The organism is Haloarcula salinisoli (assembly GCF_019599405.1).
Taxonomy (GTDB): domain Archaea; phylum Halobacteriota; class Halobacteria; order Halobacteriales; family Haloarculaceae; genus Haloarcula; species Haloarcula salinisoli.
The window spans coordinates 1,050,327-1,160,234 of the sequence record NZ_RKLQ01000001.1; the positions used below are offsets into that span (position 1 = coordinate 1,050,327).

Genomic DNA, 109,908 nt, shown 5'->3' on the forward strand with positions numbered 1-109,908 from the left:
CTCGCCGAGCTCCTCGGCCGGGTCGACCCGACCCTCATGGTCGTCGAGACGCCGTTTCTGGAGGAGACACGAGCGGCGCTGGCCGACGTGGAGACCGCGCCGACAGTCATGGCCGTCGAGACCGACGGCGACGAGACCGTCATCGCCGATGCCCCCACGTACACCGATGAACTGCCCGACTACGACGGTGCCGTCGAGACACCGACGCTCGCACCCGACGACACGCATCTGCTCTTGCACACGGGCGGCTCCACCGGGACGCCCAAAGAGACGGTTCTCAGCCACCGGACGCTCGTCTGGAACTCGCTGAACACCATCGCCTCGTGGGGGCTCCGTGACGACGACGTGACGCCGCTGACCTTCCCGATGTTCCACACCGGCGGCTGGAACGTCGTCACCCTCCCCGTCTGGCACATGGGCGGCACCGTCGTGCTGGCCCGTGAGTTCGACCCCGGGCAGTTACTCGCGACTGTCGAACGTGCGGGTGCGACGGTGCTGGTCGCGGTCCCCGCAGTCTTGCGGATGCTCACCGACCACGACGACTGGGACGAAACCACGCTCTCGACGCTGCGAGTCGTCAAGTCCGGCGGTGGCCCCTGCCGCCAGTCCGTCATGGAGTCGTGGTGGGCTCGCGGCATCGACCTCACGCAGGGGTACGGGCTCACGGAGTGTGGCCCGAACAACTTCGCGATGCCCGACGGCTGGCCACGCGAGAAAGCCGAGACGGTGGGCAAGCCCGCGATGCACGTCGACGCCCGCGTCGTGGACGGCGGCGACCCTGTCGAACCGGGCGCCGTGGGCGAACTCCAGTTGCGTTCGCCACACGCCGCGTCGAGATATCTCGCGAACGACGCCGAGAGCGAATCGACCTTCGGGGGCGGCTGGGTGTCTACGGGCGACCTCGCGAGCGTCGACGCCGAGGGCTACTACCGAATCGAGGGCCGCAAGAAGGATATGTTCGTCAGCGGGGGCGAGAACGTCTACCCGAGCGAGGTCGAGTCGGTGCTCTCGGCCCACGAGGGCATCCACGAGGTCGTGGTCGTCCCCGTCGTCGACGACCAGTGGGGTGAGGTCGGCAGGGCCGTCGTCGAGGGCGACGAGTCGTTGACGCTCGCCGATATCGAGACGTTCTGTGAGGGCAAGCTCGCGCGGTACAAGATTCCGAACGACGTCGCGTTCGTCGACGAGATGCCCACCGCAGGGCCGGAGAAAATCGACCGGCAGGCCGTCGCCGAGCGGTTCGGCGAGGGCTAATCCAGCGACCGGGTAAACAGCGCGACGTCGCTATCGGCCAGTTCGAGCGGCTCGTCGGCCCCGTCGACGTCGAGGCCGGGCGAGGAGAGGGCGAGCTCCCAGCCGTCGTCGGTCACGTCTGTGAGTTCGGTCGGTCGGACGGTCTCGGCGACCCCCTCCATGTTGGCGACGAACAGCAGTGCCTCGCTGTCGTCGGGGGCCCGCCGGTGGCCGTAGTAGATGACCGTGCCGTCCGTCGGATAGACGTAGTCGAGGGTATCGTCCTCCCCCAGGTCGCCCACCACCCAGTCGTGGTCGTGGCGAAACTGCCGGACAGCGAGGTCGAAGGCGGTGCGCTCGTCGTCCTGCTGGCCGTGCCAGTGAGCGAGGTTCGCGAACTCGCCCACGTCGCGCATCCAGTCCCGGCCGAGCTGCTCGAGCTCGGTGACGGTGAGTTCGTCACCGATGGGTGTCCCCATGGTGTTCAGCAACGTCGCAATCTCGTCCTTCTCGTAGTCGGTCATCTCGACGGCCCGGGCCAGGAGACCGAGGAACTCGCTCAGCTCCTCGCGGCTCCCGAAGCCCCACTCTTTGAGTCGCTGGAAGTGCTCGTCGTCGTCGAAATCCTCCGGTCGAATCTGCCAGGCCGGGAAGTGCTCCTCCTCGGCGAGCACTTTCAGATTCCAGACCGCGTCGGTGTCACGCATGAAGCCCCACGGCGCACGCATGTTGGCGTGGGTGAAGTCCATGGGACAGCCCGGCAGGAACCCGTGAAAGAGGACGGTCGAGGCCGGGTTGTTGTACGCGCGGTCGAGCTTCTCCGGCTCGCTAACACCGAGATAGCGGTTTATCTGGGGCTGGCTGAAGGGCGGCTCCGGTTCGAGCTGGGTGCCCCGCCGGATGGTGTCGTGGTTGGCGACGCCCGAAATCCAGTTTTCGCCCATGTCGGCGACCTCCCGGACTCGCCACCACTTGGTCGCCCAGAACGTCTGGAGGGCGGGCGTGTTGTGGGCGAAGGTGACCGGTCCCCACTGGTAGGCGTGGGGGTGCTGGTCGATGAGCGTCCGGTAGGTGGAGGCCAGTTCCCAGTCAGACCGTGGCCAGGGACGGCCGTCCTCGAAAATCATCCACGGGCGGTACTCGACCCCGGCGACCTCCTGGGTGACGCGGTCCATCTCCGCCAGATACTCGTCGTCGTGCCACTCTTCCTCCGTTTCGGGGTCCCAGTTGGTGAAGTCCTGGGCGCCGTCGACACGGATGCCGTCGGCACCGAAGTCCATCTTCCGACGCTGGAGTTCCAGTAGCCCCGCCCGGACGACCGGCTGGGTGTAGTCCAGCTCCTGGCCGTACATTCCGGGGCCGGCGAGCCACTCGTCGTTCAGCAGCGGCAGGGCGCCGTTGTCGGCGTGGCCCAGCGCGATGTCGAAGACGACTTTCATCGGCTCGGGCAGTGTGTGCATGGTCGCGATGAAATCCACCAGTTCGTCCGGCCGCCTCGTCTCCAGGATAGCCGGATTCACGGTCCCGAACCCCGAGATGACGATGTCGTACCCCCAGTTGACCATGTCGGGGCGGCGGACCGTCGCCAGGAGGCTGTCCGCGCTCTCCGTCTGGGGAAGCCAGTAGCCCAGTTCGTCCTCGTTCTGGGTGATGGGGGCCAGCGGCATCAGCTGGACCGCGTCGTAGCCGACGAAGTTCCGCTCGGCGGGGGTCAGCGACTCGCCGGCGGCCTGCTTCTCACCGATGGCCTCGAACTGCCGCGTGAGTCCCGCCAGGGTCCCCGACTCGGTCGCGGTACCGGGGTGAATCTCCAGCATGCTCGTCGCCGGCTCGAACCGGGGGAGCCCGTCGTCCTCGCTCGCGAGCGGCTCGATGCCATCCTGTTCGAGCCGCTGGAAGTAGTCGCGGTCGTCACGTTCCTCGTCCAGCCGGGCCATGTCGTATAGCTCCGGTGGGCCGTACGCGCCGAAGGGCAGCGAGTCCGCGAAGGGGTCCGTAATCGTCTCGTACTCGCCGCCGACCTCGTAGCTGAGCCGATACAGGGTCCCCAGCCGGTCACGGGTCCCCGGCCGGATTCCCTCGACAGCGGCCCACGTGAACTCGCCCTCGCGGCGCGTCTCGACGAACGCGCGGTCGAACTCGACCGTCTCCTCGTCGGCGGTCAGGTCCACGTCCTCGGTCGGCGTCAGCAGTTCCAGACTGACCGCCGACTCGGGGACCTCGTCGACGAGCTGCGGGGTCCAGAAGCCGAATTCGGCGTGGCCGTCGCGCCAGTGGGCACCGAGGCGTGTGGTCACCACCTTCGCCGCCTCGAAGCGGTCGGCGTGTGCGTCGAACACCTCCCGCTGGCGGTCGACGAGCGCCGCCGTCGCGTCTGACAACGTCCTGTAGCTGGGCATACCCTCTGTTGTGGTAGCCCGACAAAGAGGTTTTCCAATAAGATACAACAGCTGTTGCAAACAAAACTCTCCCCTCCCAGGGACCCCACAATACGACCGAGTGATTTAGCGGTCGCTCGTGGCGCCGGCGGCATCGAAAGAATCCGCAGAAACTCCTGCTCTCGGACGTTATCCTTCGTCGAATGCCGTGGAGCGAAGATTTTCGAGCCCGACGAAGCTACGCTTCGTCGAAGAGGGTGTCGCCGTCGACCATGTGTTCCTCGACGGCGTCCATGTCGAGGGTCACGCCCAGTCCCGGCTCCTCGGGAATCTCGATGTAGCCGTCCTCGATGACAGTCTCCTCGACCAGGTCGTCCCACCAGCCCAGCTCGTAGGAGTGGTACTCGACGGCCAGGGAGTTCGGCACGGCGGCGCCGACCTGTGCGCTGGCCATCGTCGCGACCGGCGAGGCGACGTTGTGCATCGCGACCGGGATGTAGTACTGGTTGGCCACGTCTGCGATTTTGCGGGTCTCGCGCATCCCGCCGACCTTCGGGAGGTCGGGCGCGACCATGTCGACGGCCTGGTTCTCGACGAGCCGTCGCTCCTCGGTCACGCGGTATCGGTTCTCGCCGACCGTGATGGGCGTCGTCGTCGACTTGGTGACCTCCTCCTGCACTTCGAGATTCTCCGGCGGGACGGGGTCTTCCAGCCACCAGACGTCGTAGTCCTCGATGGCCTCGGCCAGTCGCTTCGCGGAGCCACCGGAGAAGGTCCAGTGGCAGTCGAAGGCCACGTCGGCCTCGTCTTTGACTTCCTCCGTGACCTTCTCGACGATCTCGGCCTTGTGGCGTATCTCGCCCGAGCGGAGGTGACGGTTCGCGCGGTCTTTCTCCAGACCGCTCGGGACGTCGAGGTCGAACTTCAGCGCGTCGTAGCCCAGCTCGTCGACGACACGACGGGCTTCGGCGGCGCAGGCGTCGGCGTCGGCCTCCTCCTCGGTGTGACAGTCACAGTAGACCCGCATCTCGTCGCGGTACTTCCCGCCCAGCAGCTGGTAGGCCGGCACCTCCAGAATCTTGCCGGCGAGGTCGTGGAGCGCGATTTCGATGCCGGAGATAGCGGTGACCGTGACGCCTTCGACGGAGCCCTCGCCGGACATCTTCTGGACGAGGTGTTCGTAGAGCCGGTCGATGTCGAGCGGGTTCTCGCCGATGACGAAGGGCTTCATCCGCTCGATGAGCTCGGGGACGCCGGCGCCCCAGTAGGCCTCGCCGGTCCCGACGATACCGGCGTCGGTGTAGATGCGGACCAGCGTCCACGGGAAGTTCCCGTCGACCATCGTCGTCTGGACGTCGGTGATCTCCACGTCCCGACCGCCGCCCCGCTTGGCCGTGACCCCCATCGTCTCCGCGGACAGCTCGCGCATCGTGTACTCCGCGTTGGGGTCGTGCAGGTCGGCGTAGTCGATATCGTTCGCTTTTCCCATGCGAGTGGCTTGCCTGCCGCCTCACAAAAGTCTACAGGATAGCAGTCTACAGCCGTTGTGCTCAACGTGCTGACTGTATCTCGAACCGTGCGCCGCCGTCCTGGCTGGCCGTCACGGTCGTCTCCCAGCCGTGGACACTCGCGACCTGGTCGACTATCATCAGGCCGAGCCCCGTCCCCGCGTCGGTTCCGGAGACGCCTTCGTCGAAAAGGTCGGCTCGCTCGGACTCGGGGATACCGACGCCGTCGTCTTCGACGAAAAAGCCGTCGCCGAGTGGCCCGACCGTCACCGTCACCGGGTCGCGGTTGTGCTCGACGGCGTCGTCGGCCCCCGGCCGACTGCCCGTGGAACCGTGTTCCACGCTGTCATCGGGACACGGCGCGTCCCGATTGCCAGTCGAGCCGTGCTCGACCGAGTTGCGAAACAGATTCTCGAACAGCTGCATGAGGAGTGTCCGCTTGGCCGGGAGCGTCCACTCCCCGACGACCTCGAGCGTCGAGGCGTCGGTCTCGACGTTGCTCCAGGCTGCCTGTGCCACCGCACCGATGGACACCGGCGTCAGTTCGATATCGTCCCCACCGGTCCGGGTCAGCGTGAGCACGTCCGAGATGAGCCGTTCCATCCGATGTAGCGAGTCGTCGATATCGGAGAGATAGTCGTCATCGCGGGTCTGTCTGAACAGTTCGAGTTTGCCAGAGGCCACCGTCAGTGGGTTCCGGAGGTCGTGGCTCACGACGCTGGCGAACCGGTCGAGCTGTTCGTTCCGCTGTCGGAGCTCACGTTGCTGTTGGACCTGTTCGGTGACGTCGTTGACGAGGACGACCCGGCCGGCCAGCAGGTCACGCTGGTCGTACAGCGGGGAGATGCGGACGGTGAAGGTCCGGCCGTTCAACGTCGTCTCGAAGGTCGCGTCTGTCCTCGCGGTCGTGATGCTTTCGACGAGCGCCGCCGTCTCCGGGAACGGGTCGAGCAACGCGCTGACCGGCTCACCGGTGACCGACCGCTCGCCGACCCCGAGCAGCTGTCTCCCCTGGTCGTTGATATCGACGAGTCGGCCGTCCGTGTCGATGACGAACACCGCTGCCTGGAGCGTCTCGACGACCCTGTTGCGGGCGACTGGCGTGATATCCAGGAAGCCGACGGAGGTGATGGCATACCCCAGCGAGATACCTGTGACGGCAAAGCCCACCTGCGAGAGGTCGTACTGGACGGGGGTGAAGATGTAGAGGACGTTCCCGATCCAGGGGACGAAGATGGCAAACAGGAACGCGACGACCTGCTTCTGGTAGAGGAAATCCGACCGCACCGCGAACAGGCCGAGCATATACACCGCCACGACGAGCAAGGCGTAGGAGTACAGCGTATGCACCAGGAACCCAGCCTGGAACGTCCGCACCACGCCGTACACCGCCGTCGGGTCCAGCGCCGTCTCGGTCCACATGAGTTCGTGGTAGCCGTTCGTGAGCACGACGACGGTAGTCAGTATCGGCTGGACGGACAGGACGGCGAGCGTCCGTCGTGTGAGATACTCGCCCCGACCGGTGTACTCCAGCGTGAACGCGAACAGGCCGAAGACGCCGACGGTCACGAACACGATGACGAGTCTGAGGGAGACGAACGACCACGGCGACGCCCCGAGAAACGTCGGGAGGAGCGTAAACAGCGTCCAGAAGACGATACCGACGTTCATCACAGCCAGGTACGCGGCGCCCGGTTCCTCCCGCCGGCGCCACGCTCGCACGGCGACGCCGCCGGTCGCGATGCAGACGACGACGAGGACACCCTGATATACCAGGAGTGTCGGCTCCATACACGGTAACAACGGCCGATATATATAAATTCCCCAGCAGGCGAGGGGCTGGATTGTACCACGGCCGTCTGCGAACGGTTCGGCGCCGCCAGCCCCGGCCCGTCAGGCGGTGTCGATAGGGTAGATTACCGCCGACGCCCGTGTTTTTATCACACCACCTGTTGTAGCTCGGCACATGGATATTGGTGTGCTGACAGTCCCGCTCGGTGACCAGCCACTCGAAGACGCCCTCTCGTACCTCGACGGTATCGGCGTCGACGCCGTCGAAATCGGTTGTGGTGGCTACCCAGGGTCGGACCACCTCGACCGCGGCGAACTACTGGACGACGAGGCCGCACAGGCGGAGCTGCACGACCTGCTCGAGGACCACGGGATGCGAGTGAGCGCGCTCGCGACGCACAACAACCCGCTCCATCCCGACGACGACCGGGCCGAGACGGCCGACACCGAACTTCGGGAGGCCATCACGCTGGCCGACCAGCTCGACGTGAACACCGTCACGTGCTTCTCGGGGCTGCCCGCCGGCGGCCCGAACGACGAGGTCCCCAACTGGGTCACCGCGCCCTGGCCCCAGGAACACGCCGACGCCCACGACTACCAGTGGGACGTCGCGACGGAGTACTGGAGTGACCTGGCCGCCCACGCCGCTCACCACGGCGTCGACGTGGCCATCGAGATGCATCCCAACATGCTCGTCTACGAGCCCCACGGCATGCTGGAACTGCGCGATGCGACTAACGAGTACGTCGGCGCGAACTTCGACCCCTCGCATCTGTACTGGCAGGGCATCGACGTGCCCGCGGCCATCAGACTGCTGGGCGAACACGGTGCCATCCACCACTTCCACGCCAAGGACACCAAGGTGTACGACGACCGTGCCCGCGAGAAGGGCGTCCTCGATACGACACCGTACACCCACGAGCCCGACCGCTCGTGGCTGTTCCGCTCTATCGGCTATGGCCACGGCGAGGGCCACTGGAAGGACGTGGTCTCCACGTTGCGGATGGTCGGCTACGACGGCGCCCTCTCCATCGAGCACGAGGACTCCCTGACGAGCGCTCGGGAAGGGCTGGAGAAGGCCGTCGACGTGCTGGACCGGGCCGTCTTCGAGACGCAACCGGGCGACGCCTACTGGGCCGAATAACAATGGTCGAAGACCCACTCGACATCGGCGTGCTGGGCTACAGATTTATGCGCAACCACCTTTTTCATCGTCGGGTGTCCTCGGCCGCTTCGCGCCCTGCGGGCACCACTCCTCGAAAAACGTGGGCGAAAAAGGCCGCTCGCGAGCTTACGGCTCGCTCGCGGTACAGTGGAGGTAACCGATGACCGATACACCACTCGACATCGGCGTGCTGGGCTACAGATTTATGGGAAAGGCCCACGCGAACGCATTCGCGCGGCTCCCGATGTTCTTCGAGGACGCCCCCGAGGTGAACCGCGAGGTCATCGTCGGCCGCGACGAGGACGCGCTGGCCGACGCCGCCGAGCGGCTCGGGTTCGAACGCACCGCGACCGACTGGCGCGACGTGGTCGAGGAGGTGGACGTGTTCTACAACCTCGGGCCGAACCACGTCCACGCCGAGCCGTCTATCGCCGCCCTGGAGGCCGGAACGCCGACCTTCTGCGAGAAACCGCTCGCGCCGACACTCGACGACGCCCGGGCGATGGCCGACGCGGCGAGTGACGCCGGGGTCCCAGCCGGCGTCGCGTTCAACTATCGGTTCGTCCCGGCCATCCAGTACGCGAAGAACCTCATCGACGCGGGCGAACTCGGTGAGCTACACCACTTCCGCGGGCGCTACCTGCAGGACTGGCTCGTCGACCCCGAGGCGCCGTGGTCCTGGCGCAACGACGCCGAGATGGCCGGCAGCGGAGCGCTGGGCGACCTCGGTGCCCACACCATCGACCTCGCGCGGTTCCTCGTCGGCGACATCTCGGAGGTGTCCGGTCACCTCCGGACTTTCGTCGACGAGCGGCCTGTGGACGGGAGCGACGAAACGAAGCCGGTCACCGTCGACGACGCCTATAGCGCGCAGGTCGACTTCGAGAACGGCGTGATGGGAACCCTGGAGGCCTCCCGCTTTGCCAACGGCCGAAAGAACGACCACACCATCGAGATAGAGGGCTCGAAGGGGAGCCTGCGGTTCTCGCTGGAGCGGCTGAACGAACTGGAACTGCTGCGCGAGGACTCCCGTGGCTACGAGACGATTCTGGTCACCGACGCCGAGGACCCCTACGTCGACCACTGGTGGCCGCCGGGCCACGTCATCGGCTGGGAGCACACGTTCGTCCACGAGAACTACGAGTTCCTCTCGGCGGTCGCCGAGGGCGGAGCCTACGAGCCGAGCTTCGACGACGGGCTGGCGGTCCAGCGAGTCCTCGATGCCGTCGAGCGAAGCGACGAGCGCGGCGAGCGGGTCGTCGTGAATTAAGTAGTGACGGAGAAAACGAGATATACTTTCGTATATCGAAGTAATTGGCCCGAGTGTCCCTATCAGGCCACTGTATAATTCTCGTCACAGTTCAGTGTTCTATCCGTCTCAAACTCACGGGAACAGATACAGCTTCAGAGACCGACACCCTCCGGCGACACTGATACCGAAGGCGACTCCCCACAGAAAACGACGCTGTTTTTTCAAACTTCCGTGGCCGTTAGCTCCACTTCGACCTCAGCCGGGTTCTCTACACCGTCTGTTGGTGGTTCTGCCTCGCCTGCTGTGGAATTGTCGACCAGTAGAACAAGGTCGTCCCGGGGGCTAACCACGCTAGTCGATTCGGCGAATGTACTGTTTTCCACGCTCAGAGCACTATTGAATCCGAACCTGTTGCCTTGCTTGTATTCTTCGAGTTCGGCAGAAGTCGTGAGATAGATATCAACTGCTGGGCCACTCCTCACGATTGCCGTGAGTGATAGTTCGACTTCGGTGTTAATCGTGAACGGCCATTGATAATAACCGCTATCTGGCGCTGTCTGGGTCTCGTCAATCAGGGTCGTGACATTTCCACTACTGGACACATCGTCGGACGAACCCCCGGAACTACCTCCTGAATCACCATTTGACGAACCCCCGAGCTCGCCGCTTGATGAACCATCTAAATCAGTCGCGGGAGTACTGGTGCTGTCAGTGTCTCCGTTACTTCCTTCGCTGTTGCTGTCGGCTATCTCGTCATCTGATGAGCAACCAGCCAGAAGTACAGCGCCTGCAGCCCCAAGGATACTCCGCCGGGTTCGTCTGGTCATACTATACTCCGTAGACGAATTGTTAAATTACTATTGGATACATACCATCTACTATCACTCTATATAGGGTATCTGTATTGTGCCAGTGACATTTACTACTCATAATATAAAAAATCTGAAAAATTAACCTACTTCTATTGCTCTTATCGCGCGGTTTTAATCGGGCCCACCCCGTTGGGCCGCTATGTCACTCACCGCCCGACTCGACGCGTATCTGGAGCGACTGGACCTCGCCGCGATATGGTTCGCGCGACCGAACAGCTTCGCCTGGCTGACCGGGGGCGGCGACAACGTCGTCGACCGTGGTGGCGATATCGGTGTTGGGGCGGTGGGTTACGACGGCGACGGACTCACGGTCGTCACGGACGATATCGAGGCCCCCCGGCTTCGCGAGGAGGAACTCGCCGCCGACGTCGAGGTCGAGAGCTACGTCTGGCACGAGGACGACCTGGCGTCGGCCGTCGCCGAGGCGAGTCCGTCGCCGGCCGCCGCCGACTTCGACGTGCCTGGCTTCGAAGGCCTGGACGCGTCGGCGCTTCGACAACCCCTGACCGAGCGCCAGCAAGCGTCCTACCGGGAGCTGAGTGCTGAGGTCGCAGCGGCGGTCGAGACGGTCGCTCGGCGGGTCGACGAGTCGGCTACCGAGCGGGTCGTCGCGGCGGCACTCCAGGCGGAACTCGCTGGGGCTGGCATCGACTCGCCGGTCGTCCTCGTCGGCGGGGCCGAGCGGGCACAGCAGTACCGCCACTACACCCCGAAAGCGGAGCCGCTGGGCGAGTACGCCCTGCTCTCGGTGACCGCCGAGCGCGACGGTCTCTACACCAGCTGTACCCGCACCGTCGCGTTCGACGCGCCCGACTGGCTCCACGACCGGACCGAAGCGGCGATGCGGGTCGAAGCCACGGCGCTGGCCGCGACGCGGGCCGTGGGCCGCGACGAGGGCACTGCCGGGGACGTGTTCGGAGCTATCCGGGACGCGTACGACGCCGTCGGGTGGGAGGGCGAGTGGCGGAACCACCACCAGGGCGGCGCGGCGGGCTACGCTGGCCGGGAGTGGATAGCCACGCCCGACAGCGACGAGCGCGTCGTCCTCCCCCAGGGGTACGCCTGGAACCCGACCGTCCAGGGCGCCAAGAGCGAGGACACCCATTTAGTCACCACCGACGGCATCGAACTGCTCTCTGCAACGGGCGAGTGGCCGACCGAGCGCGTCGAGGCAGTCGGGTACGACAGCGCCGTCGAGCGACACGCCGTGCTCGAGCGATGACTGGTTCCTCTCACGGTACGAGCCATTTACAACACCCATTGTTAGTATTGAACTAGTTTTAAGTTCGGCTTCGCAGTAGCAGTACGCATATGAACGAACAGCGAGCCTGGTGGAAGGAGGCAGTCGTCTACCAGATATATCCGAAGAGTTTCGCGGACAGCGACGGCGACGGTGTCGGCGACCTCCAGGGCGTCATCGACCGACTGGACTACGTCGCCTCGCTGGGCGTCGACGTCATCTGGCTGAATCCGGTGTACGAGTCGCCACAGCACGACAACGGGTACGACATCAGTGACTACCGGGCCATCCACGAGGCCTACGGGACGATGGAAGACTGGGAGCGACTCCTCGAGGAAGTCCACGCCCAGGACATGAAACTCATCATGGACCTCGTGGTCAACCACACCTCGACCGACCACGAGTGGTTCCAGCGGTCCCGCCGCGACGAGGACGGCTACCGCGAGTACTACATCTGGCACGAGGGTGAGGAGCCACCGAACAACTGGTCGAGCGGTTTCGGCGGCTCGGCCTGGGAGTACGACGACGAGGTCGGCACACAGTATCTCCACCTGTTCGACGAGACGCAGGCGGACCTGAACTGGGACGACGAGGCCGTCCGCGAGGACGTCTACGAGATGATGAACTGGTGGCTGGAGAAGGGTATCGACGGCTTCCGCATGGACGTCATCAACATGGTCTCCAAACCTGAGGGGCTCCCCGACGGCGACCCCGACAAAGACTGGGTCGGTATCGAACAGTTCACAAACGGCCCCGACGCCGTCGAGTATCTCGGCGAGATGGCCGAGGCGACGTACGACGACTACGAGGCGATGACCGTCGGGGAGTGTGTCAACGTCGACCCGGAGACCGCGAGCGACTACGTCAGCGCCGAGGGGCCGATGGATATGCTCTTTCACTTCGAACACATGTCCGTCGACCACGGCGACCGGTGGCTCTCGCCCTCGGAGTGGGAGCTCACCGACCTCAAAGCCGTTATGTCGGAGTGGCAGACCGACCTCGACGGCTGGAACTCGCTGTATCTGACCAACCACGACCAGCCCCGCATCGTCTCGCGCTTCGGCGACGATGGCGAGTACCGCCGTGAGTCCGCCAAACTGCTGGGCACGCTCCTGTTTACGCTCTCGGGGACACCCTACGTCTACCAGGGCCAGGAACTGGGGATGACGAACTATCCGTGGTCGAGCCTGGACGAACTCGACGACCTCCAGTCCATCGGCAAGGTCGAGGCTGCCATCGAGTCCGGCGAGATAGACGAGTTCGAGGACGTGCAACAGGCCGTCCGGGACAAGTCACGGGACAACGCCCGGACGCCGATGCAGTGGGACGACGGTGAACACGCCGGCTTCACCGACGGCGAGCCCTGGCTCCCGGTCAACTCCAACTACGAGGAGATCAACGTGGCGGCCGCAGAGGCCGACCCGAATTCGGTGCTGCACTACTATCGCGACCTCGTGGAGCTGCGTACGGACCACGAAGTCCTGGTATACGGTGACTATAACCTTCTGCTTCCGGACCATGAATCGGTGTGGGCCTACCGGATGGAGCTGGACGACGACGCCGTTCTGGTGGCCCTGAACGTCGACGACACCGAGACATCGGTGACCCTCGACGACGCGGCCCGGACCGAGGAACTGCTGTGCTCGAACTACGACCCGCCGAGCGAGACGGACGCCGCGCTGACACTGCGCCCATACGAAGCGCGCGTCTACCGATTGGAGGAAGCATGACCGACACACCACAACAGACCAGCCATCCCGTCCCCCCGGATGAGCGCACGTGGTGGAAAGAGTCGGTCGTCTACCAGATATATCCGCGGAGCTTCGCCGACAGCGACGGGGACGGCATCGGTGACATCCCCGGCATCATCGAGCGGCTGGACCACGTCGCCGACCTGGGCGTCGACGTCATCTGGCTGAACCCGGTGTACGAGTCACCACAGCGGGACAACGGCTACGACATCAGCGACTACCGCTCTATCCACCACGAGTACGGGACGATGGCCGACTGGGAGGAACTGCTCGCGCAGGTCCACGAGCGGGATATGCGACTGGTGATGGACCTCGTGGTCAACCACACCTCCGTCGACCACGAGTGGTTCCAGCGGTCTCGTCGCGGTGACCCTGAATACGAGGATTACTATATCTGGCGCGAGGCCGAGGGTGAGGGGCCGCCGAACAACTGGGAGTCATTCTTCGGGGGCTCGGCCTGGTCGTACGACGAGGTACGCGAGGCATACTATCTCCATCTCTACGACGAATCCCAGCCCGACCTGAACTGGCGGAATCCGGCGGTGCGACAGGATATCTTCGATACGATGGCGTGGTGGCTGGAGAAGGATATCGACGGCTTCCGGATGGACGTCATCAATCTGCTCTCGAAGGCTCCGGGGTTGCCCGACGGTGACCCCGACAGCGAGTGGGTCGGTGCCGAACACTTTGTCGACGGTCCGCGGATACTCGACTATCTGGCGGCGATGGACGAGCAGGTCCTCTCGAACTACGACATCCTCACCGTCGGCGAGATGCCACGGCTGACCGTCGAGACAGCCCGTGAGTACGCCGGCGAGGACGGCCCGCTGGACATGGCGTTTCACTTCCAGCACACCAAACTGGACTACGACGGCGACGAGCGCTGGAGCGTCGGCGACTGGGACCTGCCGGAGCTCAAGGAGATAACCCGTCGGTGGCACGACGGGCTCGCCGACGATGGCTGGAACGCCCTCTACTGGGAGAACCACGACCAGCCCCGGGTGGTCTCTCGCTACGGCGACCCGGAGGAGTACCACCGCGAGTCGGCGACGCTGCTTGGAACCTATATCCTGACCCGCTCCGGGACGCCCTACGTCTACCAGGGCCAGGAGCTGGGCATGACGAACGCCCAGTGGGAGGACAGAGAGAGCCTGGCCGACGTCGACGCCAGACGCACGGCCCGGGAGCTGCTCGACTCCGAACAGCACGATTCCTTCGAGGACATCGCCGATATCGTCGGCTACCGGTCGCGGGACAACGCCCGGACGCCGATGCAGTGGGACGATAGCGAACACGCCGGCTTCACGGAGGGAGACCCGTGGCTCCAGGTCAACAGCAACTACGAACAGATAAACGTCGCCGCCGCCCGGGAGGGCGACTCCGTCAGGGAGTACTACCGGTCGCTCATCGACCTTCGAACCGAGTACGACGCGTTCGTCTACGGCACCTACAGCGACCTCCACCCGGACCACGAGCGCCTCGCCGCCTACACGCAGACGCTCGAACACCCCGACGGCCGCGTCAGCGAGCGGATGCTCTCGGTCCTTAACTTCTCGGATACGACAGCGTCGGTGGACCTCTCGACGACGGTCGAGAACGCCGACCTGCTACTCTCGAACTACGACCGGGACACGATTGGGCCCACCAGTGACCACGAGCCATACGAGGCCCGTATCTACCGGCTGGAGTAATCGGCGAAAATCAGCTACAGACTGCTCGGTCCGCGCGGCGCTCGCTAGCTCGAGGATTCCTCGCTGCCCACCCGGATGACCTGCAACAGCGAGTACACCGGGACGCCGTGGATGTCCTCGATGCCGCGTTTGTCGGCCAGCACGACGCAGGCGACGGGGTTGCCGCCCTGTTGCTGGATGGCCTCGACCGTCTCGGACATCGTGTTGCCGCTGGTGATGGTGTCGTCGACGACGTAGCAGTCCCGGTCGCGAATCTGGGCGAAGTTACGGGAGAACGAGCCATCGGACGTGTCGCTCTCGTCGTCGTCCCACTGGTGTTTCGAGGGGGCGTAGGTCCCGAGGTCGGTGTCCAGTTCCCGCGCGACTGTCGTCGCCAGCGGCGCGCCGGCCTTCTCGATACCGATGGTGAGGTCGACGTCTTCGCCCTGTTTCGAGAGCAGGTCGGCCATCGCACAGCCGATGTGGTGGAGGCGGCTGCTGTCTCGGCCCAGTGCGGACCAGTCGACGTGGATGTCGTGGGGTCCGCTCTTGGGGACCTCCTTCGGTGCCGCGCCGGTGCCGCTGCGCTCGACCAGCCAGCTCGCTGTCTCCCGTGAGACGTTCAGTTCGTCGGCGATTTCACCCTTGGAGAGCCCCCGCTCGGCGAGGTCCGCTGCACTCTCGACGAGGTCGTCGATGTTCTTCATACGTTGACTTCTGTCCGGTGGGGCTTAATAGGCAACGCCTTTGTACCGCGTTCACAGCCGGACAGCCGGGTCCCGTGGCCGGTGGTGTTCTCAGGTCGGTATCGTGAACAGACGCTGTTCGCAGCTCGGACAGACCAGCACGTCCTCCGGTTTGGTCTGGGGGTCGGTGTACCCGCCACAGCAGGAGACGGCCGACGATTCGACCAGCTCCGTCCCGCAGTCGGGACAGCTATCCAGGAACATCCGGAAGGCGCGAGCGCCCGCGAGCCGGACCTGCTGGTCCTCGACCGTCCCGGCAAGCGCCAGGTAGGCCGCGAGCTCCGCGACGACGACGGGCCGAGCGACCAGTCCGCCGTCGACGACGAGCCACTCGCCGTTCTCGTCGACGTGGGTATCGAGTTCGTCCATGGTGGGCACCGTCTCGGCTGCGTCCCGGGCGAGCGCTGCGAGCGGTTCGGCCGCGAGTCGGTCCATCTGGCCGCGCCACTCCCTGTCGACGGCTGCCGTCGGCCGTATCAGGTCGCCGTCCGCCTCGATGGCCCCGGCCGCAGCGAGCTCCTGGAGCACCGCCGTCCCGTCGAGGTCTGTCCCCGTGAGAGAGGCACTCTCGGGGATGTCTCGCTCTGGGCCTTTCCCGAACGGGTCGCCTGGAAGCGGGAGCGTTTCGACGAGTCGCGGCGCGAACTGGGGCGTGTACGGGACCACGTACCCCCGGACTGCAACAGCGGCGACGCCGATGGCAGCCGCCGCCAGGGCCCCGACCCGCCGGTCCCGTCGGTAGAGCCACAGCGCGACCAGTCCGACGAGGCCCAGATTCACCGACGTACAGGGCCAGCACCTGTTCGCCCCGGTGTACTCCGAGCGGCGGATATCGTCCCACTTCATCGGTCGCCACCCGCGCGTCGTGTCTCTCCTCCCGTCGTCCTCATACGGTGACGGTTCATGCGTTAGTATTTTACAACGTGCATTGTTATTGAATTGCACGGATTACCCACGCGACGACTGTCTGTGGCGTACCGAAGTATGGAAGTATCCACAATCACGTCTGAAAAATAACCGCACGGGGTGTGAAAGATGGAATCAAGAGACAGATATCAACCGACAACCGAGCAGGGACACGAATGGACGACGACGAACTGACCGAGGTACTGGAAGACGCCGGCCTCTCCCCCTATCAGGCGGAGGCCTACGTCGCGTTGCTGGGACTTGGCACGGCCTCTGCGACGGATATCGCGGATGCCTCCGAGGTACCGGACCCGCGGATTTACGACGTGTTGCGGGACCTCGAATCGAAGGGATACATCGAGACCTTCCAGCAGGACTCGCTCACGGCGCGGGCCCACGACCCCCAGGGTGTCCTCGAGAACCTCCGGTCGCAGTCGAGCAAGTATCTCGACGCCGCGTCGGACATCGAGGAGCGGTGGAACGAGCCGGAGATGACCGACCACGAGGTGAGCATCGTCAAACGGTTCGACACGGTGCTCAAGCGGGCCAAAGAACTCATCTCGTCGGCGGAACAGCAGATTCAGCTCGGCGTCGACACCGAGCAGTTCCGCGCGCTCCGGTCGGAACTGGCCGCGGCCCACGACCGGGGCGTCAATATCAAGCTCAGCATCTGTACGACTCCCGACGACGACATCCCCGACGGCGCGGAGATAGAGGGCACCTGCACCGAGGCCCGCCATCGGGATATCCCCTCCCCGTTCCTGGTGCTGGTCGACCGTCGCTGGACCTGCTTTGCGCCCCACCAACAGTCCGTCAACGAGTACGGCGTCCTCGTCAACGACCGCACGCACACCTACCTGTTCCACTGGTTTTTCCTGACCTGTCTCTGGGAGATATGGGAGACGGTGTACACGATTCGGACGCCCGAGACGCCGACGACCTACGTGGACCTGCGCCACGCGGTCCGTGACCTGGAACCGATTCTGGGGAAGGGCGCGACGGTCCAGGCACGTGTCCAGGGGTACGAGACAGAGACCAAAGAGCCGGTCGACCTGACCGGGCGGGTCGTCGACATCGACTACACCGGGAGTTCCATGGGCCGACAGGAGCCAGTGCCGCTGGCCCAGCTGGCGGGCCGTATCACGCTCACTCTCGAAGCCGACGGCGAAGTGTACGACATCGGCGGCTGGGGGGCCGTCCTCGAGACCATCGAAGCCACCGAAATCACGATAACCGACGTCCGATACGACTAGTCGGCCAGCGTCCGGGATTGGGCTGCACTCCCGCCATACCACTTTTCCGACCAGGGCGACGCTCGTCCACCGCCGTTTTGCGAGTCGGTCACGCTGTGTCGCCCGTCTCGCGCGCGAGAAATAAACAGTAATACAGTTCACGCGTTTAAGCGTCCGTCGCCGCCGTGGCGGTCGCAGCGTTCCGGGTCGTTTATATAATGATTGTTGACTTCAATCGGTATTTATCAGTAACAATAGCTGTTGTCCCCTCTCAGAGGAGTTGTTAACAACGACTGTGGTTAATTATGGGCAATAGTTAAGTACTACCCCACGTCAGAACTGAACAGATATGTCGCAGGATGACACACGCGGCGTTCGTTCGTCAGGAGTATCGCGACGGCGGTTCGTTCAGGCTGCCGGAGTATCGGGACTGACGGCCGGGTTGGCCGGCTGTGCAGACCTCATCGGTGGTGGCGGCCGAGGCGGTTCGGGCCGGACAGTAACGTGGGGTTTCGACCCCGTCGCGGTCCAGAACAACGGTGACGCTATCAAGGACGCCCTCTACGAAAACGGGCTCTCGGAGGACATCACGGTCGAGTTCGTCCCACGAGACCAGGACACTGGCGCGGCCCGGTCGAACTACAACCGCCTCCTGAACGCCGGGGAGACCGACCCCGACATGTTCCTGATGGACAACGGCTGGACGAACATCTTCATCCAGCGCGGCCAGCTCCAGAACCTCTCGGAGGCACTCCCCGAGGAACTGGTCAGCGACGTCGCGGACAACTACTTCAGTGCATTCACCGACACGGCACGAGACCCGGGGAGTGGTGACCTCTTCGGCGTGCCGGTGTTCCCGGACTTCCCGACGATGCAGTACCGCAAGGACCTCGTCGAGGAAGCCGGCTACAATCCCGAGGGCGAAAACTGGGCTACGGAGCCCATGACGTGGGAACGGTGGTCGAACATCGCCGAGGATGTCAACGACAACGCCGACACCGACTACGGCTTCACAACCCAGTGGGACATCTACGAGGGGACCGCCTGCTGTACGTTCAACGAGATTATGTCCTCGTGGGGCGGTGCCTACTTCGGCGGCCGCGAGAACCTCTTTGGCCCCATCGGCGACCGCCCGGTCACGGTCAACGAGCCCGAGACCATCAGCGCGCTGAACATGATGCGGAAGTTCGTCCACGACGAGGACGCCGAAGACCAGTTCAGCAGCTACGGTGGCGGCTTTACGCCGACCAACATCCTCGGCTGGATCGAAGAGGCGTCCCGCGCGCCGTTCGCGGAGGGCAACTCCGTCTTCCACCGCAACTGGCCCTACTCGCTCGCACTGACCGGTCGGAACCCGGACAATACGGAGGACCCCGCCCTGGGCGAGAATCTCGGCGCGATGCCGATGCCGTACGCGGTCTCCGAGAGCGACGCCGCCCAGCCCGGCACCGGCGGCACCACGTCGGCCCTCGGTGGCTGGCACATGACCGTCAACCCGAACATCAACAACCAGGAGGACGTCGTCTCGGTCATCCGCGCCGCGATGGAGCCGGAGTTCCAGCTCGAACTGCTGTCCATCCAGGGGTGGCTGCCGCCACGTCCCGAGCTGTTCAACTCCAGCGACGCCCAGAACGTCGACGTCGTGGGCCGCTACATGGACACGCTGCAGGTCGCCGGTAACAACACGATGGCCCGACCCGTGACGGCCGTCTGGAGCGACCAGTCGACGAACATCGCTCAGCAAGCCAACCGCGCCGTCGGTCAGGAGGCCTCCTCGGCCGACGCCATGGCCACGCTCCAGAGCGCGCTCGAAGACACCGAGTCGCAGTAAGCGTCGACAGATTGAAGCGAAAACCAATTAATTAATCATTATGGTAACGACCGCTTACGGAGGGTCACACAGATGAGCACCGAGACGGGACGTGAGTCGCGCCGCTCGGGCGTGCTCGTCGACGCGATGCGCTGGATGGAGAATCTGAGCGACACGCAGTACGCGTATCTGTTGCTCATCCCCGTGTTCGTCCTCCTCGGTGTCGTCGCGCTGTACCCGCTACTCCGAACCTTCGAACTGTCGCTGTACGCGACGTCGCTGGACCTGACCGGCAGGAGTTTCGTCGGCATCGACAACTACGTCCAGCTGTTCACCGGTGGGAAGAACCGCTTCCTGCCCGGCGGAACGACGTTTATCCCGTCGTCGCTGTCGCTGAACGCCCTGCTCAACAGTGCGCTCGTCGTGACGATTATCTTTGCCGTGGTGAGTGTCGCCTTCGAGACAGTTATCGGACTCGGGCAAGCGCTCATCCTCGACCAGGATTTCTCCGGACGGAAATGGGTCCGTGCGGCTATCATCATCCCGTGGGCGGTGCCAATCGTCATCCAGGGGATGGTTTTCTTCCTGATGTTCAACTCGAACGTCGGGTTCGCGACGGCCCCACTCGCAGACCTCGGATTGCTGGCACCGACGAACACGCTGAACGACACCGCGAGCGCGACGTTCATCATCATCGTCGCCGACATCTGGAAGACCTCGGCCTTTATGGCACTGCTCATCCTCGCCGGGCTCCAGAGCATCGACCGCGGGCTCTACGACGTGGCGAAGGTCGCGGGCGCGAGCAAGTGGCAGCAGTTCAAGCTCATCACGTTCCCGCTCATCCTGCCGACCATCGGCGTCGCCGTACTCTTCCGCTCCGTGCAGGCGATGCGGGTCTACGGTATCATCGACACCGTGTCGAGCTGTTCGGTCGTCCCGTCGCTGTCCTGTATGGTCGTGGCGACGTTCAACACCCGCGAAGGGACCGCTGCGGCAATCGCTTTCGTCACGGCAGCCATCATCGGCGTCGCCGTGATGGGACTCATCGCCTGGCAAGGGGAGGACGCGATCTAACATGGCTACCACAACAGACGACGACAACAGTAGCGAGGGACCACTGGCACGGTGGACGCAGTCGGCCATCCAGAACCCGGAGAAGGTGTACCGAGCGCTGTTCTACGTCGCGATGGTATTCTTCCTCGTGACGACGCTGTTCCCGTTCTACTGGCTGCTCGTACTGGCGGTGACACCCTCGGGCCGCCTGCTCTCCGGGAGCTTCCTGCCGAGCGTCGACCTCTTCGGCGTCAGCGCGACGTTCCCGCTGCCGGTCCCGAAGGGGTTCAACCCGGAGGCCTTTATCACCGTCTTCGAGCAGGTCCCGTTCCACCTGTACATGCTGAACAGCTTCGCGCTGGCTGTGACGACGACGGTCATCGTCATCGTCGTGGCGAGTCTCGCGGGGTATGTCTTCGGCCGACTGCGCTTCCCCGGGCGGGCGTTCCTGATGCTCGGGATTCTGGCTGTCAGCTACTTCCCGCCCGCGGCCTTCGTCATCCCGCTGTTCCAGGCCTTCGCCGGGAACGCGCCGATAACGCTGCCCTTTACCGAGATTCCGCTGTTCACGCCGCCGCGCCTGCTGAACACGCCGGGGTCGATGGTGTTGCCATTTAGCGCGCTGTTCATGCCGCTGTCTATCTTCATCCTCACGACGTTCTACGGCCAGATTCCGGACGGCCTGGAGGACGCCGCTCGCGTCGAGGGGACGACCAGGCTGGGCGCGTTGTTCCGGGTCATCATGCCGCTGTCGGCTCCCGGTGTAGCGACGGCCGCCGTGTTGACCTTCATCGCCGTCTACAACGAGTACTTCTTCAGCTCGATAATGGCGACCTCGACGGAGGCGGCCAGGTGGTCGCCCATCGTCGGCGGTATCCTCAGCTATCAGACCCAGTACACCACCCAGTACAACCTCATGGCGGCCGCGAGCATCATCGGCGTCCTGCCGGTCGTGATACTCGTCATCGTCGCTCAGGAGCGCATCGTCAGCGGACTCACCTCAGGCGCACTCAAGGAATAACAATGGCAAAACTCAAACTCGAAAACGTCACGAAACGCTACGACGACCAGGGAGATGTAGTCACCGCGGTCGACGACATGAACCTCGATATCGACCACGGGGAGTTCATCTGCTTCGTCGGTCCCTCCGGCTGTGGGAAGTCGACCACCATGGAGACCATCGCCGGACTGACCATCCCCACCGAGGGGACGATACACATCGGCGACCGCGACGTCACGAACCTCCCCCCGAAGGACCGCGGCATCGCGATGGTGTTCCAGAACATCGCGCTCTTTCCGCACATGGACGTCTACGACAACATCTCCTTTGGACTGCGGCTCCGGGACTACCCCACCGAGGAGATCGACCGCCGCGTCGAGCGCGCGGCCGACATCGTCCAGCTAGAGGGGATGCTCGGGCGGATGCCCGAGGAGATGTCCGGCGGCCAGCGCCAGCGTGTCGCCATCGCCCGCGCCATCGTTCGCGAACCGGACGTCTTCCTGATGGACGAGCCCCTGGCGAACTTGGACGCCAAGCTCAAGGTCCACATGCGGACCGAACTCCAGCGCCTGCACAAGGAGCTTGACACCACCATCATCTACGTCACCCACGACCAGGAGGAGGCGATGACGCTCTCGGACCGCATCGCCGTCCTCAACAGCGGCAGTCTCCAGCAGATAGCCCCGCCGCTGACCTGTTACAACGAGCCGGACAACCTCTTCGTCGCCGGCTTCATCGGCTCCCCGTCGATGAACTTCGTCGAGGGGACAGTCGAGAACGACCAAATCGAGACGAAGAACTTCTCGATCGCGTTCGACCCGTCGACCGTCGACGGCGTCGGTGTCGGCGACAGCGTGACCATCGGAATCCGGCCGGAGGACATCTACCCGGGTGCGCTGCGCGACGAGGTATCCGACCCCTCCTCGCTCATCGACACCCGGACGGACATCCTCGAACCGATGGGCGACGAGATATTCGCCTACATGCTGCTGGGCCAGGGCGAGACGTCGATGTCACAGGAGCAGGCCACCAACGACCAGCTGCTGATGAGCATCGACCCCGACTCGGACATCGCCGAAGACGAGGATATGCAAGTGGTCATCGACCGGAGCAACGTCCACCTGTTCGACACCGCAACGGGGGAGGCCATCACCCACTCGCTCGAGGCGGCCTGGAACAGCGAGAGCGTGACCGAGGGCGAGGCCGAATCGGACGACTAATCATGGCATCGACACTCGTAGCGACGGTCTACTGGGGCGGGATGGTACTGCTGTTTTTCTTCTGGGCCTACGGTATCGCGTCGTTCGCCCTGGACCTGAAGAACAAGATTATCCCCGGAATCGTCCGATATCGCCGCGGTCGACGGGCCGAGAAAGCTGAAGCGGAACGCGAGCAGGAACGTGACGAGCGCGAACAACAGTTGTACTAACCGGAGTAATATCAGTCTCCGGTTCCTTTCCTAACATAATGAACGAGGAACATTCAATCAAACTGGGCGTTATCGGTCTCGGAAATATCGCCCGACTGCACTGTGACCGCCTTCAGAAGGCTGGCTACGGCGACGTCATCGCTGCCGGACTGGACGTCGACCCAGATGCGCGTGGGCGCTTTGCCGCCCAGTACGACGCGACCGTCTACGAACAACAGGCCGACCTCTATGCGGACGTCGACGCGGTGCTGGTGACGACACCCAACAAGTTCCACGAGGAGTACGTCGTCGGCGCGCTCGAAGCGGGCCTGGACGTGTTCGTGGAGAAACCGCTGGCCCACACCGTCGGTAGCGCCGAGCGAATTGCCGAGGCCGCTCAGGCGGCCGACGGCTTCTGCATGGTCGGATTCCACAACCGCTTTCGGAACCCGGTCCAGGCCCTGCTGGGCTACCGCGACGACGGGACGATGGGCCAGCTCGACCACATCGAAGCCAACTACCTCCGCCGACGCGGCGTCCCCGGCCGCGGGTCGTGGTTCACACGCAAGGCGCTGGCCGGCGGCGGCGCGCTCATCGACATCGGCGTCCACGCTATCGACCTCTCGCTGTTTCTGCTCGACTTTCCGGAGGTGGTCGAGGTCTCCGGCCAGACCCGAGCGACCTTCGGCACCCGCTCGGAGTACGCTTACGTGAATATGTGGGGTGAAGACCACGGCTCGTCGGGGTTCGACGTAGACGACTCGGCCTCTGCATTTATCCGGTGTGCCGACGGCTCCACCATCGCCCTCGAGGTGGCCTGGGCCTCGAACCGCCCTGACAGCCAGGAGTACGTCGTCCGTGGCACCGACGCGGGTGCCAAACTCGACCTGAGTAGCGACGAGATGGAGCTCTACGAGACCGTCTCGACCGGCGTGAACCACCACCGGACGTCCCAGGTCGAGACGGCGGCCGACGACGCCCACGGCATCGAGCTAGAGGAGTTCGTCGAAAGTGCCACGGCCGGTGAACCACCCGGAACCAACACCGTCGAACAGGCCCTGACCGTCCAGCGGGTGCTGGACGCCATCTACCGCTCCAGTGAGGAGGGGCGGGCCATATCTCTGTGACCACCATGGACAATTTTAACCATGCCTCCACGGAGGTTCAGGTATGAAGGCTATCGGTGTCACTCGCGAGGGCGAGGGTGTGGAGCGACTCGACGTAGAGCGCCCGGTTCCGACCGAGGGTGAGGCACTGGTCAGGACGTTACGCGTCGGGGTCGACGGCACCGACCACGAGGTCGTCGCCGGCTCACACGGCGGGTACCCCGAGGATTCGGACCACATGATTCTGGGCCACGAGGCCGTCGGCGTCGTCGAAGACGGCAACGGCTCCGGGCTCGAAGCGGGACAGGTCGTCGTGCCGACCGTCCGGCGGAAACCCAACGGGGAGACAAACGAGTACTTCCGACGCGGCGAGCCCGATATGGCACCCGACGGCGAGTACGTCGAGCGCGGTATCGTCGGCGACCACGGGTTCATGGCGGAGTATTTCACCTCGCCCGCCGACACCCTCGTCCCGATTCCCGAGGCGCTGGCCGAATACGGGATGCTGGTCGAACCCATCTCCATCGCCGAGAAGGCCAACGACCACGCGTTCTCGACCCGGGAGCCCTTCGAGTGGCGGCCCGAATCGGCCTGTGTGCTGGGCAACGGAACCCTGGGCCTGCTGACGCTGTGGATGCTCGGCCGCGACTTCGACCGTACCTACTGTGTCGGCCGTCGGGACCGCCCCGACCCGACTATCGATATCATCGACGAACTCGGTGCGACCTACGTCGACTCCCGCGAGACCAGCGTCGAGGCGCTTCCCGACGCCCACGAGGCCGTCGACTACGTCTTCGAGGCGACGGGGTATGCGCCCCACGCCGTCCAGACCGTCCACGCGCTCGCACCCAACGGCGTCGGCGCCCTGCTCGGTATCCCCGGCCCCTGGGAGTTCGAAATCGACGGCGGGACCCTCCACAAGGAGATCGTCCTGCACAACAAGTGTCTCATCGGCACGGTCAACTCCCACGTCAAGCACTTCGAGGCCGCCGTCGACACCCTCGCGGAGATGCCCGACTGGCTACTCGACGACCTCGTGACGACGGTCGTGGGTCCGGAGAACCTCGAGGCGGCCTTCGAGGACGACGACGACCAGATAAAGGGCGTCGTCGAGTTCGACACGCTGTAGAACGACCAATCGGGAAACGTCTGCCGGTTTTTCGATCGCCACCGTATCGGGTACAGACCATGGTGGTCCGAACTTCTTTGTAGCGCTCCGGCCAACCGTCTCGCATGCCAACCGACGAGCTTGAGGCGGCACTCGACGGGGTCATCTCGCGGTTCAACCTCGGCGAGTACGAGATAACCGCGTATCTGGCCGTGCTCCAGCACGGGGAGCTGACCGCCTCGGAGATCGCCGAGCGGACGGACATCCCCCAGCCCAGGGTGTACGACACCGTCCGGAGCCTCGGCGACGTCGGACTCGTCGAACTCAAGGAATCCCGGCCGATGAAGGTCCTCGCCATCGACCCGCGCGAGTCCTTCGGCGACATCCAGAACTCGCTGGACGACCTGGTCGAGGACCTCTCCGCTCGCTACACTGCGCCTGCCCGCGAGCCCGAAGCCGTCTCCCTCGTCAAGTCCAGACCCACTATCTTGCGCTATCTGGAGGACATCATCGACGCCGCCGAGTACGAACTCATGCTCTCGCTGACGCCGTCGCTGCTTTCGCGCTTCGAGAGTACCCTCCGGAGTCGGCGGGAAGCGGGAATCGCCACGGAAATCCTGCTGTCGCCGGCCGCAGACGCCCCCGACCCGGCCGATTTTGACTACGACGCCGTCGCGACCAGGGTGAAGGGACGCCGGGGTATCACGACGCCGGTCGCGGCGGTCGCCGACGGGGACTATTCGATGTACGCGACCCGGGAGTCGGTCCGTGGCGCAGCCGAACGCTACGGCGTCATATTCAACCGCTCGGAGCTGGGATTCCTGGTCTCGGCCTTCCTCAACACCGTCCTCTGGACGACCGCCGACGAGATAGCCAGCGACGATTCGGAGCTTCCCTTCCCGCGGCGCTACGGCACCATCCGGCGGTGTATCTCCGACCTGGCCGACCTCGACGGGGAGTTCTACGCCACTATCGAGGGCCGCGAGGTCGAGTCGGGCGAGAGCTGGGTCGTCGAGGGCCGTGTCGAGGAGGTGTCGTTCGGACCGAACCGCGAGGTGGCGACGCTGGTCGTCATGACCGAGGACGGGCCGGTCGACATCGGCGGCCAGGTCGCAGCCTACGAGGACATCGAAGCCTACGAGATTCGGGTCGGCAGAGACGCCCCGCCGACGGTGTGAGTGGTGCCGGCCCAGATGTCGGCCCACTGACGATAATTTTGGCGAACCTAAAAATACTAAAACCCCCGCGAGAGAGGTAGCGTAATGAGTTCACAGCAGTCCAGCGAGACAGATTCGGCGTTCACGTTCGACGACCTCGCCGTCGTGATGGGCACCTACAACGAGGAAGACGCCATCGCCACTGTCCTCGAAGACATCGACTCGGTCACCGACGGCCGAGCGGAAGTGGTCTGTGTCGACGGCTCCAGCGACCGTACGCCCGAAATCGCCCGCGAGCACGGCGCGACGGTCATCGAGCAGGAGCCACAGGGCTACGGCGTCGCCGTCCGTGCGGCCGTCCTGGCGCCGGAGCGGCCGGTCGTCGTCACCACCGACTGCGACGACACTTACCCGATGGAGCGTCTGCCCGACTTCCTCGCGGAGATAAACGACGGCGCCGACGTCGTCAGCGGCGACCGGCTCTACTACGGGGCCGAGGAGATGCCGGGGCTGAACAAGCTCGGCAACGAGCTGTTCGCGCTGCTTGCCTCAGTCGCGATGGGCAAGCGCGTCCACGACACGACCACCGGGATGCGGGCCTACCGGCGCGGCCTCCTCCACCAGATACGCTGGACCGAGAACACCGGCCTCTCGGCGGAGCTGCTGATGCGGCCGCTGATGCGTGGCTACGACGTGCGCGAACGGCCCATCGAGTACGACGAGCGCAAGGGCGAGACGAAACTGGACCCCTTCGAGGGCGGCGCGGCCATCGCCAAGTCCATCCTGAAAGTCGCGTTCGAAGAGCGGCTTCGATAGGCGGTCGGGCTGGGCGTCGACAGTCGGTCGCTCACCTGCCGTCGGGCGGTTGCTGGTAGCTCTCGGTCCCGCCGGGGTAGCCCTGCGGGTTCTCGATACCGACGAGCTCCCCGCCAGTGGGCGAGCTGTAGAGCCCGTACACCAGTTCGTTGACCAGATAGTAGCGCACGCGCTCCCGGGCTGCGCCGTCAGGAATCGGGTCTGCCTCGGCGACGCCCATCGCCCGGAGCGTCTCGTCCCGCTTCTGTGCCGTCAGGTCGGGAAAGGTGGCGTCTTCCCAGTCCAGCGCGTAGCTGTTCAGCTCCGACAGCGCGTCGATGACGCTGTCGGCGCGGTCCGTATCGGCTCGCAACCGCCGGGACATGTAGCCGTCGACGAACGATTCGACGCCGCTGACCTCGCTCGGGTAGACGGTCGTCGCGACCGCGTGGAGCGTGCGGCGCTGGTGGTCGGTGACGAGCGGCTCGCCATCCTCGTCGTCGGCCCATTCGAGCAGCGCCGCGCCACCGCCGACGGTGATGCCGGCTGCGCCGAGCGCTGTCAACACGTCGCGTCTGTCGAGTTCTCTCATCCTTGTGTCACCCTGGCCTCGAGTGTGATTTCGTCACCGTGGCTTCTGGGAACGTAGGCGGCCTGCCCGCCACAGAGCCGTTCGGACCAGCACACCTCCATCCGTGGTGTCAGCGCCCGGACGCCCGTGCCCGTCTCGTTTACCGGAAGGGCCCAGCGGTACTTTACCGCTCTGTCTGCGCCGTAATCGACGAAGGCGACGACCGTCACTGTGCCCCGCTCCGGTGTCGGCACGGCGATGCTCTCCTCGATGGCGTCGCCGCTGAGTCGGCTCCGGTTCGCGTCGGTGTCCAGTCGCAAGGAGAGTTCCGTCACGTCGGGTGTGGTGGTGTACTCGTTCGCGCTGGTGTTTGCCGTCCCGTTGTTGATCTGGACGGTGACCGACTCCGCCGCTTCGGGTACCGTGGCAGTTATCTCCGTCGTGACCGAGTCGCCGCTCGTCACCCGAACCCGCTGGAGCCGCGGCTCGACCGACTGGTCCAGGAACGGCGCCCACTGACCCCGGTAGACGTAGCGGTAGTAGGTCCGGTCGGGATAGCTGTCGACGACGGCGAACTGCTGGCGCTGCATGGCATACACCGTCTCGCCGTCGAACCCGGGGTCGTTGCGAAGCATCTGGAACGGGTGATTGAGCCAGTTGCCGTAGGTCTGTGGGAGGAAGACGACGGTGTCGTCCAGCTCCCGGCCGTCGAAGGGTTCGTAGGCCTGTTCGTACTGCTGGGTCACGTCGTAGTTCTCTTCGACCGGCGCAGCGACGGCGGCGACGGCGACACTGCCAGCCACGGCCGCGCCAACGAGCAACAGTGCGGTCACGGCCGGTCCCGCGCGCTCGGCGCTCACGTGGTCCGGGAGCGTCTCGCGGCCCCACTCGACGGCGGCAAGCAGCCCGACCGCACCGAAGGCGACGACCGGGACGAGCAGGTCGGTGTGGTAGTACGGTCCGAAGAAGGAGACGAGACCGTCCGAGGGGTCCGCGAGTTCACCGAGGATGTTCAGGTTCCCCCAGAAGAGGAGGTTCCCCAGGGGGACGGTGACGGCGATGCCCGCGAGCGCGAGCTGGCGGTCGTCGAACCCGCGCTGTCGGACGGTCCACAGGCCCACCAGCGCGGCGAGTATCCCGAACGGGCCGGCGACGACCCACTCTGTCGCGAACAGCACGAGCACCTCGGCGTTGGCCCGCAGCGACAGCTGTGGCGTGAAGGTCCGCGAGTAGCCCGCAATCTCCCGGTAGCCAAAGCCCAGCCCGTCAAGCGGCGCGAACGCCTGGTAGGGGAAGACGGTCGGGTGGCCGGTCAGCACGGCGTTGTACCCCAGCGTGACCGCGACGCCGACCAGGCCGAACAGCGCGGTCAACCCGACCCGGTCGAGGGCCCCACGCCCCTGTTCGCGGAGCGTCCAGAGCGCGTGCAGGATAAACGGCGTCGCGAACAGCACCGCCGTGTAGGGCCGGGTGAAGAAGGCGATACCGACGGCGAGTCCCGCGAGCGTCGCGGTCCGGCGACTGCCGGTCCGGTCGGCGTGGAGGTACGACGCCCCAAAGGTGAGGTTCCAGAACAGTGCCGGCACGTACGAGAGGAAGATGGAGGCTTCCACGACGAACAGCGGCGACGCGAGCATCAGTATCGTCGCGACGACGCCGGTCCGGGCGTCGAAGGCCTCCCGGACAGTGTGGTAGGTCCCAACCAGCGCACCGGTCGCGATGAGGCCGAGTGCGATACGGTACCCACCCAGCAGCTTGCCGACGGCGAACATCGCCGCTGTCGGTGGCGTGTACTTCGAGTACAGGCCCTGCCCGCTCTCGACGAAGAACCACGGCCGGAACGGCCCGTCGACCGGCGGGCGCAAGAAGAGCTGCCCCTCCAGCAACATCGCTGCCTGCTGGAGGTAGACCGCTTCGTCGTGGTTGCTCGTGTGGTACGGAAAGACGACGTGTGCGAGCGTATAGACGACGACCCCGCCCAGGAGCGCGACGAGCGCCGCCTGCACGCGGGGTCGTCGCAGGCGGTTCATTCGGCGGGATACCAGGCCAGCTCGTGGTCGGCGACCAGGTCGACCTCGACCGGCTGGCCGGCCTCGAACGTCTCGACGTGGTTGTGCATGCAGTGGACCACGTCGCCGCTGTGCAGCTCGACCCGGTAGATGAAGTTGGGGCCGTTGTACTGTCGGTGGACGACGTAGCCGTCGGCTTTCGGCTCGCTGGTCGGCATCGCCTGCAGGTCGTCGGGGCGCACCAGCACGTCTATCATCGCGCCGTCGTAGGCCTCGATTGGGCCGTTGAGCAGTTCGAGACCGAAACTGCCCAGCCCGGTCTCGAGCCTGTCGGTGACGCGGGCCGAGAGGAAACTCGCCTGCCCGAGGAAGCTCGCGACGAAGCGACTCTCCGGGTTCTCGAACACCTCGCCGGGGTTGCCCACCTGGGCGATGTCGCCGTCGTTCATGATGGCGACGCGGTCGCTGATGGAGAGGGCCTCCTCCTGGTCGTGGGTCACCGAGATGGCGGTGACGCCGGCCCGCTTGAGGATGCGCCGGACCTCCTCGCGCATCTCGACGCGAAGGCGGACATCGAGGTTCGAGAACGGCTCGTCGAGCAGGAGGACGTCCGGCTCGGGGGCCAGCGACCGGGCCAGCGCGACCCGCTGTTGCTGGCCGCCAGAGAGCTGACTGGGCATCTTTGCCTCGTGGGCCTCCAGGTCGACCAGTTCCAGCAGCTCGGCGACCCTGGCGTCGGTCTCGTCGCTGTCGAGCTCGTCCAGTCCGAAGGCGATGTTCTCGCCGACGGTGAGATGGGGGAAGAGGGCGTAGTCCTGGAAGACGATGCCCACGTCGCGCTCCTCGGGCTTTCTGAACGGGCCGTCCGCGTCGGCGGTCACCGTCTCCCCGGCGATACTGATGGTTCCCGAGGACGGTTCTTCGAGCCCCGCGATCATCCGGAGCGTGGTCGTCTTCCCACAGCCAGAGGGCCCCAGCAGGGTCAGCAGCTCCCCGTCCTTGACCGACAGCGAGAGTTCCTCGACGGCGGTCTCACGGCCGTACTCTTTCGACACACCGTCGATAGAGAGGACGGTCCGTTCGGGGTCGTCGACCGCCGTCTCTACCGTTTCGAACTCGGAAATCCGCTGTGATGGTTTCTGTGTTCCCATATTAGGCCTCCTGTCTGAGGATGATGAGCATCGAGAGTCCCGAGACGCCGACGAGAATCAGCGCCGGGACGGCCGCCTGTCCTTGATATGCTGCTCCGCGGACCAGCCAGATGTACGTTACGATGGTCTCGAAGCCGATAGGCCGTAACATTAGCGTCGCCGGCAGCTCTTTCATCGTCGTCAGGAAGACGAGCGCCGCGCCGGCGGCGATACCGGGCGCGACCAGCGGCAGGACGACCTTTCGGAACGACGTTATCGGCCCGTAGCCCAGCGAGCGGGCCGCCTCGATGTAGCTGGGGTCGACCTGTAACACCGAGGACTCCGTTGTACCGACGGCCTGGGGGAGAAAACGGACGACGTACGCGAACACGAGGACGAACAGGCTCTGGTAGAGGAACGGGACGAAACGCAGCGCGAGGTAGATGAGCGAGAGCCCGATGACGACGCCGGGGACGGCATAGCCGACGTAGGACACCCGCTCGGGCAGCGAGGAGAGCCGCCCGTCGCCCCGGGCCGAGAGATAGGCGATGGGGAGCGCGACGACGACACAGAGCGCGGCCGCGCCGGCCGCGAGCGTGACCGAGTTCGTGACGTGCTGGGCCTCGAAGACGAACCCCGCGGGCGCCGCTGCCGTCGACCGGACCAGCCAGAGCCCGAGGATGCCGATGGGCAGCGCCAGACAGAGCGTGGCGATGAGGGCACAGAACCCCATCGCCGGTAGTTTCCAGTAGCCCAGTTTGATTTCGCCGGCGCGGCGGTCCCCGCTGGAGACGTACGCGCCGTCGCGGCTGGCACCGATGCGTGACTCGACGGCGAGGATGGCCATCGCCATGACGAGCAGGAGTAGGGAGAGGACGGCGGCGGCGTCTAAGTTTCTGGCCTGCTCCTCGACGAATATCATGCGCGTGAACACGTCGTAGCGCATAATCGCGGGCGTCCCGAAGTCCGAGAGCGTGTACAGCGCCACCAGGAGGGCGCCGGCGGCGATGCCCGGTAGAATCTGGGGGAGCGTGACGCGTTTGAACGCGTCCCAGCGGCTGGCGTTCAGCGTCCGGGCGGCTTCGACGGCCGTCCCGTCGAAGGATATGAGCGACGCTCGCGTCGTCAGGAAGACGTAGGGGTACGTAAACAGCGTCAACACGAGGACTGCCCCTGGGAGCCCGTAGATGGTCGGTAGCGACTCGATTCCCAGCGGCGCGAGCAGGTCCGCCAGTTCCCCACGGGGGCCAAAGGCCGAGACGAACGCAAAGGCGCCGATGTAACTGGGCACCACCAGCGGGAGCGCCGCGGTGACAGTCCAGAACCGTTTGAACGGGAGGTCGGTCTGGACCGTCAGCAGCGCCAGCGGGACGCCGATACACACCGACATGGCGGTGACGGCGGCAACCAGCACGAGCGTGTTGAGAGTGACCGTCGTCGTCGTATCGCTGACGACGAGTTCGACCAGCCGGTCGGTCGGCATCTCGCTGGCCTCGATGAGGACCCAGGCGATTGGCGAGAGCAAGAGCAAGGAGATGGCGGTGACGACGAGTGCAAGGACCGTCGGCTCGTCGGCGTCGCGGTCGGCGACGCTCGCTCGCTCGCGAATCCGGTCCAGACGGTCGCTCGCACCCATCTCAGAGGACGCCGGCGTCGCGCATCAGCTCGACGGTCCCCGAGACGTCCGCGAGTTCGGTGAGGTCGATATCCGGCGGGTTCAGCTCGTCGATGCGCGGGAGGCCGCCGACCGGCGGGACGCCCTCGATCATCGGATAGGCGAACGCGCGGGTCGCGAAGAACTCCTGGGCCTCCGAGGAGAGGACGTGTCGGACGAAGTTACCCGCGAGCTCGCCCTTCTGCGTTCCGTTCAGTATCTCCAGACCGGAGACGTTCACCAGCGCACCGGCGTCGCCCTCGGTGAAGTACAGGTCGAGCGGCGCGTTTTGACGCCCACTGCGGACACGGAGTGAGTAGTAGTGGTTCGCGAACCCGGCCGCGAGCTCGCCGTCCGCGGCGCTGTTGGAAACGGCGAACTCGTTGCCGTACTCGGTGATGCCGTGGTTTTGCATCGATTCCAGCCACGAGCGGGCAGCGTCGTCGGAGCGGTTCAGCCGCATCGCCGTGATAAAGGACTGGAACGCGCCGTAAGTGGGCGCCCACCCCATCGTCCCCTCCAGCACGCCGCTGTTGGGGAACTCGCTGACTTTGTTCGGAATGTCAGACGGGGAGAGCTGGTTCGTGTTGTACGGGATGGCACGGGCGCGGCCAGCGAAGCCGACCCAGCGGCCGTCGCCGTCCTGAAAGCTCCCGGGAACCGCGTTCAGCGCCTCGCTGGGGAGGGACTGGGTCGCACCGGCGTTGGCGACGGCGCCGAGCGAGCCAGCGTCGACGGACATGAACACGTCGGCGCGGGTCGCGTTGTTGTCGTTTTCCTCGATGATGGTGTTGGCGAGACTGCTGGACCCCTCGACGCGCTGGTTGACCGAGAAGCCGTCGTAGGCCTGCTCGAAGAGCTTGAGCAGGTCGAGATAGAGGCCCCCTTCGCCGCCGCCGACGTAGACGGTCAGTTCGCCTTCGAGCGGAGGCAGGTCCTTGATGGAGGTCCCGCCGGGCTGGCCGCGGGATTCGACCAGCGGGCCGGAGCCCCGGAAGTCCGAGAGCGAAACGCCCACCTGGTTGCTGTTGTCGTTGCTGAAGAGGCCGAAACAGCCGGCGAGCGAGCCGGCAGCGGTCGCACCGCCCAGCGCGAGGAAACGTCGTCGGGAGGAACTGGTGTTTGAATCAGTCATGGTTGGTTGAATTTGTTTTAGGTTTGCCTAAATGGTTTGCGTTTTCAGTCGTCGGCGGCTGGCGGTGCCGGCTCGGCCGTTTCTCGGGACGAGGCTTCCAGCGCGGCCAGACAGTCGAGCCAGTCGCGCATGTACTCGCCGCAGTGGTTGAGGAAGGCGCCGTTCTCCCACTCGGAGTAGTCCCCGTCGGCGAGCCGGTCGGCCATCGCCTGGAAGACCTCGCGGTAGGAGTCGGCGTCGTCGCCGACCGCGTCGACCTCTTCCCAGACGTGCTCGTTGAGTTCGAGCCCGTGAACCTCGTTCGTGAGGTCCGAGAACGTCGACCGCGGGGCCTTGTTGTGCTCACACAGCGGGTCGCCGTTGTATATCTTCCCGCCCAGTACGTCGCAGGCGCGTTTGAGGAAGAGTCCAGACCAGATGTCGTCGAAGCGACCCACGTCCCACTCGTTGTCGTCCATCGGGAGCTGGTAGAACGCGGGGACGACCTCCCGGCGGAAGGCCAGATTCATCGAACAGACAGTGAGGTAGTTCCCCTCGGCGGCGACGAAATCGCCGTCGAAGTCAGCCGCGGAGGTGCGGGTCTGGGCCTGGCCCTGCAGGTCGCCGTCCATCAGGATACGCACGGCGTCCAGGTCCGGGACGTTCGTCCACAGTCCCTGTGAGGCGACGACGCGCTCGACCTCGGCGGTGTCGGTCTCGACGGTCTCGTCCATCGCCGCGTAGGGGTAGCCACGTGGGTAGAGCCCGTGGTCGTCCTCGTTCTGGTAGAGGACGTTCACCCAGTGCTCGTCGGACTGGACACGTTCGATTTCGCCCTCGAAGGCGAGGTTATCCATGTGGGTGCCGAAGAAGTCGACGGTCTCGTGGGGCGCGGTGTCGTCGTCGATGAAGACCCCGTAATCGTAGTCCTGGGCCCAGAGATACAGCAGGCCGAAAGAGGTCTGGGCGTGACTCGCTGCGGGAACGAGATGCGAGAACTCGCTGATGCCGTGCTCGTCGTACCACTCGCCGCGAGCGCTCTCGTCGAAGACCGTCCCGTCGACGCCCTCCTCGTCGAGCATCGCCTGCATGGACTCGCTGTCACAGAAGTCCTCGGTGATGAGGACCACGAACAGTCGGTCCAGGTCGAACCCGTGTTCGCGGGCGTTGTCGAAGTATTCGCGCATACACTCGGGGTTCCGTATCGTCGGAACCATGACACAGATGTCCTGGCCTGTCATGGTGTCGAATCTTTAGGCCACCCTAAAGAACGTTCTGTTTTAGGTCGGCCAAATAATTCGGGCGTCCGGTTGAACATCTCAATATATTTCCTACGTGAGTAATTATAGGACGCTCGTCTGTGAAGGGATGGCACGGTGATAATATTCTCGTCTCGGTGTTTACCCTCGTTTAAGGCGAACTATTATCTGGCTGTGCTTTGGGTCACTAGTCGAGCAATGACTACAGGAATCGACGGGGGTCGTCCTACGGGATGAACCTCGAAAACCAGACCTGCGTGGTCACTGGCTCCTCTCGGGGCATCGGTCGCGGCATCGCGACCGACCTCGGCGAGCACGGGGCCAACGTCGTGGTCAACTACCGCTCTTCGGAGGCCGAGGCCCAGGCGGTCGTCGAGGAGATTCGCGAGAGCGGCGGCGACGCCATGGCGGCACAGGCCGACGTGGCCAAGGGTGCGGAGGTACAGGCGATGCGAGAGGAGGTCAACGACGAGTTCGGCAACGTCGACGTCCTCGTCAACAACGCGGGTATCACCATCGACAAGAAGTTCGAGAAGATGACCCGGGAGGACTGGGACACGGTGATGAACGTCAACCTCGGTGGGGTGTTCAACTGCACCGACGCCTTCTACGAGGACCTCAAGCGCGCGGACCACGGGCGTCTCATCAACATCTCCAGTGTCGTGGGCCAGCAGGGGAACATCGGCCAGGCCAACTACGCGACCACCAAGTCGGGCCTGTTCGGGTTCACCCGCACACTCGCACTCGAACTCGCACACACGGGCGCGACAGCCAACTGCGTGGCGCCGGGATTCGTCGAGACGGATATGCTGGAGGAGGTACCCGAGCGCGTTCAGGAGAAGATTCTCCGAAATATCCCGCTTGACCGCTTTGCCACGGTCCAGGACATCGCGGGCATCGTCCGCTTCGTCGCCAGCGAGGAATCGAGCTACATGACCGGCCAGGTGCTCGGCGTCAACGGTGGGATGGAGTGGTAAGATGAGCCAACAGGAAGAAGACGAGACGCCAGATACGGCCGACGACCCGATCGAGGAGCTCCGCGAGAAGCGCCGCGAGGCCGAACTCGGCGGGGGGCAGTCCCGCATCGAGTCCCAGCACGAGAAAGGGAAGATGACGGCCCGCGAGCGCATCGACTTCCTCGTCGACGACGACTCCTTTACCGAGGTCGACCCGTTCGTCGAGCACCGGTCGACGAACTTCGGAATGGAAGACAAGAAGTACCCCGGCGACGCGGTCGTCACCGGTTACGGCGAGGTCGACGGTCGCAAGGTGTTCCTCTTCGCCCACGACTTCACCGTCCTCGGTGGCTCCGTGGGCGAGGTCGTCGCCGACAAGATATGCAAGGTGATGGACAAGGCCATCGAGAACGGCGTCCCCGTCATCGGGCTGAACGACTCCGGCGGGGCCCGCATTCAGGAGGGCGTCGACTCGCTGGTCGGCTTCGCGAAAATCTTCGAGCGCAACACGACAGCCAGTGGACTCATCCCACAGATCTCGGCTATCATGGGGCCCTGTGCCGGCGGGGCGACCTACTCGCCCGCGCTGACGGACTTTACCTTCATGGTGCAGGACACCAGCCACATGTTCATCACCGGGCCGAACGTCATCGAGACGGTCACCGGTGAGCAGGTCTCCAAAGAGGAGCTGGGCGGGGCGAGTTCTCACTCCACGAAGTCGGGCGTCGCGCACTTCTCCTACCCCTCCGAGGAGGAGGCTCTAGAGAACATCCGCCGCCTGCTCTCCTATCTGCCCCAGAACAACATGGAGGACCCCCCGCGGGTCAAGCCGTGGGACGAGCCGGACAGGGAAGTGCCGGAGATCACCGACATCGTCCCCTCGGCGCCACGCAAGCCCTACGATATGTCCAAGGTCGTCGGGCGCATCGTCGACGAGGAGTCGTTCTTCGAGGTGCACAAGAACTGGGCACGCAACGTCATCACTGGCTTCGCCCGGATGGACGGCCAGTCGGTCGGTATCGTCGCCAACCAGCCCCGCGTGAGCGCGGGAACGCTCGACATCGACGCCGCCGAGAAGGGGGCCCGATTCGTCCGCTTCTGTGATTCGTTCAACATCCCGATACTGACCTTCGTGGACGTGCCCGGCTTCATGCCCGGCACCGACCAGGAGCACAACGGTATCATCCGCCGGGGCGCGAAGCTCATCTACGCCTACGCCGAGGCGACGGTCCCGCTGCTCTCGGTCGTCGTCCGCAAAGCGTACGGTGGCGCCTACATCGTCATGTCCTCGAAGTTCCTGGGCAGCGACGTCAACTACGCGTGGCCGGGCTCAGAGATGGCCGTTCTGGGTCCGCGGGGTGCCGTCAACATCCTCTACCGCAACGAAATCGCCGACGCGGACGACCCCGACGCCAAGCGCCAGGAACTGATGGACGACTTCCGCGAGGAGTTCGCCCATCCCTATGGCCCGGCCAAGCGGGGCTACCTCGACGACGTCATCGAACCGAAGGACACGCGCAAGCGGCTCATCGACGACCTGGACCTGCTTTCCCGCAAGCGCGAGGACAGCCCACCGAAAGACCACGGCAACATCCCACTGTAATGTCATCACTGGAAACTCCCGAAGACGGGACCCACTCCGAGGAGGCGGAGACACCGGCCCAGGCGGCCGCCGAGACGACCCTCACGGTGTCGATTCCGGACGACGCGACCGAGGCCGAGGCGGCGGCTATCTCGGCGGCGGTCAGCGCACACATCACCGACCGACAGCGCGCTGCCGCGGCGGCAGCGGCCGCGAGCGACTCGCCCGACTACGTCGACGAGTGGACGATGGCCGGCCGGCTGGCCCGGTTCGGCAAGAAGCGTCGACCCCGCAACGTCGAACGGGGCGAGGAGTGGAAGGCAGCGGCGCGGGCGCGATATCGATAGGCGACCCGGTTTTCGTATTAATTCAACAGTCTTATGGATAATATTTCGAATAACAACAGCCATGGCAACGATTCAGTCGTTGACGGAGTCGTTCGGCGTATTGAAACGTAATCCCGTGGTGTTCGGGGTTGGGCTGCTGTACGCGGTCATCCTCCTCCCGCAGACGGCGCTTTCGCTAATGAATATCCCCCTGGTCCCCCAGGCACTCCAGGCTGTCACCTTCTTCATCACGCCATTCGTCCTCGCCGGACTGCTGGGGATGGTGTACGAGGGGCGAGTCAGGTCTACGGGTATCGGAACGTTCGTCGATATAGGGAAATCCAAGTACCTCTCGCTGCTGGGTGCGAACCTGATTCAGGTCGCCCTCGCCATCATCTTCGGCATCATCTCGTTTTTCGTGTTGCTGCTGGTGGTTTTCGTCCTGGGGATAGGGGTCGCAACCGCGAGTCCAGAGTCCGGATTAGCTGCCTTCGGCATCACATTTGCCGTAGCCGTTGTCGGATTGGTGCTCGTCTTCCTGCTCGTCCAGTTTTTCCTGCAGTTTTTCGCCCCGGCAATCGTCGTCGACAACGTCGGTGTCATGGGGGGCTACCGTCGTAGCGTCGGGCTCGTGAAACGCAATATCGTCCAGACGCTGGGTTTCAGTCTAGTGAATCTCCTGCTGGCTCTGTTGCTCATATCGCCGGGCATCCTCCTCGTCGTGGCCGCGTTCCTCGGTCTGGGTCCCTTTGCCGGCGCCGGTCCCGCTGGGCCAGGAGCCGCCGGTGCCGGCACTGCCGGTGCCAGCGGTATCTCCAGTACGACCGGGCCGGGGGCTGAGACCGGGTTTGGGGTTGCAGTGAAAGGGGGTATTGTCGCGTACTCGTTCCTCACGACGGTTATAATGACACCGTTCCGGACGGCGTTCGCGGTGTCGTTCTACGACAACCACCGGCCATCCCACTGGGATTGAGCCGGAGTATCGCGGTGATTTCCGCTACAACAACCCGTCTGGACAGGCTAGGCGTGGAACTCCCGCAGTAGTTCGAGGTCGCGGGCGGTCTTCATGAACTCCGAGAGCGACCGCTCCGCACCGCAGCCGTCACAGGAAAACTGTGTGTCCGGGCTGGGGAGGTCCGTCGGCGTCGCTTCCCAGTGTTTGGTACAGTCAGGGCAACGGAGCTGAAGCCAGGCCTCCTGCATGTGTCAGTGTGACAATGGGGCGAACATATATTTTGTGTCGGTCTCTCACGAACGTCCATGATTTAGGGTTGCCTAAACATGGGAAGTTTTTTGAGCATTAGGTGAGCCTAAACCAGACATGCAACGTCGCGATTTCGTGAAAGCTGGTACTGTCGCCGCGACAGGCGCGCTCGCTGGCTGTGGCGGACTGTTCTCCGACTCCGACGAACCCGAATACACAGTGAATATGGCTCCGGTCGGGGAGGTCGGTTTCCAGAGCGTTCCCGAGTCCTGGACGACGTACACGCCCGGCTACGCGGAGATGGGTATCGCGCTCGGACAGGCCGACGGTCTCAAGAGCATCGGTTTCAAGCCCCGCTTCTATACGGACTGGTACACTGACTTCGGCGTCGATATCGACAAGGGATCGCTGACACAACTCTACGAGAGCGGCGTCGGCAAGGAGCAGTTCTACAGCATAGACGCCGACGTCCAGATAATCGACCCCAACTGGCTCATCAACAACTTCAAAGGGTGGGAGGAGTCGGACATCGACAACATCGTCGAGGAGACGGGGCCGTTCATCGGTAACGCAATCTTTCGACAGACCGACAAGTGGCACGATTACAAGTACTACTCGATGTACGAGGCCTTCGAGAAGATATCGCAGGTCTTCCAGCAGCAAGACCGGTACGACGCCTTCTCGACCATGCACGAGGAGTACGTCAGAGGCAGTGTCGCCGACAACCTGCCGCCCGAGTCCGAGCGGCCGGCGGCGATGCTCGTCTACGCTGCGAGTAACGAGCCGACAGAGTTCGCCCCCTACCCGCTCAAGACCACTGGGACCGGTGCCAAACATCTCCGTGACCTGGGCGTCAAGGACGCAGTCGAGGGGAACGACGTGGAGGGGCTCAGTTCGACCAACCGGACGAAAATCGACTTCGAAACGATGCTCGAGGTCGACCCGGACGTCATCCTGATAAAGGGCCACGAGACCCAGTCCGCCCAGGAGTTCAGCGACACGGTGGTCACGTATCTGCAGAACGACGACGTCGCCAGCGAGCTGACCGCTGTCCAGAACGGCCGGGTCTACCGTGGGGGCCCGGTGTATCAGGGCCCGCTGTCGAACTTCCTGCTGGTCGAACGCACCGCCAAGAACCTCTATCCGGACAGCTTCTCCGGTGAGCTGTTCGACCGCCAGCGGGTCGCAGACATCATCAGCGGGAACAACTGACCCGCGATGGCGAGCGAGACCGAACAGACGGGCCTCGGGAGGCTTTCGGACGGCGGGGACTGGATAGACGCGTCGCTGGTCTCGCTCATCGTCGCGAGTGTCGCGGTGACCGTGCTCGCGGGACTCGTTCAGGTCAGCTACGGGACGCTGGAGATGACGTTCGTGGAGACCTGGCGGGCCGTATTCAACCCCGCAGTAATCTTCGACCTCACTGCCTGGCGGGCGTTACTGCTCGGTGGGGAGTTCCCGGACGTGCGCACCCAGTCGGTCGTGGTCTGGCTCCTCAGACTCCCCCGGGTGTTCACCGGTATCTTCGTCGGCGTGAACCTGGCGATTGCAGGGGCTATCTTCCAGGCAGTCACACGCAACGAACTCGCGAGCTCGCAGACGCTCGGCGTCAACGCCGGCGCCGGGCTGGCCGTGCTGTTGACGCTCGTCGTCTACACCGAACTCGCCTATCTGCTCCCGCTCGTGGCGGCCCTCGGTGGTGCCGTCGCCTTCGGAATCGTCTACGCGATATCGTGGAACGGTGGGACCAGCCCAGTTCGCCTGATTCTGGCCGGGATTATCGTCGCGACCGTGTTCAACTCACTCCAGACGGCGCTGTTTTTCTTCGCGAGTGACCTCGCCGTGGTCCAGTCCGCGCTCCAGTGGACGACCGGCTCGCTCATCGGGGTCGACTGGGAACAGGTCCGCATCATCCTCCCGTGGACGGTCGTGCTGGTCCCGGTCGCACTCGTCGGCGGTCGGCATCTCAACGTGCTTGTTCTCGGAGAGAAAACCGCGCAGTCTCTCGGCATGAACGTCGAGCGAATGCGCTTTGGCCTCTCGGGCATCGCTATCCTGGCCGCGAGTTCAGCCATCGCGGTCGCCGGCGTCGTCGGCTTCGTCGGGCTCATCGTCCCCCATCTGGTCCGGACTATCGTCGGCAGCGACTACCGGCGTGTCCTCCTGGGCTCGGTGTTCGTCGGCCCCGCGCTGATGACCGTCGCCGACATGGGTGCACGGCTCGGCCCCGCAGTCCTCGGGTTCGGCATCGGAGTCGCTGCCGTGGTTCTGGGCCTGACTGTGCTCGGCGGCGGCCGTGCCGGCTGGCACCGCGTCGAGGTGACTGTCGGAGACAGCTATCGTCGGTTCGGCACGAGCTCGGTGGTTGTCGGCGGCGTCGCACTCGCGCTCGTGTTCGCTACCGGCGGGCTGACGATAGCCGACACGCAGCTCCCTGTGGGGGTCGTCACGGGGCTCATCGGCGGCCCCTACTTCCTCTATCTGATGCGGCGACGCGAAAACATGGGTGATATCTGATGGCATCACAACAGACGGACGGTACGAGTCACAGTGCAGTGAAGAGGGCGACCGACGCTTCGTCGGCGGACAGCGCTCTGTCGGCGACGGACCTCCAGCTCAGCTATCCCAGCACCGACGGGCCGGTCGTAACCGTCGACCGCCTCGATATCCCCGAGGGGGAGATAACGGCGCTTGTCGGCCCGAACGGGAGCGGGAAGAGTACAATCGTCAAGGCCCTCGCGGACCAGCTGGGGCCGGACACCGGGGAGATACTCCTCGAGGGCGAGGATATCGCCAGCTACGGACGCAAGGAGCTGGCCCGGGAGCTTGGCCACCTGTCCCAGGAGAACGACGCGCCCCAGTCGGTCAGCGTCGAGGACCTCGTCTATCACGGTCGCTACCCCTACCGGGGTTTCTTCGGCGCAGTGGACGCGGACGACCGCGAAGCCGTCGAGCGGGCCATCGAACTCGCCGGGGTCGACCATCTCCGCGAGGAGAACGTCGGCAACCTCTCGGGCGGGCAGAAACAGCTCGCCTTCATCGCGATGGTGCTGGCCCAGGAGACGGACGTCCTCCTGCTCGACGAGCCGACGACGTATCTGGATCTCCACCACCAACTGCGCGTGATGGAGACCGTCGAGCGGCTGAACGCGGAGCGTGACGTCACCGTCGCCGTGGTGTTACACGACATCGCACAGGCGTCGCGCTTTGCCGATTACCTCATCGCGCTGGACGACGGCGAGGTGTACGACTGGGGCCCTCCGACCGACGTCGTGACTGAAGAACTGCTTCGGGACGTCTTCGACGTGGAAGCGGCCGTCCGCTACACGCCCGAGCCGGAGATAACGCCCAAACACTCGCTGTGACCATGGTGGGACCCGGGCTCTCGGATATCAGAGCGCGCCTGGACGACCTCTCGGTCGCCGTCGGTCCCTACCGGGTCGTCAGCGCCAAGACGGGCGACGGGCCCTTCCCGGTGACCGGGCTGCAGTTCCCGGACCGGGGGACGGCGGCCGAAGGCGCGACCGTCGCCTCGGCCTACCGGCGTGCCTTCCGTCGGTACGACCCGCGTGTCACCGTTCACGACCTCCTGGTCACGGAGGCGACGACACTGGGTGCCACGACCCCTAGGCCCCCACGGACGGTCCCCGAATACTGCCACGCCGTCGCCGGGGCGCTGTTCGAGACGCTCTCGGACCGGCACGGGCCGGTCGAGCGGACGGTCATGGACGCGTATCTCGAGGCTGCAGAGCGGACGAGCGACCGCGACCGGCTCTGTCTGACGATGCTGGAACGTGCCGCCGAGGCCCTCGATACCCGGTTGTCCACCAGTGAGCAGGCCTCGGCCCTGCTGGCGACGGCGGGCCGGCTCCCGCCACGGAGCGTGGACGATGAACCACTCGCTGACGCTCTCCAGACGCTCCAGACCACCGGACTCCTGGCGGAGTACGCTCTCGAATCGACTCCCTGCGGACCGGGTCGTCGCGCCCAACGTGTCAGACTCGACGGGTATCGGCCGTCACTCTCGGCCGACCGCTGCCCGGTCTTGCCCGTCGTCGTCGAGTTGCTCCGCCGGACTGCGGTGGCGCCCCGTATCACGGACGCGACGCGGACGGCGAGTGGCTGGACGTTCCTCGTCACCACGACGGGTGACGCGCCCGCCGCCGGACTTTCTGTCACCGAATCGACCATTTAAAATTTCCCTCGGGGGAACTGGTGGACCGTAACGAATACACGACACCCCTGAGACGTCCGAGATATGGGAGTCGCAGTAATCGGCGCGTCGATGACGAAGTTCGGGCAGCGCGACGCCTGGCTCCAGGAACTCCTCTCACAGGCGGGCGAAGAGTGTCTGGACGATGCCGGCGTCACACCGAACGAGGTAGAGCACCTGTACGTCTCGAACATGGCCAGCGGCGAGTTCGAGGGCCAGACGGGCGTGATGAACGCGTTGGCACACGACCTCGGGGTCATGCCGGCGTACAGCGAACGAGTCGACCAGACCTCCTCGTCCGGTGGTGCTGGCATCTACGAGGCCTGGCAGTCGGTCGCTTCCGGCGCGAGCGAGATGACGCTGCTCGTCGGCGGGGAGAAGATGACCCACAAGACGACCGGCCAGGCGACGGACATCATCGCCTCCATCACGCATCCGGCGGAGTACAAACACGGTGTCACGCTCCCCTCCTTCGCCGGGCTGACCGCTCGGCACTATCTGGAACGCTTCGACGCCCCGCGTGAGTCTCTCGCACGCGTCGCCGTCAAGAACCACAAGAACGGTGTGGACAACCCCAAGGCGCAGTTCCAGAAGGAGATTACGATGGAGAAAGCGCTGGAATCGCCCATCATCGCGGACCCGCTTCGACTCTATGACTTCTGTCCGATAACGGACGGGAGCGCCGCCATGATGTTCACGACCGAGGAGCGCGCACAGGAGATAACCGACGAGTACGCCGTCATCTCCGGTATCGGCGGGGCCACGGACACCCAGGTCGTCCACGAACGCGACGACCCGACCATCATGGGCGGGGTCGTCGAGTCGAGCAAAGAGGCCTACGAGATGGCTGGTCTGGGGCCGGCAGACCTGGACGTCGCGGAACTGCACGATATGTTCACTATCCTCGAGTTCCTGCAGCTGGAGGGTATCGGCGTCGCCGACCAGGGTACGGCCTGGGAACTCGCGATGGACGGCACGACCCAGAAGGACGGCGACCTGCCCATCAACACCTCTGGCGGACTCAAGTCCAAAGGCCACCCGCTGGGTGCCAGCGGCGTCGCCCAGGGCGTCGAGATATACGAACAGCTCGTCGGCGAGGCCGGCCCCCGACAGGTAGAGGCCGACACCGCGCTGGCGTGTAACGTCGGCGGCTTTGGGAACTGTGTCATCACCACCATCATGGAGGCCGCAGAATGACCCTCGAAGCCGGAATCTGTCCGAACGGCCACGTATCGTACCCAACGCATCCGCGCTGTCCGAACTGCGGCGAACCCCAGGACGAACGGATGGACCTCTCCGAGGAACGGGCTGAGGTAGTCACGTGGACCAAATCGACGGCGACGCCCCCTGGCGTTCGCGAGCCAAACACCATGGCCATCGTCGAGTTCGACATCTCGCATCTGGATCTGGAAGACACGTTCGTCCGGGCGCTGGGCCAGGTGACGACCGAGGACGTCGAGACCGGCGACGTGGTCGAACCGGTGTACGTCGAGGAACTGCGGGACCCCGACGTGGGACTCAAGAGCGGGAACCCCGAGAGCCAGGACTGGGACGGCTATCGCTGGGACCCGATCTGAGGCGCCGGACGGTCCAGCCACCGGTCGGACCTAGCCCTTGGCGAGCGTGAGGGGCTCACCGCTCAGTAGTGCGGCTTCGATTCTGTCCAGTCCGTCGGCGACAGTGCAGTGGCCACAGGGCCCCGCGTGGGGGTAGACGCCCAAGAGGTCGTCGTCCTCCCAGTAGGCCACGCAGGCGACGGGCAACGTGACGACGGAGTCCTCGCCCGTGAACGCGCTGTGTCGGTCGTGCCGGTCGAAGGCCGGCACGAGCGAGCAGCCGCTATCGGTCGCCCACTGCTCCATCGCCTCGATTTCTGATGTCTCGCGGGGGTCTACACCCGTCGAGAGCCGATTCCAGTACGTAACGACGACCTCGTCGACGAGGCGCTGCTGGCGGAGTGTGTCGGCCCGGCCGAGAACACTGGTCTGGCGCCGTTCGGTCCCGTCAGCGACCGGCCGGCGTAGATACACCGCTATCCGTCTGTTGTGACTCATGATACTGTACTCCCGATGAGTGCCCTACGACGAGTCTGCTGATAGCCGTATCGGTGTACATATCAACTATCCTCAATCAGCGGTGGAGGCGGTGACTGTTCCAGCAGGCATTGGTTCCCGACCCGCTTCGAGGTCGTCGAGACACTCCTCGATGGAGTGTGGCGTGCCTCCACGGGCGAACGGAGCGACCTGGACGAGTTCGTCGTCCTCGTAGCAGGCGAGACACAGTGCGGGCATGACCAGCTCCGTGCGCTTCTCGGCGGTCTGCCAGCTGTAACAGAGTCGCGTATCGAAGAAGGGTGAAAGCGACGCGCCCGCCTCGGTCGCCCAGTCGCGGAACTCCTCGTACCGGGTCCGCTCGGGACAGTCTTCGTCTCCGACCGGGACACGTTTCTCCCAGACCGTGGTCTCGAAGCCGTCGATAACTCCCGCACACTGCAGCTCTTGCAGACGGTTCTCGACGGCAACTCGTCGGTGCTCCGAGGGTGTCGGCAGGTCAGCTCTGACGAACAGCTCCGCGCGACGGGTCTGTGGACACTCTGTGTTGGGCATCGGTACCGGATGGTGCACCTCTACAATAATAAAACGTTATGTTTTTTAAGTTATGTTTATTCTCCACACACGTCAGTTGCCGTCATCGCCGTTCCCGTCGCTCACGTCGTCGATATCGTCCTTGATAGACCGGAGTTCGGCGTCGACGTCGACCGGGACCTCGGTGGCTTCGCCAGTGTCGAAGTCGCCGTCGACCGACTCGCTCTCGGCCAGCTGCTCGGCCAGCGACTCGCGAAGCTGTCGGGCCTCGGTCAATAGCTCTCTGGCTTCGGCGTCAGGCGGCCGACCCTCGACTGCGCCCTGGAGGTCCGAGAGCGCGTCGTCCAGCCGCGCGAGCGTCGCCCGGCTCAGCTGCGTCGCGCGTTCCTGCACGCCCCCGCCGCTCGACGCTGTCGCCGGTCGACCCTCGGCCAGGCGGAGCGCTCGGCGCAGCAGCTTCAGCGCCTCGATGTTCGTCTTCAGAACGAGGATGGCGGCCGGAATCGTCACGTCGCTGGTAAAGCGAAGGAGTTCCTCCGGGGTCGGCGGGCGCGGGCGGCCACGTTCGGTGCGTGGTTCCACCTCCGTCTGAAGGTCCTGTAGTGTCCTGACGAGCTCCGCAAGCAGGGCGGAGACGTCCTCTTCGGTGTCGGCCATACGCACAGTTGGACTGTCGGACACAAAAGCCCGCCGCGAAGGATTAGGCGTACCAAAACCCTTTTTACTTTAGGCAGACCTAATCGTCGGTAATGGCAACACAGGGCGAAGTAGTTCGGGTCCCCGACGAGGCGGAGTCCGACGAGCGACCGACGGTGACGGCACACGAGAGCCGGACCGACCGGACGGTATTCACTGAATCGGGGAACAAAGAAGGGTGGATTGCGACCGACCTCACCGTCGAACGCTGGCTGTAAGCGGTATACGGTATTTTTCCTGCCTTCTAATCCATCACGAGCGTGTCGCCCGCGAGGTAGTGCTCGATGTGGTGGGCGTCTTCCTCTGTCTGGACCAGAATCTCGCGCAGAATCTGGGCCGTCGCGTGGTCGCCGAGGTTCTCGGCCAGTTCGATGTGGTCCCGCGTCGCCTCGATGATGTCGCCGTACACCTCGAGGTCGTGTTCGAGCGAGGTGCGGATATTGTAGATATCCTGGCCCTCGTAGTCGACCGAGGCGTGTTCCTCCTGTGCGGCCGGCCCGGAGATGGGCGTGCCGCCCAGCGCCTGTGCGCGCTCGGCCAGCTCGTCGGCCGCCTCTTCGAGGTTCATCGCCGCGTCGCCGAGGAACAGGTGGAGGTCACGGAACTCCGCCCCCTCGACGTTCCAGTGGTGCTTCTTGACCTGGTGGTAGAGGACGTAGACGTTCGCGAGGTCCTGGTTCAGGGCGTCGATAATCTGCTCGGACTTCTCTACGTCGAGTCGGAGGTCGTTCTCTTCGACGGTTCCGAACTCGCGACTGACGTGTTCTTGCGTAGCCATTGTCAACTCAATATACTCACGGAAGCTACTTAAAACCTGCCTTGTAGGAAAACAATTTTTTGGTGTACAAAAAATAGTTCCGCGTTAGGAAAACAGTCTCGACCGGTCAGTCACTCACGGGCGACGAGGAGCGGCGCCCGGTCCGAGACGAGCGACGACGCCGAAACCGCATCAGTGCGCACGGTCTGTTCGGCGTGAACGGCTGCGACGGCTGGCAACACGCCGTCTTCGAACTCGAGGTAGTTGGCGTACTCCTCCCAGACAGTTGGCGGGAGCGCGAGGATGAACACGTCCGGCGTGCGGACGAGCACCGGGTCGTCGTACTGCTTGCGCCACTCGTAGACCACGTCCTCGACCCCGGGGTTCTCCCGCATCGTCCGCTGATGGGCGGCGAGTGCGTCCCGCAACACGCCTTCCTCGACGTCGTTGCGCTGGGCTGTCGTCCGTATCACTGCCAGGTCGAACGGCGCGAGGAGCTCGTCGTCTGTCATAGGGCCGGGTTCGTGTTCCGGACACATAGCCCCTGCTCATGACACTCCGCTATTATACCCGATTAAGCCTGTTAATCCCCGTGGTTCGGCAGCTATTTCCACGCGGAATCGAAATTTCAGACGAGAGGAATGGGACGATTATCGACACTGTTTGGGCCGGAACGGGTCGCCGTGATCGGCGCGTCAGAATCGGAGGGTTCTGTCGGACGGGCCATCACGGAGAACCTGCTTGCATCGTACGAGGGAGAGGTCCTGGCGGTCAATCCGAACGCCGAGGAGGTCCTCGGGCTCACATGTTACGACGGTATCGCCGAGGTCGACTCGCCGGGGACCGTCGACGTAGCCGTCGTCGTCGTACCGCCACATATCGCCGTCGACGCCATCCGCCAGTCCGGCGAGGTCGGCATCGAGAACGTCGTCGTCATCACCGCCGGCTTCGGTGAGACCGGCAGCGACGGGGCCGCCCGTGAACGCGAGCTCCGCGAGGTCGCTGAGGAGTACGACCTCAACCTCGTGGGCCCCAACAGCCTCGGCGTCATGTCGACGCCAAAGGGGCTCAACGCCACCTTCGGCAACGAGATGGCGACCGAGGGGGACGTCTCCTTCATGAGCCAGTCCGGCGCCTTTGTCACCGCGGTCCTGGACTGGGCCGCCGAACGGGACGTCGGGTTCAAGGATATCGTCTCCCTGGGGAACAAGGCTATCCTCGACGAGGGTGACTTCGTCGCGGAGTGGGGCGAGGACCCCGACACCGACGTCATTCTGGGCTATCTGGAGGACATCGACGACGGGGAGGAGTTCATCAGAACCGCCCGTGAAGTGACACAGGACACGCCAATCGTCCTCGTCAAATCCGGCCGGACCGACGCCGGGGCCTCGGCCGCCGCTTCACACACCGGGGCGATGGCCGGCTCCGAGCGGGCCTACGAGGCCGGCCTCGAACAGGCCGGGACCCTCCGCGTGGAATCCGTCCAGGAGCTGTTCGACTACGCGCAGATTCTGTCGGGCCAGCCCCTGCCCGACGGCGAGGAGATAGCCATCGTCACCAACGCCGGCGGTCCCGGCGTGATGACGACCGACGCCGTGGGTGACTCGGACCTCTCGCTCGCCGAGTTCACCGACGAGACCTTCGAGACACTCAGGGAGACGATGCCCGAGGCGGCCAACATCTACAACCCGGTCGACATCATCGGCGACGCGCCAGCCGAGCGCTTCGAGTCGGCCCTCGAGACCGTCCTCGCGGACGAGAACGTCTCGATGGCTGTCGTCGTCGCCTGTCCGACCGCCGTGCTCTCCTTCGAAGAGCTGGCCGAGGTCGTCGTCGAACAACAGCAACAGAGCGGCCTGCCGGTCGCGACGACGCTGATGGGCGGCAAGTCCGTCGGCGCCGGCCAGGAAATTCTCGCGCAAGCGGGCATCCCGCAGTACTTCGACCCCGCCCGCGCCGTCGGCAGTCTGGACGCGCTGACGGAGTACCGGAACATCTCCGAGCGGGAGTTCCAGGCGCCGGATACTTTCGACGTAGACCGGGAGCGCGCCCGGGAGGTTCTTCAGGGGGCGAGCCGCCGGGACACCAACCGCCTCGGCGTCGAGGCGATGGAGCTGCTCGACGCCTACGGCATCCCGACCCCGCAGGGTGACGTCGTCGACTCACCGGGTGACGCCGAAGCCATCGCCGAGGAAATCGGCGAGGACGTCGTGATGAAGATCGTCAGCCCGGACATCCTCCACAAATCGGACATCGGTGGCGTCGAGGTCGGTGTCCCGCCCGAGGAGGTCCGGGACACCTACGAGGACCTCGTCGTTCGCGCGCGCAACTACCAGTCCGACGCGACCATCCTGGGCGTGCAGGTCCAGGAGATGGTCGACCTCGAGACCGGGACAGAGACCATCCTCGGAATGAACCGGGACCCGCAGTTTGGCCCACTCTTGCTCTTTGGCCTCGGTGGTATTTTCGTGGAGGTGCTCGAAGATACCACTGTCAGGGTCGCGCCGGTGAGCGAACCCGAAGCCAGTGCAATGCTCGACGACATCGAATCCGCGCCGCTACTGCAGGGCGCCCGAGGCCGCGAGCCGGTCGACCGGGCAGCCCTCGTCGAGACGGTCCAGCGGCTCTCACAGCTCGTCACGGACTTCCCGGCCATCGTGGAACTGGACATCAACCCGCTCGTCGCGACGCCCGACGGCGTCACGGCGGTCGACCTGCGGCTCACCCTCGACCAGGAGGAACTATGACCGACACGCTACTCGTAACCTCAACCGAAGAAGGAATCGGCAAGACAGCAATCACCATCGCCCTCGCGAAGGCCGCACAGGAGGCCGGCAACGAGGTCGGCTACATGAAACCGAAGGGGACACGGCTCCAGAGCGCCGTCGGGAAGACCCGCGACGAGGACCCCATGCTCGCCCGCGAGCTGCTGGATTTCGACGCCGAGATGCACGAGATGGAGCCCATCGTCTACTCGCCGACGTTCATCAAGGAGGCGATCCGTGGCCGCGAGGACACGGACGAACTCCGCGACCGCGTCGTCGAGAACTTCGAGGCGCTGGCCGAGGACCGCGACACGATGCTCGTCGAGGGGAGCGACCGCCTGGAGACGGGCGGCATCGTCGACCTCACCGACGCGGACATCGCCGAGTCGATAGACGCCCGCGTCCTGCTTGTCTCTTCATACACCGAACCCGGTGACGCCGACGAGGTGCTGGCCGCGGCCGACCAGCTGGGCGACCGGCTCGCCGGCGTGCTGTTCAACGGCGTCACCGAGTCGGCGATGGACGAACTCGACGACGACGTCATCCCGTTCCTGGAGAGCCGTGGCGTGTCAGTGTTCGGTGCACTCCCGCGGGTGCAGGACCTGGCCGGCATCACCGTGGGTGACCTCGCCCGGAGCCTCGGTGCGGACGTGCTCACCAGCGAGGCGTCGACCGACGTCCACGTCGAGCGGTTCACCGTCGGCGCGATGGGCGGCAACAAAGCGCTGGACCAGTTCCGCCGCACCCGCGACGCGGTGATGGTCAGCGGGGGCGACCGCTCGGAGGTCCAGACCGCCGCTCTCGAAGCCTCGGGAATCAAGGCGCTCCTGCTGACCGGCGGCTTCCGACCGGCCAGCGCCGTCCTCGGCCGGGCCGAGAAGGAGAACGTCCCCATCCTGCTGGTCCAGTCCGACACCCGGACGACCATCGACCGCGTCGAAGACGTGCTCCACTCCGGACGCACCCGCGACGCCGAGACGGTCACGCGGATGCAGGAACTGCTCGGCGACGGCGTCGACGTCCACTCGCTGCTCCAGCTCTCGGAGTAGCCACCGTTTCCGCTGCGTACCCAGGCCATGAATATCAGGGTTAGGGAGGCTAGGTATAGCTATCTCCAGTAGAAACCCACCTCACCTTTTTTATTGTCTGACGCACTCAGCCTAGGTGGAGCCTCTCCGGCTCCGTAGTGTCACACGCTCGGGGACATCAGTCCCCGGCTTGTTCCCTTTGTACGCCCGCCGATTTCACTCACCGTCTCAGCCAGCGTCGCCGACGTACGAACAAAAGAGTAAGCCGTCAGTCTTCAATTCGTACGCGACGTCGCTCTCGAAGGCGGTGTAGTCGAACGGCGCGGTGACGATGTGATAGCCGTTCGGCGTCTCGCGGACGAGTCGCACGGTCGTTTCCGCCGTCAGCGCGGATTCGAGACGGTCGGCCTCGGCCTGTGTGGGGTCGTCGAGGTCGAAGATGAAGTACGAGTCGTCCGCACAAGCGTCTGACTGCAGCACCGATTTGTACTCGCTGTCGACCCGTTTGAACTTCGCCGCAACCTCCTCGTTGCCGTGGAGGCGCATCTCCAGCCAGTCGTCCATCCGCCGGCGCAGGTCGAACGTCGCCGCGAGCGCGTCGCGGGCGTTGACGGTGAGATAGAGGCGGTAGGTGGCGTCGAAGCTGCTTGCGGCGTGGTCGAGCTGGCCGACCGTCTGGGGAAGTTCCTCGGCGTCCGTTACGACCTCGCGAATCGTCGGCCGGTCGCGTTCGTCCGTCGCCGGGTTCTCTTTCGCCCTGGCGATGGCGACGAGGAGGTAGACGCGGTCCGGGCCGAACTCACAGAACGCCTGCAGTGCGTCGATGTCGACCGTCATATCCGAAGCTCACGCATCTGGACAATAAGACTGCCGTCGGGGTGTCACTCGGTGACCGCCAGCATAGTGGTTATTGGAGATTATTTCCAGATAGCGCCGACCCAGGGGTCGGCGCGTCCCGGTAAATCGCGACAATCAGTCGTCGGACTGCAGTTCGGACTTGCTCTTTGCGCTGCCGGCCGCGGTCTCGGGGGCGCTCTCGTCGGCCTCGCGTGCTTTGACCGCCTCGGGGTCGAACTCGTTGGCTTCACGGTTGGGTTCCAGCCCAGCCTGCTCTACGATTTCGATGTCGTCGGCCGGGGACTGACCCTCCGTCGTGAGGTAGTCGCCAGTGAGGATGCCGTCCGCACCCGCCTCCAGGGCGGCGACCTGGCCCTCCGTGTCGAGGTTGACCTCGCGGCCGCCGGTCAGACGCACCCTGGCCTCGGGGTGGAGCAGGCGGTAGACCGCGATGGTCTTGATGACCTCCTCCGTCGTGATATCGGGGAGGCCCCGTTCGGCCAGCGGCGTCCCCTCGACGGGGTTGAGGATGTTGACGGGGAGCGAGGAGACGCCGATGTCCTGCAGTGCCATCGCGGCCTCGACCCGGTCGGTGGGGGATTCGCCCATCCCGAGGATGACGCCGGCACAGAGGTCCATCCCGGCCTCCTTGGCGACCTCCAGCGTCGCGACGCGGTCCTCGAAGCTGTGGGTCTGGACGATTTCGGGGAAATATCGCGGGGAGGTCTCGATGTTGTGATTGTAGTGATTGAGTCCCTCTTCGGCCAGAATCGCGGCCTCCTCCTCGGTGAGAATGCCGAGGGACGCGTCGACTTCCACGTCCGTCTCGTCGCGCACGAGTCGGATGGCTTCGAGTACTTCTTCCCACTCTTCGGGCCGTTGCTCCTTCGAGACGCCCTTCTCGGCGAGGACGATACCGAACCGCTGGGAGCCGTCCCGTTCGGCCCGCTTTGCGGCCTCCAGTATCTTCTCCGGCCCCAGGAAGCCGTAGTTGTCGATGCCGGTGTCGAAGTGGACGGACTGGGCACAGAAGCCACAGTCCTCGGCGCAGTTGCCGGCCTTCGCGTTGACGATCGAGCAGGCGTCGACAGTGCCGTCGCCCAGCTCGGAGCGGACGACGTCCGCGCCCGCGGCGAGTGCGTCGACGGGCTGGGCGATAAGTGCCAGCCCGTCCCGTCGGTCGAGTCGCTCTCCGTCCAGTACGCGGTTCACTGCCTCGTCGACCGTTCTGTTGCCCGTCTCGTAAACCACGTTCTGACTGTCTGTTGACGGCCCGATAAAGATTCGGGTGCCGCGGCTCGGTGGGCTCACTCCTCGCGGAAGTCCCGGGCCGTCGGCCCGCTCCGGACGACGTGGCCGTAGCGCAGGAGCGCTACGAAAACCGTTCCGCCGACGGTATTCCCGACCGTCGAGAGCAGGAGAAATCGACCGAACACTGTCGGCCCCAGTTCGGGGCTCACGAGCACCCCGGCGACTACCTCGACGGTGCCGGCGATACAGTGTGGGAGGTGGGCCATACCGATGGCGGAAGCGATGAGCCAGACGACCAGCAGTCTGGCGCCGGTGCTGTCGGCCGCGGCGACGAGCCAGGAGAGCAGGCCCATCAGCCAGCCCGCGAGCACGCCCGCCCCCAGCATGCCCACGACGGGCTGGTCCGTGTACACCCGGGCCAGCGAGACGATGGCCGACGGCTCGACGACGTCGATGGACGGCCCGACCACGACGATTAGTCCCCCGAACACCGTCGCTCCGACGAGGTTCCCGATGTAGACGATGCCCCAGAGCCGGGCCAGCCGGGCCACCGAAGCCTGCCCGTCGAGCACGGGCAACACCGCGAGGGTCGTGTGTTCGGTATAGAGCTCCGACCGACCGAGCACGACGAGTATGAAGCCGACCCCGTACGCGATTCCCACCAGCAGTTCCGTCGCCAGTTCCCCGGTCCCGGCCACGCCCGCCGTCGTCAGTATCACACCCATCAACAGCGGCCCGAAGCCGACGTCCAGCCCGGCCGACAGCGCCGACAGGGAGAGCCCCGACGTCGGGCGCCACAGCTCGCTGAGGCCGCGTCGTATCTGGATATCGAGTATGTCCTCACCCTCGGCCTGTGCCTCTTCGGAGGCCATTGAGAACCCATCACCCCTTGACACGGTCCCTGCTTCAGTGTCGGGTCGTTACCGCCGGATAATCTCCGATTACCCGCTGTAGAGGTCGTCGAGGTCCTCGGCGGTGTTCGCGTGTCGCTGGCCGGGGAAATCGCCGGATTCGACGGCCTCGACGTAGTCATCGACGGCAGATTCGACCTCCCCGCGAACGTCGCCGAACTGCTCGGCGAAGGGCGGCGAGGACTCCGCGAGGCCGACCACGTCGGTGAAGACGAGCACCTGTCCGTCGCAGTCGCCGCCCGCGCCGATACCGATAGTCGGGATATCGAGCGCCTCGGTCACCTGGGCCGCGAGGTTCGCGGGGACGTGTTCGAGCACGAGCGCGAACGCGCCGGCGTCCTCGTGGGCTCGTGCGAGGTCGAGTATCTCCTTTGCCTCCTCGCGGTCGCTCGCCTGCTGCGTGTAGCCGGTCTGATTGACGCTCTGTGGCGTCAGTCCGAGGTGGGCCATCACCGGGATACCCAGGTCGGCGAGCCGTTCGGTCAGGGAAACGGTGTGGGGCCCCGATTCCAGTTTGACGGCGTTTGCGCCCTCCTCTTTGAGCATCCGCCCGCAGTTCTTGACGCTCTCGGCCTCGTCGGCTCCAAAGGAGAGAAACGGCATGTCGGCGACGACCAGGGCGTCGTCGGTCCCCCTGGCCACGGCACCGACGCGGGAGGCCATCTCGTCGACGGTCACGGGAAGGGTGTCCTCGTGGCCCAGCACGGCGTTGCCCATGCTGTCGCCGACGAGGACGACGTCCACCCCGGCGCTCTCGACGAGCGCCGCCGTCACGGCATCGTAGGCCGTCAGCATCGTTATCGGTTCGTCACCGGCCATCGCCTGCAGGTCCCGAACGGTGGTCATGTGCGTGGCCGGGCGCTCCGGGGTATTACGTGTTCGGGTCGTCGTCGAACAGTCCCATCTCCCGGCCGAGCTGGTCGGTCAGCGCGTCCAGCACGTCTGGGTCGACCTCAGCGATGGCCTCGCCGTCGTGGAGCTGTTCGTTGTGTCTGGCCACGGCCCTTTCGACATCCTCGAAGGGCACCTGTGTCCGCGTCTCACAGGCCGTACAGACGACCGGTATCTCCGGCATGTCTTCCTCTGGAGTCATAGCGCGTCGTTTGCGAGGGGTCGTGAAATAAGAGTCGGTCGCCGAGAACCGCAACCGCCTTGCCACACCGCTCTGAAGCGTCGCCTGTGCCAGCAGTCGAGCAAACGGACCCGGACGGCGTCGACTTCGGCTGGGTGATGCAGGTCACCTTCGTCACCACAATCCTCCTTGGGTCCCCCATCGTCGCCGCGGCCTCGCTGGGGACGCGGCTCCCGACCTGGACCAGCCGAGCGATGTTCGCCGTTCGGGTCGGTGCGGTCATCTGGATACTGACGGCGGCCGCGGTATACCTCTACGCGCGGTATCGACGCTGATCGAAGTCGCTGGCCCACGCGAAGTCGGTGCCGGCCCGGCGCGCCGTCTCGGCGTCCCGCTCCGAATCTCCGACGAACACCGCGGACTCGGGGTCGGCCTGCAGTTCGTCGACAACCGTCAGTAACCCCTCGGGGTCTGGTTTCTCGGAGCCTTCCGAGTCACGGCCGACGACCGGGCCGACGGCGTGGGCTATCTCGTGGACCTCCAGCGCCAATCGACAGGCTGTCTCGGCGTTCAGCGAACAGACCCCAACGGGGACGTCGTGGGGCAGACCGTCGGCCAGCGACAACCGTGTCGACTCCCGGGCACCCGTCCGCTCGTATTCGCTGATGGTCGCCTCGACGACGTCGCGGTGGCCGGTCGTCTCGGACAGTTCCAGCATCCCCCAGAGGCTCGCCGTATCGGGCTCTACGTCGTGCTCTCTGAGGACGGCGGCGACGTCACGGGTGACGACATCCCAGTCTACCGCGAGGTCGACCAGGGTCCCGTCGAGGTCGTAGACGACAGCTTCGTGGGTCACAGGCACCCTACGGTCGCAGTCAGCAAATGGGCTTCGGCGGACGCCGACCGTCGTTTCCACCTGTCCCGAGTGATTTCCAGCGAACGTATATATCATTTACACAATATTCAGTGGATTTAATGCCCGCTACTCGGTGGAAACGGTATGTCACGGAGACTGACACGGCGGCGGTATCTGGTGGGACTCGGTGCGACCGCAGCGGTCGGCCTCGCAGGCTGTTCCGGGGACGGCGACGGCGGGGGCACACCCACATCGACTGGCGGTGCCGGACAGAGCGAGGCCGGACCAGTCTGGCGGATGATGAGTGTCGACGCGGCCAACTCCGGCACAGTTCCGGACACGACGGGCCCCAGCGAAGCGGTTACGGCCAACTGGACCGTCGAGGTGGACGGCCGACCGTACAAGACGGCAGCCGTGGTCGACGATACGGTCTACTTCGGGTCAAGTTACACCGGTATCTACGCGGTATCGGCCGCTGATGGCAGCCAACAGTGGCACGTCAACACGAAAAACGACATCGAGTCGTCACCAGCCGTCGTGGACGGCACCGTCTACGTCGCCGATGCAGGTTCCGAGAGCACGGAGGGGACCCTGTACGCCCTGTCGGCCGACGACGGGTCGGAGGAGTGGACGTTCGAGGCCGACAAGGGACTCAGCTCCTCACCAGCCGTCGCAGACGGGACCGTCTATATCGGCGCGGGGAACATACGGTCCGACAGCGGGCGCGTGTACGCAATCGACGCCAGTGACGGCAGTGAAAAGTGGCGGGCGCCCGTCGATTCGGGCGTGACCGGCGCGGCCGCGGTTGGCGACGGGATGGTCTACTTCGGCGACGGTGACGTCGACGACGGTGGCGGCAACCTCTATGCGTTTTCGACCGATGACGGTTCCGAGGCGTGGCGACACGAGACAGAGAACTCCTTTTTCGCGGCCGCCGTCGTGGACGGGACCGTCTACGCAGGCAGTAGAACCGGAGATATGTTCGCGTTTTCTCCCGCGGACGGAACCGTCCAGTGGTCGGAGTATATCGACCCCGTGCGGTCATCACCGGCAGTAGCCGACGATACGGTGTACGTCGCTGCTTCGGAGAGTATCAAAGCGCTCAGCGCTGCGGACGGGTCCGAGCAGTGGGTGTTCGAAACTCAGCGAGACGTGACCGAGCCCGTGGCAGTGGTCGACGGCGTCGTCTACGGCGGTGATGGGTACTCGACGAGTGGCGGCGGGACCGTTTACGCGGTGTCCGCGGACGACGGCTCGGAGCTCTGGCGCTTCGACACCGACGGGCCGGCAGGTGGCCCTGCGGTCATCGACGGAACCGCCTACGTCGGGGACGCAGGCGGCAATATGTACGCCCTCACCGAAAAGTAACGGCCAGACAGATAGGAGAGAGGAGTTGGTGTCTCCCGTGGTACTATCGTCGGTCCTACAGTTCGTCTCGGCAGTACACGTCTGTGTCACCGGGAGTCCGCGAGTTCGATATCCAGAAACTTCTCGAGGGCAACGATAGTCGAGCCCTTGACGTTGGCCTGAACCGCCCGACCCTGCTCTACGGCCAGGACGTCGTCCTCTGAGAGCTCCAGTTCGTCGGCGAGTTCGTCCGTCTGGAGGCCCTCCTCCTGACGGGCTTCGGTGACGCGGGCGCCGTAGTCGCTGACCAGGTACGGAAGCTGGTCGGCGTCGTAGTCGGCGCCGTCCTCCCAGTGGGAGGCGTCGGCGGACTGGGAGTCCTGCATCTTCGCGGCGTTCTGGGCCGCGCGACGCTTTCGCTCCTGGTCGTCCGGTGAGTCGCTGCTCGACGGACCTCCGCCGCTCTCGCCGTGGTTCTGTGCACAGTCGCGACAGAGCTCCAGCGTCGCACCGGCGACGCTTTCGGTCTGTGTGTCGCCAGTGGCGCCACAGAGCTCGCAGCTCCCGCCGGCGCTGTTGCCCCCGCTGCCGGTCGAGTATTTGGCCATGCCCCCGGTAGCGGTTTCGTCATATTTGAAACGTCCGGTTCAGTGGGATGGCACACCCTGTCGGTGCGGGACGCAAACGAAAGCCCTTTTATCCGACCGCGGGATACGATTTATTGCAGCAAGACGCAGTGCGCGTGGGTAGCCAAGCCAGGCCAACGGCGCAGCGTTGAGGGCGCTGTCCCGTAGGGGTCCGCCGGTTCGAATCCGGTCCCACGCATTTCTACTGAGCGCGAACGAAAGTGAGCGCTCTGTAAATCGAACGGACCGGTTCGAGCCCTGGCAGACGAGCGTAGCGAGTCTGCCTCCGGTTCGAATCCGGTCCCACGCATATTCTACCGCGAGCAAATCCGCGAGCGGTTGCTATGTGCCGGGCGGATTCGAACCCTGGAAGTCGCAGCGGCCGAACGGAGTGAGGCCGACCGTCTGCCTCCGGTTCGAATCCGGTCCCACGCATTGTGAACAGCCTCGTGTGTAGCCGCTCTCGTCTCGCTCTAATGTCACTCCTGATAATTGGACCAAAAGAAATTTTAATGAGGGGAGCCATTGATGCAACATGGCACCATTCTGGTGCCACTACCCCCCACCCCCACCCCCACTTTCCGTACTTTTGACTGACGAGCGCGTAGCACGCGGAGCCCTGCATCAGTTCACTGCGCGCCGCCTAATCGGTGTCGAGGGAGGCGGGATTTCGTTATATCGTGACCCGCTCCTCGGAAAATGGAAGGGGCGGGACCGAGCGAAACCGGAGGTTTCGCGAGGGTCGAGAGACGCCAGCGGCGTCTCTCGGGATTCGAACCGGAGGAAGACTCACTTCGTTCGTCTTCCAGGGCTCGAATCCCTAATCGTCCATTTACTCGTCGCGTCCGCTCCTCGGAAAATGGAAGGGGCGGGACCGAGCGAAACCGGAGGTTTCGCGAGGGTCGAGAGACGCCAGCGGCGTCTCTCGGGATTCGAACCGGAGGAAGACGGTCGGCCTCGCTGCTCGCGGTTTCACCGCTCGCTTTCGAGGCGCTCCTATCGTCGCGCCTCGCATCGCTCGGCCGCTGCGACTTGCGTATTCGAATCCCGCTGTATCCACTTGTGACTCACGTACGTTCGTGACAAAGTGGAAGGGGCGGGATTCGAACCACGCGGAGCCCTGCGAGGGAAACTACCAGGCCGTTTTCTGGCATTCTGGCCGGCAGCGCTCTACCACTGAGCCACCCTTCCGAACAGCTATCAGTTAGTGGGGGGCGGTAAAATATGTGGCGGGGTTGCCCACTCATGGAGAGCGGCGAGACTGACAGCACACTCATGTCGACTCCCCGACACGCATTTATTCACACCGTGTGAACACTTTCATCGTGAGCTACACCCGAGTCAACTACGAGGACGTCGAACCGGTCGGTGGCGCGATGCACTTCATGCGGGACCCGCTTGAGTGTTCGAACCTCGGCGTCACCGTCGTCGAGTGTGAGCCGAAGTGGACCGGCAAGGAACACGACCACGGCGGCAAGGAACACGAAGAGGTGTACGTACTGGTCGAAGGGGCGGCGACCGTCGACGTGGACGGCGAGTCAGTCGAGCTGGAGGCGGGCGACGCGCTCAGAATCGACCCAGACGCACGGCGACAGATTCGCAACGGCGACGAGGAGAGTCTGTTCGTGCTCGTGGGCGCGCCGTAGAACCGCGAAAAACGTCGTCGGCTCATACGGGTTCTTGTAGATTATTTCCGGATTGCACCGATGGTGCATACCGGTATATCACTACAATAATCCGTATCAGTAGCTGCGCTCTTTTGGCTCGTAGTCCTCTTCGTCGCCCTCGAGGTTGACCGGTTTGTAGTACAGCTCCGGCGTGCCGTCATTCCAGGCCAGCATCGTGTGTTTGATCCACTCGTCGTCCTTGCGCTCCTGGTGTTCCGCGCGCCAGTGCGCACCGCGGAACTCCTCGCGGGCGAGCGCGCCGAGCGTGATGGCCTCGGCCACGTCCAGAATGTTGCGCGTTTCGATGGTGTGGATGAGGTCGGTGTTGTAGGTGCGCGAGGGGTCCGACACTGCGACGTTCTCGTACTCTTTGCGAGCCTCGCGGAGGTCTCGCAGCGCGTCGTTCAGGCTCTCCTCCTCCCGGAAGACGTTGACGTTCTGGGTCATCGTCTCCTGGACGTCCGCGCGGACGTTCGCGTGGTTGATACCGTCTTCTTCGAGCAGGGTCTCGACGCGTTCGCGCTCGTTCTCGACGGCGTTCTCGATGACGGCGGTCGGTTCGACCGCGGCGCCGTCCGCGACGACGTCTTCGCTGCTGGCGTCGATGGCACCCGGTTCGACCGGCGGTTCGACGGCGCCGTCCTCGCTCTTTGCGGAGGGACCGGTGCCGATCTCGGCGGTCTTCATGTCCTTGCCGGCGGCGTGCCAGCCAGCGCGAGCGCCGAAGACGAGCAACTCGGGCAGTGCGTTGCCGCCCAGCCGGTTCGCGCCGTGGAGCGAGACACAGGCGGTCTCGCCGGCGGCGTAGAGGCCGGAGATACAGGTCTCGCCGTTCTCGTCGCACTCGACACCGCCCATGGCGTAGTGCTGGCCGGGCTTTACCGGCATCGGCTCGTCCAGCCCGTCGACACCCTCGAAGTCCTCCGCGAGGTGGAGGATGTTCTCCAGACGGTCGAGGATACGGTCCTCGCCGAGGTGGCGCATGTCGAGGTCGACGTACTCCTCCTCGATACCGCGGCCCTCGTTGATTTCTGTCAGCTCCGCCCGCGAGACCACGTCGCGGGAGGCGAGTTCGCCGTCGTTGTTCGCGTAGCCGTACTCGAACATGAACCGCTCTTCATCGCCGTTGTAGAGGATACCGCCCTCGCCGCGGACACCCTCGGAGATGAGCACGCCAGTCGAGGGGAGCGTGGTCGGGTGGAACTGTATCATCTCCATGTCCTCCATCGGCGCACCCGCGCGGTAGGCCATCGCACAGCCGTCGCCGGTGTTGGCGACGGCGTTGGTGGTGTGGTCGAAGGCCTGCCCGAGCCCGCCGGTGGCGAGGATGACGCCGTTGTTCGCGCGGAAGCCGTGAAGCTCGCCGGACTTGATGTCGTAGGCGACACAGCCGTGGCACTCGCGGTCCTCGGGGTCCTCGTGGTCGGTCACGGCGAGGTTTGTGACGTACCACTCGTCGTACACTTCGATGCCGCGCTTGACCGCCTGCTCGTACATCGTGTGCAGCAGGTGGTGGCCCGTCTCGGCCCCGGCGTAGGTGGTTCGCGGGAACGACATCCCGCCGAAGGGGCGCTGGGAGACCCGGCCGTCGTCCTCCCGGGAGAAGGGCATTCCCCAGTGTTCTATCTGTATGACTTCCTCGGGTGCGGATTTGGCGAAGGTGTCGACTGCCGGCGCGTCGGCCAGGTAGTCCGACCCCTTCATCGTGTCGTAGGCGTGGAGGTCCCAGGAGTCGCCATCCCGGAGCGCGGCGTTGATACCGCCCTCGGCCGCGCCCGTGTGACTGCGGACCGGATGCAGTTTGGTCACGAGGGCCACGTCGGCGCCCTCCTCGTCCGCTGCGATGGCCGCTCGGAGGCCGGCGCCGCCCGCGCCGACCACGATAACGTCGTGTTCGTACATTGTATGGTAAAGGTTGTCTGGCGGTCCTTAGGACTACCAGAACTTGAGGTTGTTCTTGACTGCTTCGCGTTTCAGCTCCTGGATGTGCTCGGTCAGCGGGATGTCCTTGGGACACACCTCGGTACAGGAGAACTGGGTCTGGCACCGCCAGACGCCGTGTTCCTGTTCGATGATACGCAGGCGTTCCTGTTTGCGGTCCTCGCCTTCGCGTTCGTCCATCGCGAACCGGTAGGCCTTGTTGATGGCCGCGGGACCGAGATATTCGTTGTCGCCGGCGGCGATGTTACAGGAAGACATACAGGCGCCACACCAGATACACCGCGTGGACATCTTCACCTTCTCGCGGTTCTCCCGGCTCTGGCGCTGTTCTTCGAGCTCGTCTTCGGGCGTCTCGTCGGCGTCGAAGTACGGCTCGACGGCGTGCATCTGGTCGTAGAAGTGCTCCATGTCCACGACGAGGTCCTTGACGACCTCCTGGTGGGGGAGCGGTTCGATGCGAACCGGCGATTCCAGATCCGCGAGCTGTGTCTTGCAACCCAGCATCTGACTCCCGTTCACGAACAGGGCGTCCGACCCACACACTGCCTGTCTGCAGGAATGTCGGAAGGTAAGAGAAGAGTCGTACTCGTCCCGGGCGTAGATGAGCGCGTCGAGGACGGTCATCCCCTTGTGGAACGGGACGCGGAAGTCGTCGAAGCGCGGTTCCTGCTTGCCCTCGACCTCCGGGTCGTAGCGGAACACTTTGAGGAGCACTGTCTCTTCGTCGTCCAGCGTCGCTTCCTCTGTCTCACGCTGGGCCTGTCGCTCTGCCTCCCGTTCGCGCTTCTCCGCTCGGCGCCGCTCTCCTGGCGACTCGACGTCCGGTTCCTGCTCTTCCTGTTCGGTCTCCGTCTCCTGTTGTTCTATCTGTGTACTCATTATAGGAACCCGTTCATTGCGAGTGCGACTCTCGTCCCCTGTGCGACCAGCAGCAGACTGGCGACGACCAGCACCCACTTGACGGCGGTCTTCTGGGTGCCGTCGATACCCTGGTTGACCAGCGCGTTGTAGACGCCGTTGACGCCGTGGAACGTCGCCGTCACGAGGAACAGCCACATCGTCGCGAAGTAGCCGACCTGACTCATCCGTGCCTGTGTGCCGGCGAAGGTGATGTCGGCGGCGTGGTTCGCGAAGTGTAGCAGGAGGAAGTGGAACGCCAGCACACCGATGAGGAACACCGCTGTCAGCCGCTGAAGCAGCCAGCGGCGACCGCCTCGCTCGAAGGAGGAGTAGTGTTCCGCCATTATGCCAGCGGCCCCCCGAGGAAGGTCGGAATGCTCGCGACGGTGATGGCGCCCGTCAGCACCATCGACGCGTAGAAGCTCTTGTCCTGTGCCTCCAGTCCGACGCCCAGATCGACCATCAGCAGACGGACGCCGTTCAGGATATGGAAGACAGCGACGGCCAGCAGTCCGACTTCGAGGAATCGAACGACCAGCAAGGCTTCGAGCCCCTGGAGCGTGCTCGTATACAGCTCGGCGCCACCCAGAGAGGTACTCAGGACGGCGATGTGGGTGAACAGGTAGCCCACGAGCACCCAGCCGGTGAACTTGTGGAAAATCCAGGCCCACATCCCGGCCGAGAACTCCCGCCACCGCCCGAAGTCCTCGACGGTGCCACGATTGTAAGACTGACTCATACAGGTGGCTTAGTCCGGGGACAGATAGTAGTTACTACCGCGCACGCCTTTCGCCGGAATCAGGGCCACCGGCCCCGTCAGGTTGTTTGCATGGAAAATAATCGGCCACGAAATCGGGCGTCCGTTCACCGCGCTGGGGGGTGTTCAGGGTTGGCACTGAACACCGGTTCTTCGCGGCTCCGTTCGAGCGCGCGAAGGGTGCGCTCGTCCAGGTGGACGAGGTGACAGAGCGGGTTCCCCGGATACACCAGCGGGTTCTCCAGGACTCCGACCAGCAATCCGGTGAAGGGTGCTCTGACGGTGGTGCTGTCGGTCTTGAACGGGTTCGCGATGGTACAGATAATCTCGTCCTCGTAGACCAGCCCGCCCCGCTCGTGGTGCATATCGACGAGGCCGCCCGCGTCGGCCCGAATCCAGGTCTTCTCGTCGTGGTTTTCGATGACGGTGCGCCAGCCGGGCCAGCGCACGACCTCGGTGTCGAGCATTCCGAACTCCGCCAGGACAGACCGGACGCTGTCGAGCGCGCTGTCGATAAGCGGCCGCTGGAATCGGTGGGCCTCTCCCATCTCTATCGTGATGGTGGGCGTGTCCATCCGGCTGGCCTCCCGCCGGAGCGAGCCCGAGGGTCCCTCCGAGGAGATGATGACGTTCGACGCGAAAGCCTTCGCGACCCGGGCAACGGGCCCGTCGTCCATATCGGCCCGGACGTGGAGCGTGTTGGTCCGCCCGCGCGTGGAGGTGTGGAAATCCAGTCCGAAGTCACAGGGGGCGACGAAGTTCCGGAACACGCGGTGGGCCATCCGCTTGGCGCTCGTCGATTCCGGGTCCCCCGGAAACGAGCGGTTGAGGTCGCGGTCGTAGATGGGGAGATACCGCTCCTGTGCCAGAAAGGCCGGCACGTTCAGGACGGGGAGACAGACGAGCGTCCCCGCCAGCTCGCCCAGATCCCACTCGTGGGCGACCTCCCGGACGACTTCGATGCCGTTGAGTTCGTCGCCGTGGGCCGCCGCCGAGAGGAAGCCAGTCGGCCCCGGGCGTTCTCCGTTGATAATCGTCACAGGCATCCGCACGGGGTCTCCGAGATACGTCTCGCTGACGGTGTACCGGACGTTCTGTGTCTCGCCCGGGTCCACCCGCCCCCCGTCGTACGTGAACGGTTCGGCCTCGTCCATGCAGCTACAACTGTGACACGGCCTATATAAACCTCCGGACAGCGGACCCGCCAGACCTTTGCTGGCACCCTCGGAACTAGTGGCCAATGAGTGACGACATCACGGTCGGCGTGTTGAGCCTCCACTCCAGCAAGGAGACCAAGGCGATTCTCAATGCCGCCGACGAGATGGGCTACGACACCGCGTGGCTCCGCGAGGAGAACACGACTGTGCGAGCCCGTGCGGGGAGTATGACCCTGGAACCTGATGTGGACGTCATCGCCAACCGACTCCTCCTCTCGAACGACGAGCATCCCATGGAGGGTGTCGGGCTGGCGCTGACGCTCTCGAATCTCACCCCGATGCTGAACGAGCCGATGGCGGCGACGACGGCGCTGCACAAGTTCGCCAGTGCCGCGGCGCTGGCCGAGGCCGGGGTCCCGATACCCGACGCCGTCCTCGCGCTCTCGAACGAACGGCTCAACGAAGAGCGCGCCCGCTTTGGCGACCGCGCGGTGTACAAGACGGCTATCGGTACCCACGGCGGCGGTACCTGGATGGTCGAACTCGACGACCCGGTCAACGCACAGGTCGGAGACCGCCACGCCTTCCTGCAGGAGTATCTGGACCACGACGAGCAGCGCCACCACGATCTCCGGGTGTACGTCGTCGGCGACCGCATCGTGGCCGCGATGAACCGCTACGCGCCGGAGGGCGAGTGGCGAACCAACGTCGCGCTTGGCGGCGAAGTCGAGGACATGACCGGACGGCTGCCAACCGAGGTCGGCCAAATGGCGCTCGAGGCCGTCGACGCCATCGGCCTCGACTACGCCGGCGTCGACATCGTCCAGGGCGAGGACGGCTACTACGTCCTGGAAGTCAACCCGACGGCGGGCTTTCGCGGCCTCTTCGAGGCCAGTGGCGTCTGCCCCGCGCCCTACATCGCCCAGCGCGCTATCCAGCGAGCAGGTGGGAGTGTCCCCGACAGCGAGGTTGAGCGCCTCGCCGACCGGCTCGACGACTCCCGGCCCGCCGCGATGCCCGCGAAACCGAAACAGAAGCGCGCAGAGAACGTCGTGGTCGGCTACATCGAGGAGGTCGTCGTCTCCGGCACCAGGGGCAACAAGACCGTACTCGCCAAGTCCGACACCGGCGCGACCCGGACGAGTATCGACGCCGAACTCGCCGCAGAAATCGGGACCGGCCCCATCCTCGACATCGTGAAGATAAAGTCGGGCAGCCTCAAGTCGGGCCGCTCCCGGCCGGTCGTCGACCTCGTCGTCGGCCTGGGCGGCACCCAGCACACCGTCACAGCGAGCGTCGAGGACAGAGCGCACATGGACTACCAGGTGTTGCTGGGCCGGGACATCCTCAAGCACTACCAGGTCGACGTCAACCATCGGGCCGACGCCGAGCGCGAGGTCGACACCGAGGAAGAGGAAGACTCCGAAGAGTAGCGAGGAACGCGAGTTTCAGGAGCGTTCCTCGACGGAACGGTGAACGAAGCGAACCGTGGAGTAGCGAGGTATCGACCGGAGAGATAGCTCGACACGAGCGAGCGGTGAGTGGAGCGAACCGCGAGCAGCGAAAACTCGTCTCAGTCGGTCTGTACTTCCGCCACACTCTCTGCGATATCCTCCTCCGCCCGCCAGAGGTATAGCGTCGCGTAACTCCGGTAGGGTGCCCAGCGCTTTGCGTACTCGACCATCTCCGACCGGCTATACCCCTCGCCCACGACGTTCGTGAATCCCTTTCGAACCCCGAGGTCGCCGACGGGGAACACGTCCTCGCGACCCAGCGAGAACAGGAGTTGCATATTGGCGGTCCACTCACCGACGCCGGTGATTGCCGTGAGTTCGTCCCGGACGGCGTCGTCGGCCAGCCCGTCGAAGTACTCGACCGAGTAGCCCTGTTCCTCGAATGCCGCTGCCACCTCGTTCACGTAGCGCGTCTTCTGGCGCGAGAGGCCGGCCTCCTCGAGGAGCGTGTCGTCTGCTGCCAGAACGCCGGCTGGCGTCATCTCGACGGCCTCGAACAGCCGGTCGCGGGTAGCCGCGGCCGACGCCATCGACACCTGCTGGCGACAGATAGAGACGACCAGTCGCCGAAAGAGGTCCTCTGCGGGGTCGAGCGTCAGTTCGCCGTGGGCGTCGACGAGCGGGCCGATGTCTGGGTCCTCACGCAGGAATTCGTGGGGCGAATCCGTCATCAGCGGGTGATAGCGACCAGTCGATGAAGAACCTATTCCTCTGCTCCGTGGCTCCTACTGGTCGCCGCTTCGCTCCGAGACCTCCCGTCAGTCTGCCTCGCTACCGCTCCCGTCAGCGACTGCGGGGGATTGGGGTTCGGACGTATCGTCGTCGATGGGGCGTGCGGGGTTCCCGACGACCGTCGTCTCCGGGGGGACGTCGTCGACGACGACGGCGCCCGCACCGACCGTCGCGTTCTCGCCGATGGTGACGGGTCCGATGAGCGTGGCGTTGGCGCCTATCGTGACGCCGTCTTCGAGCGTGGGGTGGCGCTTCTCGCGACGCATGGACTTTCCGCCCAGCGTCACGCCGTGGTACAGTAACACGTCGTCGCCGACGACGGACGTCTCGCCGATGACGGTGGCCATCCCGTGGTCGATGAACAGTCGGTCGCCGACCTCGGCGCCGGGATGTATCTCGACGCCGGTCAGGAGTCGGCTCAGATGTGAGACGAGCCGGGCCGCAAACTCGTGGTCGTTCGCCCACAGCGCGTGGGCGAGGCGGTACAGCCAGACGGCGTGCAGGCCAGGGTACGTGAGGACGACGGCCGCGGCACTGCTCGCCGCGGGGTCCTTGGCCAGTGCCGTGCGGACGTCGTCCCTGAGTGTTTCGAACATTGTGGGGTCGGTGGGAGCAATCGACAGCTGTGCTATCGGGGAAAAGACCGACCCTCAACAACAGCGACGCGACTCCGAGCGGCGTCGCTGACTGCCGATTCGAACCGGCGAGAGATGGCACCCACCGTTCATACGAATATCTCACCGCCGGACGGGCTTAAAAACAGTGGGAACGTAATTCCCCCGAGACTCACTCGATATCTATCTGGTGACCGCTGTCGAGCGGTTCGACCCTGGAGACGGTGATAGTCAACACCCCGTCGTCCATCGACGCGGAGATGGTCTCGGTGTCGGCGTCGCTGGGAAGCGTGATGCGCCGTGACAATGACTGGTGCGTGCGCTCTTGCTGGATATAGTTCGCCTCCTCGGCCACCGTCTCGTCGCGCTGTTCGGCCTCGATGGCGAGCGTGTTATCGGTGACGTACACCTCGATGTCGTCTTTCCCGAAGCCGGGCATATCGGCGACGACTGTGTACTGCTCGTCGTCCTCGGCCATGTCGATGCGCGGCTGGCTCATCCCCTCCGACCACGGTTCAAGACCGGTCCCCCAGCGGTCCGCAGCTGTCTCGAACTGCTTGCTCATCTGTTCGAACCACGCTTCCATGCTGTCGAGTGGGGACTGTCGGTCCATGGTGGAGCGTGGACGCCAGCGCGCTTAGTTAGTCACTGGGTACGTCAGCGAGCGTGACGAGCACCCACATCGCTCAGCGCGGTAAGATGGTCTTTGTCCTCGATAGCGACTGCGTCGCGACGGTGCCGCCCTGATAAACTCGGGGGCGGTTTCTCGGGGAGAGAAACGTTGAAACGTCGGCCGCCAGTGGGGACACATGTCATGGATTTCGAGGACATCGAGACGGTCGCGGTGCTCGGCGCGGGCAACATGGGCCACGGCATCGCCGAGGTCGCCGCGCTTGCGGGCTACGAGGTCAGGATGCGCGACATCAAAGAGGAGTTCGTTCAGGACGGGTACGACAACATCGAGTGGTCGCTGAACAAACTCGCCGAGAAGGACCAGCTCACCCAGGACGAGGCCGACGCCGCGCTCGAACGGGTCACAGCGCTTGTCGACGTCGAGGCGGCGGTCGGCGACGCCGACGTCGTCATCGAGGCCGTCCCGGAGAAGATGGAGATAAAGAAGGACGTCTATACCGATGTCGAACAGCACGCTCCAGAGGAGGCCATCTTCGCTACCAACACCTCCAGTCTCTCTATCACCGAACTCTCGGAGGTGACCGAACGCCCCGAGCAGTTCTGCGGGATGCACTTCTTCAATCCACCGGTGCGGATGCAGCTCGTCGAGGTCATCACCGGTGCCCACACCAGCGACGAGACGCTGGACACCATCGAGGAACTCGCCGAGGACTTCGGCAAGAGCCCGGTTCGCGTCCGGAAGGATTCGCCGGGGTTCATCGTCAACCGCATACTGGTCCCGCTGATGAACGAGGCCTGCTGGCTCGTCCACGACGACGTGGCCACCATCGCCGAGGTCGACTCGACGACGAAGTTCGACATCGGGCTCCCGATGGGCGCGCTCGAACTCTCGGACCAGGTCGGTAACGACGTCGGACTCCACGTCCTGGAGTACATGCACGAGACGCTGGGCGAGGCCTACGACCCCTGCCCGCTGCTGGAAGCGAAAGTCGAAGACGAGAAGCTCGGCAAGAAGACCGGCGAGGGCTTCTACGACTACGAGGACGGCGGTGCTGACATCCCGCGCGACCAGGCCAGCGAAGAGGTCAAACACCGCCTGCTCGCCGTGATGGCAAACGAGACCGGCAAGCTCGTCGAGAACGACGTGGCTCCGGTCGCCGACATCGACGAGGCCGTGATGCTCGGCGGCGGCTTCCCCGATGGTCCCGCGAAGATGGCCGACAACGCCGGTCTCGAGGCGCTCGTCGAGACGCTAGAGGAAGTCTACGACCAGACCGGAGAGGAGCGCTACGAACTCTCTGACGGACTGACCGACGCCGCCGCCGAAGGTGGCTTCTACGGCGGCGACGACGAAAGTGCGGTCACCTACGACACGATCAACGTCGACGTACTCGACGGCCACGTGGGCCACATCGAACTCGACCGGCCACACCGAATGAACACGGTCAGCGCGGAGATGCTGGACGAACTCGCCGACGCCATCGACCAGCTCGACGAGGACGACGACGTCCGCTCGATTCTACTGACAGGCGCAGGCGACCGAGCGTTCTCCGCGGGCGCGGACGTCCAGTCGGCCGCGACCAACGCGACGACGCTCGACGGCGTCGAGCTCTCGAAACAGGGTCAGGAGACCTTCGGCAAGTTCGAGGCATCTCCGATGCCCGTCGTCGCCGGCATCGACGGTTACACGCTCGGGGGCGGGATGGAACTGGCCACCGCCGCCGATATGCGCGTCGCCTCCGAGAGCTCACAGTTCGGCCAGCCCGAACACAATCTCGGGCTGTTGCCCGGCTGGGGCGGCACCCAGCGACTCGCAAACATCGTCGGCGAGGGCCGTGCCAAGGAGATTATCTTCACCGCCGAGCGCTACGACGCCGCGGAGATGGCCGACTACGGCTTCGTCAACGAGGTCACCAGCAGCGACGAGTTGCTGGACGCGGCCGAGGAACTGGCCCGTGACCTCGCCGCCGGCCCACCCATCGCGATGGACTTCACGAAGCGCGCGATGCACGCCGGCCGCGTCGACGAAGAGGCCGGTCTGGAGGTCGAGTCACAGGCCTTCGGGCACCTGTTCAACACGGAGGACCTCATGGAGGGGCTGACCGCCTTCACCGAGGACCGTGACCCCGAGTTCGAGGGCAAGTAAGTCAGCACCCGCCCCGGCTGACCCGCCCAGGGCACGGCCATCGGGTGCCGTGTCACCGCGCCACAGGTAGTGGAGATTTCGATGGGGTTAAATTGGTGTACCCGAAATCCGGATGTACGCTCGGTTGGTGTAGTCCGGCCAATCATCTTGGCCTTTCGAGCCGAGGACCAGGGTTCAAATCCCTGACCGAGCACATTGCTGTCGCGAACAAACTCGTGAGCGACTGCTGTGCGGGGATTTGAACCCTATCAGTCCCAGCCCGGGAAGCGAACGAAGTGAGCGACCCGGACCGTCTGAGTCCGGTTAAAATCCCTGACCGAGCACATTCCTGCGGCGAGCACGAGACGTGACCAACGGAACGTCTCGATAGAGCGAGCGGTGTAACCGCGAGCAAATCCGCGAGCCGCGGCTGTGTAATGAAGGGATTTGAATCACGCGAGACGAACGCAGTGAGTCTCGCAATCGGGTTCAAATCCCTGACCGAGCATTTTGCTGCGAACAAACTCGTGAGCAACTGCTGTCCTTCTTTCAGCGCTCCGGCGTTCGGAAGAACATGAGAACAAATGGCATAGCGGTAGCTATTTTCCGGGGCCGTGAGTCCGACAACGTATGCAAGCAGTCGTACTCGCCGCTGGCGAAGGGACGCGGATGCGTCCGCTAACGGAAAACACACCGAAACCGATGCTCCCCGTGGCCGACCGGCCGCTGGTCGCCCACACTGCGGACACGGCCATCGCGGCCGGGGCGGAGGAGCTCATCTTCGTGGTCGGCTACGAGGCCGACGCGGTTCGGGAGTTCTTCGGCGACAGCTACGGCGGCGTTCCGGTCGAGTTCGCCGTGCAGGAAGAGCAACTGGGAACCGCCGACGCCGTCGACGCCGCCCGCGAGTATCTGGACGGACCCTTCGCCGTCCTGAACGGGGACAACCTCTACGACGAGGCGAGCCTCTCCAGCCTCTTCGACGCGGCGCCGTCTATCGCCGCCTACCAGGTCCCGGACCCGTCGAACTACGGCGTCCTCTCGACGGACGGTGACAGGGTCACCGCCATCATCGAGAAGCCCGCTGACCCGCCCACGGAACTGGCCAACGCCGGCGCGTACGTCTTCCCCGCCGAGGCCCGCGAGTGGCTCGACGTCGAGATGAGCGAGCGGGGCGAACGGGAGATAACCGACGTCGTCACGCAGGTCATAGAGGCCTACGACGTCACCGCCGTCGAGGTCGACCGATGGCTCGACGTGGGCCGACCCTGGGAGCTGCTGGAAGCCAACGAGTGGAAAGTCGGCGAGCTCGACCGCCGAATCGACGGCGATATCCGCGGCGACGCCGACCTGCGCGGAGACGTGGTCGTCGAGGCGGGCGCAGTCATCGAGCCCGGCGTCGTCATCGAGGGGCCGGCCCTCGTCCGTGCCGGTGCGACAGTCGGCCCGAACGCGTACGTCCGCGGCGCCACGGCACTCGGCGAGGACACCCACGTCGGCCACGGCGTCGAAATCAAGAACAGCGTCGTGATGGCCGACTCGAACGTCCCACACGTCTCATACGTCGGCGACAGCGTGCTCGGTACCGACGTGAACCTGGGCGCGAGCACACAGGTCGCGAACCTCCGCCACGACGGCGAGCCGGTGAAGATGACGGTCAAGGGCGACCGCGTCTCGACGGGTCGCCGGAAGTTCGGTGTGGTCGCCGGTGACGGCGTCCGGACCGCTATCAACACCAGTCTCGACGCCGGCGTCGTGCTCTCGGCGGGCGCGACGACGACACCCGGGGAGAGCGTGACCCGGGACCGGTAGCGAGACACCGAACGGAGAGAGCTCTCGAAGCGGAGCGGCGACGGCGAGGCGCGAAGCGCCTCGGTGGTAAGCGGCTCAGCCCCCAGCCCGGAGCCCTAGAGCTAAGCGAGGTCGACCGGCGGGACGGCCCGACACGACGTTCCTGAAGCAGTAGCGGGGTTGACTGCTTCTCGGGGGCGAGTATGTGAGATTAAGTAGGGCGACGACCACGCTCCGGTAAGATGGTCGACCCAACATCGGATCACCACGAAGATATCGACGAGGAGGATGCCCCGAACTGCGCGGTGTGTGACGCCGTCATAGCCAACGAGGTGACACACCGCGTGATAACGTGGGTGGAGGACGACGGTGTCGAGACGGCCCATTTCTGTGACGAGGACTGTCGCGAGTCGTGGGGCGGTGCCTGACCGCGGGTCGCTCTTTCTCTCTTCTCCTATCGGCTGTCTCAGTGCGGTCGAACTCGGCGCTCCGCGGACGGACAGCCGACAGTCTCACTGTACTTCGTCGTAGGTCTGCTCGATAGACTGCTGGCCCCCGATACTGTCCGACATGGTCCTGGTGAGCAGGTCGAAGACGACGACGACCGGATACAGCAGGAGGCTGACGTACCGCAGCGGCCGGATGACACGCAGCGCGAACGTCTGGGCGTGGCCCAGACCGTAGGACTTGGGGATGATTTCCCCGGCAATCAGGATGACCGTACTGGCGACGACCGTCGTGGCGAGGACGGCCAGCCCCGGGTCGAGCCGGTCGACCAGCACCGCGGTCAGGAGACTCGACAGCGTGATATTGACGACGTTGTTCCCGACAAGCAGTGTGACCAGCAGTCTGTGTGGGTCCTCGAGGACGTCAGCGACGGCGGCCGCCCGCCGGTCGGTCTCGGCCGCGTCGGCCAACCACTCCCGAGAGAGCGAGAACAGCGCCGTCTCGCTGCTGGAAAAGAAGGCGCTACACCCGAGCAGAGCGACGATGGCGACGAGCGTCGGTGCGAGCGGAACAGACATACCTGTCGGTCGGTGTCACCGGTGAAAGAACCGCCGCTCTGACTTTGCTCACTTGTCGAATAAACGACTACGAACGGCCCCGCTATCGCTCGCCACGTTACTGCTGAAGAATGCTCGGTCAGGGAGTGAGCAAACCTTCGGTTTGCGAACGCCGAGAGACTCGCGGGGCGAGTCTCTCGGGATTTGAACCGGAATCAGACGTGCTCGCTCACGCTGTTCGCTGCGCGCGACTGATAGGGTTCAAATCCCTGGACACCATTTGCTGCTCACGGATTGTTCGCAGCAAAATGCTCCGGCAGGGATTTGAACCCTGGTCATCACCGTGAGAGGGTGATATGATTGGCCGGACTACACCACCAGAGCGTACATTGATTGCAAGGGCAGAGGTACCTATAACGATTCCGTTTCGGAAGCGCCCTGTGTGGGTTTCTCACTCCTCGTCGAAGGGAGAGCCGGCCGCGTCTGGCTCCTCGCCGGCGAGGCTGATGATGTTCTCACGGCCCACCCGGAGCTTGCTGATGTCGCCCTCCTCTTCCATATCTGAGAGGAGCATACTGACCTTGGATTTGGACCAGTCGGTCGTCTGGACGATGTCGACCTGCTTCATCCGACCGCCGTTCTCCTCCAGGAGCTTGATTACGCGGTCGTCGTCGTTGAGCAGTTCTGGCTCTTCGACGGCGGTATCGGCTGTCGGTTCGCTTACCGACTCCGTCCCGGACCCGCCGTCCGCATCGTTACCCCCGAGGACCGCCCCTGCAGCCCCGGACCGCCAGGCCGCGGCGGCGACCACGCCCAGCGCGACGACGGCCAGTACGAGCGCGAACTGCCACATACTCTCGCCGGCGCTCGCAGCGACGGTCGTCTCGTTCTCGGTCGGCGTACCCTGCGCTGACGAGGGGGGACCCAGCTCGACGTACGGGCGGTTGTCGTTGAACGACCGCTCGCCGACGTACGTTATCGACTGGCTGTCTGCCAGCGACTGGGGGGTACCCAGGGAGTCCGGTTCTGGCTCGGCGGCGGTAAACACCATCGAGGTGTCGTGCTCGAACACCATCCGCTGTTGGGAACGCAGGTAGAACCCGTCCTCGAACACGTCACTGACGACCACCCGCTCGTCGTAGGTCTGGGCGAAGTTCTCCCACAGGAACGACATCTGGACCGTCCCCCGGTCCTGTGCCGGTTCGACACCGGCCGACCGCTGGAAGTTCCGGGCGTCCATCTGCCGGCCGGTTTCGTTCGTCCCGACCCGCGTGAGCGCCTCGGCGTCGTCGACCAAATTCCGGTAGAGCTCCGTTTCGTTGTCCTCGAAGTTCGACGCGTAGGCCCGGAACTGCTCGGTCTCGTTTTGGGTCTCCAGGGGCTGGTAGTGTTCTATCGTCCAGGTCGCCGACCCGTTCTCGTAGAGCGTGACGCGGAACGTCGTCGTGTCGAACTGGTCCGGCGTCTGCAATCGGTCGGCGTTCGATGTGGCCACTGCCGGTGATGCGGCGAGGCTCCCAACAAGCAAGAGAACAGCGAGTGTGGCGACGACCGCGCGTGACATCTACATCGTAAGACCCGAGGACAGCATAAAAACACTGTGAATGGACCCCCTACTCGTCGGCTATCCGGGCTACGTCTGCCAGTTTCTGAACCGGATGGGGAACCGGGCCGTCGGTTGGACCGTCGCCGAGCTGTGTCCGGCAGGAGGCCCCGGGCGCGACGACTTCCGCACCGTCGCTCGACCGGACCTGGTCGAAGAGTATCTCTGCGATACGCTTGCTCATCGAGTAGTGTTCGGCTTCGTAGCCAAAGGAGCCGGCCATCCCACAGCAGCCCGAGTCGAGCGGGTCGACGTCGTAGCCGGCCCGGCGGAGGACGCCGACCGCGTGGTGGTCCTTCGTGACTGCCTTCTGGTGGCAGTGGCCGTGGTAGGTCAGCGATGTCTCGGGCCCTGCCCACGTGATTTCGCTATCGAGCGCGAACCGGTCGAGATACTCACAGACGCCGAAGGTCCCGTTCGCGAGGGTGGTCGTGTCCTCGTGGTCGTGGCCCAGCAGGTCCAGATAGTCGGACTGGACCATCACCGCGTCTGAGGGTTCGACGACCACCAGGTCCCAGCCATCGGCCACGCGTGGGGCGAGAGCGTCGACGTTCGCCGCCGCCCGGTCGCGGGCCACGTCGAGAAAGCCCTTCGAGTGGGCGGCCCGGCCAGACGGCCCCACGTCGTCGGGAACCTGGACGTGGACGCCAGCGGCCTCGAGCACCTCGACGGCTGCCCGGAGCACCTCTGGGTGGCTGTAGTTGTTGTACGTGTCCGGAAAGAGGAGCGCCCGCCGGGTGGCCTCGCCGGCGGGGACGGCGGGGCCGCGGTCGGCCCACCACGCTTCGAAGGACTCGCGCTCGAAGGTCGGGAGGTCGCGTTCGCGGGCGATACCCAGCAGTTTCTCGCCGAGATAGTCGCTGCCGGGGAGCTTCGCGGCCCAGTTCGAGACCGGCGCGAGCGTACTCCCGACCCGGGAGACGGTCTCGACGTTCGCGAAGAGGCGGTCCCGGAGCGTCGCGCCGTGCTCCTGGTGGTGGGCGTGCTCGACCTCGGCCTTGAGCTTCGCCATATCGACCTCGCTCGGGCAGTCCCGCGCACACCCCTTGCAGCCGATACAGAGGTCCATCACCTCCGAGACGAACTCCTCGTCGGTGGGGTCGTCTGGCAGGTCGCCGCTCATGGCCTGCCGAAGCATGTTTGCCCGACCGCGTGTCGCGGTGCTCTCCTCGTCGGCCGCTCGGTAGGTCGGACACATCACGCCGCCGGTGGTCTCCTGGGGACCGCGACAGCCGCCACAGCCGTTACAGAGTTCGACCATCCCGGCCATCCCGTTCTCGTTGGGCCAGTCCAGCGCCGGGGAAAAGCCCATCTCGAAGTCGTACTCCGGCGAGAAGCGGAGGTTCTCGGTCATATCGACGGTCCGGGCACGGGGCGGCGCGTCGCCGGCGGCGACGGCGGCCTCGTCGACACCGACGACCTGGCCTGGGTTCAGCAGCCAGTCGGGGTCGAAAGTCCGCTTGAGGTCCTGAAATAGGTCCCAGACGTCGTCACCGTACAGTTTATGATTCCACTGGGTCCGTGCGCGGCCGTCGCCGTGCTCGCCGGAGACGCTCCCGCCGTATTTCTGGACGAGGTCGGTCGCGCCGTCGGCGATGGCCTCCATGCGCGCTACCCCGTCGACGGTCTTGGTGTCGACGAGCGGCCGGATGTGGAGACAGCCCGGCCCGGCGTGGGCGTAGAAGGAGGCGAAGGTTCCCTGGTCGTCCAGGAGCTCCTGGAACTCCGCGACGTACTCGGGGAGGTTCTCCGGCGGGACCGCCGTGTCCTCGATGAAGCTGATGTGTTTGGCGTCGCTGGTCCGGCCAAGCAAGATAGGCAGGCCGGATTTCCGCAGTTTCCAGAAGCGCTTGCGTTCGTCGTCGCTGTGGGCCTCACGGCCCAGAAACGCGTGGGTCGGTGCGTCGGTCACTGTCGCGCCGTCGTCGCTGGGTTCGACGGCCGTATCGACGTCGCCGATGCGGTCGGCAAGCAGGTCCGCGACTTTCTGTTTTCCGGCCTCGTCGTCCTCGGCGTAGAACTCGACCAGCAGTATGGCACCCGTCCCGCCGGGGACGATGTCGTCGACGAGAGCACCGAACTCCTCGGTCTCGGCGGCCAGGCCGAGCAGGACGTCGTCGAGCACCTCGACGGCCGCGGGGTCGTGTGCGAGTATCGGCTCGACGTCCCGCATTGCGGTCACGAGGTCGTCGTAGGTCAACAGCGCGAGGGCCTTCGTCTCGGGGACCGGCTCCAGTGCCACGGTCGCCTCCGTGACGATGGCCAGCGTCCCCTCGCTGCCGGCCAGCAGTCGCGCGAGGTTGACGCTACCCGCCTCGCCGTACTCCCCGCGGGCCTCTGCCAGCAGGCGGTCGAGGTTGTACCCCGAGACGTTCCGTTTGAGCCGCGGGTACGATTCCTCGATGGCCTCGGCACCATCATCGAGGAGGTGGACCACCGCGTCGTAGATACGGGCTTCCAGGTCGCCGTCGGGGTCGCCGGCGGCCCGGAGCTGTTCTAGAGTACTCTCGCCGAAGGTGGTCACCGTCCCGTCGGCCAGAACTACCTCGCAGGACTCGATATAGTGGTCGGTCTTGCCGTACTGCAGCGAGTGGGCGCCGGTGGAGTTGTTCCCGATAGCGCCGCCCAGGGCCGATTTGTCGCCCCAGGCCGGGTCCGGAGCGAACTTCAGTCCCTCTGGCGCGAGCGCCGCGTTCAGGTCCCCGAGCGTCGTCCCAACCTGTGCCGTCGCCCGCCGGTCCGCGTGGTCGACCGACAGAAGCTCGTCCATGTGTCGTGTGAAATCGAGGACGACGGCCTCGTTGACCGACTGGCCGGCGAGGCTGGTCCCGCCCCCGCGAGGGAGGACCGGGATCTCGCGTGTCGCACAGTAGTCCATCACGGCGGCCACGTCGGCGGTCGATGTGGGGTAGACGACACCGACGGGCGTCACCTCGTACGCGCTGGCGTCAGTCGCGTACAGCTGCCGGGAGTACTCGTCGAACCGGATGTCGCCCTCGACGCGTTCGCGAAGCTCCGCGACCATCGCCGGTCGGGCGACGCTCCCGCCCTGATAGTCGTAGTCGACACGAGCGTCACTGGCGGGGTCAGTTCTGCTGTCGGCCGCCGAGTCGTCGTTCGGTTCCCCCTCGGTAGCGCCCATGGCTCAGGGTCTGGGCCGCCGGCACGTTAAGCTGGCGCACCCACGCCTCACCGGGGTAGCTCGGTTCGGAACAGAGATTGTCGGGCGGTGCGGACCGGCTACGGCGCGAGGCGGTTCTTCCGGTTTTTCATCTCGCGCTCGTAGTGGTCGAAGGTGATGGGACACCAGTCGGCGGCGATATCGAGCAGGTCCTCGGTCAGCCCGCGAATCTCCCACTGGGCGTCCGCGGCGGCGCGCATATCGGCGACGTGCATCAGCATGCGAGCGTTCATCGACATCACCATGTTCACTTTCGTCCCGATGGGGAGGACGAAGCGGGCGTCCTCCGGTGGCATCCCCAGGTCCAGCAGTCGCTGATAGGACTCGACAGCGTCCTCGATGGTGTCTTTGAAAATCTCGGCTCGCTCTTCGACGGTCTCTTCGTCCACCTGACCGCTCTGCTGGTTCCGGCCCACCCAGTCCGGGTCCGTCGCCGACGGTGGGATGACCACCAGCTCGCCCTCGCGGACGTCGGCGGGGTCGACGTCGTCGAAGGCGACGTAGCGCATCGACTGGACGTCGAAGGAGACGTGTCGGTGGCGGGTAATCTGTGCCATACACGACCGGGAGACCCCCTCGACGGCGAACGTTATCTGGGGGTGCTCGAACGGGCCGAAGTGCCCGTGGTCCAGCAGGTGGCCGATGAGCGTCTCCTTCTTTGCTTCCAGCGTGTCGCCCTCGACCGTCTCCATCGTCGCCTCGAAGGACTGGCCGCCGACGAACTCGTCGCTGTAATCGTTGCGAGCTCCCTTGCAGATGAGTTCCTCCGGGTCCTCGGTGGCTTCCAGCAGCGTGACTTCCATACGGGGTGGGACACCCGGAGGGTGAAAAATACTCCCCTCCGGTGGCGCCAGCTAGATTTTCTTCCAGTCGGTCGGCTCGTTGGCAAGTCCCAGCACGCGGGCCTCGCGGCCGCCGCCCTCGGCGTCGCGGATGTCGATGAGCCCGTCGAAGGCCTGTTTGATGACCTGGATGGTCTGTGTGTCGTGTGCCCCGGAGTCGATGGTGAACACGCCGATGTAGCCGGCGGCGTCGAGCCGGGACGACAGGACGTGACAGAACTTGAAGACGGTCTTCTTGTCGGTGTAGGTCAGCATCGTCGACAGCGAGACCAGCGCCAGACGGCCCCGTTCGCGTCCGGAGTCGTGCAGCCCCTCCAGCGCTTTGGTGATGCCGATACCGATGCCGGTCAGGTCGCCCGGCGAGGAGACCTGGTGGACGGACACCCCTTCGATGAGTTCGGGGTCGGCACCGCCTTCGCCTCGGCAGTCCACGACGCCGAGCTGTGCTCCCTGGAGGTCCGGCACGCGGTCGCGAAACTCCTCGACGACGCTTGCCGCCTTGTCGCTCGTGGTGACGACCACGGCACCGTCGCCGTCTCTGGCCCCGTCGGCCAGGATGTCGTAGACGAGTTTCTCTTTCCCGGTCATCGCGGGTCCTGAGACGAGGATACTGGACCCGGGTCGGACCTCGGTCAGTGCGTCGAAATCGAGAACTGATGACAGATCGTACATGTGTTTCACCCCCTCATTCTTCTTCGCCATTGCTGAGCCCACGTAGCGTCGCGATGAAGTCGTCGTCGTCTTCGATACCCCCCAGCGTGTCGTCGAGCCCCTCTCGCATCTCGGCTATCTCCTCGGTCAGTGTGGCGTACTGGTCACTCTCGGCCAGTTCCGCGCTGGATTTCGTCGCCTCTAGCGTGGCCTGCTTCTCGACGAGCGCGTAGTACTCCTGCAGCATCGAATCGTACTCCGAACGCTCAAGCAGGTTCGTCACGGTGTCGTGGAGCTGTTCGCTCCGAATCGGCTTCGAGAGGTAGGCGTCGAAACCCATCTCCAGAATGTCGAAGTCCGGTTCGACGGCGGTGACCATCGCGACCCGACAGCCCAGGTCGCGCTTCCGAATCTCGCTGAGCACCTCGTCGCCCGACAGTCCCGGCATCATCCGGTCGAGCAGGACCACGTCGACGCTCTCGTCCAGTAGCTCGAGGCCTTCGTCCCCGTTTTGCCCCATTCGGACCTCGTAATCACCCTGTAGCCACAGTTTGTACGTCTCGGCCACGTCCGGTTCATCCTCCACAATAAGTACGACAGGTGGGTCCGACTCAGACATACTATTCCTTACTACCACAGTTTCTGTATCCTCCTACATAGCCCTGTGGGTGTTTGCACGCACACCGTCGGTACGTCTGACATATCCGTGGAACACTCCTCCGCCGGGAGCGACACCGACATGGCTGGCCCGGTCGAAGCGGGTGTATGATTCGGAACCTGGCTCGGCGAACTGACGCCTTCACCAGCAACGTCTTTCTCGTCACGGGCGACCGTCGCGTGCTCGTCGACGTCGGCAACGATTTCGACGTCGTCGGCGCCGCTCGGGAGCACGTCGACGACATCGACGCCGTCGTCCTGACACATACCCACTACGACCACGTCGAGAACCTCCCCGCGGTCGTCGAGGCCTTCGACGCCGACGTCTGGGGGTACGACACGACACAGGATGGCGTCGACCACGCGCTCGAAGACGGCGACACCGTCCAGATGGGCGACGACGAGTACACCGCACTCCACACGCCGGGTCACAAGAACGACCACCTCTGTCTGTTCTCCGCAGCGGCGAGCGTCCTGTTCGCGGGTGACCTGGTCTTTGCCAACGGCAGCTTCGGCCGGACAGACCTGGAAGAGGGTGACCGCGACCAGCTGGTCGAGAGCATCGACCGCGTACTGGACACGGTTCCGGAGGACCTCGCGGCGATGCACACCGGCCACGGCCCCAGCGTCGAGGACCGACCCTACCACGACATCGAGCTCGCCTGGCAGGCGGCGCGGTTCTAGAACCCCACAAAGACATTTATCGGTTCGTCCATACCAACGAATGTGAGTCGAGACGCGCCGTCGACGGATGCCTTCCACGCAGCGATACTCGACCGCATCTCGGACGGCGTCGTCGCGCTGAACGACGATCTGCAATTTACCTACCTCAACGACCGTGCTGTGGAACTACTGGACGCCGACCGAGATGGGCTCCTCGGGCGTCCGGTTTGGGACTCGCTCTCCGATGAGGCGACAGCAGTGTTTCGCCCGCCGCTCGAACGGGCCGTCGAGACGGGGACCGAACAGTCCTGTGAGTGGGTCGGCCCGGAACGGGGCTTGAATCGGCTCGTCCGCTTCTACCCGGACGAGGACGGGCTGACCATCGTCGTCACGGAGACGACGGACCGGCGCAGTCACGAGGAGACGCTCGGACGGCTCCACGAAGCCACCCGACGGATGCTGCTGGCCAGGTCCCCCGAAGCGGTCGCCGACCTGGTCAGCCGTGCGGCGGTCGAGATTCTCGGACTCCCGCTCAACGCGGTCCACTACTACGACGAAGAGACCGATGCGTTACTCCCCGTCGTGCAGTCGCCCGCGTGTTACGACGTGCTGGGTGAGGCACCCGCACTGGACAGCGGCCTCGCCTGGGAGGCCTATCAGTCCGGCGACGTCGGCGTCTATACCGACGTGCGGGCCGCAGCCGGCGTCTTCGACGTGGAGACGCCGTTCCGGAGCGAATTACTCGTTCCGCTGGGCGAGTACGGCGTGTTCATCGTCGCGGCACAGACGACCGACGAGTTCACCGACACCGACGTGACGCTGGCGCAACTGCTGGCCGCGAACGCGACGGTGGCGCTGGAGCAGGTTACCACCGAGAGCCTCCTGGCCCAGCAGCGGGACAACCTCGAATTGCTCACCCGGATGATGAGCCACGACATCCGCAACGACCTCCAGGTGGTCGGCGCCGTCGCCGAGATTCTCGGCGAGAACGTCGACGGGCCCCAGCAGGAGTACGTCGAGAAGATACGCCGGAACACGGCCGCCGCGGTGGACCTGACCACAAGCGCCCAGGAACTCGTCGAGGCGATGCTGCGCACCGAGACCGAGCCCTGCCCAGTGGCGCTCAGGGAGAGTCTGGGCGACCAGATCACGAGAGTCGCAGAGACGGCGACGGACGCGACGATAACCGTCGACGGCGAGATACCGGACGTGGCCGTCCTGGCCGACGAGATGCTGGGCTCGGTGTTCCGGAACGTCATCAAGAACGCCGTCCAGCACAACCGCGAGCCCGACCCCACGGTGACCGTCACCGTCGAGGCCGACGAGACGGCCGTCCGGATTCAGATTGCCGACAACGGCCCCGGCATCCCCGACGCCCGGAAAGAGAGTATCTTCGGCCGGGGCGAACGCGGGATGTCGAGTGACGGGACCGGTATCGGCCTGTATCTCGTCCAGACGCTCGTCGACCAGTACGGCGGCCACGTCTGGGTCGAAGACAGAGCGGAACGCAGTTCCGCAAGCAGTCGGCCGCCGGCCGACGATACCGACCCGACAGGTGCCGTCTTCGTCATCGAACTCCGGCGGGAGTAACGGCGAGCAGCGGGCAACCGGGTTCAGTCGAACGCCGTCGCCAGCAGGGCGTCGTAGGCGTGGTCGTACGCGTCAGCGACCGCCTGCGGGTCTTTCCGTGTCTCACTGTCCAGTGCCGGCAACCGTACCGCGCCGGCCCGGTCGATGAGGTCGACGACGTTTGCGACGCGCTCCTCCAGTTGGCCCTCCTCTGGACCGCCACTGGCTATCTGGCAGGCCTTCGCGTAGCGGCGGCCGTCGTAGAAACGCGCTCTGCCGGGCTCGACGACGGCGACGGCGTCCGGTTTGAACCCGTCCAGTGGCCGCGCGATGTCGCCGTAGGACTCGACGACGGCGCGGTCGGTCGCGAGAATCTCCTCGCGCAACTCGGCGAGCGCATCGGCGTGCATCACGCCCATCAGGTCGTTGAAATCGGGTAGCGACGTGACCCGCGGGGCCCCGTCGAGCGGGAGCCGCTCGGTCGCCGAGTCGGGGACGTCGACGGTGCCGTTGACGACGAACTCGCCGACGCCCTCATCGTCCCCCACCCGGTCGACGACGAACTGGCGGGCCGACTGACCCAGGATACCCTTCGAGGGGCCTGGCGATGGGTGCCAGAGCCGGTGGATGGCGTTGATGGCTTCCGGGGACACATCCCCCGGCGAAGCGGCAGCCAGCCGACGGGCGTCCTTGCCGTAGAGGCGCCCCTGCTCGGTCGCACGCTGGTAGTCGTCGTGGTCGAACCAGTAGTTGTTGCCGGCCCGGGGTTTGAACCCGCGGGCACCGGTGTGGGAAAGCAACCCCACGGAGAAGGTCGTCTTCCCGGCGTCGACCCGGTCGCCACCGGCCACGAGCAGCTTCATTCGTCGGCGAGTCCGTAGAGGCCGACGACCTCGTCGTCGTCCGGCTCGGCGAAGACGAGTTCGTCCTGGTTGTATATCATCCACGGGATTGCCCAGTCGATGAACACCGACTCGTTGAAATCTGAGAGTTCGGCGTCGGCAGGGAGGCCCTGCAGTAGCCGGGCCAGCTCGGGAATCGTGTACAGCAGCTCCGGGTCGAGCACGTCCGCGGGCTCGTAGAGGTCAAAGGAGCGGACGTCGTCGAACTCCGCTTTGGGTGCAGGCATGGGCGACGCTTGGCCGACCGCGCGTGTAAAGCTCTCGAAGTCGGAGCCACCGCTGGTCGGGCAGGCAGCGCGCAAAAAAGTGCGTGTTCGGGAGTTACTCGAAGTGACCGACTGCGGTGCTGTACTCCTCGGCGACCTCGTCCCAGTCGACGACCTCGAAGAAGGCGTCGATGAAGTCGCCCCGTGCCGGACCGTAGTCGTAGTAGTACGAGTGCTCCCAGACGTCGAGGGCCAGGATCGGGTGGGCACCCCAGAGTGCGCCCTGGTCGTGCTTGTCGACCGGGACGTTGCGAAGCTGCTTCGCGACCGGGTCGTAGACCAGAAGCGCCCAGCCGCCGGCAGCGGACGCGGCGGCTTCGAACTCGCCCTTCCAGCCTTCGTAGGAACCGAAGTCCTCCTCGATGCGGTCGGCGAGTTCACCCTCGGGCTCGCCGCCGCCGTTGGGGTCCATGTTGTTCCAGAACAGCGTGTGGAGATAGTGGCCACAGCCGTTGTGGGTGACGTTGCCCATCGCACCGGCGGAGGAACCGAAGTCCCCCGACTCGCGGTTCTCGGCCAGCGTCGCTTCCGCCGACTCGAGCCCGTTTACGTACCCCTGATGGTGGGTGTCGTGGTGCCAGGTGAGCACCTGCTCGGAGATGTGGGGCTCCAGGGCGTCGTAGTCGTACGGGAGCGGTGGCAGTTCAGGTTCGGAGTGTTCGGACATATGAAATCTCCTCCACGATAATTGTCGGGCGGATGCCTTTTAAACGTTTAGAAGCCGTATGATACCAGTACACACGCAGTACGGGCCGGCGGGCAGTTTCACCGTGACGCTTCTCGAAGGGAAGTTTGGAGTGCAACAGGTGCTCGATGTGTCAGATACCGCCCGCAGTGTCCCGGTCCAGCTGTTCCGTCAGTCGCCGTCCGTCCGCGGGAACGTGAGTTCGAGCGAGGTGTGTTCTCCGTCTTCTCCGATTCGGATGGTGCCGTCCGCCTGCTCTATCCCCCAGTTGACCAGCCAGCGGCTCATGTCGGCCTGGTCAGACGGCCGCGGCCGGGTCTCACCCCGGAGCACCGCTCGCTCGTGGTCCGTCAGTGGAGGGCCGCTGTCGCTGACGGAGACGGTGACGGCCTCCGGGCCGGCGTCGACCGAGATGCCGACGACAGGTTCCGCGACCTCCTGGAGTGACCGCTCGGCGGCTTGGCGTAGCGAGACCCGAAACACGGGTTCGAAGAGGCCGCTGCAGTACGCCCACTCCCCCAGCGTCGCGTCGAGGACGAACGACACTTCCGGCTTCCACTCCCGGGCCGCCTCGATCTCCTCGTGGATTATCGGGACAATATCCGCTGGGGACTCGGCCTCCGGTTCGACCATCGCCGCCAAGTCGCCGGCGCGGTCGCTCACACCCAGCGCGACGGACGCCTGCTCGCGCAACACGTCGATATCGCTCACCTCGTCGTCGGCGTCCTCGACCGCCCGCTGGACGGTCGTCATCTCTTCCTGAATCGTCGCCCGGAGCACGTCGTTCAGCGCGTCCAGTCGCTGTTTGCGCTCGCGCCGGTCGGTCACGTCCCGCAGGGTCACCACAGTGCCGAACGTGTGGTCGCTGTCGCCGTCGATAGGAGTGCTCTGGGCGTCGTAGTAGGTCTTCTCCCCGTCACGCTCGACGGTGATTGTCGAACCGGCGGACTCCGGGTCGATACCAGCGAGCGGGGCGAGCGTCTCCCGCGGTGTTCCGACGAGTGACTCTCTATCCATCGCCACCAGCGAGTGCGCCGCCGGGTTCGCGTCCACGACGGTGTCGTTACTGTCGAGGACGAACGTGGGGTCCTCGATGGCCTCGACAGCCGTCTCGGTCGCGAGATGGGGGGCGACGGGGGCCTCGCTGAAGGCGTCGAACTCCAGGATAGCGACGGCGGCCAGCCCACTCGAGATTGCAAACGTCAGCGGGGTGAGGCTGAACACCACCGGACCGGCCAGCTCCGTCGTATTGAGAACGCTCGCTACCTGTGGCACGGCGCCGGCACCGAGCAGCGCTATCGCTCGGTTCTGATAGAGGGCACGCTGGTCCACGATGAACTCCACCAGCAGGACGAGGCTACTCGTGACGAGGAGCCACGCGTAGACCGCAAACAGCCAGTAGATGGGTCCGAAATCGGCGACTACGACGTTCAGTCCTGCGTAGTTCTGCACGACGAAATTCGGCCTGACGAGTCGCTCGAACGAACTGGCGACCGAGACGAGTGATAGCGCCGGTGGGATGGCTAGTCCAGCCACCCTGTCTCTGGTGATGTACTGCCCGCGGCCGGTGTACTCCACGACGAACAATGTCCAGAGCAACGGAATGAAGACGGCGCCCGCCCACTCTAAGCGGGCGAACACCTCCGTCAGCGCGACCGTCGGACTGAAAAGTTCCCCGGCGTAGCAGAGCAACCAGTAGAGTTCCAGGACCGAGGCGACCAGCAGTGATCTCGTACCGGGAATCGACTGGTTTTGCCCGATGAGAACGGTCACCATGAGGACGACGAGGACCGACGCGAACAGTCCAATCAAAAAGACGGCTGCACTCACGGTTCTGCCTCAGAGTTCATGTCTGCATGTTTAAATTTTTCGCGATTTGGGGAGATTCTATCGGCGTCGCTCCTGCGCCTACTGGTGGCGCACCCAGTGGTTGCTTGTCGGCGGGTCGTACCGTTACGTCGCGCCTGCTCTGCGGTTCCCTGCTCTGCGGTTCCCTGCTCTGCGGTTCCCTGCGCTCCGGCTCCCTGCGCTCGCCGGTTCGCTTCGAGACCTCCGGCTGATCGGTCTCGCCACGCTCGCCGCTTCGCTTCGAGAGGTGACAGCTTTCCGACGGTCAGCTGTCACCCCTGGCTTGCTCCACGGCTCACTACCGTTCGCCGTTCCGCCGAGGGATGATTCGTTCGCTGGCGCTCACGAATCACCCCTCGCTACCTCGAACATCTCGATTGCCTCCTCCCGCCGCTCGCTGTGGTCGACGATGGGGTCCGGATAGTCGGGCGCCGCACTCCGCCGCTGGGTCAGCGAGGCCTCGTGCCATTCGTGGATTATCTCGGCGCCAGCGTCGCGCAGTTCGGGCACGTAGCGCTTGATGTACTCGGCGTCGGGGTCGTAGCGCTCCCCCTGTGTCATCGGGTTGAAGATGCGGAAGTACGGCTGTGCGTCGGTCCCGGTGGAGGCGGCCCACTGCCAGCCGCCGTTGTCGTTTCCGGTGTCGTGGTCGACCAGCTTCTCGCGGAACCAGTCGTACCCCTCCCGCCAGTCGATGAGCAGGTCCTTCGTGAGAAACGAGGCGACGATCATGCGCACACGGTTGTGCATGAACGCCTCTTCGCGGAGCTGGCGCATCCCGGCGTCGACGATGGGGTAGCCCGTCTCGCCGTCCTTCCAGGCCTGGAGGGCCTCTGGGTCGTCGTTCCACTGAATCGGGCGCTCGTAGGCCTTGTAGTTCTCGGTGACGACGTTCGGGTTCGCGAAGAGGACCTGGGTGTAGAACTCCCGCCAGGCGAGCTGGGACTGGAACTCCGCGACCGACTCGTCGCGCTCGCTGCCAGGCTCGACGGCGCTCCGTGCTTCGGCGGTCCCCTCGTACACCTCGCGGATACCGATGGTGCCGTATTTGAGGTGGGCCGACAGGCGCGAGGTGCACTCCTCGGCCGGGTAGTCCCGGCGGTCGTCGTAGCGGTAGATTCCGTCGTCGAGGAACGCATCGAGGAGTTCGCGAGCGGGTTCGGTCCCGGCCGGTGGGATATCGGCCTCGGGCTCGTCGAATCCCAGTTCCTCCAGCGTCGGGAGGGGAGTGTCGTCGTCGACCTCGGCCAGCGCGCCGGCGGCGGGCGGGTCGTAGGGAACCTGCTTCTCTCGGTCCTGCCACTTCCGGCCGAAGTAGGTGAAGACGCTGTAGGGGTCGCCGTCGTTGGTCGTAATCTCGCCCGGCTCGTGGCAGACGGCGTTCTGGACGGCCTCGCGGGCCACGTCGGCCCCGTCCAGCGCCCGCCGGACCGCAGCGTCGCGCTCGCGTGCGAGTCCGGAGTAGTCCTTGCCCCAGGTGACCCGGTCGGCGCCGTACTCGGTCGCCAGGTCGGGCAGCACCTCGCGGGGGTCCCCGTGGGTGACGACGAGGTCGCTGTCGCGCTCGCGGTACCACGCTCGCAACCGTTCGAGGGCGTCTAGCATGAACGAGACCCGCGGCGGGCCGGCGTGGGCGAGCACGTCGCTGTCGAAGACGAACACCGGAAGTACGGGGTCGTCGGCGCTCGCGCGGGCCAGTCCCGCGTTGTCCGCCGCACGGAGGTCCCGCCGGTGCCAGTGCAGGTACATATCGGGTTCTGGGACTGGGCGCTGAAAAAGACGCACCCAACGCCGTCAGCAACGTTTTGGTCACGCGGGCAGACTTCGGTGGTATGACCGAGGACGCGGTACGGCTGACTATCGACGACGGGGTGGCTACGGTCACACTGAATCGGCCGGACGAGCGCAACGCCCTGGCCGAACCGACGGCCGCGCGGCTCGTCGAACGGTTCGAGGCCGTCGCCGACACCGACGCCCGCTGTGTCCTCGTCCGCGGGGCCGGCTCAGCGTTCTGTGCGGGCGGCGACGTGGCCGCGATGGTCGACGGCGTGGACAGCGACCGCCCGCCGACCGAGCGCGTGGGGACCATCGAGACCATCAACGAAGCCGTCGAAGCGGTTCACGACTGCCGGCTCCCGGTCGTCGCCGCCATCGACGGGCCGGCCTTTGGCGCCGGCGCGGGGCTGGCGCTGGCGTGTGATATCCAGCTGGCCAGCCCCGACGCGAAAATCGGCTTCGGGTCCCGTCGACTCGGGCTGCCGATCGACGCAGGCGTCTCCTACTTCCTGCCCAGAGTCGTCGGCCCGAACAAAGCCAAGGAGCTGGTGTTCACCGGCGAACTGCTCGACGCCGACACGGCCCGCGAACTGGGCGTCTTCACCCGGCTGTTCGAGCGCGACTCCTTCGAAGCGGGCGTCGAGAACCTCGTCGAGACCATCGCCGAAGGACCGACTGTGGCGCTCTCACAGGCCAAACAGCTCATCGACCGCGGCGCGACGTCGACCCTCGACGGGGCCATGGAGCGCGAAGCGGCCGCCCAGGGGCTGGCCGTGACCACCGACGACCACGCGGAGGGGGCGGCGGCGTTCATCGAGCAACGCGAACCGGACTTTTCGGGCCACTAGTGTGGCCACTGGGCGGCTGGGTAACCGGGAGAAGTCGATATACCTACAGCTTGCTCTCGGCGTCCTCGGCCAGTTCCTTCATGCGCTTGCCGACCCGGCCCGCGTCCGAGAACTCGTCTTCGCTCATCGCCGTCGCCAGCGCGTTGCCGAGGACGAAGACTGCGTGTTTGTGCTCGCTCTTCGATTTGTGGACGTCCGAAGGACGGACGTCGAGTTCGCCGTAGGGGTCGAACAGCCCCGGGTCGACGGTGTCCATCTCGTCACGGAAGAACTCCATGATGGTCACCATCTGTTCGTGTAACTCGAGCAGCTCGTCTTTGTGCATGGTTGTCCAAGCTATTCGGTCCGACCCGTATAAGAATTGCCCGAGACGGTGTACCAGACTGACAAGTCGGCGTGTTGTTCGCAACTACGCTGCCGTCGGGCGGCGCCCGACTGCCTGCGGGACCTGCGGTCCCGCACCGCTCGCAGTTCGAGGGAGCTCACGCAGTGCTCTCCTGTTTCAGAACACGTACTCGTCGTCGTGGCCCATCATCCCGTCTTCTTCTTCGAAGCCCGGTTCTTCGTCTTCGTCCGTCGGCCCGGAGGTCTTGTACGCCTTCAGACCGGTCGCCAGGAGGTCCTCGATGGCCTCCTCACGATTGAGGAACTCGCCCTGCTCGACCAGCTGAGCGATCTGCATTTCGAGGTGCTCAGGGATGTTGATCTCTACCTTTGGCATCGCAACGTTGGCACCTTTGAGCAAGGTATATTTAAACCTGGCGGGGGTAGGCGCTGGTCGTTCGAACGGTAGATTCGGCCTGTCTGGCCGACCTACACCGAAAGTCCCGGCTACTCCGACGGTTGCCGAGCCTGCCCCCGACGGCCACCCCGTCAGAGAGGGTTCATACCGGCAGTTGTCCCGGGTTCGGGAGTGCTGTCGACATCGACCCCGGCGCTGTCTCCAGCCGACCTACAACGACACTGATAGTCAGGCTCAAAGGGGCCCACTCCTAAAGGCGAGGTGATGGAACCACTGCGTGGTGCGCAGTCGACGGTCGGTGAGACGACGGTCGTCACGCGCGGGTGCCGACTCGGTTCGGGCGCGGTCCGGACTGTCCTGGAAGCCGAGAGACGACCACGCTTTGGCTGGTCGACACCGACGGAATCGATAGCGGCCGCCGGTGCCGCCGCGACCGTGACCGCCGAAGGTGCCTCGCGGTTCGACGACGTGCGCGGGGCGGCCGCGGCGCTTTTCGACACGTGTGAGACGCCGACCGGCGGGCTCCCGAGCGTGGCCCGACCGCGGCTGTACGGCGGGTTCGCGTTCCACGACGGGGACCACGACGGCGAGGATTCGCCGTGGGACGAGTTCCCGGGTGCGGCCTTCTTCCTCCCGGAGGTCCAGGTAACCGAACGTGACGGCAGCCGCTGGCTCACGACCGCGGCGGCCGGCGACGACGCGGCCGACCGGGCCGAGGCTCGGCTCGCCACGTGGAAAGACCGGCTGGCCGACGAGCCGGCGGTCAACGCCAAACGCAGACCCGGTATCGTCGCCCGCGAGCGAGAGCCCTCCCAGGGGGCCTGGCGCGACCAGGTCGGCCGGGCGCTCGAAAGCGTCGAGGCGGGGACCCTCCAGAAGGTCGTCCTCGCGCAGGCGCTCCGGGTCAGTCTCCAGTCCGAGCTCTCGGTGCCGGACGTCTTCGCCCGGCTGGCCGACACCTACCCGGACTGCTACCGGTTCATGTTCTCCCCGACCGACGGCGCCACGTTCTACGGTGCGACGCCCGAGCGGCTCGTCTCCCTTCGCGGTCGCACCGTCAGGACCGAAGCCCTCGCCGGCTCGACCGGTCGGGGAGACACCCCAGCTGAGGACGAGTGGCTGGCCACGGAGCTGCTCGACAGCACCAAGGACATCCACGAACACGAAATTGTCGCGGAGGCCATCCGCGACCAGCTGGAACCCTTTGCCGCCTCGGTCCGCATCGGCGACCGTACCATTCGACGGCTGGCGACGGTCCAGCATCTGCGGACCTCGATAACGGCCGAACTCGCAGACGACGAGCACGTCCTCTCGCTCGTGGACGCCCTGCATCCGACGCCCGCCGTCGGCGGCCTGCCGCCCGACGAGGCCTTGCGGACCATCCGCGAGACGGAGGCGTTCGACCGTGGCTGGTACGCCGCGCCCATCGGGTGGCTGGACGCGGCCGGCAACGGGACCTTCGCCGTCGGCATCCGGTCCGCGGTGGCTACCGGACGGACGGCGACGCTCTTTGCCGGCGCGGGGATCGTCGCCGACAGCGACCCCGACCGCGAGTGGGACGAAGTGCAACTGAAATACCGGCCGATGCTCGACGAACTCGAATGAGCTACCCGAACGTCAACACTCTCTGGGCCGAGACGCTGGTAGAAGAACTGGTCGCCGGCGGGGTCGAAGCGGTGTGTGTCTCGCCGGGCAGTCGCTCGACGCCGCTCACCGTTGCCTGTGCCGAACACACCGACCTGCGCGTCTATTCACACCTCGACGAACGCTCTTCGGCCTTCTTCGCACTGGGGCGGGCGAAACGGACTGGCGAGCCGACGCCGCTCGTCTGTACCTCGGGGACTGCGGCCGCGAACTTCCACCCCGCAGTCATCGAGGCCAGCCAGTCCGGGGTGCCGATGCTCGTCCTCACCGCAGACCGGCCGCCGGAACTCACCGATAGCGGGGCCAACCAGACTATCGATCAGGAGAAACTGTACGGCGACGCCGTCCGCTGGTACCGCGATATGCCCGAGCCGGCGGCCGAGCCGCGCAAGGTGCGGATGTTGCGAACCACTGTCGCGCGGGCGCTCGCCAACAGTACCGGCAGCGACCCCGGTCCGGTCCATCTGAACTGTCGGTTCCGCAAGCCGCTGGAGCCGACGCCGGTACCCGACGACCACCCCGAGGGCGTCCCCGAGAACTGGGCCGGCGGCGACCCGCTCGCCGCCGAGGGCCGCGACGGCCCGTTCGTCACGACCGCCCAGGGCGCCGGCCGACTCGACGACGCCGACCTGTCACGCGTCGTTTCGCCGGTCGAGGCCGCCGACCGCGGCCTCGTCGTCGCAGGGCCGGCGGACGGGGGGCTGGGGTCCGACGCGCTGGGGGCGCTGGCCGACGCGACGGGGTTCCCCGTCCTCGCGGACCCCCTCTCGAATCTCCGCTCTGGCTCCCACGTCGCCGACCACCCCGTCCTCGGCGGCTACGACGCGTATCTGGGGACCGACGCCGTCGCCGACTGGCCCGACCCCGACGTAGTACTGCGCTTTGGCGCCTCGCCGACCTCGAAGCCCCTGCGCCAGTACCTCCGAGACGCCGACTGTCGGCAGTTCGTCGTCGCCCCCAGCGGCCGCTGGACGGAGGCGACCTTCACCGCCAGCGACCTGCTGGTCGCGGACCCTGACGAGACGGCGAGAGATATCGCCGAGCGGGTGGCCGAACCGGGTGACCCCGCGTGGGCCGACCGCTTCCGGCGTGCCGACCAGACTCACTGGGACACAGTCACGGACGCACTGGACGGGGCCTACTGGGAGGGCGGTGTGCTGGCCGACGTGACACGGCTGGCCCCCGACCCGGCGACGCTGTTCGTCTCGAACAGTATGCCCGTCCGCGACCTGGACCGCTTTGGCGAGCCGCGGACGGCCGACCACACGGTGCTAGGGAACCGCGGCGCGAGCGGTATCGACGGCATCACGTCGACGGCACTGGGGGCGGGCAGTGCCACCGAGGACCCGCTCGTGCTCGTCACCGGTGACCTGGCGTACTACCACGACATGAACGGGTTGCTCGCGCTCGCTCGCTGTGGCGTCGACGCCACTATCGTCCTCGTCGACAACGACGGCGGCGGCATCTTCCATATGCTCCCCATCGAGGACCACGAGACCTTCGAGTCCCAGTTCAAGACGCCACACGGGCTGGACTTCGAGCCCACCGGCGAGCTCTATGGGCTGGCGTTCGAACGCCTCGAGAGTCGCGAGGCGTTCGTCGACGCGTTCGAGCGCTCCGCGGGCAGCGGTGGGACCCAGGTGCTGTCGGTCGCCTTCGACGCCGCGGACAGCCACGCCCGACGTGACGCACTCCAGGACCGACTCGTCGACGCGTTCTAGTACCGCAGGGCCGCAGCCGTCAGTACCGAGAAGCCAAAGGGGAGGACGGTGCCTAACAGTACGACGAGCCCGACGGGCGAGACGTAACCGACACCGAACAGCCCCAGCCCGACGATACTAATGGCGCTCCAGCCGCCAAAGAGCAACACCGCCACGCGTGGCATCGACTGGAGATACATTATCGTCAACAGCGTACACGCGCTGAGTATCACGTTGACAAATGGCGGGAACGCGGGGAGGAGGGCCGAAAACAACAGCACGGGGTAGAGCGCGAAGAAGAGACCAAGTAGTGTGAGTTGTCGGCCCTGGGGCAACAGGGGCCCGTGGCTGGTCGACGTGGAGACGTTCTCGCGGACGCTGTAGGTGCTGCCACTCGCCGTTGCGCTGGTCGTGTCGGTGGCCGCTGTCCGGCGTCCGCCGGTCGGTGTCGTCTCGTAGTCGCTGGTACTCCTGGTCGTACTCGTCGAGGCAGACGCCGACGCGGTGTCTGCGTCGTCGGTCCCGGTCCGCCCTTCCTGGGCGGTCTCACGACGCCGCTGTCGGGCGTCCCGGGCCTTTCGGCGCTCCTGGCTGACGCGCTCGCTGGCCCGCTGTTCCCGTCGAGCGCGGCTCTGGCTCGTACCACCGCTGGTCCCGGTGTCGCTCGAACGGGCGTCGCTGTCAGTGTCGCGACCGCTCGTCTCGGTCGCCGCGTCCCTCGCAGCAGCCGCGCCGTCCCCGACGTAGGCCTCGTGACCCAGGCGGTCGTAGCGCGCCCGCTCGTCCTCGTCGACGAGCACGTCGCGGGCTTCGATGAGCGTCTTCGTGGCCTGGCCCGCGTCGTCGTCGTCGCTGACGTCGGGATGGGTCTCCTTGAGCCGCTCCCGGTAGGCGGACTCTATCTCGTCGGTCGTCGCGTCCTCGGCGACGCCGAGCACGTCGTAGAAGCTCTCGGTCATGAGGGGCGGCGTTGGTACGTAGTCGGCAACATCTCAGTATAAAACCTCGTGACCAATTATCAGTCCCTGGTGAACTCGTCTCTCGTCGGTCCGTCGGTACTCCGGTCGGCCATCAGCTCCAGCGCCGTCGCGATTCGGCCCAGCCGCACGACGGCGAGGTAAAACAGATAGAAGAACCAGAACCCGAGGACGAGGAGGAGGCCAAGCAGTATCTGCTGGAGGATAAACACGCTGTACAGCAACACGAGAACGGAGACCAGCGCGAGCGCGGCCATCGGACCGGGGCGCTTGAGCGGGGCGGACATAGTTTCATATATGGAACAGGTAGACAAAACATTTCTGACAACGCTTTTCCCGTTCTCGGCCCGCAACGGAGGTATGGTCTCAGAGATTTTCGACCCGGAGCGCTGGGACGCCGTCGACCGATTTGACTTCACCGACATCACCTACCACCGCTCGACAGAGACAGGCGTGGTGCGCATCGCCTTCGACCGGCCGGAAAAGCGCAACGCCTTCCGCCCCGAGACGGTGGACGAACTTTCGACGGCACTGGACCACGCCAAGCGGCTCACCGACGTGGGCTGTGTCATCATCACCGGCAACGGCCCCTCCGAGAAGGACGGCGGCTGGGCGTTTTGCTCGGGCGGCGACCAGTCGATTCGGGGCGAGAGCGGGTACGAGTACGAGGCAGATGCCGATATCGGTGACCCAGATGCGCCGGAGAACGTCGGTCGCCTCCACATCCTGGAGGTCCAGCGCCAGATTCGCCACATTCCCAAACCAGTCGTCGCCGTCGTCCCGGGGTGGGCCGTCGGCGGCGGCCACTCGCTGCACGTGGTCTGTGACCTGACGCTGGCCAGCGAGGAACACGCGAAGTTCCTCCAGACCGACCCCGACGTGGGGAGTTTCGACGGTGGCTTTGGCTCGGCGTATCTCGCCCGCCAGATCGGCCAGAAGAAGGCCCGCGAGGTGTTCTTCCTCGGGAAGACGTATTCGGCCGAGGAGGCTGCGGACATGGGGATGGTCAACGAAGTCGTCCCCCACGAGGAACTCGAAGCGACGGCCATCGAGTGGGCCGAGCGGATGATGGAGAAATCGCCCACGGCGATGCGGATGCTGAAGTACGCCTTCAACCTCGACTCGGACGGGATGGTCGGCCAGCAGGTCTTCGCCGGGGAGGCGACCCGACTCGCCTACATGACCGAGGAGGCCCAGGAAGGTCGGGACGCGTTCAACGAGGGACGAGAGCCGGATTTCAGCGACGAACCCTGGCACTACTGATACTGGTGGCTGTATGGACGTGGGGATAACGAGCTCAGAGTAGTACCCTGGGCGTGGACGATTCCAGACCCGCTTGACTGTAGCTGCCTCTCTGGAGCTTTCTTTCGTGAAAAACTATGGCATTTATCCTCCTCACACTGTCTCGTGCTACTGTGTTCCAAATGACCGACTCCAGTAAACGAGCAACTGCGGGCGAACAATGAGTCAACTACTCACAGACGAGACGGCCATCGTGACGGGCGGGGCAAGTGGCATCGGCCGGAACATCGCGTTGACGTTTGCCGATAACGGAGCCGATGTCGTCGTCGCCGACGTCCGGGAAACGCCACGAGAAGGTGGCGAGCCGACACACGAGCAAATTACGACCGAGACCGACCGAACGGCGGTCTTCGTCGAGTGCGATGTGACCGAGCGAGCGGATGTAGAAGCCGCTGTCGACGCTGCCGACAAGCTCGGCGGCCTCGACATCATGGTCAACAACGCAGGCATTCACAGTGAGACCCCGTTCCTCGAGATTACGGAAGCGGAATACGACCAGCTCATGGACGTTAACGTCAAAGGCACCTTTTTCGGGGCGCAGGTCGCTGGCGAACGACTAATCGAAAACGACGAGGGCGGGACGATCATCAACATGGCGAGCCTCGCGGCAGATAGCGGGGCCGCTTACCAGACGATATACAGTGCTTCGAAAGGGGCAGTGAAATCACTGACCTACGCGCTGGCTGACTACTTCGGTGGCCACGGGGTTCGCGTCAACGCTATCAAACCAAGTTTCACCGAGACACAGATGTTAGCTCAGGGGGGAATGGGAGAAGGTGAAGCCGGCAAACGACTCCAGGAGGCAATGCTGGGTGGGACACCCGCCGGTCGCTTCGGCCAACCCGATGAAATCGCGGATGTGGCGCTGTTTCTCGCCAGTGATATGAGTTCCTACGTCAACGGTGAGTCGATCCTGGTCGATGGGGGTCTCGGGAATACCTAGTCGCCGTCAGTCTGATTGGGGCAGGCCCGGCCCTGCTATAGCTCACCCCTCCCCTATCATCCGGTCTTCCTCGTCCCACTCGCGCTGGCGCAGTTCGTACTTCTGGACCTTTCCGGTGGCCGTCGTCGGGAGCGACTCGACGAACTCGACCTTGCTGACCGCCTTGTAGGTCGCCAGATGCGCACGGGTGAACGAGACGAGTTCGTCCACGTCGGTCCCCGGCTCGTCGGGGTCGCCCGAGGTCGGGACGACGAACGCCTTCGGGGTCTCGCCCCACTCGCTGCTGGGGGCCGGGATGACCGCCACGTCCGCGACGGCGTCGTGTTCGTACAGCGTGTCCTCCAGCTCGATGCTGGAGATGTTCTCGCCGCCGGAGATGATGATGTCCTTCTTGCGGTCGCGGATAGCTATCATCCCGTTCTCGTCGACCGTCGCGAGGTCGCCGGTGTGGTAGTACCCCTCGATGCGGTCGGTGAACGCTTCCTCGGTCGCCTCGGGCTTGTTCCAGTAGCGGTCCATCACCTGGTTGCCCCGGACGACGACCTCGCCGAGCGTCGCGTCGTCTTCGGGGACGTCCGTCCCGTCTTCGTCGACAACGCGAACCTCCGTGCCGAGATAGCCCAGTCCCTGGCGCTTCTTCACGGCAAAGCGGGCGTCGCTCCCGTCCTCGAAGAACCGGCGCGCATCCGAGGTGGTGATGAGCGGTCCCGTCTCGGTCGCCCCGTAGACGTGTTTGAGATACCAGCCGAAGTCGTCCTCCACGGCGCGGATGACCGCCTCGGGCGGGGCGCTGCCGGCGGTGGCGATACGGACGTCACGGTCGCCGGTCGTCGCCACGTCGTGGCGCTCGTAGTAGTCGACCAGCATGTTGAGCACTGTCGGCGCGCCACAGAGGTACGTGACGTCTTCTGTGCGGATGGCCTCGAAGATGCCGCCGGCGTCCACCCCGCGCGTACAGACGTGTGTCGCGCCCATCCCCGTCACCGCGAAGATGTGTCCCCAGCCGTTGACGTGGAACATCGGGAGCGTCCAGAGGTAGACGTCGTCGTCGCGTATCTCCTGGTGGAGGCTCACGATGTAGGCGTGGAGCGTCTCGGTCCGGTGGGTCCGACAGACGCCTTTGGGGTCGCCCGTCGTCCCGGAGGTGTAGTTGATAGTGATGACGTCGTTCTCGTCCATCTTGGGTCGCTCGAACGTCTCGTCGGTGTCGACGAGTTCGTCGAAGGACTCCCAGTCGCCGTCGACGGCGTCGGTGTCGTTCGTCACGAACGTCTCCGTCGGGACCTCGTCTCGTACGGCTTCGATTTTCTCGGCGTGTTCGTAGTCGGCGTAGATGGCGTCGACGCCGGCGTCTTCGAGGATGTACTCGAAGTCGTCCGGGACCAGCCGGTAGTTCAGCGGCGTGTGGACCGCCCCGAGTTGCATGATGCCGTAGGCCGCTTCGAGGTGGTAGTGGGTGTTCGGGTCCAGCACGGCCACCCGGTCCCCCTTCTCGATGCCGCGGTCCGCGAGGGCCGCGGCGAACCCGTCGGCGCGGGCACCGAACTCGTCGTACGTGTACCGGTCGCCGGTCGTCGCGACGATGGCCTCCCTGTCGCCGTAGTATCGTCGCGCACGGTCGAGAAAGTCGGTCACGAGGAGTGGCTTTTCCATTGCAGAGATACGTACGAATAATCATTATATAATCTCTTTGTCTCGTCGGAGCGGCGGTGACGACTGCGGTCTGGCGTTACTCCGACGGCACCTCGGCGAGCGGCAGCGTCAGTTCGACTTCGGTCCCGCGGTCGGTCTCGCTGATACTGAACGTCCCGCCGCTGTTTGTCGCCATCCACCGGACGAACCACAGTCCGAGCCCCTGGGTGTGCTGGAGCTCGTCTTCGATGCCCGAGTTGAGCGCGTCCAGCTCCACCGCTTCCAGCCGGTCGCCGTCGTGGCAGACATAGATACTGACGGTCCCGTCCTCGGTATCGGCGGCCATCTCGACAACCACCTCGACGTCGGCCCCAGCAGTCGCGGCACGCTTAAGCAGCTCGCCCATTGCCAGCTCGTAGGAGTCGTGAGCCCTCGCCCACAGGGACTCGGGGATGTCGGCGACGATACGGACACCGTCGTGTTCAATACGGACCTCTTCGACTGCGTGCCCGGTCTCCTCGCCAACGTCGACTGGGCCGACGGCATCGTCCTCGGCCGGGTCTATGGTCCGCTTGAACCCGCGGGCCGTCTCGGCCAGTTCGAGCAGTTCCTCGCCGGCGCGCTCGATGGTCGTCGCCGCGTCGACGATTTCACCGTCCTCGCTCCGCTCGTTTATCCGGTCGACCTGTGCCAGCATCACCAGCAGCTTGTTTCGGAGGTTGTGTCGCAGGACGCGGTCGAGCACGGAGAGGCGCGACTCGCGCTCCCGGTCTTCGGTGATGTCACGACTCACGCAGACGACACCCTCGAACTCGGCCGTCGGCAGGACCGCCACCGTGGTCTGGAAGCGCCGGTGGCGGCCATCCTCGTCCTCGACTACGGTGCCGATGGTCATCTCCTCCCTGCCGGACTCCGCGAGATTCAGCACCGCGGCACCGAGCACTTCGGCGTGGTCCTCGCCGAACACCGTCTCCACGTGACTGCCCAGTATCTCGGCTTCCGTCTGTTGGCTGAACGCCGTGACCGCTTCGTTCACCAGGGTAAACTGGAGGTCGCTGTCGAGCGCGTAGATGGGGTCTCCGGCGGCATTGACGATCTCCTCGTAACGCTGGAGCGTCTGCGTCCGTTCGACGCGCTCGGTGACGTCCTCCTGAAATCCGACGAAGTGGGTCACCTCCCCCTCGCCGTACACCGGCGATATCTCCAGCGCGTTCCAGAACATCTCGCCGTTCTTTCGGTAATTCCGTAGCAGGACAGCCACGGGCCGTTCCTCGTCGATGGCTCTCCGTATCTCCCGGACGGGCTCGTCCTCGGTATCGGGCCCCTGCAGGAACCGGCAGTTCCGCCCGAGGGTCTCTGAGCGGTCGTAGCCCGTCATCTCGAGAAAGGCGTCGTTGACGTACCGGAGCTCCTGGTCGCCGTCGGCGTCGGCGATACTGATGCCAGTCTTCGCGTCGTCCATCGCGCGGGCGAAAAGCGCCAGCTGCTCGGACTGAGTGCGGGACCTGAGCAACGTCGAGATGCGGTGGCGGAATATCTGCTTCGAGGTGGGGACCGCGAGCACGTCGTCGATACTGTCCCAGTACGGCCGTGCGGCCTGTTCGGAGTCGCTCGGGCCCAGCACGAGCAGGACGGGGAGTCGGACCGAGCCGAGTTCGCTGCGTCGCTCCTCGATTGTGTCGACTATCCTCGGGAAGGAGGTCGTGTCTGCGACACAGAGGTCGAACTGTGGGAGCGGCTCCGACTGTTCGACGGTAACGACCTCGAGGTCCACCGAGTGCAGTTGCTCACTCAGCAGCGCCTGGTCGCGGGGGTTCCCGACATGCAACAGGACGCGGGGCGAACTGTTGAGCAGGCTCTCCGGCCCTTGGAACGACGAGTCGAACATCAGTCGGCCTGTTGTGTCGGGGTCCCGGTCAGCACCCCTCTGAGTTCCGAGAGCGTCTCCCCGATGTGGATGCCGTCGTCTTCGATACTGAACGCCCGAAGCGTGGCTTCGAACCCACCGAAGCGCTTCTTGAGGACGCCGATAGCCTTCCGTATCTCGCCACCGACCTCGATGTAGCGGATAAAGACGACGGTATCGGCGAGGTAGCTCACCTGCGAGTCCGACGCCTGGAAGGTTCCGGTCACCGACGAGAGCTCGTCAGTGAGCGCGACGGTGACGCCCATGTTCCGGAGATAGCGACAGAGCTTGTGGAGCTCCTCGCGCAGCTCCGCCTCGGGGTTCTGGAGGGCGAGCCTGTAGCCGGCGGTGCCATCGAGCAGGACGAACTCGACCCCTCGCTCTTCGACGCTCTCGCGGACCCGGTGGGCGAACTCGTCGGCGGAGATGCTCAGTGGCTCCACCTCGTGTACCTCCAGCGCCCCCTCCTCGATGAGAGCGGACACATCGAGGCCGATGGCGTTCGAGCGATGGCTGAAACTGTGTCGGGACTCCTCGAACAGGAACGCCGCCGCCGTCTCGCCGCGGCGGGCGCTCGCACGCGCCAGGGCTGTCCCGGTCGTGGATTTCCCGACGCCGGATGGCCCGCTGACCAGCGTGATGCTGCCGCGCTCGATGCCGCCCCCCAGCAGAGTGTCGAGGGCGTCGATGTCGGTCGAGAGCTGCTCGTAGCTGAACACCTGTTCGTGGTCGTCGGGGGCGAGGCTCGGGAACACTGACAGCCCGCGACCGCCGTCTATTCGCAGGCCGTGGCTGCCGCTCCGGAACCCAGACCCACGGAACTTTTCGACCTCGAGTTCACGGCCCCGGTCGGTACGGCGCATCGTTATCGAGCCGTCGGCCAGATACTGGAGGTCCTCGTCGGAGTGATCCGCAGTCGATTGGGTGGTAAAGAGCGTCGTGCTCCCGCGCTCTTTCATGTAGCTCATCATCGACGCCGCGGTCCGCTTGAACTGGAAGTCGTCGGGTGAGAGGTGGCGAAGCAGCGTGAGCGGGTCGATGAACACGCGGTCGGGGTCGTGGGTCTCGACGGTGTCCCCGATGCGGGAGACTATCTCGCTCGCCTCGACCTCGCCTGGTCCGAACACCGTGTAGTTGCCGTCGTCCATGAACTCGGTGGCCGAGGGACTCATATCCTCGATGATTACGTCGTCGAGGTCGAAACCGAGCGTGGCGGCGTTGGCCGCGATGTCTTTCGCCGTCTCCTCGAACGCAAAGTAGACGCTGGTCTCGTCGGCGTCGGTCCCGGCTGTCAGGAAGTGGTACCCGAGAATCGTCTTGCCCGTCCCGGAGTCGCCGCGGATACTGTAGGTACGCTCGTCGATGAACCCGCCGTCGAGAATCGCGTCGAGTCCGGATATCCCGGACGAGACCCGGGGGGACTGTCCCGAATTCATAGCCCTATTTCAGTATGATACGACAAAAGTGTAGTTCTTATATTACGTCAGAATACTGTGAACGTATCTGGCCCGCACGGCCTATCTCCCGGGTCGAACCACAGTCGATTTGAGGCACGGAACCTAATTTCGGCCAATGAGTACCGCGACGGTCTCGAAACGCAAGGCCTGGCTCATGGCCGCCAGGCCACAGACGCTGCCCGCCGGTGCCGCACCAGTCGTCGTCGGTGCGGGGCTGGCCGTCCACGCGGGGGTGTTCGAACCGCTCGTGGCGCTGGCGGCGCTGGTCGGGGCGCTGCTCATCCAGGTCGGGACGAACTTTGCGAACGACTACTACGACGCCGTCAAGGGTGCCGATACGGACGAGCGCGAGGGCTTCACCCGCGTCACCGCCGGCGGCCTCATCGAACCGGCGGCGGTCAAGCGGGCAATGGTACTGACCTACGCGCTGGCGGTCGTCGTCGGCGTCGCGCTCGTGGCCATCGGCGGTGTTCCCATCGTGGTCGTCGGCCTCTCGGGCATCGCCGCCGGTATCCTCTACACCGGTGGTCCGCTCCCGTACGGCTACCGCGGCCTGGGTGACCTCTTCGTGTTCGTCTACTTCGGACTGGTCGCCGTCACCGGCACCTACTACGTGCAGGCCGTGGCCAGCAACCCCGCGATCGGGACGTTCCCGACCACGCTACCACCCGGTACTGTCCCGGTAGACGCCGTGGTCGCGAGCCTCCCGGCCGCGGGGCTCTCGACGGCTATCCTCGTCGTCAACAACGTCCGGGACCGCGAGACGGACATGGCGGCGGGCAAGAAGACCCTCGCGGTGTATCTGGGCTATGGCCCGAGTCGCGTCGAGTTCCTCGCCCTCGTCGGGATGGCTTACGTCGTTCCGGTCCTGTTCGCGCTGGACCCGGCCTACGGTCTGGCGGCGCTGGCCCCGCTGCTGACGCTACCGCTCGCACTCGGAATCAGTCGGACCGTCCTCACCCGGACCGACGGCGAGGCGCTGAACCCGACACTCGAACGGGTCGGCCAGACGCTCTTTGCCCACTCGCTGCTGTTTGCCGCCGGGCTGGCACTCCCACAGTTGCTATGAAGACGACGCCGTTCTCGCTCCCGCTGTCCAGCCCACTCGCGACTGCCAGCGGGACTATCGAGGCTCGCGAGGGGGTCCTGGTCCGGTACGACCACCGAGGGGAGACCGGTATCGGCGAGGCGACACCGCTGCCCGGGTGGACCGAATCCCTGACTGACTGCCGCGCCGCTCTCGACACGGCCGCCGCCGCCGAAACCCAGGGCGGCCACACCGCCGCGATGCTCGAACTCGCGGCCGACAGCGTCCCCGCGGCGCGGCACGGCTTCGCGACCGCGCTGCTGGACGCCGACGCACGGGCCGACGGCGTCCCGCTCTATCGGTGGTTCGACGCCGACCGCCACTGCGAGACCGTCCCGGTCAACGCAACCGTCGGCGATAGCGACCCGGCAGACACGGCCGACGCGGTCGCCCGCGCGGTCGACCAGGGCTTTGACTGCTGCAAGCTGAAAGTCGGCGCCCGGAGCGTCGCGGCCGACGTCGAGCGGGTTCGCGCGGTCCGCGACCGAGTCGGCGACCACGTCAGGCTGCGGGCCGACGCCAACGGCGCGTGGAGCCGCGAGCAGGCGACACGGGCCTTCGACGCCGTCGCCGACCTCGGTGTCGACTACGTCGAACAGCCCCTCGCGGCCGAGGACCTTTCGGGACACGCCGACCTGCGGGGCGGGCCAGTCGGTGTCGCGCTGGACGAATCGCTGATACACCGGCGGGCCGACGCCGTCCTCTCGGCAGACGCCGCGGACGTGCTGATACTGAAACCGATGGTACTGGGCGGGCCTGGCAACGCCCACACGCTGGCGCTGCGGGCCCGCGAGCAGGGCATCGAGCCGGTCGTGACGACCACCATCGACGGGGTCGTCGCCCGGCTGGCGGCGCTGCACGTCGCCGCCGCCGTCCCCGATATCGGTCCCTGCGGGCTGACCACGGGCGACCGGCTGGCGCGTGACCTCGCACCGGATCCGACGACGGTCGCCGACGGCGAGATGACTGTCCCCCAGCGTGACGGACTCGGAGTCGACCCGGACGAGGTGACGCCGGATGCGTGAGCCGGTCGACTGGCCGACCCAGGACCTGGTGGCCCACCGCGCCGGGACGACGCCAGAGCGAACGGCTATCGTGGACGCCGACAGCGGTGGCGAGCGAACCTACCGCGAACTCGATGCCGCCGTCGACTCGGTCGCGGCCGCGTTCGACGCCGTCTGTGCGTCCGCTGGCGGCCGCGTCGCCGCACTGGTCGACACCCGGCCGGCGGTCGCGGAGCTGCTCTACGCCGCGTTGCGCACCGGACGGACCTTCGTGCCACTGAACGTCGACCTCGACGCCGATACGCTCGCGGCGCAGCTCGACCGCGTCGACGCCGGCCTGCTGGTGTGTGAGCGCGAGACCGAGTCGCTGGCGGACGAAATCGCCGACTGTTCGGTCGTCTCAGTCGACGAGCCCGCCTCGGCGGCCGTCGAGCCGCTCGACCACCAGGCCCCGACGGCCGACGTGACGCCGGCGGAGCTATCGCGTGAGACGACCGCGCTGATGCTGTTCACCAGCGGAACGACGAGCGAGCCGAAAGGCGTCCGCCTGACGCTGGGGAATCTCGTCGCGAGCGCGACGGCCTCGGCGTTCCGGCTCGGCGTGCTCCCGTCGGACCGGTGGCTGGTCTGTCTCCCGACCTACCACATGGGTGGCCTGGCACCGTTTCTCCGGTCGGCGCTGTACGGGACGGCGGTCGTCGTCCAGCGACAGTTCGAGCCGGCCGAGACGGCCCGCGTCGTTGACGAGCACGACGTCACCGGTGTCTCGCTCGTCCCGACGATGGGCAAGCGACTCGTCGACACCGGCTGGGCCCCCCACGACGGGCTCCGGGCCGTCCTGCTGGGCGGTGGGCCGGCGGACCCCGACCTCATCGAGCGTGCACTGGCCCGGGATATCCCGGTCTGTCCGACCTACGGGATGACCGAGACCGCCTCGCAGATTGCGACCGCCTTGCCGGCCACGGCGGGCGAGTACCGCGACACGGTCGGCCAGCCCCTCGTCAACACGACCGTGACCGTCGTGGCCGACGGCGAGCCCTGTGGGCCGGGCGAAATCGGCGAACTGGTAGTCGAGGGCCCGACGGTGACGCCGGGGTATCTCGACGCCGACGCGACCGAAGCCGCGTTCGGCGAGTACGGCTTCCACACCGGCGACCGCGGCTACCGCGATGAGGACGGTCGACTCTGGGTCGTCGGCCGCGCGGACGACCGCATCGTCACCGGCGGCGAGAACGTCGAGGCCGGGGTCGTTGCAGCCACAATCAGGGACTTTCCTGGCGTCGAGGACGCCGCCGTCGTCGGGCTGCCCGACGAGGAGTGGGGCCAGCGCGTCGTGGCACTGGTGGCCGGCGACACCGACCCGGAGGAAGTCAGGGCCCACTGCCGGGCCGAACTCGCCCCTTACGAGGTCCCGAAAACAGTTCGGGTGGTCGACGCCCTGCCGCGAACGCCCTCGGGGACCGTCGACCGGGACGCGGTGCGTAATCGACTACAGGAGCGCTATGACTCGGGGTCGTAGCTGAAGATGTCCTCTATCGAGCAGTCGAAGTAGTGTGCCAGCTTGAAGCCGAGTTCCATGCTCGGGTCGTAACGCCCGCGTTCGATGGCGTTGATGGTCTGTCTGGCCACGTCTATCTCGTCGGCGAGCTCCTGCTGGGTGACACCAGCTTTCGCCCGCCACACTTTGAGGTCGTTGTCCATCTCACATCCGGGATTCGTACAGTCCCAGCGAGGTCACCAGGGTGATTGTGCCGACGAGCGTCACCGCTATCGCGATCACGTTCCCAGTCGGCTCCCAGGGCCGGTACTGTGACGAAATGAGGAAAATTACGAGAAGGGGAAGCACGGCGAACCAGGCGTTTCGTGCAGCCTTCGCCTCAATCTCTCTCGCCCGTTCGTCGACGCGGCCCAGTCCCCACACGCTGAACGTTCCGTCGGAGCGGACATACATGAGAAGTATCGGTCCGAAGATCAGGCCGATACCTCCGGTCGTCACCGCGAGTGCGAGTTCCCAGGGCCGGAGCGTCGCCGACCAGATGGTCACCACCACACCCAGCATCGAGAGGCCGAGCAGCGCGTTCTGTGACCTGTCGTCGGTCATGGTTCGAGCAGTCGAGTCGTCGGCTCGCCGCCGAACAGGTGTTGCTGTACGTTCATATCGACACATGGTGATACACAGACAGAATGTAAAAAGGCTTTTCCATAATGTCGTCTTTTGCAGACATACCGGTCGCTGTCGGTGTCTCACCACACGGTTTTTGCCCCCGAGCGCCTACCCCGTTCCGTGTGTACCATCGTCCTCGCCTGGCAGGTGTTCGACGACGCGCCGGTCGCGTTCGCGGCCAACCGTGACGAACTGCTCGACCGACCGTCCGAGCCACCCGAGCGCCGCCAGTGGGGCGCCGAGGTCGTCGCGCCGGCCGACGCCGAGGCGGAGGGGACCTGGGAGGGATACAACGAACACGGCCTGCTCGTCGCCGTCACCAACCGCTGGGTCGACGCCGACCTCGCCGGCGAGCGCTCGCGCGGTCTGCTCGTCCGGGACTGCCTGAGTCACGAGAGCGCCGAGGACGCCGCCCGCGCCGTCGAGGGTGCGGTCCGCGAAGCGGAGTACGCCGGCTTCAACCTCCTGCTGGCCGACGAGAACGCCGCCGTCCTGCTGGAGTGGGACGGCCAGCTCGCGGTGCGGAACCTCCAGCCCGGCGTCCACGTGGTCGTCAACGTCGGTGCCGACGGCGACTACCGGATTCCGCAGTTCCGCGCCGACGCTGCCGAGGGGCAGGCGACCAACGCCGACCGCCTGCGCGAAGTAATGCAGGTCGAACCCGGCGAGGGCGTCGACTCGTGGCTCGACCGTGCGGGCGAGACTATCGCCGACCACGACTACGGCGTCTGTGTCCACGGCGACGGGTTCGGGACCCGGTCGTCCTCGCTCATCACAGTCAGTGAGACCTCCTGCTACGAGTTCGCCGACGGTCCGCCCTGCAAGACCGACTATCGTGCAGTGGAAGGCCAGATTTAAGCGGCCGACCGGCGGACGTAGTAGTATATGAGTTCGGCAACGTCGGAGGCGGACCTCTCTGAGGACGAACGGGCCGGATTGGAGCTTATCCGCGAGTCCGGCGGCATCCATCAGAGCGACTTCTGGAAGGACCTGGACGTCTCCTCCCGGAAGGGCAGTCGTATCGTCGAGTCCCTCTTCGAGAAGGGGCTCATCCAGCGCGAGGACACGGTCTACGAGGGCCACAACACCTACTTCCTCACGCCCGCGGCCCGGGACCTCGACTTCTCGCTTTTGATGGCCGGCGACCAGCTCTCCCCCTTTATCGGCGACGAGGAGGTCGATCCACACGACGACACCTTCTCCCAGTGGGTCATGACGCTGGCCTACGAAGACGGATAACGGCGTACTCCCCGACACCGCGATTCGCGTCGCTTACTCGCCGCTTCGGACAGTCACTCGTCCCAGTACAGCCGCTCGACTCGCAGAAAGGGAAAAAGCCGCCGTGGAATCAGTCTTCGAGCGCGTCGGCGATACGGTCCAGCGTCCGTCGCATATCGTGGACCTCGTCGCGGAGCTTCCGCATCTCTCGGACCATCTCCTCGTTGTCGCTGCCGCCTTCCTGTGCCTGACCGGGGCCAGCGCCGGGACCCCCACCCATGCCGCCGGGGCCGCCGCCCATCATACCGCCCATCATCTGGGCGAAGGGGTTGCCGCCGCCGCCGCCCATGCCGCCGGGGCCGCCACCGCCGCCCATCATCTCTTCCATGCGCTCTTCGCGGCTCATCCCCTCGCCGTCACCCTCGCCTTCCTCGGCGCGCTTCTGTCGGATCTCCTCGACGCGCTCGCGGAAGGACTTCTCTTCCTCGCCGTTCTCGCTCGATTCGGCCGACTCGTCCGCGTTCTCAGATTCGTCGTCTGCCATGTGCCCGGGTTCGACTGGCCGGATGAAAAGGGTTGTCGTGTCAGGTCAGGCGGCGGACCAGTCCGGAGAGTCCGATAACACAGGAGAGCAACACGGCGAGGTTGAACGCGGCCATGAACAGCGGCTGGTAGCGGTGAGTGATGAAGGTCTCGACAGTCGCCGACACGGCGATGTAGAGCCGCACCGTCGCGAGCAGCGCCACGAGGACGAGCAGCGCGAACGCCGTCCACTGCGCGTAGCGGACCATCCGCCTGGCGGTGTCCGCGCTGTCCTCGTCGGTCCACGAGGTCGCGGACTGTTCGTCTACCGGTTCGTCGGTCGTGGCGGTTGGGTCGTCGGTCATGTCTGTCTCCGGATGCCTACGAGTGCGGCGAGCGCCAGCGCGACGAGCGCGACACCGACGGTGAACCCGGGGCCGCTGCCGCCGACCGCCGTCGCTTCCTCGTCGCCGCGGTCCCGTCGGTCCGCGTCCTCGGTGCGCTGGACGAAATCGTCCGACTGGAAGCCGGTCTCGGTCGTGGTCCGGTTCTCACCGATTGTCTCGGTCGGGTCGAGGTCGGCGGCCGACTGCTCGGTCTCGACGATGACGCCGTCGGCGCTGAGGATGCCGACGAGCCAGTAGTCGTAGCCGTCCGGCACGGTGAGCTCGGTGCTAACGGTCCGGGTGCGGCCGGAACGTATCTCACCGACCGTGACGGTCGCCGAGTCGGCGATGACGTTCGAATCGGCCTGTCTGGCTCGAATCCGAAGGTCGACGCCGCCGGTTGTCTCGTCGCCGGTGTTGGTGAGGTCGGTGGTGACGTTGAGCGTCGACTCGTTGTCCCGCACGTCGACGATGCGGTAGGTAATCGCCTCCAGCTCCGCGCCGCTGTCACCGAAGTCGTGGAATCCGATCGACGAGCGAGCCGACTGGGGCACGAGCGCGTCGAGATTCGAGACCGTCCCGGTGTGGGTCGTCTCCCGGCGCCCGTCCGCGTACACTTCGGTCTCGATTCGGTAGCTGCCCTCGCGTGCCACGGTGAGGTTCGTCGTGTACGGCACGTCCCGGTCGCCGTCGATATTGCCGAGCGAGAGCTGCTCGGTCGTTTCCACGAGCCCGGTCTCGGTGTCGATGGCCCGCGTCTCGACGGTGACGTTCTCGGCCGTCCCGCCGCGGTGTGCCAGCCGCGCTGACAGCGAGAGCGTGACGCTCTCGCCGCCCACGTCGGTGGCTTCGATGTACGGCTGTTGCATCGTCAGCCGGCTGTCTCGCAGGTCTTCGGGCGGACCGGCCAGGGCGCCCGGGACCGCGACGGCACCGACCACCATCGTCAGGGCAACGGCACAGACGGCTGCACCGAGGAGGGATTCACGTCGCACACCCCTGAGGGCGACGGCGCCCAATAAATGTCTTGTGCCTGAAACGTGGTGGGTTGAATTTACCCGAACGCGCCCAGGCTGGACTGGAGCTCCCGCTCCGTGGTGCCCTCGTCGAGTTCGTACCCCACCAGGTCCCGCAGGTCGACGGCGTAGACGCTGCCGCCGTTCTCCAGGACGGCGACGCGCCCCTTGGTCCCGACCACCGTGCCGGTCGCGAGCGTCTCGGCGATGGGCCGGTCAGCGATAGCCAGCCCGTAGTCGAAGTCGTAGGTCGAAAGCGGGTCGTACTCGGCACAGAGGCTCGTCCAGAACGCCTCCTCGACGGTGTCGGCGAGACCGGCTATCTTCGTCGGCACGCGGACGCGGTCACCGAGCTCGGCGGCGATGTCGGCCTCGACCTGCCGGGCGATGCGGCCGTCGGCGACGGTCCGGAGGTGGGCCGCCCGGTCGGCCCCCTGTTCCCGGAGCCGCGTCTCCAGGCGCCACGAGCGCGTGACGCCGACCTTCACGGTGTCGGGCGCGAAGGCCGCCAGATAGACGGCGTGTTCCTCGTCGCAGGCCTCGATGGGTTTCCCGCAGTCGCCGGTACAGCGCGCACAGGGCCACCGGCTGGTGTGTTCGGCACAATAGGGCGCGTCGGCGGCGGCACAGTCGTGGTGGACCAGCGATTCCTCGCTGTCGCCGGCCTCGGAGCCGGCGTCGACGCGCTCGAGGGCACCGGCACAGCGGCGCTCGCCGAGGCGATAGGCGAGCGACGTTTCCGGGTCCAGCCGCTCGACGGTGACCGCGCCGTCCTCGGCCAGCAGGAGAGCAGCGTGGTCCTCGACCCGTGCGCGATAGCCGACGACTTGCACGCGCTGGCGTTGGCGGTCGACGGGCAAATGGGTACCGGGACGGAGCTTTTGCCCGTGGCGCGTGAAGTGGTACCATGGCCGACCTCCAGCTGTCTAGTCCGGCGTTCGACGACGGCGAGCGAATCCCCACCGAGCACGGCTACACGGCGGACAACACCAGTCCGCCCCTGGAGATAGACGACGTGCCGTCGGCGGCCGAGTCACTCCTGCTCGTCGTCGACGACCCCGACGCGAAAGAACCCGCCGGCAGAGTGTGGGACCACTGGCTCTGCTGGTCGATTCCGCCGGAGACGGAGTCGATTCCGGCAGGCACGACCCCCGAGGGCGCCACCGAGGGACAGAACGATTACGGCGAGACCGGCTGGGGCGGGCCGAACCCGCCGGACCGGGAACACACCTACCGGTTCCTGCTGTACGCGCTGGATACGGACCTGGACCTGGGACCGGACGCGACGAAAGACGACCTCTACGACGCAGCCAGCGGTCACATGGTCGGGAAAGCGGAGCTGACCGGGACCTATCCGAGCTAGAAGAGATTGAACATCGCCGCGATAGCGCCGATGATGAACAGGTAGGGGAGCCCGGAGCTGATGCCCATGATGATAGCGACGATGCCGACGCCGCCCAGCGCTATCGCCCCCGTGCGCTTGTACTGGGTCACGTTGTCCCTGATAGCGGGGGTCGCGGCCCCGCCGAGATAGATGGAGAAGGCGGCAAAGAGCGCGCCCTGGTCCTGGTTGCCACTGCGGAAGACGAGCACCGTCAGTACGCCCGTGATGATTGCGCCGAGAGCAAAGAGGCCCCGTTCGGTCTGGATAGCCGAGAGCCGTGAACGTATATCCATGTCACTCCCTGTGGTACCGCCCGTATAATAGCCACCGGTCGTCGGTCAGTGCAGCTGCCCGCTCAGAGTTCCTCGAGTAGCTCGCGAGCCGACTGGCGGACCGCGTCGCCGCTTGACTGTTCTGGCTCCCAGCCCAGCATGGCCAGCTTCTCGATGGAGAGGCGCATCCGCGGGGCGTGTCCGTGTCCACGAGCTTCGAAGCCGCCAGGTGGACGACGAGGTCGGTCTCGGCGGTGATGGCGTCGGCCACGACCGCCTCGTCGTGAGGTCCCCGC

The 109,908-nt window shown here is 65.3% G+C and carries 107 protein-coding genes, 4 tRNA genes and 1 pseudogene (1 of these 112 cut by a window edge); 51 read left to right on the forward strand and 61 right to left on the reverse strand.

The features are described from left to right. Positions 1 to 1,254 carry the 3' portion of an AMP-binding protein gene (locus tag EGD98_RS05400; RefSeq protein WP_220587326.1) on the forward strand. 300 nt of this gene lie to the left of the window's left edge, so 1,254 of the gene's 1,554 nt are visible here — the last part of the coding sequence; its start codon lies off the left edge, out of view; the stop codon is at positions 1,252 to 1,254. Here EGD98_RS05400 and gghA read toward each other — a convergent pair. From gghA to EGD98_RS05415, 3 genes are all read right to left on the reverse strand, one after another. Then, on the reverse strand, positions 1,251 to 3,632 hold the full coding sequence (gghA, locus tag EGD98_RS05405; protein WP_220587327.1) for a glucosylglycerol hydrolase: 2,382 nt from the start codon (positions 3,630 to 3,632) through the stop codon (positions 1,251 to 1,253). The genes EGD98_RS05400 and gghA overlap by 4 nt on opposite strands. Positions 3,633 to 3,849: 217 nt before the next feature. Continuing rightward, complete coding sequence (locus EGD98_RS05410) at positions 3,850 to 5,100, reverse strand: mandelate racemase/muconate lactonizing enzyme family protein (RefSeq protein ID WP_220587328.1); 1,251 nt, start codon at positions 5,098 to 5,100, stop codon at positions 3,850 to 3,852. Between the two features lie 61 nt (positions 5,101 to 5,161). Beyond that, positions 5,162 to 6,910, reverse strand: a complete 1,749-nt coding sequence (locus tag EGD98_RS05415) for a histidine kinase N-terminal 7TM domain-containing protein (protein ID WP_220587329.1) — start codon at positions 6,908 to 6,910, stop codon at positions 5,162 to 5,164. A gap of 175 nt (positions 6,911 to 7,085) precedes the next feature. Between EGD98_RS05415 and EGD98_RS05420 the strand changes: the two genes are divergently transcribed. Continuing rightward, positions 7,086 to 8,054, forward strand: a complete 969-nt coding sequence (locus EGD98_RS05420) for a sugar phosphate isomerase/epimerase family protein (RefSeq protein WP_220587330.1) — start codon at positions 7,086 to 7,088, stop codon at positions 8,052 to 8,054. Positions 8,055 to 8,235: 181 nt separating this feature from the next. Next, a complete protein-coding gene (locus EGD98_RS05425) occupies positions 8,236 to 9,345 on the forward strand; it encodes a Gfo/Idh/MocA family protein (protein ID WP_220587331.1) in 1,110 nt (369 codons plus the stop codon). Between the two features lie 203 nt (positions 9,346 to 9,548). On the opposite strand, the gene EGD98_RS05430 is transcribed toward EGD98_RS05425, so the two are convergent. Further along, complete coding sequence (locus EGD98_RS05430) at positions 9,549 to 10,154, reverse strand: hypothetical protein (protein ID WP_220587332.1); 606 nt, start codon at positions 10,152 to 10,154, stop codon at positions 9,549 to 9,551. Between the two features lie 184 nt (positions 10,155 to 10,338). Here EGD98_RS05430 and EGD98_RS05435 point away from each other — a divergent pair, with 184 nt between their 5' ends. The 3 genes from EGD98_RS05435 to EGD98_RS05445 all read left to right on the forward strand — a co-directional run bounded on the left by EGD98_RS05435 (position 10,339) and on the right by EGD98_RS05445 (position 14,881). Then, on the forward strand, positions 10,339 to 11,421 hold the full coding sequence (locus tag EGD98_RS05435) for a M24 family metallopeptidase (RefSeq protein WP_220587333.1): 1,083 nt from the start codon (positions 10,339 to 10,341) through the stop codon (positions 11,419 to 11,421). 89 nt (positions 11,422 to 11,510) lie between these two features. Then, a complete protein-coding gene (locus tag EGD98_RS05440) occupies positions 11,511 to 13,169 on the forward strand; it encodes a glycoside hydrolase family 13 protein (protein WP_220587334.1) in 1,659 nt (552 codons plus the stop codon). Next, entirely contained in the window at positions 13,166 to 14,881 is a 1,716-nt protein-coding gene (locus tag EGD98_RS05445; RefSeq protein ID WP_220587335.1) for a glycoside hydrolase family 13 protein, read from the forward strand. The genes EGD98_RS05440 and EGD98_RS05445 overlap by 4 nt, the downstream gene beginning before the upstream one ends. A 44-nt stretch (positions 14,882 to 14,925) precedes the next feature. Here EGD98_RS05445 and gfcR read toward each other — a convergent pair whose 3' ends face one another. Both gfcR and EGD98_RS05455 read right to left on the reverse strand, forming a co-directional pair. After that, positions 14,926 to 15,567 carry a transcriptional regulator GfcR gene (gfcR, locus tag EGD98_RS05450; protein ID WP_220587336.1) on the reverse strand — a complete coding sequence of 214 codons (642 nt, stop codon included), beginning with the start codon at positions 15,565 to 15,567 and terminating at the stop codon, positions 14,926 to 14,928. A 90-nt stretch (positions 15,568 to 15,657) separates the two neighbouring features. Beyond that, a complete protein-coding gene (locus EGD98_RS05455) occupies positions 15,658 to 16,452 on the reverse strand; it encodes a DUF8054 domain-containing protein (protein ID WP_220587337.1) in 795 nt (264 codons plus the stop codon). A 236-nt stretch (positions 16,453 to 16,688) separates the two neighbouring features. Between EGD98_RS05455 and EGD98_RS05460 the strand changes: the two genes are divergently transcribed. From EGD98_RS05460 to EGD98_RS05505, 10 genes are all read left to right on the forward strand, one after another. Beyond that, positions 16,689 to 17,765 (forward strand): TrmB family transcriptional regulator, encoded by a 1,077-nt coding sequence (locus EGD98_RS05460; protein ID WP_220587338.1) that lies wholly within the window; start codon positions 16,689 to 16,691, stop codon positions 17,763 to 17,765. A 328-nt stretch (positions 17,766 to 18,093) separates the two neighbouring features. Further along, complete coding sequence (locus tag EGD98_RS05465; RefSeq protein ID WP_220587339.1) at positions 18,094 to 19,575, forward strand: substrate-binding domain-containing protein; 1,482 nt, start codon at positions 18,094 to 18,096, stop codon at positions 19,573 to 19,575. Between the two features lie 72 nt (positions 19,576 to 19,647). Then, positions 19,648 to 20,628: a carbohydrate ABC transporter permease gene (locus tag EGD98_RS05470; RefSeq protein WP_220587340.1), complete on the forward strand. Its 981-nt coding sequence runs from the start codon at positions 19,648 to 19,650 to the stop codon at positions 20,626 to 20,628. Position 20,629: 1 nt separating this feature from the next. Then, positions 20,630 to 21,628 carry a carbohydrate ABC transporter permease gene (locus tag EGD98_RS05475; protein WP_220587341.1) on the forward strand — a complete coding sequence of 333 codons (999 nt, stop codon included), beginning with the start codon at positions 20,630 to 20,632 and terminating at the stop codon, positions 21,626 to 21,628. Positions 21,629 to 21,630: 2 nt separating this feature from the next. After that, positions 21,631 to 22,827: an ABC transporter ATP-binding protein gene (locus tag EGD98_RS05480; protein ID WP_220587342.1), complete on the forward strand. Its 1,197-nt coding sequence runs from the start codon at positions 21,631 to 21,633 to the stop codon at positions 22,825 to 22,827. 2 nt (positions 22,828 to 22,829) lie between these two features. Further along, the gene (locus EGD98_RS05485) at positions 22,830 to 23,036 is read left to right on the forward strand and encodes a DUF8005 family protein (RefSeq protein WP_220587343.1); all 207 of its coding nucleotides are present in this window, start codon (positions 22,830 to 22,832) and stop codon (positions 23,034 to 23,036) included. Positions 23,037 to 23,074: 38 nt separating this feature from the next. Then, positions 23,075 to 24,142 (forward strand): Gfo/Idh/MocA family protein, encoded by a 1,068-nt coding sequence (locus tag EGD98_RS05490; RefSeq protein ID WP_220587344.1) that lies wholly within the window; start codon positions 23,075 to 23,077, stop codon positions 24,140 to 24,142. Between the two features lie 43 nt (positions 24,143 to 24,185). Beyond that, the gene (locus EGD98_RS05495) at positions 24,186 to 25,250 is read left to right on the forward strand and encodes a glucose 1-dehydrogenase (protein ID WP_220587345.1); all 1,065 of its coding nucleotides are present in this window, start codon (positions 24,186 to 24,188) and stop codon (positions 25,248 to 25,250) included. Between the two features lie 104 nt (positions 25,251 to 25,354). Continuing rightward, positions 25,355 to 26,407, forward strand: coding sequence for an HTH-type sugar sensing transcriptional regulator TrmB (trmB, locus tag EGD98_RS05500; protein ID WP_220587346.1), 1,053 nt, complete (start codon positions 25,355 to 25,357; stop codon positions 26,405 to 26,407). A gap of 84 nt (positions 26,408 to 26,491) precedes the next feature. After that, the gene (locus EGD98_RS05505) at positions 26,492 to 27,202 is read left to right on the forward strand and encodes a dolichyl-phosphate hexose transferase (RefSeq protein WP_220587347.1); all 711 of its coding nucleotides are present in this window, start codon (positions 26,492 to 26,494) and stop codon (positions 27,200 to 27,202) included. Between the two features lie 31 nt (positions 27,203 to 27,233). On the opposite strand, the gene EGD98_RS05510 is transcribed toward EGD98_RS05505, so the two are convergent. Genes EGD98_RS05510 through EGD98_RS05535 form a run of 6 tightly spaced genes read right to left on the reverse strand, consistent with a single transcriptional unit; the run spans position 27,234 to position 34,900 of the window. Continuing rightward, entirely contained in the window at positions 27,234 to 27,773 is a 540-nt protein-coding gene (locus EGD98_RS05510) for a gluconate 2-dehydrogenase subunit 3 family protein (RefSeq protein ID WP_220587348.1), read from the reverse strand. Next, a complete protein-coding gene (locus EGD98_RS05515; protein ID WP_220587349.1) occupies positions 27,770 to 29,782 on the reverse strand; it encodes an ArnT family glycosyltransferase in 2,013 nt (670 codons plus the stop codon). The genes EGD98_RS05510 and EGD98_RS05515 overlap by 4 nt, the downstream gene beginning before the upstream one ends. After that, positions 29,779 to 30,912: an ABC transporter ATP-binding protein gene (locus EGD98_RS05520; protein ID WP_220587350.1), complete on the reverse strand. Its 1,134-nt coding sequence runs from the start codon at positions 30,910 to 30,912 to the stop codon at positions 29,779 to 29,781. The genes EGD98_RS05515 and EGD98_RS05520 overlap by 4 nt, the downstream gene beginning before the upstream one ends. Position 30,913: 1 nt before the next feature. Continuing rightward, positions 30,914 to 32,527 carry an ABC transporter permease gene (locus EGD98_RS05525; RefSeq protein ID WP_220587351.1) on the reverse strand — a complete coding sequence of 538 codons (1,614 nt, stop codon included), beginning with the start codon at positions 32,525 to 32,527 and terminating at the stop codon, positions 30,914 to 30,916. Between the two features lies 1 nt (position 32,528). Continuing rightward, positions 32,529 to 33,680 carry an extracellular solute-binding protein gene (locus EGD98_RS05530; RefSeq protein WP_220587352.1) on the reverse strand — a complete coding sequence of 384 codons (1,152 nt, stop codon included), beginning with the start codon at positions 33,678 to 33,680 and terminating at the stop codon, positions 32,529 to 32,531. A 44-nt stretch (positions 33,681 to 33,724) separates the two neighbouring features. Continuing rightward, positions 33,725 to 34,900 carry an alpha-1 4-glucan-protein synthase gene (locus EGD98_RS05535; protein ID WP_220587353.1) on the reverse strand — a complete coding sequence of 392 codons (1,176 nt, stop codon included), beginning with the start codon at positions 34,898 to 34,900 and terminating at the stop codon, positions 33,725 to 33,727. A 251-nt stretch (positions 34,901 to 35,151) separates the two neighbouring features. On the opposite strand from EGD98_RS05535, the gene EGD98_RS05540 reads away from it, so the two are divergent. The 4 genes from EGD98_RS05540 (at position 35,152) to EGD98_RS05555 (ending at position 38,755) form a co-directional block, all read left to right on the forward strand. Further along, positions 35,152 to 35,895 carry a beta-ketoacyl-ACP reductase gene (locus EGD98_RS05540; RefSeq protein ID WP_220587354.1) on the forward strand — a complete coding sequence of 248 codons (744 nt, stop codon included), beginning with the start codon at positions 35,152 to 35,154 and terminating at the stop codon, positions 35,893 to 35,895. A gap of 1 nt (position 35,896) precedes the next feature. After that, positions 35,897 to 37,477, forward strand: coding sequence for an acyl-CoA carboxylase subunit beta (locus EGD98_RS05545; protein WP_220587355.1), 1,581 nt, complete (start codon positions 35,897 to 35,899; stop codon positions 37,475 to 37,477). Continuing rightward, the gene (locus EGD98_RS05550) at positions 37,477 to 37,803 is read left to right on the forward strand and encodes a DUF8022 family protein (protein ID WP_220587356.1); all 327 of its coding nucleotides are present in this window, start codon (positions 37,477 to 37,479) and stop codon (positions 37,801 to 37,803) included. The genes EGD98_RS05545 and EGD98_RS05550 overlap by 1 nt, the downstream gene beginning before the upstream one ends. A 61-nt stretch (positions 37,804 to 37,864) precedes the next feature. Then, entirely contained in the window at positions 37,865 to 38,755 is an 891-nt protein-coding gene (locus tag EGD98_RS05555; RefSeq protein ID WP_220587357.1) for a DUF7847 domain-containing protein, read from the forward strand. Between the two features lie 47 nt (positions 38,756 to 38,802). Here EGD98_RS05555 and EGD98_RS05560 read toward each other — a convergent pair whose 3' ends face one another. Continuing rightward, positions 38,803 to 38,985: a DUF7836 family putative zinc-binding protein gene (locus tag EGD98_RS05560; protein ID WP_220587358.1), complete on the reverse strand. Its 183-nt coding sequence runs from the start codon at positions 38,983 to 38,985 to the stop codon at positions 38,803 to 38,805. Positions 38,986 to 39,103: 118 nt separating this feature from the next. Between EGD98_RS05560 and EGD98_RS05565 the strand changes: the two genes are divergently transcribed. The 6 genes from EGD98_RS05565 (at position 39,104) to EGD98_RS05590 (ending at position 44,776) form a co-directional block, all read left to right on the forward strand. Continuing rightward, the gene (locus EGD98_RS05565; RefSeq protein WP_220587359.1) at positions 39,104 to 40,198 is read left to right on the forward strand and encodes an ABC transporter substrate-binding protein; all 1,095 of its coding nucleotides are present in this window, start codon (positions 39,104 to 39,106) and stop codon (positions 40,196 to 40,198) included. A gap of 6 nt (positions 40,199 to 40,204) precedes the next feature. After that, the gene (locus EGD98_RS05570; RefSeq protein WP_220587360.1) at positions 40,205 to 41,503 is read left to right on the forward strand and encodes a FecCD family ABC transporter permease; all 1,299 of its coding nucleotides are present in this window, start codon (positions 40,205 to 40,207) and stop codon (positions 41,501 to 41,503) included. Next, a complete protein-coding gene (locus EGD98_RS05575) occupies positions 41,503 to 42,351 on the forward strand; it encodes an ABC transporter ATP-binding protein (protein ID WP_220587361.1) in 849 nt (282 codons plus the stop codon). The genes EGD98_RS05570 and EGD98_RS05575 overlap by 1 nt, the downstream gene beginning before the upstream one ends. 2 nt (positions 42,352 to 42,353) lie before the next feature. After that, complete coding sequence (locus tag EGD98_RS05580) at positions 42,354 to 43,181, forward strand: DUF7551 domain-containing protein (RefSeq protein WP_220587362.1); 828 nt, start codon at positions 42,354 to 42,356, stop codon at positions 43,179 to 43,181. A gap of 63 nt (positions 43,182 to 43,244) precedes the next feature. Further along, positions 43,245 to 44,396, forward strand: coding sequence for a thiolase family protein (locus EGD98_RS05585; RefSeq protein ID WP_220587363.1), 1,152 nt, complete (start codon positions 43,245 to 43,247; stop codon positions 44,394 to 44,396). Continuing rightward, positions 44,393 to 44,776, forward strand: coding sequence for a Zn-ribbon domain-containing OB-fold protein (locus EGD98_RS05590; protein ID WP_220587364.1), 384 nt, complete (start codon positions 44,393 to 44,395; stop codon positions 44,774 to 44,776). Before EGD98_RS05585 ends, EGD98_RS05590 begins: the two co-directional genes overlap by 4 nt. Before the next feature lie 30 nt (positions 44,777 to 44,806). Here the strand turns inward: EGD98_RS05590 and EGD98_RS05595 are convergent, their stop codons facing one another. The 3 genes from EGD98_RS05595 to EGD98_RS05605 all read right to left on the reverse strand — a co-directional run bounded on the left by EGD98_RS05595 (position 44,807) and on the right by EGD98_RS05605 (position 46,441). Continuing rightward, a complete protein-coding gene (locus EGD98_RS05595) occupies positions 44,807 to 45,253 on the reverse strand; it encodes an HTH domain-containing protein (RefSeq protein WP_220587365.1) in 447 nt (148 codons plus the stop codon). Positions 45,254 to 45,325: 72 nt separating this feature from the next. Then, positions 45,326 to 45,805, reverse strand: coding sequence for an HTH domain-containing protein (locus tag EGD98_RS05600; protein WP_220587366.1), 480 nt, complete (start codon positions 45,803 to 45,805; stop codon positions 45,326 to 45,328). 72 nt (positions 45,806 to 45,877) lie between these two features. Beyond that, the gene (locus EGD98_RS05605; RefSeq protein WP_220587367.1) at positions 45,878 to 46,441 is read right to left on the reverse strand and encodes a DUF7547 family protein; all 564 of its coding nucleotides are present in this window, start codon (positions 46,439 to 46,441) and stop codon (positions 45,878 to 45,880) included. Positions 46,442 to 46,533: 92 nt separating this feature from the next. Here EGD98_RS05605 and EGD98_RS05610 point away from each other — a divergent pair, with 92 nt between their 5' ends. Beyond that, positions 46,534 to 46,698 carry a hypothetical protein gene (locus EGD98_RS05610; RefSeq protein ID WP_220587368.1) on the forward strand — a complete coding sequence of 55 codons (165 nt, stop codon included), beginning with the start codon at positions 46,534 to 46,536 and terminating at the stop codon, positions 46,696 to 46,698. 26 nt (positions 46,699 to 46,724) lie between these two features. Here EGD98_RS05610 and dpsA read toward each other — a convergent pair whose 3' ends face one another. Together dpsA and EGD98_RS05620 are read right to left on the reverse strand one after the other, a co-directional pair. Then, a complete protein-coding gene (gene dpsA / locus EGD98_RS05615) occupies positions 46,725 to 47,258 on the reverse strand; it encodes a DNA starvation/stationary phase protection protein DpsA (protein ID WP_220587369.1) in 534 nt (177 codons plus the stop codon). A gap of 110 nt (positions 47,259 to 47,368) precedes the next feature. Next, complete coding sequence (locus tag EGD98_RS05620; RefSeq protein WP_220587370.1) at positions 47,369 to 47,749, reverse strand: DUF8048 family protein; 381 nt, start codon at positions 47,747 to 47,749, stop codon at positions 47,369 to 47,371. A 129-nt stretch (positions 47,750 to 47,878) separates the two neighbouring features. On the opposite strand from EGD98_RS05620, the gene acs reads away from it, so the two are divergent. Together acs and EGD98_RS05630 are read left to right on the forward strand one after the other, a co-directional pair. After that, positions 47,879 to 49,984: an acetate--CoA ligase alpha subunit gene (gene acs, locus EGD98_RS05625; RefSeq protein WP_220587371.1), complete on the forward strand. Its 2,106-nt coding sequence runs from the start codon at positions 47,879 to 47,881 to the stop codon at positions 49,982 to 49,984. Beyond that, on the forward strand, positions 49,981 to 51,051 hold the full coding sequence (locus tag EGD98_RS05630; protein ID WP_220587372.1) for a phosphotransacetylase family protein: 1,071 nt from the start codon (positions 49,981 to 49,983) through the stop codon (positions 51,049 to 51,051). Before acs ends, EGD98_RS05630 begins: the two co-directional genes overlap by 4 nt. A 207-nt stretch (positions 51,052 to 51,258) precedes the next feature. Here EGD98_RS05630 and EGD98_RS05635 read toward each other — a convergent pair whose 3' ends face one another. The 5 genes from EGD98_RS05635 to EGD98_RS05655 form a co-directional block, all read right to left on the reverse strand. After that, positions 51,259 to 51,867: a hypothetical protein gene (locus tag EGD98_RS05635; RefSeq protein WP_220587373.1), complete on the reverse strand. Its 609-nt coding sequence runs from the start codon at positions 51,865 to 51,867 to the stop codon at positions 51,259 to 51,261. A gap of 135 nt (positions 51,868 to 52,002) precedes the next feature. Then, positions 52,003 to 53,118: a biotin synthase BioB gene (gene bioB / locus EGD98_RS05640; protein ID WP_220587374.1), complete on the reverse strand. Its 1,116-nt coding sequence runs from the start codon at positions 53,116 to 53,118 to the stop codon at positions 52,003 to 52,005. Between the two features lie 56 nt (positions 53,119 to 53,174). After that, entirely contained in the window at positions 53,175 to 53,990 is an 816-nt protein-coding gene (locus tag EGD98_RS05645) for a formate/nitrite transporter family protein (protein ID WP_220587375.1), read from the reverse strand. A 69-nt stretch (positions 53,991 to 54,059) separates the two neighbouring features. Beyond that, positions 54,060 to 54,875, reverse strand: coding sequence for a 3-methyl-2-oxobutanoate hydroxymethyltransferase (gene panB, locus EGD98_RS05650; RefSeq protein WP_220587376.1), 816 nt, complete (start codon positions 54,873 to 54,875; stop codon positions 54,060 to 54,062). A 25-nt stretch (positions 54,876 to 54,900) separates the two neighbouring features. Continuing rightward, positions 54,901 to 55,122 (reverse strand): DUF8149 family protein, encoded by a 222-nt coding sequence (locus EGD98_RS05655; RefSeq protein WP_220587377.1) that lies wholly within the window; start codon positions 55,120 to 55,122, stop codon positions 54,901 to 54,903. 86 nt (positions 55,123 to 55,208) lie between these two features. Here EGD98_RS05655 and EGD98_RS05660 point away from each other — a divergent pair, with 86 nt between their 5' ends. After that, entirely contained in the window at positions 55,209 to 55,436 is a 228-nt protein-coding gene (locus tag EGD98_RS05660; RefSeq protein ID WP_220587378.1) for a DUF5822 domain-containing protein, read from the forward strand. Here the strand turns inward: EGD98_RS05660 and EGD98_RS05665 are convergent. Continuing rightward, entirely contained in the window at positions 55,415 to 55,957 is a 543-nt protein-coding gene (locus tag EGD98_RS05665; RefSeq protein ID WP_220587379.1) for an HAD family hydrolase, read from the reverse strand. The genes EGD98_RS05660 and EGD98_RS05665 overlap by 22 nt on opposite strands. Positions 55,958 to 56,101: 144 nt before the next feature. Here EGD98_RS05665 and EGD98_RS05670 point away from each other — a divergent pair, with 144 nt between their 5' ends. Then, positions 56,102 to 57,325 (forward strand): outer membrane protein assembly factor BamB family protein, encoded by a 1,224-nt coding sequence (locus EGD98_RS05670; RefSeq protein ID WP_220587380.1) that lies wholly within the window; start codon positions 56,102 to 56,104, stop codon positions 57,323 to 57,325. Positions 57,326 to 57,411: 86 nt separating this feature from the next. Here EGD98_RS05670 and EGD98_RS05675 read toward each other — a convergent pair whose 3' ends face one another. Continuing rightward, a complete protein-coding gene (locus EGD98_RS05675; protein WP_220587381.1) occupies positions 57,412 to 57,912 on the reverse strand; it encodes a helix-turn-helix domain-containing protein in 501 nt (166 codons plus the stop codon). A 132-nt stretch (positions 57,913 to 58,044) separates the two neighbouring features. On the opposite strand from EGD98_RS05675, the gene EGD98_RS05680 reads away from it, so the two are divergent. Next, a tRNA-Leu gene (locus EGD98_RS05680) sits at positions 58,045 to 58,129 on the forward strand. Positions 58,130 to 59,018: 889 nt separating this feature from the next. Here the strand turns inward: EGD98_RS05680 and EGD98_RS05685 are convergent. Further along, positions 59,019 to 59,121: transfer RNA gene (locus EGD98_RS05685), tRNA-OTHER, on the reverse strand. A gap of 134 nt (positions 59,122 to 59,255) precedes the next feature. On the opposite strand from EGD98_RS05685, the gene EGD98_RS05690 reads away from it, so the two are divergent. Next, positions 59,256 to 59,576, forward strand: coding sequence for a cupin domain-containing protein (locus EGD98_RS05690; protein WP_220587382.1), 321 nt, complete (start codon positions 59,256 to 59,258; stop codon positions 59,574 to 59,576). Between the two features lie 96 nt (positions 59,577 to 59,672). On the opposite strand, the gene EGD98_RS05695 is transcribed toward EGD98_RS05690, so the two are convergent. The 5 genes from EGD98_RS05695 to EGD98_RS05715 all read right to left on the reverse strand — a co-directional run bounded on the left by EGD98_RS05695 (position 59,673) and on the right by EGD98_RS05715 (position 64,349). Further along, on the reverse strand, positions 59,673 to 61,499 hold the full coding sequence (locus tag EGD98_RS05695) for an FAD-binding protein (protein WP_220587383.1): 1,827 nt from the start codon (positions 61,497 to 61,499) through the stop codon (positions 59,673 to 59,675). Positions 61,500 to 61,532: 33 nt separating this feature from the next. Next, positions 61,533 to 62,417, reverse strand: a complete 885-nt coding sequence (locus EGD98_RS05700; RefSeq protein WP_220587384.1) for a succinate dehydrogenase/fumarate reductase iron-sulfur subunit — start codon at positions 62,415 to 62,417, stop codon at positions 61,533 to 61,535. Further along, complete coding sequence (locus EGD98_RS05705; protein WP_220587385.1) at positions 62,417 to 62,782, reverse strand: succinate dehydrogenase hydrophobic membrane anchor subunit; 366 nt, start codon at positions 62,780 to 62,782, stop codon at positions 62,417 to 62,419. The genes EGD98_RS05700 and EGD98_RS05705 overlap by 1 nt, the downstream gene beginning before the upstream one ends. Continuing rightward, on the reverse strand, positions 62,782 to 63,177 hold the full coding sequence (gene sdhC, locus EGD98_RS05710; RefSeq protein ID WP_220587386.1) for a succinate dehydrogenase, cytochrome b556 subunit: 396 nt from the start codon (positions 63,175 to 63,177) through the stop codon (positions 62,782 to 62,784). Before sdhC ends, EGD98_RS05705 begins: the two co-directional genes overlap by 1 nt. Before the next feature lie 125 nt (positions 63,178 to 63,302). Beyond that, on the reverse strand, positions 63,303 to 64,349 hold the full coding sequence (locus tag EGD98_RS05715) for a succinylglutamate desuccinylase/aspartoacylase family protein (protein WP_220587387.1): 1,047 nt from the start codon (positions 64,347 to 64,349) through the stop codon (positions 63,303 to 63,305). 86 nt (positions 64,350 to 64,435) lie between these two features. Here EGD98_RS05715 and EGD98_RS05720 point away from each other — a divergent pair, with 86 nt between their 5' ends. Beyond that, positions 64,436 to 65,785, forward strand: a complete 1,350-nt coding sequence (locus EGD98_RS05720; RefSeq protein ID WP_220587388.1) for a RimK family alpha-L-glutamate ligase — start codon at positions 64,436 to 64,438, stop codon at positions 65,783 to 65,785. A 140-nt stretch (positions 65,786 to 65,925) separates the two neighbouring features. Here EGD98_RS05720 and EGD98_RS05725 read toward each other — a convergent pair whose 3' ends face one another. The 3 genes from EGD98_RS05725 to EGD98_RS05735 form a co-directional block, all read right to left on the reverse strand. Continuing rightward, the gene (locus EGD98_RS05725; RefSeq protein ID WP_220587389.1) at positions 65,926 to 66,537 is read right to left on the reverse strand and encodes a DNA-3-methyladenine glycosylase family protein; all 612 of its coding nucleotides are present in this window, start codon (positions 66,535 to 66,537) and stop codon (positions 65,926 to 65,928) included. Positions 66,538 to 66,624: 87 nt separating this feature from the next. Continuing rightward, the gene (gene cysE / locus EGD98_RS05730) at positions 66,625 to 67,194 is read right to left on the reverse strand and encodes a serine O-acetyltransferase (RefSeq protein WP_220587390.1); all 570 of its coding nucleotides are present in this window, start codon (positions 67,192 to 67,194) and stop codon (positions 66,625 to 66,627) included. Positions 67,195 to 67,384: 190 nt separating this feature from the next. Continuing rightward, positions 67,385 to 67,825 (reverse strand): Hsp20/alpha crystallin family protein, encoded by a 441-nt coding sequence (locus EGD98_RS05735; RefSeq protein ID WP_220587391.1) that lies wholly within the window; start codon positions 67,823 to 67,825, stop codon positions 67,385 to 67,387. 201 nt (positions 67,826 to 68,026) lie between these two features. Here EGD98_RS05735 and EGD98_RS05740 point away from each other — a divergent pair, with 201 nt between their 5' ends. From EGD98_RS05740 to EGD98_RS05755, 4 genes are all read left to right on the forward strand, one after another. Then, positions 68,027 to 69,991, forward strand: a complete 1,965-nt coding sequence (locus tag EGD98_RS05740; protein WP_220587392.1) for a 3-hydroxyacyl-CoA dehydrogenase/enoyl-CoA hydratase family protein — start codon at positions 68,027 to 68,029, stop codon at positions 69,989 to 69,991. Between the two features lie 118 nt (positions 69,992 to 70,109). Then, positions 70,110 to 70,184: transfer RNA gene (locus EGD98_RS05745), tRNA-Glu, on the forward strand. A 416-nt stretch (positions 70,185 to 70,600) separates the two neighbouring features. After that, complete coding sequence (gene glmU, locus EGD98_RS05750) at positions 70,601 to 71,782, forward strand: bifunctional sugar-1-phosphate nucleotidylyltransferase/acetyltransferase (RefSeq protein WP_220587393.1); 1,182 nt, start codon at positions 70,601 to 70,603, stop codon at positions 71,780 to 71,782. Positions 71,783 to 72,003: 221 nt separating this feature from the next. Further along, the gene (locus EGD98_RS05755; protein ID WP_220587394.1) at positions 72,004 to 72,189 is read left to right on the forward strand and encodes a DUF7576 family protein; all 186 of its coding nucleotides are present in this window, start codon (positions 72,004 to 72,006) and stop codon (positions 72,187 to 72,189) included. 84 nt (positions 72,190 to 72,273) lie between these two features. Here the strand turns inward: EGD98_RS05755 and EGD98_RS05760 are convergent, their stop codons facing one another. The 7 genes from EGD98_RS05760 to EGD98_RS05790 all read right to left on the reverse strand — a co-directional run bounded on the left by EGD98_RS05760 (position 72,274) and on the right by EGD98_RS05790 (position 79,661). After that, entirely contained in the window at positions 72,274 to 72,786 is a 513-nt protein-coding gene (locus EGD98_RS05760) for a DUF21 domain-containing protein (protein WP_220587395.1), read from the reverse strand. 288 nt (positions 72,787 to 73,074) lie between these two features. After that, positions 73,075 to 73,149: transfer RNA gene (locus EGD98_RS05765), tRNA-Glu, on the reverse strand. 67 nt (positions 73,150 to 73,216) lie between these two features. Next, complete coding sequence (locus EGD98_RS05770) at positions 73,217 to 74,329, reverse strand: helix-turn-helix transcriptional regulator (RefSeq protein ID WP_220587396.1); 1,113 nt, start codon at positions 74,327 to 74,329, stop codon at positions 73,217 to 73,219. 49 nt (positions 74,330 to 74,378) lie between these two features. Beyond that, positions 74,379 to 77,510: an FAD-binding and (Fe-S)-binding domain-containing protein gene (locus EGD98_RS05775; protein WP_220587397.1), complete on the reverse strand. Its 3,132-nt coding sequence runs from the start codon at positions 77,508 to 77,510 to the stop codon at positions 74,379 to 74,381. 98 nt (positions 77,511 to 77,608) lie between these two features. Next, positions 77,609 to 78,352: an FAD-dependent thymidylate synthase gene (thyX, locus tag EGD98_RS05780; RefSeq protein ID WP_220587398.1), complete on the reverse strand. Its 744-nt coding sequence runs from the start codon at positions 78,350 to 78,352 to the stop codon at positions 77,609 to 77,611. A gap of 51 nt (positions 78,353 to 78,403) precedes the next feature. Next, complete coding sequence (locus EGD98_RS05785; protein WP_220588038.1) at positions 78,404 to 79,063, reverse strand: RAD55 family ATPase; 660 nt, start codon at positions 79,061 to 79,063, stop codon at positions 78,404 to 78,406. A 13-nt stretch (positions 79,064 to 79,076) separates the two neighbouring features. Beyond that, positions 79,077 to 79,661, reverse strand: a complete 585-nt coding sequence (locus EGD98_RS05790; protein ID WP_220587399.1) for a HalX domain-containing protein — start codon at positions 79,659 to 79,661, stop codon at positions 79,077 to 79,079. Positions 79,662 to 79,807: 146 nt separating this feature from the next. On the opposite strand from EGD98_RS05790, the gene EGD98_RS05795 reads away from it, so the two are divergent. Both EGD98_RS05795 and EGD98_RS21125 read left to right on the forward strand, forming a co-directional pair. Beyond that, positions 79,808 to 80,383 (forward strand): MBL fold metallo-hydrolase, encoded by a 576-nt coding sequence (locus EGD98_RS05795; protein ID WP_220587400.1) that lies wholly within the window; start codon positions 79,808 to 79,810, stop codon positions 80,381 to 80,383. 42 nt (positions 80,384 to 80,425) lie between these two features. Next, positions 80,426 to 81,952 (forward strand): PAS domain-containing sensor histidine kinase, encoded by a 1,527-nt coding sequence (locus EGD98_RS21125; RefSeq protein ID WP_220587401.1) that lies wholly within the window; start codon positions 80,426 to 80,428, stop codon positions 81,950 to 81,952. A 23-nt stretch (positions 81,953 to 81,975) separates the two neighbouring features. Here EGD98_RS21125 and EGD98_RS05805 read toward each other — a convergent pair whose 3' ends face one another. The 5 genes from EGD98_RS05805 to EGD98_RS05825 form a co-directional block, all read right to left on the reverse strand. Next, a complete protein-coding gene (locus tag EGD98_RS05805; RefSeq protein WP_220587402.1) occupies positions 81,976 to 82,794 on the reverse strand; it encodes an ATPase in 819 nt (272 codons plus the stop codon). Further along, entirely contained in the window at positions 82,791 to 83,060 is a 270-nt protein-coding gene (locus EGD98_RS05810; RefSeq protein WP_220587403.1) for a DUF5827 family protein, read from the reverse strand. The genes EGD98_RS05805 and EGD98_RS05810 overlap by 4 nt, the downstream gene beginning before the upstream one ends. A 94-nt stretch (positions 83,061 to 83,154) precedes the next feature. After that, positions 83,155 to 83,766 (reverse strand): superoxide dismutase, encoded by a 612-nt coding sequence (gene sod / locus EGD98_RS05815; RefSeq protein WP_220587404.1) that lies wholly within the window; start codon positions 83,764 to 83,766, stop codon positions 83,155 to 83,157. A 189-nt stretch (positions 83,767 to 83,955) separates the two neighbouring features. Next, entirely contained in the window at positions 83,956 to 85,614 is a 1,659-nt protein-coding gene (locus tag EGD98_RS05820) for a histidine kinase N-terminal 7TM domain-containing protein (RefSeq protein ID WP_220587405.1), read from the reverse strand. Positions 85,615 to 85,974: 360 nt separating this feature from the next. After that, positions 85,975 to 87,381: a cryptochrome/photolyase family protein gene (locus tag EGD98_RS05825; RefSeq protein ID WP_220587406.1), complete on the reverse strand. Its 1,407-nt coding sequence runs from the start codon at positions 87,379 to 87,381 to the stop codon at positions 85,975 to 85,977. An 83-nt stretch (positions 87,382 to 87,464) separates the two neighbouring features. On the opposite strand from EGD98_RS05825, the gene EGD98_RS05830 reads away from it, so the two are divergent. Further along, positions 87,465 to 88,256, forward strand: a complete 792-nt coding sequence (locus tag EGD98_RS05830) for an enoyl-CoA hydratase/isomerase family protein (protein WP_220587407.1) — start codon at positions 87,465 to 87,467, stop codon at positions 88,254 to 88,256. 43 nt (positions 88,257 to 88,299) lie between these two features. Here the strand turns inward: EGD98_RS05830 and EGD98_RS05835 are convergent, their stop codons facing one another. Both EGD98_RS05835 and EGD98_RS05840 read right to left on the reverse strand, forming a co-directional pair. Beyond that, complete coding sequence (locus tag EGD98_RS05835) at positions 88,300 to 88,581, reverse strand: UPF0058 family protein (RefSeq protein WP_220587408.1); 282 nt, start codon at positions 88,579 to 88,581, stop codon at positions 88,300 to 88,302. Positions 88,582 to 88,758: 177 nt separating this feature from the next. After that, positions 88,759 to 88,977: a ribbon-helix-helix domain-containing protein gene (locus EGD98_RS05840; RefSeq protein ID WP_220587409.1), complete on the reverse strand. Its 219-nt coding sequence runs from the start codon at positions 88,975 to 88,977 to the stop codon at positions 88,759 to 88,761. A 285-nt stretch (positions 88,978 to 89,262) separates the two neighbouring features. On the opposite strand from EGD98_RS05840, the gene EGD98_RS05845 reads away from it, so the two are divergent. Then, positions 89,263 to 90,603, forward strand: a complete 1,341-nt coding sequence (locus EGD98_RS05845) for an isochorismate synthase (RefSeq protein ID WP_220587410.1) — start codon at positions 89,263 to 89,265, stop codon at positions 90,601 to 90,603. Then, the gene (gene menD / locus EGD98_RS05850; protein ID WP_220587411.1) at positions 90,600 to 92,363 is read left to right on the forward strand and encodes a 2-succinyl-5-enolpyruvyl-6-hydroxy-3-cyclohexene-1-carboxylic-acid synthase; all 1,764 of its coding nucleotides are present in this window, start codon (positions 90,600 to 90,602) and stop codon (positions 92,361 to 92,363) included. Before EGD98_RS05845 ends, menD begins: the two co-directional genes overlap by 4 nt. On the opposite strand, the gene EGD98_RS05855 is transcribed toward menD, so the two are convergent. Further along, positions 92,360 to 93,301 (reverse strand): J domain-containing protein, encoded by a 942-nt coding sequence (locus tag EGD98_RS05855; protein WP_220587412.1) that lies wholly within the window; start codon positions 93,299 to 93,301, stop codon positions 92,360 to 92,362. The genes menD and EGD98_RS05855 overlap by 4 nt on opposite strands. A 59-nt stretch (positions 93,302 to 93,360) precedes the next feature. Beyond that, positions 93,361 to 93,606 carry a DUF8066 domain-containing protein gene (locus EGD98_RS05860; RefSeq protein WP_220587413.1) on the reverse strand — a complete coding sequence of 82 codons (246 nt, stop codon included), beginning with the start codon at positions 93,604 to 93,606 and terminating at the stop codon, positions 93,361 to 93,363. Between the two features lie 73 nt (positions 93,607 to 93,679). On the opposite strand from EGD98_RS05860, the gene EGD98_RS05865 reads away from it, so the two are divergent. Then, complete coding sequence (locus tag EGD98_RS05865; protein WP_220587414.1) at positions 93,680 to 94,582, forward strand: 1,4-dihydroxy-2-naphthoyl-CoA synthase; 903 nt, start codon at positions 93,680 to 93,682, stop codon at positions 94,580 to 94,582. A gap of 199 nt (positions 94,583 to 94,781) precedes the next feature. Further along, positions 94,782 to 95,564, forward strand: coding sequence for an SDR family oxidoreductase (locus tag EGD98_RS05870; protein ID WP_220587415.1), 783 nt, complete (start codon positions 94,782 to 94,784; stop codon positions 95,562 to 95,564). A 42-nt stretch (positions 95,565 to 95,606) separates the two neighbouring features. Here the strand turns inward: EGD98_RS05870 and EGD98_RS05875 are convergent, their stop codons facing one another. The 3 genes from EGD98_RS05875 to EGD98_RS05885 all read right to left on the reverse strand — a co-directional run bounded on the left by EGD98_RS05875 (position 95,607) and on the right by EGD98_RS05885 (position 100,538). Then, positions 95,607 to 97,217 (reverse strand): long-chain-fatty-acid--CoA ligase, encoded by a 1,611-nt coding sequence (locus EGD98_RS05875; protein ID WP_220587416.1) that lies wholly within the window; start codon positions 97,215 to 97,217, stop codon positions 95,607 to 95,609. Between the two features lie 76 nt (positions 97,218 to 97,293). Continuing rightward, positions 97,294 to 99,084, reverse strand: a complete 1,791-nt coding sequence (locus EGD98_RS05880; protein WP_220587417.1) for a PAS domain S-box protein — start codon at positions 99,082 to 99,084, stop codon at positions 97,294 to 97,296. Beyond that, positions 99,084 to 100,538, reverse strand: a complete 1,455-nt coding sequence (locus EGD98_RS05885) for an ATPase domain-containing protein (RefSeq protein WP_236039231.1) — start codon at positions 100,536 to 100,538, stop codon at positions 99,084 to 99,086. Before EGD98_RS05885 ends, EGD98_RS05880 begins: the two co-directional genes overlap by 1 nt. Positions 100,539 to 100,674: 136 nt before the next feature. Here EGD98_RS05885 and EGD98_RS05890 point away from each other — a divergent pair, with 136 nt between their 5' ends. Genes EGD98_RS05890 through EGD98_RS05900 form a run of 3 tightly spaced genes read left to right on the forward strand, consistent with a single transcriptional unit; the run spans position 100,675 to position 104,169 of the window. Further along, complete coding sequence (locus EGD98_RS05890) at positions 100,675 to 101,628, forward strand: 1,4-dihydroxy-2-naphthoate polyprenyltransferase (protein WP_220587418.1); 954 nt, start codon at positions 100,675 to 100,677, stop codon at positions 101,626 to 101,628. Further along, positions 101,625 to 102,671: a mandelate racemase/muconate lactonizing enzyme family protein gene (locus tag EGD98_RS05895; protein ID WP_220587419.1), complete on the forward strand. Its 1,047-nt coding sequence runs from the start codon at positions 101,625 to 101,627 to the stop codon at positions 102,669 to 102,671. Before EGD98_RS05890 ends, EGD98_RS05895 begins: the two co-directional genes overlap by 4 nt. Further along, on the forward strand, positions 102,664 to 104,169 hold the full coding sequence (locus EGD98_RS05900; RefSeq protein ID WP_220587420.1) for a class I adenylate-forming enzyme family protein: 1,506 nt from the start codon (positions 102,664 to 102,666) through the stop codon (positions 104,167 to 104,169). The genes EGD98_RS05895 and EGD98_RS05900 overlap by 8 nt, the downstream gene beginning before the upstream one ends. Here EGD98_RS05900 and EGD98_RS05905 read toward each other — a convergent pair. Both EGD98_RS05905 and EGD98_RS05910 read right to left on the reverse strand, forming a co-directional pair. Further along, positions 104,151 to 104,351 carry a helix-turn-helix transcriptional regulator gene (locus EGD98_RS05905; RefSeq protein ID WP_220587421.1) on the reverse strand — a complete coding sequence of 67 codons (201 nt, stop codon included), beginning with the start codon at positions 104,349 to 104,351 and terminating at the stop codon, positions 104,151 to 104,153. The genes EGD98_RS05900 and EGD98_RS05905 overlap by 19 nt on opposite strands. Position 104,352: 1 nt before the next feature. After that, the gene (locus tag EGD98_RS05910) at positions 104,353 to 104,751 is read right to left on the reverse strand and encodes a hypothetical protein (RefSeq protein ID WP_220587422.1); all 399 of its coding nucleotides are present in this window, start codon (positions 104,749 to 104,751) and stop codon (positions 104,353 to 104,355) included. Positions 104,752 to 104,934: 183 nt separating this feature from the next. Between EGD98_RS05910 and EGD98_RS05915 the strand changes: the two genes are divergently transcribed. After that, positions 104,935 to 105,672: an NRDE family protein gene (locus EGD98_RS05915; protein WP_220587423.1), complete on the forward strand. Its 738-nt coding sequence runs from the start codon at positions 104,935 to 104,937 to the stop codon at positions 105,670 to 105,672. Positions 105,673 to 105,699: 27 nt separating this feature from the next. Next, positions 105,700 to 106,053: a helix-turn-helix transcriptional regulator gene (locus tag EGD98_RS05920; protein WP_220587424.1), complete on the forward strand. Its 354-nt coding sequence runs from the start codon at positions 105,700 to 105,702 to the stop codon at positions 106,051 to 106,053. Positions 106,054 to 106,162: 109 nt separating this feature from the next. Here the strand turns inward: EGD98_RS05920 and EGD98_RS05925 are convergent, their stop codons facing one another. From EGD98_RS05925 to EGD98_RS05940, 4 genes are read right to left on the reverse strand one after another with little or no spacing between them, the layout of a single operon-like run. Next, positions 106,163 to 106,576 carry a hypothetical protein gene (locus EGD98_RS05925; protein WP_220587425.1) on the reverse strand — a complete coding sequence of 138 codons (414 nt, stop codon included), beginning with the start codon at positions 106,574 to 106,576 and terminating at the stop codon, positions 106,163 to 106,165. A 40-nt stretch (positions 106,577 to 106,616) separates the two neighbouring features. Continuing rightward, positions 106,617 to 106,919: a DUF8060 family membrane protein gene (locus EGD98_RS05930; protein ID WP_220587426.1), complete on the reverse strand. Its 303-nt coding sequence runs from the start codon at positions 106,917 to 106,919 to the stop codon at positions 106,617 to 106,619. Beyond that, positions 106,916 to 107,935 (reverse strand): DUF7490 domain-containing protein, encoded by a 1,020-nt coding sequence (locus tag EGD98_RS05935; protein ID WP_220587427.1) that lies wholly within the window; start codon positions 107,933 to 107,935, stop codon positions 106,916 to 106,918. Before EGD98_RS05935 ends, EGD98_RS05930 begins: the two co-directional genes overlap by 4 nt. A 59-nt stretch (positions 107,936 to 107,994) precedes the next feature. Continuing rightward, the gene (locus tag EGD98_RS05940) at positions 107,995 to 108,789 is read right to left on the reverse strand and encodes a DUF2797 domain-containing protein (RefSeq protein WP_220587428.1); all 795 of its coding nucleotides are present in this window, start codon (positions 108,787 to 108,789) and stop codon (positions 107,995 to 107,997) included. A gap of 74 nt (positions 108,790 to 108,863) precedes the next feature. On the opposite strand from EGD98_RS05940, the gene EGD98_RS05945 reads away from it, so the two are divergent. Then, on the forward strand, positions 108,864 to 109,319 hold the full coding sequence (locus EGD98_RS05945) for a YbhB/YbcL family Raf kinase inhibitor-like protein (protein WP_220587429.1): 456 nt from the start codon (positions 108,864 to 108,866) through the stop codon (positions 109,317 to 109,319). Here the strand turns inward: EGD98_RS05945 and EGD98_RS05950 are convergent. After that, positions 109,316 to 109,633 (reverse strand): hypothetical protein, encoded by a 318-nt coding sequence (locus tag EGD98_RS05950; RefSeq protein ID WP_220587430.1) that lies wholly within the window; start codon positions 109,631 to 109,633, stop codon positions 109,316 to 109,318. The genes EGD98_RS05945 and EGD98_RS05950 overlap by 4 nt on opposite strands. A gap of 62 nt (positions 109,634 to 109,695) precedes the next feature. Then, a pseudogene (locus EGD98_RS21235) lies at positions 109,696 to 109,815 on the reverse strand (UDP-glucose 4-epimerase); the annotation flags it as partial. Between the last annotated feature and the right edge of the window lie 93 nt (positions 109,816 to 109,908).

Excerpts from the sequence above, each read along its gene's own strand:
- EGD98_RS05760 (WP_220587395.1), bottom strand. The coding sequence starts at position 72,786 with ATGTCTGTTCCGCTCGCACCGACGCTCGTCGCCATCGTCGCTCTGCTC.
- cysE (WP_220587390.1), bottom strand. The coding sequence starts at position 67,194 with ATGTTCGAAACACTCAGGGACGACGTCCGCACGGCACTGGCCAAGGAC.
- EGD98_RS05530 (WP_220587352.1), bottom strand. The coding sequence starts at position 33,680 with ATGACTGATTCAAACACCAGTTCCTCCCGACGACGTTTCCTCGCGCTG.
- EGD98_RS05645 (WP_220587375.1), bottom strand. The coding sequence starts at position 53,990 with ATGGCCTCCGAAGAGGCACAGGCCGAGGGTGAGGACATACTCGATATC.
- EGD98_RS05805 (WP_220587402.1), bottom strand. The coding sequence starts at position 82,794 with ATGAAGCTGCTCGTGGCCGGTGGCGACCGGGTCGACGCCGGGAAGACG.
- acs (WP_220587371.1), top strand. The coding sequence starts at position 47,879 with ATGGGACGATTATCGACACTGTTTGGGCCGGAACGGGTCGCCGTGATC.
- EGD98_RS05950 (WP_220587430.1), bottom strand. The coding sequence starts at position 109,633 with ATGGATATACGTTCACGGCTCTCGGCTATCCAGACCGAACGGGGCCTC.
- EGD98_RS05495 (WP_220587345.1), top strand. The coding sequence starts at position 24,186 with ATGAAGGCTATCGGTGTCACTCGCGAGGGCGAGGGTGTGGAGCGACTC.
- EGD98_RS05445 (WP_220587335.1), top strand. The coding sequence starts at position 13,166 with ATGACCGACACACCACAACAGACCAGCCATCCCGTCCCCCCGGATGAG.
- EGD98_RS05725 (WP_220587389.1), bottom strand. The coding sequence starts at position 66,537 with ATGACGGATTCGCCCCACGAATTCCTGCGTGAGGACCCAGACATCGGC.
- EGD98_RS05470 (WP_220587340.1), top strand. The coding sequence starts at position 19,648 with ATGAGCACCGAGACGGGACGTGAGTCGCGCCGCTCGGGCGTGCTCGTC.
- glmU (WP_220587393.1), top strand. The coding sequence starts at position 70,601 with ATGCAAGCAGTCGTACTCGCCGCTGGCGAAGGGACGCGGATGCGTCCG.
- EGD98_RS05715 (WP_220587387.1), bottom strand. The coding sequence starts at position 64,349 with ATGGACGAGGCCGAACCGTTCACGTACGACGGGGGGCGGGTGGACCCG.
- EGD98_RS05460 (WP_220587338.1), top strand. The coding sequence starts at position 16,689 with ATGGACGACGACGAACTGACCGAGGTACTGGAAGACGCCGGCCTCTCC.
- EGD98_RS05675 (WP_220587381.1), bottom strand. The coding sequence starts at position 57,912 with ATGGCCAAATACTCGACCGGCAGCGGGGGCAACAGCGCCGGCGGGAGC.
- EGD98_RS05600 (WP_220587366.1), bottom strand. The coding sequence starts at position 45,805 with ATGCCCAACACAGAGTGTCCACAGACCCGTCGCGCGGAGCTGTTCGTC.
- EGD98_RS05595 (WP_220587365.1), bottom strand. The coding sequence starts at position 45,253 with ATGAGTCACAACAGACGGATAGCGGTGTATCTACGCCGGCCGGTCGCT.
- EGD98_RS05880 (WP_220587417.1), bottom strand. The coding sequence starts at position 99,084 with ATGTTCGACTCGTCGTTCCAAGGGCCGGAGAGCCTGCTCAACAGTTCG.
- EGD98_RS05605 (WP_220587367.1), bottom strand. The coding sequence starts at position 46,441 with ATGGCCGACACCGAAGAGGACGTCTCCGCCCTGCTTGCGGAGCTCGTC.
- EGD98_RS05720 (WP_220587388.1), top strand. The coding sequence starts at position 64,436 with ATGAGTGACGACATCACGGTCGGCGTGTTGAGCCTCCACTCCAGCAAG.
- menD (WP_220587411.1), top strand. The coding sequence starts at position 90,600 with ATGAGCTACCCGAACGTCAACACTCTCTGGGCCGAGACGCTGGTAGAA.
- EGD98_RS05480 (WP_220587342.1), top strand. The coding sequence starts at position 21,631 with ATGGCAAAACTCAAACTCGAAAACGTCACGAAACGCTACGACGACCAG.
- sdhC (WP_220587386.1), bottom strand. The coding sequence starts at position 63,177 with ATGAGTCAGTCTTACAATCGTGGCACCGTCGAGGACTTCGGGCGGTGG.
- EGD98_RS05565 (WP_220587359.1), top strand. The coding sequence starts at position 39,104 with ATGCAACGTCGCGATTTCGTGAAAGCTGGTACTGTCGCCGCGACAGGC.
- EGD98_RS05825 (WP_220587406.1), bottom strand. The coding sequence starts at position 87,381 with ATGTACCTGCACTGGCACCGGCGGGACCTCCGTGCGGCGGACAACGCG.
- EGD98_RS05860 (WP_220587413.1), bottom strand. The coding sequence starts at position 93,606 with ATGTCCGCCCCGCTCAAGCGCCCCGGTCCGATGGCCGCGCTCGCGCTG.
- EGD98_RS05700 (WP_220587384.1), bottom strand. The coding sequence starts at position 62,417 with ATGAGTACACAGATAGAACAACAGGAGACGGAGACCGAACAGGAAGAG.
- EGD98_RS05945 (WP_220587429.1), top strand. The coding sequence starts at position 108,864 with ATGGCCGACCTCCAGCTGTCTAGTCCGGCGTTCGACGACGGCGAGCGA.
- EGD98_RS05510 (WP_220587348.1), bottom strand. The coding sequence starts at position 27,773 with ATGAGAGAACTCGACAGACGCGACGTGTTGACAGCGCTCGGCGCAGCC.
- EGD98_RS05670 (WP_220587380.1), top strand. The coding sequence starts at position 56,102 with ATGTCACGGAGACTGACACGGCGGCGGTATCTGGTGGGACTCGGTGCG.
- gfcR (WP_220587336.1), bottom strand. The coding sequence starts at position 15,567 with ATGAAGAACATCGACGACCTCGTCGAGAGTGCAGCGGACCTCGCCGAG.
- EGD98_RS05440 (WP_220587334.1), top strand. The coding sequence starts at position 11,511 with ATGAACGAACAGCGAGCCTGGTGGAAGGAGGCAGTCGTCTACCAGATA.
- EGD98_RS05635 (WP_220587373.1), bottom strand. The coding sequence starts at position 51,867 with ATGACGGTCGACATCGACGCACTGCAGGCGTTCTGTGAGTTCGGCCCG.
- EGD98_RS05895 (WP_220587419.1), top strand. The coding sequence starts at position 101,625 with ATGAAGACGACGCCGTTCTCGCTCCCGCTGTCCAGCCCACTCGCGACT.
- EGD98_RS05920 (WP_220587424.1), top strand. The coding sequence starts at position 105,700 with ATGAGTTCGGCAACGTCGGAGGCGGACCTCTCTGAGGACGAACGGGCC.
- EGD98_RS05695 (WP_220587383.1), bottom strand. The coding sequence starts at position 61,499 with ATGTACGAACACGACGTTATCGTGGTCGGCGCGGGCGGCGCCGGCCTC.
- EGD98_RS05415 (WP_220587329.1), bottom strand. The coding sequence starts at position 6,910 with ATGGAGCCGACACTCCTGGTATATCAGGGTGTCCTCGTCGTCGTCTGC.
- EGD98_RS05890 (WP_220587418.1), top strand. The coding sequence starts at position 100,675 with ATGAGTACCGCGACGGTCTCGAAACGCAAGGCCTGGCTCATGGCCGCC.
- sod (WP_220587404.1), bottom strand. The coding sequence starts at position 83,766 with ATGTCCGAACACTCCGAACCTGAACTGCCACCGCTCCCGTACGACTAC.
- EGD98_RS05515 (WP_220587349.1), bottom strand. The coding sequence starts at position 29,782 with ATGAACCGCCTGCGACGACCCCGCGTGCAGGCGGCGCTCGTCGCGCTC.
- EGD98_RS05570 (WP_220587360.1), top strand. The coding sequence starts at position 40,205 with ATGGCGAGCGAGACCGAACAGACGGGCCTCGGGAGGCTTTCGGACGGC.
- EGD98_RS05420 (WP_220587330.1), top strand. The coding sequence starts at position 7,086 with ATGGATATTGGTGTGCTGACAGTCCCGCTCGGTGACCAGCCACTCGAA.
- EGD98_RS05870 (WP_220587415.1), top strand. The coding sequence starts at position 94,782 with ATGAGTCAACTACTCACAGACGAGACGGCCATCGTGACGGGCGGGGCA.
- EGD98_RS05560 (WP_220587358.1), bottom strand. The coding sequence starts at position 38,985 with ATGCAGGAGGCCTGGCTTCAGCTCCGTTGCCCTGACTGTACCAAACAC.
- EGD98_RS05505 (WP_220587347.1), top strand. The coding sequence starts at position 26,492 with ATGAGTTCACAGCAGTCCAGCGAGACAGATTCGGCGTTCACGTTCGAC.
- thyX (WP_220587398.1), bottom strand. The coding sequence starts at position 78,352 with ATGGAAGTCACGCTGCTGGAAGCCACCGAGGACCCGGAGGAACTCATC.
- EGD98_RS05875 (WP_220587416.1), bottom strand. The coding sequence starts at position 97,217 with ATGGAAAAGCCACTCCTCGTGACCGACTTTCTCGACCGTGCGCGACGA.
- EGD98_RS05550 (WP_220587356.1), top strand. The coding sequence starts at position 37,477 with ATGTCATCACTGGAAACTCCCGAAGACGGGACCCACTCCGAGGAGGCG.
- EGD98_RS05585 (WP_220587363.1), top strand. The coding sequence starts at position 43,245 with ATGGGAGTCGCAGTAATCGGCGCGTCGATGACGAAGTTCGGGCAGCGC.
- EGD98_RS05545 (WP_220587355.1), top strand. The coding sequence starts at position 35,897 with ATGAGCCAACAGGAAGAAGACGAGACGCCAGATACGGCCGACGACCCG.
- EGD98_RS05735 (WP_220587391.1), bottom strand. The coding sequence starts at position 67,825 with ATGGACCGACAGTCCCCACTCGACAGCATGGAAGCGTGGTTCGAACAG.
- EGD98_RS05785 (WP_220588038.1), bottom strand. The coding sequence starts at position 79,063 with ATGTACGATCTGTCATCAGTTCTCGATTTCGACGCACTGACCGAGGTC.
- EGD98_RS05575 (WP_220587361.1), top strand. The coding sequence starts at position 41,503 with ATGGCATCACAACAGACGGACGGTACGAGTCACAGTGCAGTGAAGAGG.
- EGD98_RS05630 (WP_220587372.1), top strand. The coding sequence starts at position 49,981 with ATGACCGACACGCTACTCGTAACCTCAACCGAAGAAGGAATCGGCAAG.
- EGD98_RS05740 (WP_220587392.1), top strand. The coding sequence starts at position 68,027 with ATGGATTTCGAGGACATCGAGACGGTCGCGGTGCTCGGCGCGGGCAAC.
- EGD98_RS05795 (WP_220587400.1), top strand. The coding sequence starts at position 79,808 with ATGATTCGGAACCTGGCTCGGCGAACTGACGCCTTCACCAGCAACGTC.
- EGD98_RS05655 (WP_220587377.1), bottom strand. The coding sequence starts at position 55,122 with ATGACTCCAGAGGAAGACATGCCGGAGATACCGGTCGTCTGTACGGCC.
- EGD98_RS05755 (WP_220587394.1), top strand. The coding sequence starts at position 72,004 with ATGGTCGACCCAACATCGGATCACCACGAAGATATCGACGAGGAGGAT.
- EGD98_RS05410 (WP_220587328.1), bottom strand. The coding sequence starts at position 5,100 with ATGGGAAAAGCGAACGATATCGACTACGCCGACCTGCACGACCCCAAC.
- EGD98_RS05865 (WP_220587414.1), top strand. The coding sequence starts at position 93,680 with ATGGTCTCAGAGATTTTCGACCCGGAGCGCTGGGACGCCGTCGACCGA.
- EGD98_RS05465 (WP_220587339.1), top strand. The coding sequence starts at position 18,094 with ATGTCGCAGGATGACACACGCGGCGTTCGTTCGTCAGGAGTATCGCGA.
- EGD98_RS05540 (WP_220587354.1), top strand. The coding sequence starts at position 35,152 with ATGAACCTCGAAAACCAGACCTGCGTGGTCACTGGCTCCTCTCGGGGC.
- EGD98_RS05840 (WP_220587409.1), bottom strand. The coding sequence starts at position 88,977 with ATGCCAAAGGTAGAGATCAACATCCCTGAGCACCTCGAAATGCAGATC.
- EGD98_RS05475 (WP_220587341.1), top strand. The coding sequence starts at position 20,630 with ATGGCTACCACAACAGACGACGACAACAGTAGCGAGGGACCACTGGCA.
- EGD98_RS05455 (WP_220587337.1), bottom strand. The coding sequence starts at position 16,452 with ATGAAGTGGGACGATATCCGCCGCTCGGAGTACACCGGGGCGAACAGG.
- EGD98_RS05485 (WP_220587343.1), top strand. The coding sequence starts at position 22,830 with ATGGCATCGACACTCGTAGCGACGGTCTACTGGGGCGGGATGGTACTG.
- EGD98_RS05590 (WP_220587364.1), top strand. The coding sequence starts at position 44,393 with ATGACCCTCGAAGCCGGAATCTGTCCGAACGGCCACGTATCGTACCCA.
- EGD98_RS05925 (WP_220587425.1), bottom strand. The coding sequence starts at position 106,576 with ATGGCAGACGACGAATCTGAGAACGCGGACGAGTCGGCCGAATCGAGC.
- panB (WP_220587376.1), bottom strand. The coding sequence starts at position 54,875 with ATGACCACCGTTCGGGACCTGCAGGCGATGGCCGGTGACGAACCGATA.
- dpsA (WP_220587369.1), bottom strand. The coding sequence starts at position 47,258 with ATGGCTACGCAAGAACACGTCAGTCGCGAGTTCGGAACCGTCGAAGAG.
- EGD98_RS05810 (WP_220587403.1), bottom strand. The coding sequence starts at position 83,060 with ATGCCTGCACCCAAAGCGGAGTTCGACGACGTCCGCTCCTTTGACCTC.
- EGD98_RS05845 (WP_220587410.1), top strand. The coding sequence starts at position 89,263 with ATGGAACCACTGCGTGGTGCGCAGTCGACGGTCGGTGAGACGACGGTC.
- EGD98_RS05580 (WP_220587362.1), top strand. The coding sequence starts at position 42,354 with ATGGTGGGACCCGGGCTCTCGGATATCAGAGCGCGCCTGGACGACCTC.
- EGD98_RS05790 (WP_220587399.1), bottom strand. The coding sequence starts at position 79,661 with ATGTCTGAGTCGGACCCACCTGTCGTACTTATTGTGGAGGATGAACCG.
- EGD98_RS05905 (WP_220587421.1), bottom strand. The coding sequence starts at position 104,351 with ATGGACAACGACCTCAAAGTGTGGCGGGCGAAAGCTGGTGTCACCCAG.
- EGD98_RS05620 (WP_220587370.1), bottom strand. The coding sequence starts at position 47,749 with ATGACAGACGACGAGCTCCTCGCGCCGTTCGACCTGGCAGTGATACGG.
- EGD98_RS05535 (WP_220587353.1), bottom strand. The coding sequence starts at position 34,900 with ATGACAGGCCAGGACATCTGTGTCATGGTTCCGACGATACGGAACCCC.
- EGD98_RS05830 (WP_220587407.1), top strand. The coding sequence starts at position 87,465 with ATGACCGAGGACGCGGTACGGCTGACTATCGACGACGGGGTGGCTACG.
- EGD98_RS05610 (WP_220587368.1), top strand. The coding sequence starts at position 46,534 with ATGGCAACACAGGGCGAAGTAGTTCGGGTCCCCGACGAGGCGGAGTCC.
- EGD98_RS05930 (WP_220587426.1), bottom strand. The coding sequence starts at position 106,919 with ATGACCGACGACCCAACCGCCACGACCGACGAACCGGTAGACGAACAG.
- EGD98_RS05425 (WP_220587331.1), top strand. The coding sequence starts at position 8,236 with ATGACCGATACACCACTCGACATCGGCGTGCTGGGCTACAGATTTATG.
- EGD98_RS05435 (WP_220587333.1), top strand. The coding sequence starts at position 10,339 with ATGTCACTCACCGCCCGACTCGACGCGTATCTGGAGCGACTGGACCTC.
- EGD98_RS05705 (WP_220587385.1), bottom strand. The coding sequence starts at position 62,782 with ATGGCGGAACACTACTCCTCCTTCGAGCGAGGCGGTCGCCGCTGGCTG.
- EGD98_RS05855 (WP_220587412.1), bottom strand. The coding sequence starts at position 93,301 with ATGACCGAGAGCTTCTACGACGTGCTCGGCGTCGCCGAGGACGCGACG.
- trmB (WP_220587346.1), top strand. The coding sequence starts at position 25,355 with ATGCCAACCGACGAGCTTGAGGCGGCACTCGACGGGGTCATCTCGCGG.
- EGD98_RS05775 (WP_220587397.1), bottom strand. The coding sequence starts at position 77,510 with ATGGGCGCTACCGAGGGGGAACCGAACGACGACTCGGCGGCCGACAGC.
- EGD98_RS05525 (WP_220587351.1), bottom strand. The coding sequence starts at position 32,527 with ATGGGTGCGAGCGACCGTCTGGACCGGATTCGCGAGCGAGCGAGCGTC.
- EGD98_RS05520 (WP_220587350.1), bottom strand. The coding sequence starts at position 30,912 with ATGGGAACACAGAAACCATCACAGCGGATTTCCGAGTTCGAAACGGTA.
- EGD98_RS05885 (WP_236039231.1), bottom strand. The coding sequence starts at position 100,538 with ATGAATTCGGGACAGTCCCCCCGGGTCTCGTCCGGGATATCCGGACTC.
- EGD98_RS05490 (WP_220587344.1), top strand. The coding sequence starts at position 23,075 with ATGAACGAGGAACATTCAATCAAACTGGGCGTTATCGGTCTCGGAAAT.
- EGD98_RS05430 (WP_220587332.1), bottom strand. The coding sequence starts at position 10,154 with ATGACCAGACGAACCCGGCGGAGTATCCTTGGGGCTGCAGGCGCTGTA.
- EGD98_RS05910 (WP_220587422.1), bottom strand. The coding sequence starts at position 104,751 with ATGACCGACGACAGGTCACAGAACGCGCTGCTCGGCCTCTCGATGCTG.
- gghA (WP_220587327.1), bottom strand. The coding sequence starts at position 3,632 with ATGCCCAGCTACAGGACGTTGTCAGACGCGACGGCGGCGCTCGTCGAC.
- EGD98_RS05835 (WP_220587408.1), bottom strand. The coding sequence starts at position 88,581 with ATGCACAAAGACGAGCTGCTCGAGTTACACGAACAGATGGTGACCATC.
- EGD98_RS05900 (WP_220587420.1), top strand. The coding sequence starts at position 102,664 with ATGCGTGAGCCGGTCGACTGGCCGACCCAGGACCTGGTGGCCCACCGC.
- EGD98_RS05770 (WP_220587396.1), bottom strand. The coding sequence starts at position 74,329 with ATGTCACGCGCGGTCGTCGCCACACTCGCTGTTCTCTTGCTTGTTGGG.
- EGD98_RS05555 (WP_220587357.1), top strand. The coding sequence starts at position 37,865 with ATGGCAACGATTCAGTCGTTGACGGAGTCGTTCGGCGTATTGAAACGT.